The organism is Mesocryomonas lacus, assembly GCF_055730105.2.
In genome coordinates, this window is the sequence record NZ_JBUZWF020000004.1 from 509,361 (window position 1) to 617,797 (window position 108,437).

116 protein-coding genes, 1 tRNA gene and 4 pseudogenes (2 of these 121 cut by a window edge) are annotated in these 108,437 nt (G+C 66.0%); 38 read left to right on the forward strand and 83 right to left on the reverse strand.

The annotated features are described in order from the left end of the window. From lpdA to ACZLZQ_RS16650, 6 genes are all read right to left on the reverse strand, one after another. On the reverse strand, positions 1–339 hold the 5' end (the start) of the coding sequence (lpdA, locus tag ACZLZQ_RS16625; protein WP_472950327.1) for a dihydrolipoyl dehydrogenase. Its footprint begins 1,116 nt before the window's first position; only the first 339 of its 1,455 coding nucleotides appear in the window; its start codon is at positions 337–339; the stop codon falls past the left edge of the window. Positions 340–422: 83 nt separating this feature from the next. Continuing rightward, positions 423–1,067 (reverse strand): SGNH/GDSL hydrolase family protein, encoded by a 645-nt coding sequence (locus ACZLZQ_RS16630; RefSeq protein WP_472950328.1) that lies wholly within the window; start codon positions 1,065–1,067, stop codon positions 423–425. Positions 1,068–1,077: 10 nt separating this feature from the next. After that, positions 1,078–2,472 (reverse strand): pyruvate dehydrogenase complex dihydrolipoamide acetyltransferase, encoded by a 1,395-nt coding sequence (locus ACZLZQ_RS16635; protein ID WP_472950329.1) that lies wholly within the window; start codon positions 2,470–2,472, stop codon positions 1,078–1,080. 12 nt (positions 2,473–2,484) lie between these two features. Continuing rightward, positions 2,485–3,909 carry a pyruvate dehydrogenase complex E1 component subunit beta gene (locus tag ACZLZQ_RS16640; RefSeq protein WP_472950330.1) on the reverse strand — a complete coding sequence of 475 codons (1,425 nt, stop codon included), beginning with the start codon at positions 3,907–3,909 and terminating at the stop codon, positions 2,485–2,487. An 11-nt stretch (positions 3,910–3,920) separates the two neighbouring features. Beyond that, on the reverse strand, positions 3,921–5,015 hold the full coding sequence (gene pdhA, locus ACZLZQ_RS16645; RefSeq protein ID WP_472950331.1) for a pyruvate dehydrogenase (acetyl-transferring) E1 component subunit alpha: 1,095 nt from the start codon (positions 5,013–5,015) through the stop codon (positions 3,921–3,923). 152 nt (positions 5,016–5,167) lie between these two features. After that, positions 5,168–5,476 carry an FtsB family cell division protein gene (locus tag ACZLZQ_RS16650; protein WP_472937619.1) on the reverse strand — a complete coding sequence of 103 codons (309 nt, stop codon included), beginning with the start codon at positions 5,474–5,476 and terminating at the stop codon, positions 5,168–5,170. Positions 5,477–5,630: 154 nt separating this feature from the next. On the opposite strand from ACZLZQ_RS16650, the gene ACZLZQ_RS16655 reads away from it, so the two are divergent. The 3 genes from ACZLZQ_RS16655 (at position 5,631) to ACZLZQ_RS16665 (ending at position 8,385) form a co-directional block, all read left to right on the forward strand. Continuing rightward, a complete protein-coding gene (locus ACZLZQ_RS16655) occupies positions 5,631–6,581 on the forward strand; it encodes a formate/nitrite transporter family protein (RefSeq protein WP_472950332.1) in 951 nt (316 codons plus the stop codon). A 100-nt stretch (positions 6,582–6,681) separates the two neighbouring features. After that, positions 6,682–7,863 carry a zinc-dependent alcohol dehydrogenase gene (locus ACZLZQ_RS16660; RefSeq protein ID WP_472933331.1) on the forward strand — a complete coding sequence of 394 codons (1,182 nt, stop codon included), beginning with the start codon at positions 6,682–6,684 and terminating at the stop codon, positions 7,861–7,863. 204 nt (positions 7,864–8,067) lie between these two features. Further along, complete coding sequence (locus ACZLZQ_RS16665; protein WP_472950333.1) at positions 8,068–8,385, forward strand: hypothetical protein; 318 nt, start codon at positions 8,068–8,070, stop codon at positions 8,383–8,385. Between the two features lie 127 nt (positions 8,386–8,512). Here ACZLZQ_RS16665 and eno read toward each other — a convergent pair whose 3' ends face one another. The 5 genes from eno to tpiA all read right to left on the reverse strand — a co-directional run bounded on the left by eno (position 8,513) and on the right by tpiA (position 14,041). Further along, positions 8,513–9,790 (reverse strand): phosphopyruvate hydratase, encoded by a 1,278-nt coding sequence (eno, locus tag ACZLZQ_RS16670; RefSeq protein WP_472933329.1) that lies wholly within the window; start codon positions 9,788–9,790, stop codon positions 8,513–8,515. Positions 9,791–9,909: 119 nt separating this feature from the next. After that, complete coding sequence (locus tag ACZLZQ_RS16675) at positions 9,910–10,797, reverse strand: VOC family protein (protein WP_472950334.1); 888 nt, start codon at positions 10,795–10,797, stop codon at positions 9,910–9,912. Further along, positions 10,797–12,425 (reverse strand): CTP synthase, encoded by a 1,629-nt coding sequence (gene pyrG / locus ACZLZQ_RS16680; protein ID WP_472933327.1) that lies wholly within the window; start codon positions 12,423–12,425, stop codon positions 10,797–10,799. Before pyrG ends, ACZLZQ_RS16675 begins: the two co-directional genes overlap by 1 nt. Positions 12,426–12,534: 109 nt before the next feature. Further along, the gene (gene secG / locus ACZLZQ_RS16685; protein ID WP_472950335.1) at positions 12,535–13,209 is read right to left on the reverse strand and encodes a preprotein translocase subunit SecG; all 675 of its coding nucleotides are present in this window, start codon (positions 13,207–13,209) and stop codon (positions 12,535–12,537) included. Between the two features lie 91 nt (positions 13,210–13,300). Continuing rightward, positions 13,301–14,041, reverse strand: coding sequence for a triose-phosphate isomerase (gene tpiA, locus ACZLZQ_RS16690; RefSeq protein ID WP_472950336.1), 741 nt, complete (start codon positions 14,039–14,041; stop codon positions 13,301–13,303). A 223-nt stretch (positions 14,042–14,264) separates the two neighbouring features. Here tpiA and ACZLZQ_RS16695 point away from each other — a divergent pair, with 223 nt between their 5' ends. The 6 genes from ACZLZQ_RS16695 to lexA all read left to right on the forward strand — a co-directional run bounded on the left by ACZLZQ_RS16695 (position 14,265) and on the right by lexA (position 20,475). Beyond that, complete coding sequence (locus tag ACZLZQ_RS16695; RefSeq protein WP_472950337.1) at positions 14,265–16,157, forward strand: peptidylprolyl isomerase; 1,893 nt, start codon at positions 14,265–14,267, stop codon at positions 16,155–16,157. Beyond that, on the forward strand, positions 16,154–17,182 hold the full coding sequence (trpD, locus tag ACZLZQ_RS16700) for an anthranilate phosphoribosyltransferase (protein WP_472950338.1): 1,029 nt from the start codon (positions 16,154–16,156) through the stop codon (positions 17,180–17,182). The genes ACZLZQ_RS16695 and trpD overlap by 4 nt, the downstream gene beginning before the upstream one ends. Beyond that, the gene (trpC, locus tag ACZLZQ_RS16705; protein ID WP_472950339.1) at positions 17,179–18,009 is read left to right on the forward strand and encodes an indole-3-glycerol phosphate synthase TrpC; all 831 of its coding nucleotides are present in this window, start codon (positions 17,179–17,181) and stop codon (positions 18,007–18,009) included. The genes trpD and trpC overlap by 4 nt, the downstream gene beginning before the upstream one ends. Continuing rightward, the gene (gene moaC / locus ACZLZQ_RS16710; RefSeq protein WP_472950340.1) at positions 18,006–18,479 is read left to right on the forward strand and encodes a cyclic pyranopterin monophosphate synthase MoaC; all 474 of its coding nucleotides are present in this window, start codon (positions 18,006–18,008) and stop codon (positions 18,477–18,479) included. The genes trpC and moaC overlap by 4 nt, the downstream gene beginning before the upstream one ends. After that, a complete protein-coding gene (locus ACZLZQ_RS16715) occupies positions 18,467–19,681 on the forward strand; it encodes a molybdopterin molybdotransferase MoeA (RefSeq protein ID WP_472950410.1) in 1,215 nt (404 codons plus the stop codon). Before moaC ends, ACZLZQ_RS16715 begins: the two co-directional genes overlap by 13 nt. A gap of 104 nt (positions 19,682–19,785) precedes the next feature. Continuing rightward, on the forward strand, positions 19,786–20,475 hold the full coding sequence (lexA, locus tag ACZLZQ_RS16720) for a transcriptional repressor LexA (protein WP_472950411.1): 690 nt from the start codon (positions 19,786–19,788) through the stop codon (positions 20,473–20,475). Positions 20,476–20,727: 252 nt separating this feature from the next. Here lexA and ACZLZQ_RS16725 read toward each other — a convergent pair whose 3' ends face one another. Then, positions 20,728–23,241 carry a ComEC/Rec2 family competence protein gene (locus ACZLZQ_RS16725; RefSeq protein WP_472950341.1) on the reverse strand — a complete coding sequence of 838 codons (2,514 nt, stop codon included), beginning with the start codon at positions 23,239–23,241 and terminating at the stop codon, positions 20,728–20,730. A 121-nt stretch (positions 23,242–23,362) separates the two neighbouring features. On the opposite strand from ACZLZQ_RS16725, the gene gltX reads away from it, so the two are divergent. Together gltX and gltA are read left to right on the forward strand one after the other, a co-directional pair. Beyond that, a complete protein-coding gene (gene gltX / locus ACZLZQ_RS16730) occupies positions 23,363–24,778 on the forward strand; it encodes a glutamate--tRNA ligase (protein WP_472950342.1) in 1,416 nt (471 codons plus the stop codon). 157 nt (positions 24,779–24,935) lie between these two features. After that, on the forward strand, positions 24,936–26,225 hold the full coding sequence (gene gltA, locus ACZLZQ_RS16735) for a citrate synthase (protein WP_472933315.1): 1,290 nt from the start codon (positions 24,936–24,938) through the stop codon (positions 26,223–26,225). A gap of 229 nt (positions 26,226–26,454) precedes the next feature. Here gltA and lpxB read toward each other — a convergent pair whose 3' ends face one another. From lpxB to ACZLZQ_RS16805, 14 genes are all read right to left on the reverse strand, one after another. Further along, the gene (gene lpxB, locus ACZLZQ_RS16740; RefSeq protein ID WP_472950343.1) at positions 26,455–27,627 is read right to left on the reverse strand and encodes a lipid-A-disaccharide synthase; all 1,173 of its coding nucleotides are present in this window, start codon (positions 27,625–27,627) and stop codon (positions 26,455–26,457) included. Next, on the reverse strand, positions 27,624–28,520 hold the full coding sequence (locus ACZLZQ_RS16745) for an LpxI family protein (RefSeq protein ID WP_472950344.1): 897 nt from the start codon (positions 28,518–28,520) through the stop codon (positions 27,624–27,626). Before ACZLZQ_RS16745 ends, lpxB begins: the two co-directional genes overlap by 4 nt. Next, positions 28,517–29,314, reverse strand: coding sequence for an acyl-ACP--UDP-N-acetylglucosamine O-acyltransferase (gene lpxA, locus ACZLZQ_RS16750; RefSeq protein ID WP_472950345.1), 798 nt, complete (start codon positions 29,312–29,314; stop codon positions 28,517–28,519). The genes ACZLZQ_RS16745 and lpxA overlap by 4 nt, the downstream gene beginning before the upstream one ends. A 103-nt stretch (positions 29,315–29,417) precedes the next feature. After that, positions 29,418–29,885, reverse strand: a complete 468-nt coding sequence (fabZ, locus tag ACZLZQ_RS16755) for a 3-hydroxyacyl-ACP dehydratase FabZ (RefSeq protein WP_472933309.1) — start codon at positions 29,883–29,885, stop codon at positions 29,418–29,420. Next, positions 29,860–30,930: a UDP-3-O-(3-hydroxymyristoyl)glucosamine N-acyltransferase gene (lpxD, locus tag ACZLZQ_RS16760; RefSeq protein ID WP_472950346.1), complete on the reverse strand. Its 1,071-nt coding sequence runs from the start codon at positions 30,928–30,930 to the stop codon at positions 29,860–29,862. Before lpxD ends, fabZ begins: the two co-directional genes overlap by 26 nt. 40 nt (positions 30,931–30,970) lie before the next feature. Further along, positions 30,971–33,520: an outer membrane protein assembly factor BamA gene (gene bamA / locus ACZLZQ_RS16765; protein WP_472933306.1), complete on the reverse strand. Its 2,550-nt coding sequence runs from the start codon at positions 33,518–33,520 to the stop codon at positions 30,971–30,973. Positions 33,521–33,734: 214 nt separating this feature from the next. Then, the gene (gene rseP, locus ACZLZQ_RS16770; protein WP_472950347.1) at positions 33,735–34,874 is read right to left on the reverse strand and encodes an RIP metalloprotease RseP; all 1,140 of its coding nucleotides are present in this window, start codon (positions 34,872–34,874) and stop codon (positions 33,735–33,737) included. Between the two features lie 109 nt (positions 34,875–34,983). Further along, positions 34,984–35,835 carry a phosphatidate cytidylyltransferase gene (locus ACZLZQ_RS16775; protein ID WP_472933303.1) on the reverse strand — a complete coding sequence of 284 codons (852 nt, stop codon included), beginning with the start codon at positions 35,833–35,835 and terminating at the stop codon, positions 34,984–34,986. 18 nt (positions 35,836–35,853) lie between these two features. Continuing rightward, positions 35,854–36,540 (reverse strand): isoprenyl transferase, encoded by a 687-nt coding sequence (locus tag ACZLZQ_RS16780; protein ID WP_472933558.1) that lies wholly within the window; start codon positions 36,538–36,540, stop codon positions 35,854–35,856. Positions 36,541–36,613: 73 nt separating this feature from the next. Then, positions 36,614–37,171 (reverse strand): ribosome recycling factor, encoded by a 558-nt coding sequence (gene frr / locus ACZLZQ_RS16785; RefSeq protein WP_472933301.1) that lies wholly within the window; start codon positions 37,169–37,171, stop codon positions 36,614–36,616. Between the two features lie 37 nt (positions 37,172–37,208). Next, positions 37,209–37,928 (reverse strand): UMP kinase, encoded by a 720-nt coding sequence (pyrH, locus tag ACZLZQ_RS16790; protein WP_472933300.1) that lies wholly within the window; start codon positions 37,926–37,928, stop codon positions 37,209–37,211. A gap of 111 nt (positions 37,929–38,039) precedes the next feature. After that, the gene (gene tsf, locus ACZLZQ_RS16795; RefSeq protein ID WP_472933299.1) at positions 38,040–38,966 is read right to left on the reverse strand and encodes a translation elongation factor Ts; all 927 of its coding nucleotides are present in this window, start codon (positions 38,964–38,966) and stop codon (positions 38,040–38,042) included. Positions 38,967–39,089: 123 nt separating this feature from the next. Beyond that, complete coding sequence (gene rpsB, locus ACZLZQ_RS16800) at positions 39,090–39,947, reverse strand: 30S ribosomal protein S2 (RefSeq protein WP_472950348.1); 858 nt, start codon at positions 39,945–39,947, stop codon at positions 39,090–39,092. A 514-nt stretch (positions 39,948–40,461) separates the two neighbouring features. After that, complete coding sequence (locus ACZLZQ_RS16805; RefSeq protein ID WP_472933295.1) at positions 40,462–41,301, reverse strand: EipB family protein; 840 nt, start codon at positions 41,299–41,301, stop codon at positions 40,462–40,464. A 121-nt stretch (positions 41,302–41,422) separates the two neighbouring features. Here ACZLZQ_RS16805 and ACZLZQ_RS16810 point away from each other — a divergent pair, with 121 nt between their 5' ends. Genes ACZLZQ_RS16810 through ACZLZQ_RS16825 form a run of 4 tightly spaced genes read left to right on the forward strand, consistent with a single transcriptional unit; the run spans position 41,423 to position 44,434 of the window. After that, positions 41,423–41,890: a RidA family protein gene (locus ACZLZQ_RS16810; protein WP_472933294.1), complete on the forward strand. Its 468-nt coding sequence runs from the start codon at positions 41,423–41,425 to the stop codon at positions 41,888–41,890. Between the two features lie 9 nt (positions 41,891–41,899). Continuing rightward, complete coding sequence (locus ACZLZQ_RS16815) at positions 41,900–42,625, forward strand: glycerophosphodiester phosphodiesterase family protein (protein ID WP_472950349.1); 726 nt, start codon at positions 41,900–41,902, stop codon at positions 42,623–42,625. A 38-nt stretch (positions 42,626–42,663) separates the two neighbouring features. Next, positions 42,664–43,953, forward strand: a complete 1,290-nt coding sequence (locus ACZLZQ_RS16820; RefSeq protein ID WP_472950350.1) for a GNAT family N-acetyltransferase — start codon at positions 42,664–42,666, stop codon at positions 43,951–43,953. Between the two features lie 55 nt (positions 43,954–44,008). Further along, positions 44,009–44,434, forward strand: a complete 426-nt coding sequence (locus ACZLZQ_RS16825; RefSeq protein ID WP_472950351.1) for an HIT family protein — start codon at positions 44,009–44,011, stop codon at positions 44,432–44,434. Between the two features lie 198 nt (positions 44,435–44,632). On the opposite strand, the gene ACZLZQ_RS16830 is transcribed toward ACZLZQ_RS16825, so the two are convergent. From ACZLZQ_RS16830 to clpS, 4 genes are all read right to left on the reverse strand, one after another. Beyond that, the gene (locus ACZLZQ_RS16830) at positions 44,633–44,992 is read right to left on the reverse strand and encodes an AzlD domain-containing protein (RefSeq protein ID WP_472950352.1); all 360 of its coding nucleotides are present in this window, start codon (positions 44,990–44,992) and stop codon (positions 44,633–44,635) included. Next, positions 44,989–45,726, reverse strand: a complete 738-nt coding sequence (locus ACZLZQ_RS16835; protein WP_472950353.1) for an AzlC family ABC transporter permease — start codon at positions 45,724–45,726, stop codon at positions 44,989–44,991. The genes ACZLZQ_RS16830 and ACZLZQ_RS16835 overlap by 4 nt, the downstream gene beginning before the upstream one ends. Positions 45,727–45,806: 80 nt before the next feature. Next, the gene (gene clpA, locus ACZLZQ_RS16840) at positions 45,807–48,260 is read right to left on the reverse strand and encodes an ATP-dependent Clp protease ATP-binding subunit ClpA (RefSeq protein WP_472933286.1); all 2,454 of its coding nucleotides are present in this window, start codon (positions 48,258–48,260) and stop codon (positions 45,807–45,809) included. 8 nt (positions 48,261–48,268) lie between these two features. After that, entirely contained in the window at positions 48,269–48,664 is a 396-nt protein-coding gene (gene clpS, locus ACZLZQ_RS16845; RefSeq protein WP_472950412.1) for an ATP-dependent Clp protease adapter ClpS, read from the reverse strand. 608 nt (positions 48,665–49,272) lie between these two features. Between clpS and ACZLZQ_RS16850 the strand changes: the two genes are divergently transcribed. Further along, a complete protein-coding gene (locus ACZLZQ_RS16850; protein WP_472950354.1) occupies positions 49,273–50,754 on the forward strand; it encodes a serine hydrolase in 1,482 nt (493 codons plus the stop codon). Positions 50,755–50,896: 142 nt separating this feature from the next. After that, on the forward strand, positions 50,897–51,160 hold the full coding sequence (locus ACZLZQ_RS16855) for a hypothetical protein (protein ID WP_472933283.1): 264 nt from the start codon (positions 50,897–50,899) through the stop codon (positions 51,158–51,160). Positions 51,161–51,290: 130 nt separating this feature from the next. On the opposite strand, the gene ACZLZQ_RS16860 is transcribed toward ACZLZQ_RS16855, so the two are convergent. Then, entirely contained in the window at positions 51,291–51,725 is a 435-nt protein-coding gene (locus ACZLZQ_RS16860; protein WP_472950355.1) for a DUF1489 family protein, read from the reverse strand. An 807-nt stretch (positions 51,726–52,532) separates the two neighbouring features. On the opposite strand from ACZLZQ_RS16860, the gene ACZLZQ_RS16865 reads away from it, so the two are divergent. Together ACZLZQ_RS16865 and ACZLZQ_RS16870 are read left to right on the forward strand one after the other, a co-directional pair. After that, complete coding sequence (locus ACZLZQ_RS16865; RefSeq protein ID WP_472950356.1) at positions 52,533–53,234, forward strand: DUF599 domain-containing protein; 702 nt, start codon at positions 52,533–52,535, stop codon at positions 53,232–53,234. A 2-nt stretch (positions 53,235–53,236) separates the two neighbouring features. After that, on the forward strand, positions 53,237–53,545 hold the full coding sequence (locus ACZLZQ_RS16870; protein ID WP_472950357.1) for a DUF3253 domain-containing protein: 309 nt from the start codon (positions 53,237–53,239) through the stop codon (positions 53,543–53,545). An 11-nt stretch (positions 53,546–53,556) separates the two neighbouring features. Here the strand turns inward: ACZLZQ_RS16870 and ACZLZQ_RS16875 are convergent, their stop codons facing one another. Both ACZLZQ_RS16875 and ACZLZQ_RS16880 read right to left on the reverse strand, forming a co-directional pair. Then, positions 53,557–54,393 carry a YdcF family protein gene (locus ACZLZQ_RS16875; RefSeq protein WP_472950358.1) on the reverse strand — a complete coding sequence of 279 codons (837 nt, stop codon included), beginning with the start codon at positions 54,391–54,393 and terminating at the stop codon, positions 53,557–53,559. Positions 54,394–54,509: 116 nt separating this feature from the next. Further along, on the reverse strand, positions 54,510–55,340 hold the full coding sequence (locus ACZLZQ_RS16880) for an aldo/keto reductase (protein WP_472950413.1): 831 nt from the start codon (positions 55,338–55,340) through the stop codon (positions 54,510–54,512). A 96-nt stretch (positions 55,341–55,436) separates the two neighbouring features. Between ACZLZQ_RS16880 and ACZLZQ_RS16885 the strand changes: the two genes are divergently transcribed. Continuing rightward, positions 55,437–56,411 (forward strand): acetyltransferase domain-containing protein, encoded by a 975-nt coding sequence (locus ACZLZQ_RS16885; protein WP_472950359.1) that lies wholly within the window; start codon positions 55,437–55,439, stop codon positions 56,409–56,411. Positions 56,412–56,457: 46 nt separating this feature from the next. On the opposite strand, the gene ACZLZQ_RS16890 is transcribed toward ACZLZQ_RS16885, so the two are convergent. Continuing rightward, positions 56,458–56,850, reverse strand: coding sequence for a MerR family transcriptional regulator (locus ACZLZQ_RS16890; protein WP_472933276.1), 393 nt, complete (start codon positions 56,848–56,850; stop codon positions 56,458–56,460). Positions 56,851–56,947: 97 nt separating this feature from the next. Then, positions 56,948–58,912, reverse strand: a complete 1,965-nt coding sequence (locus ACZLZQ_RS16895) for a putative bifunctional diguanylate cyclase/phosphodiesterase (RefSeq protein ID WP_472950360.1) — start codon at positions 58,910–58,912, stop codon at positions 56,948–56,950. An 18-nt stretch (positions 58,913–58,930) separates the two neighbouring features. On the opposite strand from ACZLZQ_RS16895, the gene ACZLZQ_RS16900 reads away from it, so the two are divergent. Further along, a complete protein-coding gene (locus ACZLZQ_RS16900) occupies positions 58,931–59,065 on the forward strand; it encodes a hypothetical protein (protein ID WP_472950361.1) in 135 nt (44 codons plus the stop codon). A 50-nt stretch (positions 59,066–59,115) separates the two neighbouring features. Here ACZLZQ_RS16900 and ACZLZQ_RS16905 read toward each other — a convergent pair whose 3' ends face one another. After that, entirely contained in the window at positions 59,116–59,376 is a 261-nt protein-coding gene (locus tag ACZLZQ_RS16905; protein WP_472950362.1) for a hypothetical protein, read from the reverse strand. A 108-nt stretch (positions 59,377–59,484) separates the two neighbouring features. Here ACZLZQ_RS16905 and ACZLZQ_RS16910 point away from each other — a divergent pair, with 108 nt between their 5' ends. The 9 genes and pseudogenes from ACZLZQ_RS16910 to ACZLZQ_RS16950 all read left to right on the forward strand — a co-directional run bounded on the left by ACZLZQ_RS16910 (position 59,485) and on the right by ACZLZQ_RS16950 (position 67,576). Next, positions 59,485–60,081 (forward strand): amino acid synthesis family protein, encoded by a 597-nt coding sequence (locus ACZLZQ_RS16910; protein WP_472950363.1) that lies wholly within the window; start codon positions 59,485–59,487, stop codon positions 60,079–60,081. Then, positions 60,056–60,841: an alpha/beta fold hydrolase gene (locus ACZLZQ_RS16915; protein ID WP_472950364.1), complete on the forward strand. Its 786-nt coding sequence runs from the start codon at positions 60,056–60,058 to the stop codon at positions 60,839–60,841. Before ACZLZQ_RS16910 ends, ACZLZQ_RS16915 begins: the two co-directional genes overlap by 26 nt. Positions 60,842–60,864: 23 nt before the next feature. Next, the gene (locus tag ACZLZQ_RS16920; RefSeq protein WP_472950365.1) at positions 60,865–61,791 is read left to right on the forward strand and encodes a flavin reductase; all 927 of its coding nucleotides are present in this window, start codon (positions 60,865–60,867) and stop codon (positions 61,789–61,791) included. A 3-nt stretch (positions 61,792–61,794) separates the two neighbouring features. Then, positions 61,795–62,835: an LLM class flavin-dependent oxidoreductase gene (locus ACZLZQ_RS16925; protein ID WP_472950366.1), complete on the forward strand. Its 1,041-nt coding sequence runs from the start codon at positions 61,795–61,797 to the stop codon at positions 62,833–62,835. 5 nt (positions 62,836–62,840) lie between these two features. Continuing rightward, positions 62,841–64,304, forward strand: a complete 1,464-nt coding sequence (locus ACZLZQ_RS16930) for an aldehyde dehydrogenase (RefSeq protein WP_472950367.1) — start codon at positions 62,841–62,843, stop codon at positions 64,302–64,304. Between the two features lie 118 nt (positions 64,305–64,422). Continuing rightward, positions 64,423–64,570: pseudogene (locus tag ACZLZQ_RS16935) on the forward strand (ABC transporter substrate-binding protein); the annotation flags it as partial. A gap of 144 nt (positions 64,571–64,714) precedes the next feature. Then, positions 64,715–65,422, forward strand: a complete 708-nt coding sequence (locus ACZLZQ_RS16940; RefSeq protein WP_472950368.1) for a GntR family transcriptional regulator — start codon at positions 64,715–64,717, stop codon at positions 65,420–65,422. Positions 65,423–65,703: 281 nt separating this feature from the next. Then, positions 65,704–66,897 carry an MFS transporter gene (locus ACZLZQ_RS16945; protein ID WP_472950369.1) on the forward strand — a complete coding sequence of 398 codons (1,194 nt, stop codon included), beginning with the start codon at positions 65,704–65,706 and terminating at the stop codon, positions 66,895–66,897. A gap of 184 nt (positions 66,898–67,081) precedes the next feature. Further along, a complete protein-coding gene (locus tag ACZLZQ_RS16950) occupies positions 67,082–67,576 on the forward strand; it encodes a cupin domain-containing protein (RefSeq protein WP_472950370.1) in 495 nt (164 codons plus the stop codon). Positions 67,577–67,586: 10 nt separating this feature from the next. Here ACZLZQ_RS16950 and glnT read toward each other — a convergent pair whose 3' ends face one another. From glnT to ACZLZQ_RS16970, 4 genes are all read right to left on the reverse strand, one after another. After that, on the reverse strand, positions 67,587–68,894 hold the full coding sequence (gene glnT, locus ACZLZQ_RS16955) for a type III glutamate--ammonia ligase (protein ID WP_472950371.1): 1,308 nt from the start codon (positions 68,892–68,894) through the stop codon (positions 67,587–67,589). Between the two features lie 85 nt (positions 68,895–68,979). Further along, entirely contained in the window at positions 68,980–70,308 is a 1,329-nt protein-coding gene (locus ACZLZQ_RS16960) for an FMN-binding glutamate synthase family protein (RefSeq protein ID WP_472950372.1), read from the reverse strand. 15 nt (positions 70,309–70,323) lie between these two features. Further along, positions 70,324–71,010, reverse strand: a complete 687-nt coding sequence (locus ACZLZQ_RS16965) for a GltB/FmdC/FwdC-like GXGXG domain-containing protein (RefSeq protein ID WP_472950373.1) — start codon at positions 71,008–71,010, stop codon at positions 70,324–70,326. Between the two features lie 35 nt (positions 71,011–71,045). Beyond that, on the reverse strand, positions 71,046–71,954 hold the full coding sequence (locus ACZLZQ_RS16970; protein WP_472950374.1) for a class II glutamine amidotransferase: 909 nt from the start codon (positions 71,952–71,954) through the stop codon (positions 71,046–71,048). Positions 71,955–72,267: 313 nt separating this feature from the next. On the opposite strand from ACZLZQ_RS16970, the gene ACZLZQ_RS16975 reads away from it, so the two are divergent. Then, positions 72,268–72,951 carry a glutathione S-transferase family protein gene (locus ACZLZQ_RS16975; protein WP_472950375.1) on the forward strand — a complete coding sequence of 228 codons (684 nt, stop codon included), beginning with the start codon at positions 72,268–72,270 and terminating at the stop codon, positions 72,949–72,951. A 16-nt stretch (positions 72,952–72,967) separates the two neighbouring features. On the opposite strand, the gene mgtE is transcribed toward ACZLZQ_RS16975, so the two are convergent. From mgtE to ACZLZQ_RS16990, 3 genes are all read right to left on the reverse strand, one after another. Further along, the gene (gene mgtE / locus ACZLZQ_RS16980) at positions 72,968–74,419 is read right to left on the reverse strand and encodes a magnesium transporter (protein WP_472933256.1); all 1,452 of its coding nucleotides are present in this window, start codon (positions 74,417–74,419) and stop codon (positions 72,968–72,970) included. A gap of 156 nt (positions 74,420–74,575) precedes the next feature. After that, complete coding sequence (locus tag ACZLZQ_RS16985) at positions 74,576–75,256, reverse strand: HAD-IA family hydrolase (RefSeq protein WP_472950376.1); 681 nt, start codon at positions 75,254–75,256, stop codon at positions 74,576–74,578. A gap of 181 nt (positions 75,257–75,437) precedes the next feature. Next, a tRNA-Leu gene (locus ACZLZQ_RS16990) sits at positions 75,438–75,522 on the reverse strand. 143 nt (positions 75,523–75,665) lie between these two features. On the opposite strand from ACZLZQ_RS16990, the gene lipB reads away from it, so the two are divergent. Next, positions 75,666–76,424, forward strand: coding sequence for a lipoyl(octanoyl) transferase LipB (lipB, locus tag ACZLZQ_RS16995; RefSeq protein ID WP_472950377.1), 759 nt, complete (start codon positions 75,666–75,668; stop codon positions 76,422–76,424). Between the two features lie 3 nt (positions 76,425–76,427). Here lipB and ACZLZQ_RS17000 read toward each other — a convergent pair. From ACZLZQ_RS17000 to ACZLZQ_RS17015, 4 genes and pseudogenes are all read right to left on the reverse strand, one after another. After that, positions 76,428–76,697 (reverse strand): annotated as a pseudogene (locus ACZLZQ_RS17000) (acyl-CoA carboxylase biotin carboxyl carrier protein subunit); the annotation flags it as partial. 18 nt (positions 76,698–76,715) lie between these two features. Beyond that, a pseudogene (locus ACZLZQ_RS17005) lies at positions 76,716–77,021 on the reverse strand (hypothetical protein); the annotation flags it as partial. Positions 77,022–77,065: 44 nt separating this feature from the next. Further along, a pseudogene (locus tag ACZLZQ_RS17010) lies at positions 77,066–78,428 on the reverse strand (acetyl-CoA carboxylase biotin carboxylase subunit); the annotation flags it as partial. A gap of 196 nt (positions 78,429–78,624) precedes the next feature. Beyond that, the gene (locus ACZLZQ_RS17015; RefSeq protein WP_472950378.1) at positions 78,625–79,449 is read right to left on the reverse strand and encodes a DMT family transporter; all 825 of its coding nucleotides are present in this window, start codon (positions 79,447–79,449) and stop codon (positions 78,625–78,627) included. A 188-nt stretch (positions 79,450–79,637) separates the two neighbouring features. Here ACZLZQ_RS17015 and ACZLZQ_RS17020 point away from each other — a divergent pair, with 188 nt between their 5' ends. The 5 genes from ACZLZQ_RS17020 (at position 79,638) to ACZLZQ_RS17040 (ending at position 82,607) form a co-directional block, all read left to right on the forward strand. Then, the gene (locus ACZLZQ_RS17020; protein ID WP_472933252.1) at positions 79,638–80,123 is read left to right on the forward strand and encodes a YaiI/YqxD family protein; all 486 of its coding nucleotides are present in this window, start codon (positions 79,638–79,640) and stop codon (positions 80,121–80,123) included. A 172-nt stretch (positions 80,124–80,295) separates the two neighbouring features. Beyond that, positions 80,296–81,108, forward strand: a complete 813-nt coding sequence (locus ACZLZQ_RS17025; RefSeq protein WP_472950379.1) for a cytochrome b/b6 domain-containing protein — start codon at positions 80,296–80,298, stop codon at positions 81,106–81,108. After that, complete coding sequence (locus ACZLZQ_RS17030; RefSeq protein ID WP_472950380.1) at positions 81,108–81,887, forward strand: molybdopterin-dependent oxidoreductase; 780 nt, start codon at positions 81,108–81,110, stop codon at positions 81,885–81,887. The genes ACZLZQ_RS17025 and ACZLZQ_RS17030 overlap by 1 nt, the downstream gene beginning before the upstream one ends. 79 nt (positions 81,888–81,966) lie before the next feature. Beyond that, complete coding sequence (locus ACZLZQ_RS17035) at positions 81,967–82,200, forward strand: DUF433 domain-containing protein (protein WP_472933249.1); 234 nt, start codon at positions 81,967–81,969, stop codon at positions 82,198–82,200. Positions 82,201–82,205: 5 nt separating this feature from the next. Continuing rightward, positions 82,206–82,607 (forward strand): hypothetical protein, encoded by a 402-nt coding sequence (locus ACZLZQ_RS17040; RefSeq protein WP_472933248.1) that lies wholly within the window; start codon positions 82,206–82,208, stop codon positions 82,605–82,607. A gap of 15 nt (positions 82,608–82,622) precedes the next feature. On the opposite strand, the gene ACZLZQ_RS17045 is transcribed toward ACZLZQ_RS17040, so the two are convergent. After that, positions 82,623–84,155, reverse strand: a complete 1,533-nt coding sequence (locus ACZLZQ_RS17045; protein ID WP_472950381.1) for an acyl-CoA carboxylase subunit beta — start codon at positions 84,153–84,155, stop codon at positions 82,623–82,625. A 428-nt stretch (positions 84,156–84,583) separates the two neighbouring features. On the opposite strand from ACZLZQ_RS17045, the gene ACZLZQ_RS17050 reads away from it, so the two are divergent. After that, complete coding sequence (locus ACZLZQ_RS17050) at positions 84,584–85,726, forward strand: acyltransferase family protein (RefSeq protein WP_472950382.1); 1,143 nt, start codon at positions 84,584–84,586, stop codon at positions 85,724–85,726. Positions 85,727–85,729: 3 nt separating this feature from the next. Here the strand turns inward: ACZLZQ_RS17050 and ACZLZQ_RS17055 are convergent, their stop codons facing one another. From ACZLZQ_RS17055 to rplC, 35 genes are all read right to left on the reverse strand, one after another. Next, complete coding sequence (locus ACZLZQ_RS17055) at positions 85,730–86,494, reverse strand: ATP12 family chaperone protein (RefSeq protein WP_472950383.1); 765 nt, start codon at positions 86,492–86,494, stop codon at positions 85,730–85,732. A 31-nt stretch (positions 86,495–86,525) separates the two neighbouring features. After that, complete coding sequence (locus ACZLZQ_RS17060; protein WP_472950384.1) at positions 86,526–87,221, reverse strand: HAD-IA family hydrolase; 696 nt, start codon at positions 87,219–87,221, stop codon at positions 86,526–86,528. 1 nt (position 87,222) lies between these two features. Beyond that, on the reverse strand, positions 87,223–88,209 hold the full coding sequence (locus ACZLZQ_RS17065) for an RluA family pseudouridine synthase (RefSeq protein WP_472933242.1): 987 nt from the start codon (positions 88,207–88,209) through the stop codon (positions 87,223–87,225). Between the two features lie 37 nt (positions 88,210–88,246). Next, on the reverse strand, positions 88,247–88,627 hold the full coding sequence (gene crcB / locus ACZLZQ_RS17070; RefSeq protein WP_472933241.1) for a fluoride efflux transporter CrcB: 381 nt from the start codon (positions 88,625–88,627) through the stop codon (positions 88,247–88,249). A gap of 453 nt (positions 88,628–89,080) precedes the next feature. After that, a complete protein-coding gene (locus ACZLZQ_RS17075; RefSeq protein ID WP_472950385.1) occupies positions 89,081–90,427 on the reverse strand; it encodes a replication-associated recombination protein A in 1,347 nt (448 codons plus the stop codon). Positions 90,428–90,448: 21 nt separating this feature from the next. Next, the gene (locus tag ACZLZQ_RS17080; RefSeq protein WP_472950386.1) at positions 90,449–91,957 is read right to left on the reverse strand and encodes a DegQ family serine endoprotease; all 1,509 of its coding nucleotides are present in this window, start codon (positions 91,955–91,957) and stop codon (positions 90,449–90,451) included. Between the two features lie 118 nt (positions 91,958–92,075). Beyond that, positions 92,076–92,207, reverse strand: coding sequence for a hypothetical protein (locus ACZLZQ_RS17085; protein WP_472933237.1), 132 nt, complete (start codon positions 92,205–92,207; stop codon positions 92,076–92,078). 281 nt (positions 92,208–92,488) lie between these two features. Then, a complete protein-coding gene (locus ACZLZQ_RS17090) occupies positions 92,489–93,508 on the reverse strand; it encodes an NAD-dependent epimerase/dehydratase family protein (RefSeq protein ID WP_472950387.1) in 1,020 nt (339 codons plus the stop codon). A gap of 22 nt (positions 93,509–93,530) precedes the next feature. Further along, a complete protein-coding gene (locus ACZLZQ_RS17095) occupies positions 93,531–94,112 on the reverse strand; it encodes a YqaA family protein (RefSeq protein WP_472950388.1) in 582 nt (193 codons plus the stop codon). A 142-nt stretch (positions 94,113–94,254) separates the two neighbouring features. Further along, a complete protein-coding gene (gene rplQ, locus ACZLZQ_RS17100; protein WP_472933231.1) occupies positions 94,255–94,674 on the reverse strand; it encodes a 50S ribosomal protein L17 in 420 nt (139 codons plus the stop codon). Positions 94,675–94,843: 169 nt separating this feature from the next. Next, a complete protein-coding gene (locus ACZLZQ_RS17105) occupies positions 94,844–95,863 on the reverse strand; it encodes a DNA-directed RNA polymerase subunit alpha (RefSeq protein WP_472950389.1) in 1,020 nt (339 codons plus the stop codon). Positions 95,864–96,107: 244 nt separating this feature from the next. Then, the gene (rpsK, locus tag ACZLZQ_RS17110) at positions 96,108–96,494 is read right to left on the reverse strand and encodes a 30S ribosomal protein S11 (RefSeq protein WP_472933228.1); all 387 of its coding nucleotides are present in this window, start codon (positions 96,492–96,494) and stop codon (positions 96,108–96,110) included. 91 nt (positions 96,495–96,585) lie between these two features. Next, positions 96,586–96,954 (reverse strand): 30S ribosomal protein S13, encoded by a 369-nt coding sequence (gene rpsM / locus ACZLZQ_RS17115; protein ID WP_472937539.1) that lies wholly within the window; start codon positions 96,952–96,954, stop codon positions 96,586–96,588. Between the two features lie 178 nt (positions 96,955–97,132). After that, on the reverse strand, positions 97,133–97,777 hold the full coding sequence (locus ACZLZQ_RS17120) for an adenylate kinase (protein WP_472933226.1): 645 nt from the start codon (positions 97,775–97,777) through the stop codon (positions 97,133–97,135). Further along, a complete protein-coding gene (gene secY, locus ACZLZQ_RS17125; RefSeq protein WP_472950390.1) occupies positions 97,774–99,117 on the reverse strand; it encodes a preprotein translocase subunit SecY in 1,344 nt (447 codons plus the stop codon). Before secY ends, ACZLZQ_RS17120 begins: the two co-directional genes overlap by 4 nt. A gap of 160 nt (positions 99,118–99,277) precedes the next feature. Then, entirely contained in the window at positions 99,278–99,760 is a 483-nt protein-coding gene (rplO, locus tag ACZLZQ_RS17130) for a 50S ribosomal protein L15 (RefSeq protein ID WP_472933224.1), read from the reverse strand. A 19-nt stretch (positions 99,761–99,779) separates the two neighbouring features. After that, positions 99,780–99,983: a 50S ribosomal protein L30 gene (rpmD, locus tag ACZLZQ_RS17135; RefSeq protein WP_472950391.1), complete on the reverse strand. Its 204-nt coding sequence runs from the start codon at positions 99,981–99,983 to the stop codon at positions 99,780–99,782. A 51-nt stretch (positions 99,984–100,034) separates the two neighbouring features. Continuing rightward, positions 100,035–100,595 carry a 30S ribosomal protein S5 gene (gene rpsE / locus ACZLZQ_RS17140; RefSeq protein ID WP_472933221.1) on the reverse strand — a complete coding sequence of 187 codons (561 nt, stop codon included), beginning with the start codon at positions 100,593–100,595 and terminating at the stop codon, positions 100,035–100,037. Between the two features lie 169 nt (positions 100,596–100,764). Beyond that, positions 100,765–101,127 carry a 50S ribosomal protein L18 gene (gene rplR / locus ACZLZQ_RS17145; RefSeq protein ID WP_472933218.1) on the reverse strand — a complete coding sequence of 121 codons (363 nt, stop codon included), beginning with the start codon at positions 101,125–101,127 and terminating at the stop codon, positions 100,765–100,767. Between the two features lies 1 nt (position 101,128). After that, positions 101,129–101,662 carry a 50S ribosomal protein L6 gene (gene rplF, locus ACZLZQ_RS17150; protein WP_472933217.1) on the reverse strand — a complete coding sequence of 178 codons (534 nt, stop codon included), beginning with the start codon at positions 101,660–101,662 and terminating at the stop codon, positions 101,129–101,131. A 41-nt stretch (positions 101,663–101,703) separates the two neighbouring features. Continuing rightward, positions 101,704–102,102, reverse strand: a complete 399-nt coding sequence (gene rpsH / locus ACZLZQ_RS17155; RefSeq protein ID WP_472933215.1) for a 30S ribosomal protein S8 — start codon at positions 102,100–102,102, stop codon at positions 101,704–101,706. Between the two features lie 12 nt (positions 102,103–102,114). After that, positions 102,115–102,420, reverse strand: coding sequence for a 30S ribosomal protein S14 (rpsN, locus tag ACZLZQ_RS17160; RefSeq protein WP_472933214.1), 306 nt, complete (start codon positions 102,418–102,420; stop codon positions 102,115–102,117). Between the two features lie 25 nt (positions 102,421–102,445). Continuing rightward, positions 102,446–103,003, reverse strand: coding sequence for a 50S ribosomal protein L5 (rplE, locus tag ACZLZQ_RS17165; RefSeq protein WP_472933212.1), 558 nt, complete (start codon positions 103,001–103,003; stop codon positions 102,446–102,448). Continuing rightward, entirely contained in the window at positions 102,996–103,319 is a 324-nt protein-coding gene (rplX, locus tag ACZLZQ_RS17170) for a 50S ribosomal protein L24 (RefSeq protein WP_472933211.1), read from the reverse strand. Before rplX ends, rplE begins: the two co-directional genes overlap by 8 nt. 12 nt (positions 103,320–103,331) lie before the next feature. Beyond that, entirely contained in the window at positions 103,332–103,700 is a 369-nt protein-coding gene (gene rplN, locus ACZLZQ_RS17175; protein WP_472933210.1) for a 50S ribosomal protein L14, read from the reverse strand. 149 nt (positions 103,701–103,849) lie between these two features. Beyond that, positions 103,850–104,095 carry a 30S ribosomal protein S17 gene (rpsQ, locus tag ACZLZQ_RS17180; protein ID WP_472933208.1) on the reverse strand — a complete coding sequence of 82 codons (246 nt, stop codon included), beginning with the start codon at positions 104,093–104,095 and terminating at the stop codon, positions 103,850–103,852. Between the two features lie 11 nt (positions 104,096–104,106). Beyond that, complete coding sequence (rpmC, locus tag ACZLZQ_RS17185; RefSeq protein ID WP_472933206.1) at positions 104,107–104,307, reverse strand: 50S ribosomal protein L29; 201 nt, start codon at positions 104,305–104,307, stop codon at positions 104,107–104,109. A gap of 11 nt (positions 104,308–104,318) precedes the next feature. Then, on the reverse strand, positions 104,319–104,732 hold the full coding sequence (gene rplP / locus ACZLZQ_RS17190; RefSeq protein ID WP_472933204.1) for a 50S ribosomal protein L16: 414 nt from the start codon (positions 104,730–104,732) through the stop codon (positions 104,319–104,321). A 25-nt stretch (positions 104,733–104,757) separates the two neighbouring features. Further along, the gene (gene rpsC, locus ACZLZQ_RS17195) at positions 104,758–105,465 is read right to left on the reverse strand and encodes a 30S ribosomal protein S3 (RefSeq protein ID WP_472933203.1); all 708 of its coding nucleotides are present in this window, start codon (positions 105,463–105,465) and stop codon (positions 104,758–104,760) included. Then, positions 105,465–105,854 carry a 50S ribosomal protein L22 gene (rplV, locus tag ACZLZQ_RS17200; RefSeq protein ID WP_472933202.1) on the reverse strand — a complete coding sequence of 130 codons (390 nt, stop codon included), beginning with the start codon at positions 105,852–105,854 and terminating at the stop codon, positions 105,465–105,467. Before rplV ends, rpsC begins: the two co-directional genes overlap by 1 nt. Before the next feature lie 2 nt (positions 105,855–105,856). Further along, on the reverse strand, positions 105,857–106,135 hold the full coding sequence (rpsS, locus tag ACZLZQ_RS17205; RefSeq protein WP_472933201.1) for a 30S ribosomal protein S19: 279 nt from the start codon (positions 106,133–106,135) through the stop codon (positions 105,857–105,859). A gap of 15 nt (positions 106,136–106,150) precedes the next feature. Next, complete coding sequence (gene rplB, locus ACZLZQ_RS17210; RefSeq protein WP_472933199.1) at positions 106,151–106,987, reverse strand: 50S ribosomal protein L2; 837 nt, start codon at positions 106,985–106,987, stop codon at positions 106,151–106,153. Between the two features lie 22 nt (positions 106,988–107,009). Continuing rightward, positions 107,010–107,303 carry a 50S ribosomal protein L23 gene (locus ACZLZQ_RS17215; RefSeq protein ID WP_472933198.1) on the reverse strand — a complete coding sequence of 98 codons (294 nt, stop codon included), beginning with the start codon at positions 107,301–107,303 and terminating at the stop codon, positions 107,010–107,012. Next, positions 107,300–107,920, reverse strand: coding sequence for a 50S ribosomal protein L4 (gene rplD / locus ACZLZQ_RS17220; RefSeq protein WP_472950392.1), 621 nt, complete (start codon positions 107,918–107,920; stop codon positions 107,300–107,302). The genes ACZLZQ_RS17215 and rplD overlap by 4 nt, the downstream gene beginning before the upstream one ends. Further along, positions 107,920–108,437: the 3' portion of a 50S ribosomal protein L3 gene (gene rplC, locus ACZLZQ_RS17225; RefSeq protein ID WP_472950393.1), read on the reverse strand. 205 nt of this gene lie beyond the right edge of the window; 518 of the gene's 723 nt are visible here — the last part of the coding sequence; its start codon lies off the right edge, out of view; its stop codon occupies positions 107,920–107,922. The genes rplD and rplC overlap by 1 nt, the downstream gene beginning before the upstream one ends.

Consider the following 108,437-nt stretch of genomic DNA (forward strand, 5'->3'; position numbering starts at 1 on the left):
CTCGCCCCAGATGACGTCGATCTTGTTCTTCTTCATCAGGAAGCCGACGCCGGCGTTCAGCTGCGCCGAGACGCCGCGCGAGCGCTTGACGACATCGCCCATGTCGAACTCGGGCTTGGCAATTTTCAAGCCGTAGTTCGAGGCGTGTTCGGCATAGTGGTAGATCTCGGCCGAGCGCAGCAGTGCCTTGGTCGGGATGCAGCCCCAGTTCAGGCAGATGCCGCCGAGATGCTCGCGCTCGACGATGCCGACCTTGAAGCCGAGCTGGGCGGCACGGATTGCGGTGACGTAGCCGCCGGGACCCGAGCCGATGATGAGGATGTCATAGATGTCGGCCATCGCGTTCGTCCTTGCAGCAGTCGAAGTATGGTTGATGTAGGCGATGCCCCCGGCGAACGCATCCGCCCTCGCCGCATGGCAGCCTAGCGCCGGGAGAGGATCGCCTGCACCTGCGGCACCAGTGCGTCGCCGATCGCCCGCGTGTTGGCGGCATCGAGATGGAAGCCGTCGAGCGGCGAGCACTGCGCCACCTCGCCGGCATCAAAGACATCAATACCGTATTCGTCGGCCACCAGCGCATAGGCTGTGCCGAACTCCTGGGACTCGGCAAGGCTATGGCCGAGCAGCGCCTTCATGTCCGGATCCTCGGTTTCGACGAAGTGCGGCGGGGCGATGATCAGGATCTCGGGCGCCGCGAAGCCCCGGTGGTAGGGAAACTTCTGGACGATTTCGACCAGCCGCTCCATGCCGATCCGCGCCTCGAACACCCGCCCGCCGCCGGTATGGCGCTTAAGGTCGTTGGTACCGAGGAAAAGGATCACGAGGTCCAGCGGATCGTGCGTCGCGAGCAGCGTCGGCAACGTCTTCACGCCGTTCCGCTCGGCGGCCGCCGTGTGGTCGTCGAAGCAGGTGGTGCGCCCGTTGAGGCCCTCGGGGATGATGGTGACCCCCTCCCCGAGCCCCTGTCCGAGCACCGTCGGCCAACGGTCGGCAAAAGCGTGCCGAACGGCGGTAGCCGGATCATAGCCCCAGGTCAGCGAGTCACCGAAGCACAGCACGCTCTTCATCTGACGGTTCCTAGACCAGCATGCCCATAGGGTTCTCGATGTACTTCTTGAACGCCGAGATCAGTTCGGCGCCGAGCGCCCCGTCGACGGCCCGGTGGTCAGTCGACAGCGTCACCGACATGACGGTCGCCACGGCCACCGCCCCGTCCTTCACCACCGCGCGCGGCTCGCCGGCGCCGACGGCAAGGATCGTCGCATGCGGCGGGTTGATCACCGCGGCGAAGTCCTTGACCCCGAACATGCCGAGGTTGGACACCGCCGACGTGCCGCCCTGGAACTCTTCCGGCTTCAGCTTGCGGTCGCGGGCGCGCTTGGCGAGGTCCTTCATCTCGTTCGAGATGGTCGACAGCGTCTTCTCCTCGGCGCGGCGGATGATCGGCGTGATCAGCCCGCCCTCGATCGAGACGGCAACGCCGACATCGGCGTGCTTGTGCTTCAGCATCACGCTCTCGGTCCAGGAGACGTTGGCGTCCGGCACCGCCTTCAGCGCCATCGCCAGGGCCTTGATCACCATGTCGTTGACCGAGAGCTTGTAGGCAGGCTTGTCGCCGGCATCGGACTTCACCGATGGCGCGGCGGCGTTCAGCTGGGCGCGCAGCGCCAGCAGCGCGTCGAGCTCGCAATCGACCGTCAGGTAAAAATGCGGGATCGTCGACTTCGCCTCGACGAGGCGCTTGGCGATGATCTTGCGCATGCCGTCATGCGGCACGGTCTCGTAGGAGCCCTCGGGGAAGAGCTTCATGATCTGCTCGTCGCTCTGGCCCTTGGCGGGAGCCGGAGCCGCGGCAGCGCTCGGGGCAGCGGCAGCGGGCGTCTCGGCCTTGGCGGCAGCAGCGCTCGGACCAGCCTTGGCGGCGGCCTCGACGTCAGCCTTGACGATACGCCCGTGCGGGCCTGAGCCGGTGACGCCGGACAGATCGACGCCGGACTTCTTGGCGATGCGCTTGGCCAGCGGGGAGGCGACGACCCGGTCGCCAGACGCGCCGGAAGCTTTGGCAGGAGCCGGCGCAGCCTTGCCGGTGTCGCGCGTCTCCTTCGGCGGAGCAGCCTCAGCCGTCACCGCGACGTCGTCGGCCTTGGCGGCAGCGCTCTGGCCGCCCGCAGCCGGCGCTTCCGCCTTGGCGGGCGCAGGCGCCGGCGCTGCGGCATCCCCGGCGCTCTCGCCTTCGGCCGTCAGCACCGCAATCACCGCGTTGACCTTCACGCCCTCGGTCCCCGCGGGCACGACGATCTTGGCCACCGTGCCCTCGTCGACCGCCTCGACTTCCATCGTCGCCTTGTCGGTCTCGATCTCGGCCAGCACGTCGCCGGAGGAGACCTTGTCCCCCTCCTTCACCAGCCATTTCGAGAGCGTGCCTTCTTCCATGGTCGGAGAGAGGGCCGGCATCGTCACATTGATCGGCATCGGGCTCTTCCCTTAAGCGCGGTAGCAGACGGCTTTCACCGCATCGATGACGTCCTGCACGGTCGGCAGCGCCAGCTTTTCGAGATTCGCGGCATAGGGCATCGGAACGTCCTTGCCCGTCACCTTCAGCACCGGCGCGTCGAGGTGGTCGAAGGCGCGCTCCATCAGCTCAGAGGCGATGTGCGAGCCGATCGAAGACTGCGGCCAGCCCTGCTCGACCGTGACGCAGCGGTTGGTCTTCTGCACCGAACGGATCACCGTCTCCATGTCCATCGGCCGGATCGTCCGGAGATCGATGATCTCGCAGTCGATGCCTTCCTTAGCCAGTTCCTCGGCGGCAGCGATCGCATAGGTCATGCCGATCGAGAACGACACGATGGTGACGTCCTTGCCCTTACGGTGGATGCGCGCCTTGCCGATCGGCACGGTCCAGTCATCGCCTTTCGGAACGTCGAAGGTCTGGCCGTACATGATCTCGTTCTCGAGGAAGACCACCGGGTTCGGATCGCGGATAGCAGACTTCAGCAAGCCCTTGGCGTCGGCCGCCGAGAACGGCGTCACGACCTTGAGGCCCGGGATCTGGCCGTACCAGGCGGTGAAATCCTGGCTGTGCTGGGCGCCGACGCGGGCGGCCGCGCCATTCGGGCCGCGGAACACGATCGGGCAGCCCATCTGGCCGCCGGCCATGTAGAGCGTCTTGGCGGCAGAGTTGATGATCTGGTCGATTGCCTGCATGGCGAAGTTGAAGGTCATGAACTCGACGATCGGGCGCAGGCCCGCAAAGGCCGCACCGACACCCAGGCCGGCGAAGCCGTGCTCGGTGATCGGCGTGTCGACGACGCGGCGGGCACCGAACTCTTCCAGCAGGCCCTGGCTGATCTTGTAGGCACCCTGATACTCGGCGACTTCCTCGCCCATCAGGAAGACCTTCTCCTCGCGGCGCATTTCCTCGGCCATCGCGTCGCGCAGCGCGTCGCGGACCGTGGTCTGCACCATCTCGGTGCCCTCGGGGTACTCGGCCTCGTCGGCATCGCCGTCCATATGGGCCTTGGCCGCCGCCGGAACCTTGGTGGCCTCCGACTCGGACTGCGCCTTCTCCCCGGACGCACCGGCAGGCTCGGTCTTCGACACCGCCGCCTCGGCTGCGGGCGCCGACGGCGCGGCCTTCGCACCGTTCATCGCGCCGGCATCCTCGCCCTCGGCGAGCAGCACGGCGATGACGGCGTTGACCTTCACGTTCTCGGTGCCGGCGGGGACGACGATCTTGCCGATCGTGCCTTCGTCCACGGCCTCGACTTCCATCGTTGCCTTGTCGGTCTCGATCTCGGCGATCACGTCACCGGGGGCGACCTTATCGCCTTCCTGCTTGATCCACTTGGAGACGGTACCCTCTTCCATCGTCGGCGAGAGGGCGGGCATCAAAATATCGGTGGGCATGTCTGCCTCTCCTACTCGGCGGCCTGGGGCGTTTCGTCGGCGTAGATGTCCGTCCACAGCTCCGAGGGATCCGGCTCTCGATCGTTCTGGGCGAAGTCGGCAGCGTCGGCGACGATGTCGCGCACGTCCTTGTCGATGCCCTTCAGCTCGTCTTCAGACACGCCGTGCGATTCCAAGAGGCGCTGCTTGGCCTGCTCGATTGGGTCATGGTCGGAGCGCATCTTCTGCACCTCGTCGCGCGACCGGTATTTTGCCGGATCCGACATCGAGTGGCCGCGGTAGCGGTAGGTCATCATCTCCAGGATGATCGGCCCTGCACCCGAACGGCAATGCTCGGCAGCGAGATCGCCCGCCGCCTTCACCGCGCGCACGTCCATGCCGTCGACCTGGATGCCCGGAATCTTGAAGGACAGGCCGCGGTGGGCAAAATTCGTCTCGGCCGAGGCGCGGCTGACCGAGGTGCCCATGGCGTAGCGGTTGTTCTCGATGATGTAGACCACCGGCAGCTTCCACAGCGAGGCCATGTTGAAGCTCTCGTAGACCTGGCCCTGGTTGGATGCGCCGTCGCCGAAATAGGTCAGCGAGATCGAATCATTGCCGTTGTAGCGGTTGGCGAAGGCGAGGCCTGTGCCGATCGACACCTGGGCGCCGACGATGCCGTGGCCGCCGTAGAACTTCTTCTCCTTGGAGAACATGTGCATCGACCCGCCCTTGCCGCGGGAGTAGCCGCCCTGCCGGCCGGTCAGCTCGGCCATCACGCCGCGCGATTCCATGCCGGTGGCCAGCATGTGGCCGTGGTCGCGGTAGCCGGTGATGACCTGGTCGCCGTCCTTCAGCGACATCTGCATGCCGACGACGACGGCTTCCTGGCCGATATAGAGGTGGCAGAAACCGCCGATGAAGCCCATGCCGTAGAGCTGGCCGGCCTTTTCCTCGAAGCGGCGGATCAGGAGCATCTCGCGATACGCCTTGAGATCCTCGTCCTTGGTGAACTGCAGCGGTGCCGGGGCGTCGATCTGGCCGACCTGCGGCGCGACGACGGCCGCCTCGGGCACGGAATCGCCCAAGAGGTCGAGGTCCGGCTTCTTCTGCTTCGTGGTCGCCATCGCGCCCTCCCGATCCAGTGATCGCACCCCGAGAGGGCTGCGGATTGGCGCGGATTATAGTCTTCCGGACCAAGGGAGCAAGCGAGCGGATTTCTTATACCAGATTTCAGTTAAACTACCGCAATGCAGCATATTTAACTGAATTCAGGTTACTAGCGCATGATGGTGATTTCGTCCGGCGCGCTGTAGCCCAGGAGACGACGGGCGCGCTCGTCGATCATATCACGCTCCAGCGTTCCGTCGTGCAGCAGCTGGACACGCCGTTCAAGGCCCTCGCGCTGAACCACGAGCTTGGCATAGCGCTCCTGACTCGCCGCCAGTTCCTGGGCGAGCAGCACTTTCGATTCCATGCCGAACTTGCCGCTCTGCGCATGAAAGGCGAAGTAGGCGAGAAAGCTCAGCGCGATCGTCGGCACGATCAGGCGGCCCATCTTGCTCTGGCGGTATTGTTTCGTGCGCATCGGCTTCTCCATTGCGCAGACCTTGCCACGCCGAGCTTTAAAGCCCGGTTAAGCCTGTTGCCCTTGCAGAAATGCCCTGCCACACGACTTCTTCTGAACCTTCCGATGCCAGGACGGTTTGCCGCACCCGCCGGCACCATCAACAGGACGAGACATGAGCAAGGACGACTTGGCAGGCGCAGCGCCGGAACGGACCCCGTCGCCGCGCGAACAGATGGACAATCCCCCGTCCGCCGGCGACACCCTCAGCGACTATTTCGCCTTCGAGGAGATTTTCGCCCGCGTTCTCGCCACCGCCGACCACGAGCTCGACGCCAGCTCGAAATTCCTGTTTTTCAGCGGGCTCACCGCCGGCTTCGCGCTCGGCCTCAGCTTCCTCGCCAAGGTGATCTTCACCGAGGCCGCCGGCGAGGAGATGCCGGGGCTTCTGGGCACGCTGATGTATCCCGTCGGCTTCTTCATCATCGTCATCGGCCGCTACCAGCTGTTCACCGAGAACACGCTGACGCCGGTGGTCCTTGTCCTCACCAAGCTCGCGAGCCTTGCCAACCTGCTCCGCCTCTGGGGCGTCGTGCTCCTCGCCAACATGATCGGCGCCGTGGCGGTCGCCGCCCTCCTCTCCTATGCCCACGTCCTCGACCCGAAGGCGATCGAGATCGCCTTGAAGATCGGCGAGCACGCCGTCGAGACACCGGGGCTGACGCTGTTCTCGAAAGCCCTCATCGCCGGCTGGATCGTCGCCTCCATGGTCTGGCTGGTGCACGCGGCCATGGACACGATCTCAAAAATCCTGATCGTCTGGTTCCTGATGTATTTCGTCGGCGTCGCCAGTTTCTTCCATGTCGTGACGTCCTCGGTCGAGGTTTTCTTCCTCGCTTTCGAGGGCGACGGCCCGTTCTGGTCGCTCTGGCCGAACTTCATCTTGCCGATCATCGTCGGCAACACGGTGGGCGGCATCCTGTTCGTCGCGATCGTCAACTACGTGCAGTTCGGCGCCCAGAAAGAGTCCGCGATGTTCGAGCGCTACGGCGATCGCCTGACCTGGCGCCAATGGGCCTTCGGCCGGACGAAGGCACTGGGCAGCGAGACCTCGCCGGTCGATTGACGGCGTTGCGCTGGATCGACGTCCGGCGCGAATGATCGAAACCGTACCGCAACCTCGCGCATCCCGAGGATTTGTCCCTTCTTACAGAAGGAGACATTCCATGAAGGCACTTACCTGGCACGGCAAGGGCGACATCCGCTGCGAATCCGTCCCCGATCCGATCATCGAGGACGATCGTGACGTCGTCATCAAGGTGACGGCGTGCGCGATCTGCGGCTCCGACCTTCACCTGATGGGCGGCTTCATGCCGACGATGGAGCACGGCGACATTCTCGGCCACGAGACCATGGGCGAGGTCATGGAAGTCGGCCGCGGTGCCGCGGGCAAGCTGAAGGTCGGTGACCGCATTGTCGTGCCGTTCACCATCTCCTGCGGCGAGTGCCGGCAGTGCAAGTGGGGCAACTGGTCGTGCTGCGAGCGCACCAACCCGAACGGCAAGCTTCAGGCCGAGACTTTCGGCTATCCGCTCGCCGGCCTTTACGGCTTCTCGCACATCACCGGCGGCTTCTCCGGCGGCCAAGCCGAGTACATGCGCGTCCCCTATGCCGACGTGAACCCGATCGTCATCCCGGACGGTCTCGACGACGAGCAGGTACTCTTCCTCTCCGACATCTTCCCGACCGCCTACATGGCCGCCGAGAACTGCAACATCCAGCCGGGCGACACCGTCGCGGTATGGGGCTGCGGCCCGGTCGGCGTACTCGCCATCAAGAGCTGCTTCCTCTTGGGCGCCGAGCGCGTCATCGCGATCGACACCGTGCCGGAGCGCTTGGCCCTCGCGCGGTCGGCGGGTGCCGAGACCATCGACTTCGGCGAACAGGTCGTCCAGGAAACGCTGATGGAGATGACCAACGGCCAGGGGCCGGACTCGGTCATCGAGGCCGTCGGCATGGAGGCGCACGGCGCCGATACGCTCGCGCAGAAAGTGTCGTCGGCGGTGATGTCCGCCACGGTCTCGATGGAGCGCCCGTTTGCCTTTAACCAGGCGGTTCTCGCCTGCCGCCCGGGTGGCACGGTCTCGATGCCCGGCGTCTACGCTGGCCCGTCCGGTCCGGTGGCGCTGGGTCTCGTCATGAACAAGGGGCTGACGATCAAGACCGGCCAGACCCACATGAAGCGCTACATGGAGCCGTTGCTCCAGCGCATCCAGAACGGCGAGATCGACCCGTCCTTCATCATCAGCCACCGCGCGACCTCGCTGGAAGACGGCCCTGCCCTCTACGAGACCTTCCGCGACAAAAAGGACGCCTGCACCAAGGTGATCTTCAAGCCGCACGGCTAAGGCTCGAACGCACTGCGAAGCAAGGAGGCGCGACCGCAAGGCCGCGCCTTTTTCATGTGCCGCCATCGGGGGGGTGCCCGCGGGATTTTGCGACCGCTCGTTCGAAAACGTGCCGCAAGCGGAATTCACGCAATGCCCCCCGCCCAGCTCTCGACGCGCAGTATCGTCCAATTATAAGCTCGCTGAACTTTTGGGAGATGACCTATGGCCAGAACGACGCTTTTCGCTTGCCTTCTGGCCGCCACGCTGGTCACCGCCGGACCTGCCTCTGCTGACGATGCCGGCATGCCTTTCATCGGGACCTGGGACTGTGAGGTCGAGACCTTCACCTTCACGGCGGACACCTACAACAACGGGTCGGAGACCTTGCCGATCGAGGAGGTCCAGGAAGGCAGCGACGGCTCGTGGACGCTGATGTTCGCCGACGACTACATCATCACGCTCTCGGGCTTCACCGGCGACGAGATGGGCTGGTTCTCGCCGGCCAGCGGCGACAGTTTCCAGTGCAAGGCCGTCCGCTGACGCACTTCACGTGCTGCTGCCGATCTCCGCCGGATACGACCAGACGGCAGCCATAGCTGAACGAAAAAAGGCGGAGCCGAAGCCCCGCCTTTTCCATTCGTTGCCCAGCCGATCAGACGTTGACGGCTTAGCGCCGGCGCAGGATCGAACGACCGGCATAGACGGCCTGGTCGCCGAGTTCTTCCTCGATGCGCAGAAGCTGGTTGTACTTGGCGGTACGGTCCGAGCGAGCGAGCGAGCCGGTCTTGATCTGTCCGCAGTTCACGGCAACCGAGAGATCGGCAATGGTCGAATCCTCGGTCTCGCCCGAACGGTGCGACATCACCGCGGTGTAGCCGGCGCGGTGCGCGACGCTGACGGCGTCGAGCGTCTCGGTCAGCGTGCCGATCTGGTTGACCTTGACGAGGATCGAGTTGGCCACGCCCTGCTCGATGCCCTGGCGCAGGCGCGCCGAGTTGGTCACGAACAGGTCGTCGCCCACCAGCTGGCAAGACGAGCCGATCTTGTCGCTCAGCGTCTTCCAGCCGGCCCAGTCGTCCTCGCCCATGCCGTCCTCGATCGAGATGATGGGATAGGCGCCGGCGAGCTCGGCAAGGTAGGCGGCCATGTCGTTCGGAGAGAGCTTGCGGCCTTCGCCGGCGAGGTCGTAGACGCCGTCCTTGAAGAACTCGGTCGAGGCGCAGTCGAGCGCGAGGTAGATGTCCTCGCCCGGCTTGTAGCCGGCCTTCTCGATCGCGTGCAGCACGAAGTCGAGTGCCAGCTTCGGCGAGGCAAGGTTCGGCGCGAAGCCGCCCTCGTCGCCGACATTGGTATTGTGGCCGGCGTCCTTCAGCATCTTCTTCAGAGTGTGGAACACCTCGGCGCCCATGCGCAGGCCTTCGGCGAAGGTCGGCGCGCCGACCGGCATGATCATGAATTCCTGGAAGTCGATCGGGTTGTCGGCATGCGCGCCGCCATTGATGATGTTCATCATCGGCACCGGCAGGACATGCGCGGAGGCGCCGCCGACATAGCGGTAGAGCGGCAGCGCGGAGGAATCGGCCGAGGCCTTGGCGACGGCGAGCGACACGCCGAGGATGGCGTTGGCGCCGAGGCGGCTCTTGTTGTCGGTGCCGTCGAGCTCGATCAGCAGCTGGTCGACCCGGATCTGCCCTTCCGCGTCGATGCCGGCCAGAGTCTCAAAAATCTCGCCGTTGACGGCTTCCACGGCGCGCTGGACGCCCTTGCCCATGTAGCGGGCATCGCCATCGCGGAGCTCGACCGCCTCGTGCGCACCCGTCGACGCGCCCGACGGCACCGCCGCGCGGCCCATCGCGCCGTCGTCGAGGATGACGTCGACCTCGACGGTCGGGTTGCCGCGGCTATCGAGAATTTCGCGTCCGATGATGTCGATGATCGCAGTCATGGCCCACTCCTTTGCGGCTGTTTCGCGAGCCTCTTAGAGCAAGCCGGCGACAGTTTGAACTCGTTTCGGGAAAATCGTGAACCGGCCCTGCGGCGAGCGGCCAGTGCTGCGGCGCGTGCTCAGCCTTCCTCGAAGGCGATGAACCCGTTGTCCGAACCGAGGAGATCGACCACCAGCCGCTCGCCCAGCCGGCGACCGCGGAGACCGGCGACGTCCATAAGCGCCTGAACCGCCGCCAGCGACGGCACCCTCAGCACCACGCCCTCGAACCGCAACCCGCGCTCGCCGTCCCGGCGCCGGCCATAGCGTTCCGCCATGCCCTCGGCACCCAGCACCTCGAACCCGCTTTGCCCGAGCGCCACCGAAAGCCCGTCTGCGATGGCGATCACCTCGGCGCCGGCGGTGACGTCCCCGATGAAAGCGGCATAGTCGTCCGACCGTGGCTCCGACAGCACCAGCCGTGCCAGCCCGCTGACGCCGTTCGCATGGCGGCTAAGCGCCGACCGGTCGCCTTTCGGCGCCATCGCCTGGCAAGTGAAAAAGAAGAGGTCCGGCACCCTCCGGTCCTGGGCGAAGGCAAGCCGAAATGTCAGGCGCCGCTCCGTCCCCGCCGCCTGGAACACTCGCGAGAATTCGAAGATTTCGCCATCGGCGAGCCCCGCCGCCGAGAAGGCCGCACGGTCGGCCTCGGCATCCTCCGAGGCGAAGGCGATGCCCGAAAAGCCGGGTGCACCGCGCCGAGCCCGAAACGCCCGGTCGCGGGCGACGAACACATTGCCCGCCAGCGCTTCAGTCGCACAGCGGTTCGCGTCCGCTACCGCGAGCGGCTCCAGATAGGTGCCGTCGGCGAAGAACACGCAGGCGTTCGCCGTGCAGAAGGGATGGACGGCGTCCGGCGCGACGGTGAAGCCGAGCGCCTCGAAGAAGGCACGCGACCCGGCGAGCGAGTCCACCGGCAACACCAGATGATCGAGACGGCGCGGCGCCACCGAAGCGACGCCTGCCATCAGACCAGCCGCGAGCGTTCGAGCGCGGCGGCGATGAAGGACGAGAACAGCGGGTGCGGCTCGAACGGCCGTGACTTCAGCTCGGGGTGGTACTGTACGCCGATGAACCAGGGATGGTCGGGGAATTCGACCGTCTCCGGCAGGAGGCCGTCCGGCGACATGCCGGCAAAGACCATGCCGGCCGCCTCGAGACGCTCGCGGTAGTCGCGGTTCACCTCGTAGCGGTGGCGGTGGCGCTCGACGATCTCGGTTGCCCCGTAGATCCCGGCAATGCGCGAGCCCGCGGCAAGCGAGGCCTGGTAGGAACCGAGCCGCATCGTGCCGCCAAGATCGCCCTCGCGCGCCCGCTGCTCCAGCTCGTTGCCGCGCATCCATTCGGTCATCAGGCCGACCAGCGGCTCCGACGTCGGGCCGAACTCGGTGGAATCGGCGTTGTGGATCCCGGCCAGCGAACGCGCGGCCTCGATCACCGCCATCTGCATGCCGAAGCAGATGCCAAAATACGGCACTTCGTGCTCCCGCGCGAACTTCGCCGCCAGGATCTTGCCCTCGGCACCGCGCTCGCCGAAGCCGCCGGGCACCAGGATGCCGTTGACCCGGTCGAGATAGGGCGTCGGATCCTCGGCCTCGAACACTTCGGACGAGATCCAGTCGAGCTTCACGCGCACCTTGTTGGCGATGCCGCCGTGCTGCAGCGCCTCGATCAGCGACTTGTACGCGTCTTTCAGGCCCGTGTACTTGCCGACGATGGCGATGGTGACTTCGCCCTCGGGATTGTGGATGCCGTGCGAGATCTGGTTCCAGCGCTCGAGCTTCGGCTTCGGCGCGGGGTCGATGCCGAAAGCGGCGAGCACCTCGGTGTCGAGGCCTTCCTGGTGATAGGCGTTCGGCACGTCGTAGATCGAGGCGACGTCAAGCGCCTGGATCACCGCGGTCTCGCGGACGTTGCAGAAGAGGCTCATCTTGCGCCGTTCCTCGACCGGGATCGGCCGGTCGGCGCGCACGAGGAGGATGTCGGGCTGGATGCCGATCGAACGCAGTTCCTTGACGGAGTGTTGCGTCGGCTTGGTCTTCAGCTCGCCGGCGGTGGCGATGTAGGGCATCAAGGTCAGGTGGACGTAGATCGCGCCGTTGCGCGGCAGGTCGTTGCCGAGCTGACGGATCGCCTCGACGAAGGGCATCGCCTCGATGTCGCCGACCGTGCCGCCGATCTCGACGAGCACGAAGTCGAACTCCTCATTGCCGTCGAGCACGAAATTCTTGATCGCGTCGGTGACGTGCGGAATGACCTGGACGGTCGCGCCGAGATAGTCGCCGCGGCGCTCCCGGGCGATGATGTCCTTGTAGATCCGGCCCGTCGTGATGTTGTCCATCTTGTTGGCCGGGCGGCCGGTGAAGCGCTCGTAGTGCCCAAGGTCGAGGTCGGTCTCGGCGCCGTCGTCGGTGACGAACACCTCGCCGTGCTGCGTCGGGCTCATCGTGCCCGGATCGACGTTGAGGTAGGGATCGAGCTTGCGCAGCCGGACACGGTAGCCACGGGCCTGCAGGAGAGCCCCAAGGGCTGCCGAGGCGATGCCTTTTCCCAAAGAGGAAACCACGCCGCCGGTAATGAAGATGTATCGCGCCATGGGCCTTCCCGATAACCGCTAGAAGTCGATTCGGCCAGTCAGAAACTCGGCCTCAAAACGAAACAGGGCGCTCGGAGCGCCCTGTCGGTGGCTGTCTTGTCTGTCCGCCTTACTGGGCGGGCGTCGTAGTAGTTGCCGGGCTGGACGGTGTCTCCGTCGCCGGTGCCGAGGTTCCCGTTGCCGGTGCCGAGGTTCCGGTCGCCGGGCTGCCCGTCGACGATGCCGGGGCGTCGCTGGACGGCGTGTCCGCAGCCGGCGACGTGGTCGACGGCGCCTCGCTGGCGGGAGCCGTGCTCTCGGCTGGTGTCGAAGTCGGGTCGGTCGGGGCCGTTGTCGCTGGTGCCGTCGGCGTGCTGGCCGAGGGAGCCGGCTGCGGCGGCGTGACGGGCGGGGTCACAGCGGCATCGGGCGCTGCCGGCGTCGCGGCATCTGTCGTCGTCGGCGCGACGGCGGGTGCCGTGGCCGGTAGGCCGCCCAGCTGGTCGAGCAGGTTGCCGCTGCCGGAACCGGTGGTGCCGCCCTGGTTCGCCGGGAGGCGATCGAGGATGTCGGTCGGCTGCGAGCCGTAACGGGCGGTGAGGCCCAGCGCCAGCGAGGTGATGAAGAAGGCCGCGGCGAGGATCGCGGTCGTCCGGGTCAGCGCGTTGGCCGCGCCGCGGGCGGTCATCAGACCACCACCGCCGCCGCCGATACCGAGCGCCCCGCCTTCCGAGCGCTGCAGCAGGACGACGACGATCAGTGCGAGCACGATCATCAGATGGACGATAATAAGAACTGTAGTCATTGATCCGCTTCGCACACGACTTCTTCAGGGGACGCGCGCCTCATATAGGAGGGGCGAGCTTATTCCAAACGCTTTCGCGCGTCCGCTGCCGTCAGGCCGGCCGCGCCGCCTTGCAGATCGCCACGAGATCCGTGGCCTTCAGGCTCGCGCCCCCGACCAGCGCGCCGTCGACATTGTCGATAGCCAGGAGTTCGGAAGCGTTCGCCGGCTTGACCGACCCGCCGTAGAGAAGGCGGATCGCCGCACCGGTCTCGGCCCCGAACCGGTCGCTCAGCGCCTTGCGCATGAAGGCATGCGCCGCCCGTACATCCTCGACCGTCGGCGTCTTGCCGGTGCCAATCGCCCAGATCGGCTCATAGGCGATGACGAGCCGGGCGACGTCCAGGCTGTCCGGCAGCGAGCCGGCGAGCTGGGTGCCGAGCACGTCGAGTGTCGTGCCGGCAAGGCGCTCGGCATCGGTCTCGCCGATGCAGACGATGGCGATCAGCCCGCAGCGCCAGGCCGCCTCGGCCTTTTCCCGCACCAGCTGGTCGCTCTCGTCGTAGCCTTCGCGCCTTTCGGAGTGCCCGAGAATGACGCAACGGGCGCCGGCATCCGCCATCTGCTCGGCCGAGATGTCGCCGGTATGGGCGCCCTGGGAGGCGACGTGGATGTCCTGGCCGCCCAGCATCAGCCGGTCGCCGAAGCGGTCGGCGGCGGCCATCAGCAGCGTCGACGGCAAGCAGACCGCGATGTCGCAGGCGAGATCGCCGGCCTCCGTCATGGCCTGCAGTTCCGCCAGATCCCGGCGAAGGCCATGCATCTTCCAGTTGCCCGCTATCAGTTGCCGCATGCCGTTTTCCTCCCGCTCCCCGTCTTTGTGGTCCTTGCCTAGCGGCAGAGAAACCCGAAATCAATCAACGCGGCGGCTTGCGTCCCGGCGCGGCATTTTCCTAATAGAGCGTGAAGTCCCGCCGCGGCGTCCACCGGCGGGAAGAGAACGGCGGTGCGTCCGCCGCCCAAACGGGACAACAGCCTTCGCTGGATCCGGCGAAGGCTTGCGGAGATGCCGAGACATGATGAACTCCATGCGCAAGAGCGTCGGCGGCGGCTGGGTCGCCAAACTGCTGATGGGGCTCATCGTCGTCGCCTTCGTCGTCACCGGTTTCTCCAGCTTCTTCTCGGGCGCAGCGCCCAGCACGGTGATCTCCGCCGGCGGTACTGACGTCGAGGTCCAGGACTACCGTCTGGCCTACCGCCAGGCCGAGGCGCAACTCGCCCGCCAGCTGAAGCGCCGCCCGAGCCGCGAGGAAGCGGTCGCGCAAGGCATCGACCGCCGCGTCCTCAACCAGCTGATCTCAGAAGCCGTGCTCGACGAGCAAGGCCGCAACATCGGCCTCGGCCTGTCCGAGGAGCGCCTTGCCCGCCTCATCGCCGACGATCCGTCCTTCCACGACGCGTCCGGCCGCTTCTCGCGCGACAGTTTCCGCCAGCTGCTGTCGAGCGTCGGCATGCGCGAGAACGACTTCATCCGTAACCGCGAGCAGGCGGCCGTGCGGAGCCAGATCGTCGATTCGATCTCCGAGGGCGTTTCGACGCCGAGCCTCGTGAAGCAGGCTTTCGGCCTCTACAACGGCGAGCGCCGCACCGCCGAATACGTCACCTTGCCGCTGACGCTGGTGCAGCCGGTGGCCGATCCCTCGGCCGAAGTGCTGCAGGCCTACTTCGACGGCCGCAAGCAGCGCTACGCCGCGCCGGAGTACCGGGCCATTTCCTATGCCGCGCTGACGCCGGACGCCGTTGCCGACCCCGCCAAGGTGACCGAGGCCGAGATCCAGGCCGCCTACGCCAAGGACACCGAGAAATTCACGACGCCCGAGCGTCGCCGGATCCAGCAGATCGTCTACTCCGATAAGGCCAAAGCCGACGCCGCGCGCGCCGAACTCGCTTCCGGCAAGACCTTCGACCAGCTCGTCACCGACAGCGGCCGCACCATCGCCGACACCGAGCTCGGCCTGCAGCCGCGCAACGGCATCCCCGATCCAGTGATCGCCGATGCTGCCTTCTCGCTCGCCGCCAACGCCGTTTCCGAGACCGTCGAGGGCGCTTTCGGCCCGGTGCTGCTGCGCGTCACCGAGATCCAGCCCGAGGTGAAGAAACCGCTGGCCGAAGTGCAGGATGCCATCCGAAAGGAGATCGCCCTCTCCTCTGCCACCGAGGCGGTCCGCTCGGCCTACGACACCTATGAGGAAGCCCGCGGTGGTGGCGCTTCGCTCGAGGAAGCGTCAGAGCGCGCCGGCCTGACGATCAAGACCATCCCCGCGATCAGCCAGACCGGCCAGGCGCCGGACGGCAGCTTGATCGCCGATATCCCCGCCCAGCCGGCGCTGCTGACCGCCGCCTTCGAGAGCGACATCGGCGTCGAGAACCAGCCGGTGGACGTCCGCCCGAACGGCTTCGTCTTCTTCGAAGTCACCAAGGTCGATCCGGCACACCAGCGTCCGCTCGACGAGGTGCGTGCGCGCGTGGTCGAGGACTGGAAGGCGACCGAGGCCGACCGCCTGCTCGCCGAGCGCGCGGCGGCGCTGAAGAAGCGCCTCGACGCCGGCGAGACCATCGACGCCATCGCCGCGTCCGAGAAGCTCACCAAGCAGGTTGCCGCTTCGATCACCCGCCAGAGCGGCGCGCAGGAACTCGGCGATGACGCGACGCGCGCGGTCTTCGCCGGCACTACCGGGCTTGCCGCCGTCGCCGATGCCACCGCCGATTCGTCGAAGCTGGTTCTGAAGGTGACCGAGGTCGCGCCGCCGCTCGATCCGTTGGCGAGCTTCCCCGCCGACCAAGACGGCCAGCTGGCGTCGCTGATGAAGTCCGACATCGTCCAAAGCTACGTCAACGTGCTGCAGGACGCCTACAAGGTCGTTTCCTACCCCGCCGCGATCCAGGCGGCGCAGGCCATGCCGCAATGAGCCAGACGCTGAAGCCCTACATCGCCAAGGTCGCGGGCGGCGAGGCGCTGAGCCGCGCCGACGCCGAGGCGGCCTTCGGCGTGATGATGTCGGGCGAGGCGACGCCATCGCAGATCGGCGGCTTCCTGATGGCGCTGCGGGTCCGCGGCGAGACCGTCGACGAAATCGCCGGCGCCGTCTCGGTGATGCGCGCCAACATGGCGACGGTGACGGCACCCGACGACGCGATCGATATCGTCGGTACCGGCGGCGATCATGCGGGCACGCTGAACGTCTCGACCTGCGCGGCCTTCGTGCTCGCCGGCTGCGGCCTGACGGTCGCCAAGCACGGCAACCGGGCGCTCTCCTCGCGCTCCGGCTCCGCCGACGTCCTGATGGCGCTCGGCGTCAAAGTGGACCTCACCCCGGCGCAGATTTCCGCCGTTATCGCCGAGGCCGGTCTCGGCTTCATGTTCGCGCCGACGCACCATGCCGCCATGCGCTTCGTCGGCCCGAGCCGGGTCGAGCTCGGCACGCGCACAATCTTCAACCTGCTCGGCCCCCTCGCCAACCCCGCCGGCGTCCAGAACCTCCTCGTCGGCGTCTTCGCCGAGCAGTGGCTGCAGCCGATCGCCGAGACGCTGAAGGCGCTCGGCACCAGGAACGCCTGGATCGTCTATGGCGACGGTCTCGACGAGATGACCGTCTGCGGCCGGACCGATGTCGTCACCCTCCGCAACGGCGTCATCTCCCGCTTCGCCATCGAGCCGGAAGAGTTCGGCCTTGCCCGTGCCGACCTGTCGGAGATCCGCGGTGGCGACGCCGTCCACAACGCCGAGAAGCTTCGCGGCGTTCTCGACGGCGCTCCCGGCGGCTATCGCGACATCTGCCTCCTTAACGCCGCCGGCGCGCTGGTCATGTCCGGCCATGCCGCAGACCTTGCCGAAGGCCTTGTCGCCGCCCGCCTTTCGGTCGATACCGGAAAGGCCCGCGCGGCGCTCGACCGGCTGATCGGCGTCACCCAGCGCATCGGAGAACCGGCATGACCGACATCCTGAAGGCGATCGAGACCTACAAGCGCCAAGAAATCGCCGCCGCCAAGGCGCGCCTGCCACTGGCCGAGATGGAGGCTCATGCCCGCGCCGCCGACTCGGTGCGCGGCTTCACGCAGGCGATCCGCCGCAAGCACGCGGCGGGCGACGTCGCCCTCATCGCCGAGATCAAGAAGGCCAGCCCGTCGAAAGGCCTCATCCGCGCCGATTTCGATCCGCCAGCTCTCGCATGTGCCTACGAGCGCGGCGGCGCCGCTTGCCTCAGCATCCTCACCGACGCGCCGTCCTTCCAGGGCCAGCCGAGCTTCCTCACCGAGGGCCGCGCCGCCTGCTCTCTGCCGGCGCTGCGCAAGGATTTCATGTTCGACCCCTACCAGGTGTTCGAAGCCCGCGCCTGGGGTGGCGACGCGATCCTCCTCATCATGGCCGCGATCGACGACAGCTGCGCCGCCGAGCTCGAGGCGGTGGCGATGGACCTCGGCATGGACGTGCTGGTCGAGGTGCACGACGAGGCAGAAACCGAGCGCGCGCTGAAACTCCGCTCGCCGCTCCTCGGCGTCAACAACCGCAATCTCCGGACCTTCGAGACCGACATCTCCACCGCCGAGCGGCTGTCGGCCCTCGTGCCGGACGATCGCATCCTCGTCGGCGAGAGCGGGATCTTCACCCCGGCGGACTGCGCCCGGCTCGGCCGCGTCGGCATCGCCACCTTCCTCGTCGGCGAAAGCCTGATGCGAAAGGCGGACGTAGAGGCCGCGACCCGCGCCCTGCTCGCCCGCCCCGCTTCCTTTACTTCGGCGAACGCAGGAACTGCCGCATGACCGCCCTCACCCATCTCGACGCCACCGGCGCCGCCACCATGGTGGATGTCGGCGACAAGGCCGAGACCGTGCGCGAGGCCCGCGCCGAGGGCCTGGTGCTGATGCTCCCCGAGACGCTGGCGCTGATCGAGGCCGGCGGCGCCAAGAAGGGCGACGTCATCGCCGTCGCGCGGCTTGCCGGCATCATGGCGGCCAAGAAGACCGCCGACCTCATCCCGCTCTGCCATCCCTTGATGCTGGAGAAGATCGCCGTCGACATCGCCGCCGAGCCCGCATTGCCGGGCCTGCGCGTCACCGCGACGGTCCGCCTCAGCGGCAAGACCGGCGTCGAGATGGAAGCGCTGACCGCCGTCAGCGTCGCTTGCCTCACCATCTACGACATGGCCAAGGCGGTCGATCGCGGCATGCAGATCTCCGCGATCCGGGTGCTTGCCAAATCCGGCGGCCGCTCCGGTGACTGGTCGGCATGATTTCCGTCGCCGACGCCTTCGCCGCGCTGATGCAGGACGCCGTCGCGGTGAAGGAGACCGAGACCGTGCCGCTGCGCGCTGCGCGCGGCCGCATCCTTGCCGCCGACTTGCCCGCTCTGCGCACCCAGCCCGACTTTGACGCCTCCGCCATGGACGGCTACGCCGTGCGCGCCGACGATACGGCCGGCCCTTTCCAGCCGCTGACGGTCATCGGCGAATCCGCCGCCGGGCGCGCCTTCGAGGGCAGCGTTGCTCCGGGCGAGACCGTCCGGATCTTCACCGGCGCGCCGGTGCCGGACGGGGCCAATGCGATCCTCATCCAGGAGAACGCCGAGCGGCCCACAGTCACCACCATGCTGCCGCTGGAGCCAGCCATGCGCGGCCGCCACATCCGCAAGGCCGGCGCCGACTTCTCGAAGGGTGACACGCTCATCAAGGCGAACACGCGTTTTGGCGCCGGCACGATCGCCCTGGCGGCGAGCGGCGGCCATCCGCGGCTCACCGTGCTGCGCCGTCCGCGCATCGCGATCCTTGCCACCGGCGACGAGCTGGTCATGCCCGGCGAGCCGGTCGGCCCCTCGCAGATCGTCGCCTCCAATACTTTCGGGGTCGCCGCCATGGTCGAGGCCGCCGGCGGCGAGGCGCTTGACTACGGCATCGCCCGCGACGACGAGGCCGAGATCGGCGCCCTCCTCGACCGCGCCGTCACCGACGCCGTCGACATCTTCGTCACCATCGGCGGCGCCTCGGTCGGCGACCACGACCTCGTCGGCAAGGTCTTCGCCGCCCGCGGCGTCGCGCTCGATTTCTGGAAGGTCGCCATGCGGCCGGGCAAGCCGCTGATGGCCGGTCGCATCGGCCGCACCCGGCTCATCGGCCTTCCCGGCAACCCCGCCTCCTCGATGGTCGCCGCGACCTTGTTCCTGAAGCCCCTCGTTCATGCCCTTACCGGCGCCCCGGCCAGCCCGCTCTACCGCGAGGCCATCCTCGGTGCCGACATGCCGGCGAACGACCAGCGCGCCGACTTCATCCGGGCGACGCTTGGCGAATCGCAGGCGGTCGTGCCGATCGTCACGCCTTTCGGGCGCCAGGATTCGTCGCTCCTCTCGGTCTATGCCCGGGCCAATGTTCTCCTCTTGCGAGAACCCCATGCGCCAGCGGCCAAATCCGGCGATTCCTGCCGCTACATCGCGCTCGACTAAGCTTCCGGCTCTTGCAGAACACAACTAGAACAGATAGCTTTGTTCAGGTTTTGTTTTAACAAGGATCGCCGGAAATGCTGACGCGCAAGCAGCACGATCTCCTGATGTTCATCCATGGGAGATTGCAGGAACTGGGCGTGCCGCCGTCCTTCGACGAGATGAAGGATGCGCTGGATCTCCGCTCCAAGTCCGGCATCCACCGACTGATTACCGCGCTGGAAGAGCGCGGCTTCATCCGCCGTCTGCCGAACCGCGCCCGGGCACTGGAAGTCCTGAAGCTGCCGGACTCGGTCGCGCCGGCCAAGGCAAAAAGCGCCGACGCCGAGCCCGTCGCGCCCCGCCGCGAGCCCATCGCGGAGACGTCCGTCGAGCCTTTGCCCAAGCGCATTCGCCCGGCCGCCAACGACAGCGAACCGGTCGGCATCCCGCTGATGGGCCGCATCGCCGCCGGCGTGCCGATCTCGGCCATCCAGCAGAGCGGCAGCCAGATCTTCGTGCCGCCGGACATGCTGGGCGGCGGCGAGCATTACGCGCTGGAGGTAAAGGGCGATTCGATGATCGAGGCCGGCATCCTCGACGGCGATACCGTTGTCATCCGCCGGGGCGACACCGCGCAAGGCGGCGAGATCGTGGTGGCCCTCGTCGACGACGAGGAGGCGACCCTCAAGCGCTTCCGCCGCCGCGGCGACACCATCTCGCTCGAGGCCGCCAACCCCGCCTACGAGACCCGCAGCTTCGGCTCCGAGCGCATCAAGGTCCAGGGCAAGCTCGTCGGCCTGATCCGCAAATACTGAGGCGGGCTGGGGGGCGGTTAGCGGCGTTGCGGGGGCCCACCCACAAGCCCCGCGCCGCCCCCCTCATCCCGCTGCCGCGACCTTCTCCCCACAGGGGAGAAGAATCTAGTCGGCCCCGCGAGCATCCGACGCCGGCAGCACCCCTGCCGCCACGCTCAAAACCGCCTTCTTCGCCCCTCCGGGGAGAAGTGGCCGGCAGGCCGATGAGGGGGCCGCCCGCGAACGCCTAACCTTGCATCCCAACGCCCCGCATCACGGCCGCGGCTTCTCCGGCGTACTCTCAACCGCCCGCCGCCAGGTCTCCGGCCAAGGTGCCAGCCGCTGCACTTGCCACGGCTCCGGCACCGGCGCGATCGAGGCGGAGATCTCGGCGTGGCCCGTTGCAGCAGAGCGGGAGATGGCGAGCGAACCGGTCCGCCGCAGCGTGCGCAGCGTCACCAGCACGGCGCCCGAGCGGCACGCCTCGCGCCGCGCCGCCCGTGCGACGATGGCGACGTCCGCGCTGTCGCAAGCCGTACCGATCTGGCGATAATCGTCGGTCCAGACCACCCTCAGCCCGCTCCGCGTCGTCGCCCGGCAGATCCGCATCGGCCGGGACGCCCGCTTCGCCGGGACGGCCGGTACTGCCGGCGTCAACGACTTTCCGTCGATGACAGGCGCTGCGGGCTCGCCAGTGAGCGGCGGCGTCGACCGTAAGAGTTGAGGGACGGCAGCCGAGGGCGAGGATCTCTTGGTCGCGACACCACCCTCTGGCTCTAAAGCTTCGCAGCGAAATCCCGCCGCACTCGGGTCTGGTGGCACACCGGCGTCCGGTCGCACGCCGGCGCGCGATGGCACGCCTGTGTCCAGCGGCTGAGCGCCGTCCGGAAAAGCCCTCTGCCACTGCGTCAGCACGAACGCGTTCGGCTTCGGCCGCAACGGCATCAGCACGTACCCCGCCCCGATCAGCGCCAGCTCGCGTCCGTCTTCGAACACCAGGAGTTCGGGCCGCGGCCCTGTCGCCGGCGCCAGTACGAGCCCGAGCGCGGCCACCGGCAAGGCCAGCCAACGCAGGCCGCTGGCGAGGAAGCAGGCCAGCAGCAGCGCCAGCGACAGCAGCACCAGTCCTTCCGGGGTCAGCAGCCCGGTCGGCGTGTCCGGCAGATGGTCGTGCAGGAAGTGGGCAATGCCGAAGACGAGTTTCAATCCCTGCCCCATCAGGATCAGGAACACAGCATCCAGGCCGAAAGGCATGGCGACGACCGCGCAGAGCGCCAGTGGCATGATCCACACCGAGAACAGCGGCAGCGCCAGAAGATTGGCGAACAGGCCGAAAGGCGCCATCCGCTGGAAATGATAGGACGCGAACGGGCCCGTCGCGGTGCCGGCGATGAGCGACGAGGCGCCGAGCCCGATCAGGAACACCACGAGCCGCCTCGCCCGACCCGCCGGCGGCGCGTCCACCTGTCGCCGCGCCCGTGCCCGCGCGACATGGCCGTAGACGCCGACGAGCGAGGCCGTCGCGCCGAACGACATCTGGAAGCTTGCCGTCACCAGCGCGTGCGGCGTCATCGAAAGGACGACGATCGCCGCGAGAGCCACGCTGCGCAGCGTGATCGCCGCCCGGTCGACGAGGATCGCCACCAGCATGATCGCCAGCATGAGGTAGGAGCGGTCCGCCGCGACGTTCCGCCCGGACAGGAGGATGTAGAAAGTGACGGCACCGAGCGCCGCCACCGCCGCAAACTTCTTGATCGGCCAGCGCAGCGCGACGCCCGGAATCGCCGCGAGGCCGGCGCGCACGAGGAACATCGCAAACCCCGCGACCAGCGCCATGTGCAGGCCGGAGATCGACAGCACGTGCGACAGGCCGGTGGTGCGCAGCCAGAGCTCGATCTCGTCGGGAATGCCGGCCCGGTCGCCGGTGATGAGCGCCGCCGCTACCGTCCCCGCCGGTCCGCCGATGACGCTGCGGATGCGCTCGCTCATCGACAGCCGCAGCGCCAGGATACGTTCGCCGGCGGCTTTCCCCGTCGGGCTTGCGCCGGCTCCCGGCGGATCCGGCGGCCCCAAGGCAAATCCGTTGGCGCCGACGCCGTCGAAGTAGTTGCCGAAACTGAAGTCGTAGCCGCCGGGAAAGGCGGGGCCGGACGGCGCCCGCAGCCGCACCAGCCCGGCATAGCGGCCGCCGACGGGGATCGGCGTGTGCCGGCTGGAAACGAGAATCTCGGCGATCCCCGGCGGGCGCGACAGCACCGGCCGCTCGGTGGTCTCGATGGCCACGCGGTAGCGCAGCCGCCCCCGCTCGTCCAGCTCGCGTCCCTCGACACGGCCGACGATCCGCACCGTCGCCTCGCCTGAGAAGAGAACGGTTTTCGTCCGCGCCAGCTCATAGCCGGACAAGCCGAAGCCCGCGGCGACGAAACCCGCCAGCAGGCACGCCGCGCCCGTCGCCTTGCGCGGGCCGAGCATCACCGCGCCGAGGAGCAGCGGCAGGCAAGCAGCAACCGCGACGGGGATCGGCGGTCGCCACCCTGCGGCGTAGAACAGAGCGATGCCGAGCATCATCCCGCCCGGCACCAGGAAGAAGCCGCTGCGCGCCTCCGCCTCGATCTCGCGCTGCCGGATCATCCAAGCGACGACGCGGGCACCTGTGTTCCTCAGACGGCTGCCGAGCGCGATGCCTTTGCCTGACCGGGCATCTCCTGTCAGGCCGAGGAGCCGGCGCCACAGGCCTCTCCGGCGTCGCCCGCCAGCCCTCGGCTCTGCTGCGTCGGCGATGGCCATGCTTGCCTCCGAAGCGACCGGGCCCTGCCTTGTCTCTCTCCCGGCCTATGCTACACAGCCCCACGGAAAAGCCGACCGCAAAGATCGTGCGTCCGCACCCATTTGCCGCACTGGAACCGCCATGACCGTCGTCACCCGTTTCGCGCCCTCGCCGACCGGCTATCTGCACATCGGCGGCGCCCGCACCGCGCTGTTCAACTGGCTCTATGCCCGGCGCATGGGCGGCAAGATGCTGCTGCGCATCGAGGACACAGACCGCGAGCGCTCGACCGAGGCCGCCGTCGTCGCGATCATCGAGGGCCTCTCCTGGCTCGGCCTCGACGCCGACGAGCCGCCGGTCTCGCAGTTCGAGCGCGCCGCCCGCCACCGCGAGGTCGCCGAACAACTCCTCGCCGCCGGCAAGGCCTACCGCTGCTATGCCAGCCAGGCCGAGCTCGAGGAGATGCGCGAGACCGCCCGCGCCAACAAGCAGCCGCCCCGCTATGACGGCCGCTGGCGCGACCGCGACCCGTCCGAGGCCCCCGAGGGCGTCAAGCCGGTGATCCGGCTGAAGGCCCCGCAGGAGGGCGAGACCGTCGTGCACGACCAGGTGCAAGGCGAGGTCCGCTTCCCCAACCGCGATCTCGACGATTTCGTGCTGCTGCGCTCCGACGGCTCGCCGACCTACATGCATGCCGTCGTCGTCGACGACCACGACATGGGCGTCACCCACATCATCCGCGGCGACGACCACCTGACCAATGCCGGGCGCCAGACGCTGATCTATCAGGCGATGGGCTGGGACGTGCCTGTCATGGCGCATATCCCGCTGATCCACGGCGAGGACGGCGCAAAACTGTCAAAGCGCCACGGCGCGCTCGGCGTCGATGCCTACCGCGCGCTCGGCTACATGCCGCAAGCACTGAAGAACTATCTCGTCCGCCTCGGCTGGAGCCATGGCGACACCGAGATCATGACGGAGGCCGAGATGGTCTCCTGGTTCGACATTCCCGACATCAACAAGGGTGCGGCGCGCTTCGACTTCGCCAAGCTGAACGCTATCAGCGGCACCTATGTCCGGGCCGCGGGTGACGCGGAGCTGGCCGACCTCCTGATGGTCGAGCGCGACTACCTGCCGAACGGCGACATTCTGAAGCGCCGCCCGGACGCCGAGACCCATGCGCTCCTCCTCGCCGCCATGCCGGGCCTCAAGGAACGCGCGAAAAACCTCGTCGAACTCACCGATTCGACGGCCTATCTCTTCGCCGATCGGCCGTTGCCGATGGAGGAGAAGGCCGAGGCGATCCTGCGCGATGGCGGCCGTGACGTCGTGGCCGCGCTCCTGCCGCGACTTTCCGCCGTCACCGACTGGTCCGTCGCGCCGCTGGAGGAGGCGGTACGCCTTTACGCCGAGGAGACCGGGTTGAAGCTCGGCAAGGCGGCGCAGCCCTTGCGTGCCGCCCTCACCGGCCGCACGACCTCCCCGGGCGTGTTCGACGTGCTCGCGGTTCTCGGCCGCGACGAGTCGCTCGCGCGGCTGGGCGACCAGGCCAGGTGATGAACTCCGCGCCACTTGGCGTTAGAGTGCGGCGCAACATGTCAGTTTGATACGCAACTTGTTCGCGTCTCCGCTTTGGAGTACGCAAGTTTTCGCCAGGGACCTGTGCGCTGCAAAAGCGATCTCGTCCCGTCGGCTCACGAAGAAGGGGATACGCATGACGAACCACGCGGCGACCATGGCAGTGGGTGAGAAAAACGCGAGCCTCGAGGTCCGGAGCGGCACGATCGGTCCGGATGTCGTCGACATCACCTCTCTCTACAAGCAGACCGGAATCTTCACCTACGATCCCGGTTTCTCCTCGACGGCGTCCTGCGAGTCGAAGATCACCTATATCGATGGCGACGAAGGCGTGCTTCTGCACCGCGGCTATCCGATCGACCAGCTCGCCGAGAAGGGCGACTTCCTGGAGACCTGCTATCTCCTGCTCTACGGCGAGTTGCCGACCGAGCGCGAAATGTCCGATTTTTCCTACCGCGTCACCCGGCACACCATGGTGCACGAGCAGATGTCGCGCTTCTATTCCGGTTTCCGCCGTGACGCCCACCCGATGGCCGTCATGGTCGGCTCGGTCGGCGCCCTCTCGGCCTTCTACCACGACTCGACCGATATCGCCGATCCGCACCAGCGCATGGTCGCCTCGATCCGCATGATCGCCAAGACCCCGACGCTCGCCGCCATGGCGTACAAGTACCATATCGGCCAGCCCTTCGTTTACCCCCGGAACGACCTGTCCTACGCCGAGAACTTCCTCCACATGTGCTTCGCGGTTCCGTGCGAGCCCTACAAGATCAACCCGGTTCTGGCCAAGGCGATGGACCGGATCTTCATCCTCCACGCCGACCACGAGCAGAACGCCTCGACCTCGACCGTCCGTCTCGCGGGTTCCTCGGGCGCCAACCCGTTCGCATGCGTCGCCGCCGGCATCGCCTGTCTCTGGGGCCCCGCCCATGGCGGCGCCAACGAGGCGGCGCTGAACATGCTGACCGAGATCGGCACCAAGGACCGCATCCCGGAATACATCGCCCGCGCCAAGGACAAGAACGACCCGTTCCGCCTGATGGGCTTCGGTCACCGCGTCTACAAGAACTACGATCCGCGCGCGACGATCATGCAGAAGACCTGCCACGAGGTGCTGGATGAGCTCGGCATCAAGGACGATCCGACGCTGGAAGTCGCGATGGAGCTCGAGCGCATCGCGCTCACCGACGAGTACTTCATCGAGAAGAAGCTTTACCCGAACGTCGACTTCTACTCCGGCATCACGCTGAAGGCGCTCGGCTTCCCCACCACCATGTTCACCGTGCTGTTCGCCGTCGCGCGCACCGTCGGCTGGATCGCCCAGTGGAAGGAAATGATCGAGGACCCGCACCAGCGCATCGGCCGCCCGCGCCAGCTCTACACCGGCGCCGCCCAGCGCGACTACGTCGACGTGGCGGGCCGCTGAGGGTTCAGCGGTTCAGGTAAGGAATAACGGGCGCCTCGGCGCCCGTTTTCATTTGCGGCTATTTGCTGTGGAGCGCATCGCGGCAGCTTCACCCCCACTGTCCTGCCGGACATCTCGCCCTCAAGGCTGGAGATCGAAGACCTCAGCGTCCGCAACTAGCTGATCTCTCCACCTGAGGGGGAGATGTCCAGCAGGACAGAGGGGGGTGCAAGCTGCCGCAAGCATTAACTCAGCGAAGGCAGCTTCCCGCCCGCCCCCGAACCACCTCCAGCACGATCGCCGCCGCCGCCTGGCCGGGATCCTCAGTCACCGCCATCTTGCGGCGGATATCGCGGAACCCCTCGACCTGGGCGCGCCGCTCCAGCGTGTCCGTCAGCAGCCATTCGAGCCGCCGCGACAGGGCTTCCGGGCGGATGAACTCGTGGAAATGCTCGGGCACCAGCGGGTGGTCGGCGATGTAGTTCGGCAGCGCCGCGGTCCAGCCGGTGATCCAGTGGCGGACGCGGTAGGCGATCGGGTCGATGCGGTAGCAGAGCGCCATGGGAACGCCGGCGAGCGCGAGTTCCAGCGCGACGGTGCCGGATGCCGCAAGCGCCGCGTCGGCCTCAGCGAACGCCGCCCATTTCTCCGCCTCGCCGGTCACGATCTCGGGCTTCACCGCCCAGCCCGCGACCTTTTCCTCGATCGCCGTCTTCAGCCGCGGCACCGCCGGCAGCACGGCGCGCACGCCCGGCATGCGTTCTGAGAGCAGCGCCAACGTCCTGCCGAAATCGTCGCTCAGCCGGTTGATCTCGCCCCGGCGCGACCCCGGCAGAACCAGCAGCACGGGCGCCGCCTTCGGCGCCGGCAGGTCGGGTCCCGCGTCGAGCCGCTGCATGATGGCGGCAAGGTCGGGCTGGCGCATCAGGGGATGGCCGACATAGGTCGCGGGCGGGCCGCCATGGCGCTGATGGAAATCCGGCTCGAACGGGAAGACGCAGATTGCCCGGTCGATATAGCCGCGCATCGCCGTCGAGCGCTCGGGGTGGTAGGCCCAGACTGCCGGCGGAACGTAATTGATGATCGGAAGGTCCGGCCGGGCCTTGTGCACCTTGCGCGCCACCCGGTGCGAGAAGGCATAGCTGTCGATGACGACCAGCGCATCCGGCGCTTCGTTGAGGATATGGCGCACGGTCTGGCCGATGCGCCCGATCAACTGGGGCAGCCGCGCGACGATGGCGCCGACGCCGATGATCGACAGCTCGTCGATGTCGAAGAGCGTCTTCAGCCCCTCCGCCGCCATCTCGTCGCCGCCGAGGCCGGTCACCTCGACCGCTTCGCCCGCTTGCTGCCGCAAGCCACGGATGAGCGCTGCGCCCAGACGATCGCTGGAATTCTCGCCGACGACGAAGGCGATCTTCATAGCAGCGGTTCTCCGGAAGGATCAGGCCAGCCGACGAGGAATATGCCCTCTGCCTTGGCAGCCGCGATGACGTCGTCGATGCCGATCACCAGCGCATGGCCGGCGCTGAGGCCGATGCCCGACAACCCCGCTTCGGCAGCTTGCTGGATGGTCGCAACGCCGATGCTCGGCAGATCAAAGCGCAGATCCTGGCCCGGCTTGACGACCTTGACCAGCACGCAATGCTCCTTCCGGCTGACGCGGCCGCGCCGGCGAAGGTCGGCGACGCGTGACAGCATTTCCTGCGTCCCCTCGATGCCCTCCAGCGCGATCACCCGGTCGCGCGAGGCCACGACCGCCTGTCCGACGTCGAGCGCGCCCAGCACCTTCGCCGCCTCGAACCCGCGGGCAAGCGCCACGCAGTCGATCTCGGAAGGGCTCAGTCCCGTCACCGGTCCCGCTGGCATCAGCATCTCCGGCAGGATTTCCTGGACCGCTACGAGCTCGAAGCCACGGCCCTCGAAGGCCCGGGCCGCCGCCCGCAGCAGGTTGTCGTCGCCGCCGCGGATCACCTGGAAGATCTGCGGCAGCATGGCGAGCGTCTTGAGGCTCGGCAGGATGGAGCGGAAGTCGGGGCGCACGGAGACGGTGCCGCACATCACGATGCGACGCACGCCCCTGCCCTTCAGATGGCCGAAAGCGTTGCCGAGCTTGCCCCAGGCCATCGGCCAGGCATCGCCCGGCAGCCAGGACGAGCCGATCCCGTCGCCGACGGCGAGGACGACCGGCGTCCAGCCGTGCAGCACGGCCTGCGCCGCCACCAGCCGCGGCAGGTCGCCGCCGCCGGCGACGATGCCGAGCGGCTCGCCCGGCGTGCCCGGCGCGACGATGGCGGGCTGGGCGGGAAGCGTCACGCCGGGCGGCTGTGGCGCGGAAAGCAGATCGCCCGGTCGCCGCCGGAGCGGATGAAGCCGAGCAGGTCCTGCACCAGCGGATCCTCGGGATACTCGCTCTGCACCTCGTCCATGTTCTCCCGGAACGTCAAATCGTCGGAGAACAGCATGCGGTAGGCCTTGCGCACGTTGCGCACGGCGTCGCGGTTGAAACCCGCGCGCTTCATGCCGATGACGTTGAGGCCGGAGAGATAGGCGCGGTTGCCGAGCACCATGCCGAACGGGATCACGTCGCCCTCGACGGCGGCGAGGCCGCCGATATAGGCGTGGTGGCCGATCCGGGTGAACTGGTGGATGCCCGAGCCGCCGGCGATGGTGGCGAAGTCGCCGATGACGCAATGGCCAGCCAGCATGACGTTGTTGATCACCGTCACATTGGAGCCGACATGGCAGTCATGCGCGACGTGCGAGCCCGTGAAGAACGAGCAGTTGTCGCCGATCGTCGTCTCGGAGCGCCCCTGGATGGTGCCGGGGTTCATGGTCACGCTCTCGCGCACCAGGCAATTCTCGCCGATGACGAGGCGGGTGTCCTCGCCTTTGTACTTCAGGTGCTGCGGCGCATGCCCGAGCGAGGCGAAGGGGTAGATGTTGGCATTGGCGCCGATGGTCGTATTGCCGGAGATCACCACGTGCGAGCGCAGCTTCGCGCCCGGACCGAGCCGGACCTGCGGACCGATATGGCAGAACGGACCGATCTCGACGCCCTCGCCGATGACGGCACCGTCCTCGATGATCGAGGAGGAATGGATAGACATGGGCACCCCTACTGTTGGCCAGGGAAACGCCGACGGCGCCCCGCAAAGGGCGCCGTGACGGAAGCGGCAGCGTCAGCTCGGACCCGCCGGCGAGCGATGGCGCTCAGGCCGGGTCGCGGGCCACCAGCATGGCGCTGACGGTCGCCTCGGCGACCTTGACGCCGTCGACCTTGGCGACGCAGTCGAACTTCCAGATGTTGCCGCGCTTCTTGTTCTGCACGACGTGGTATTCCAGCCGGTCACCCGGCACCACCGGACGGCGGAACTTCGCATTGTCGATGGTCATGAAATAGACCAGCTGCGGCGTGCCCTTGCCCATCGCCATGGTGCAGATCGCGCCGGCGGTCTGGGCCATGCCCTCGATGATCAGGACGCCCGGCATCACCGGCGTGCCGGGGAAATGCCCCATGAAATGCGGCTCGTTGACCGTCACGTTCTTGATGCCGATCGCCGCCTTGTCCGAGTCGATGCCGACGATGCGGTCGACCATCAGGAACGGGTAGCGGTGCGGCAGGAGCTCCATGATCTGGAGTATGTCGGCGCTCTCAAGCGTCGTTGTCGTCTCGTCCATCCCTGCCCCCTGGTACGCGTCGCGCCTTTGCCATTTCACTAACCCAGGTCACTTCCCGGAACCAGTCCCGCACCGGCTTGGCCGGCGTCCCGCCCCAGCGGGCGCCGGGCGGCACGTCGCTGGCGACGCTGCTGATGGCGGCGATCTGCGCGCCATCGCCGATGGTGACGTGGTTGTTGATCGCCGTCTGGCCGCCGATGGCAACGCCGTCGCCGAGCGTCACGCTGCCGGCGAGCGCAACCTGTCCGACGATCATGCAGTTCCGGCCGATCCGCACATTGTGGGCGACCTGAACCTGGTTATCGATCTTGGTGTTCTCGCCGATCACCGTGTCGCGGATGGCGCCCCGGTCGACCGTCGTATTGGCGCCGATCTCGACACCGTCCTGCACGATCACCCGGCCGATCTGCACCATCTTCAAGATGCCGTCGCGGCCCGCGGAATAGCCGAAGCCGTCCTGCCCGAGGCGAACGCCCGGATGCAGGATCACGCCATTCCCGATCAGGCTGTGCTGGATGCTGACATGCGCGCCGATCCGGCAGTCGCGGCCGATCTTGCAGTCCGAGGCGATAACGGCTCCCGCGGAGATCACCGTGCCACGGCCGATGCCAACGCGCGGACCGATCACCGCCATCGGCTCGACCGTGACGCCATCCTCCAGAACCGCGGTCGGATCGATAGCGGCGAAGGGCGAAATCCCGGGACTCATCGCCTGCGGCAGCAGCGCGTCGGGAAACAAGGCGCGGCCGGCCAGTGCGAAGGCCCGCCCGGCATCGCGCGCGACCAGCGCTGCGACGCCCTCCGGCACCAGCGGAAGATTGCGGCGGGCAACGACGACGCAGCCGGCACGCGTTGCAGCCAAAGCCTCGCGGTAGCGCACATTGTCGAAGAAGGTGAGATCGTCCGGGCCGGCATCGTCTAGGGCCGCAAGCCCACGGACGCGCCGCGTGCCGTCGCCGCCCGCAACGAGCTCCGCGTCGCAGAGCGTCGCGAGCGCGGAGAGGGTCAGCCCCTCACCGGCTGGAAAGAATCGGATGTCTGTCATCAAAACCGAAGCGGGAGACCCTGAGGTCTCCCGCTATCCCTTAGAACCGGGTCGAGAAGCCGAAGGACAGTTCCTGGGTCTCGTCGTAGTCTTCCTTCATGACCGGGTGCGCGTAGTTGACGCGCAGCGGACCGAAAGGCGAGGCCCAGAGCAGGCCGACACCGACCGAGGCGCGCACTTCGAGGTCGTCGCCGACGACACCTTGCTGGCCTGCGAATTCCGTGCCCCACAGCGTGCCGGCATCGGCGAACACCGCGCCGCGGAAACCGAAGTCGCGCGAGACCAGCGGCAGCGGGAAGGTCGTCTCCGCCGTGGCGTTCAGGTAGTTCTCGCCGCCGATCGCGACACCGCTGCCGACGCGGTTGCCGCTGGCATCGAGCTCGAACTGGCGCGGGCCGATGCCCTTCGTCTCGAAGCCGCGGACGATGTCCTGGCCCTTGAAGAAGTTGTCGAAGACGCGAAGGTCGCCGTCGAGACCGGCAACATTGCCGCCACCGACCGACAGCTGGCCGACGACGTCGTATTCTTCCTGCAGCTGCTGGAAATACGATGCCTTGCCGGTAGTCTTGACGAAGCTCGCATCGCCGCCGAGGCCGGCGACTTCCTGGCCGAACGAGGCGATGATGCCGTTGCGCGGGTCCTTGGTCGAGTCCAGCGTGTTGTAGGTCAGCGCGTAGGAGACCGACGATGTGGTGTACGGGCTGTCGCAGATCGCCTGGTTGATGATCGTCGAGCGCGTGTACTTCGGGGCGCCCGAGAAGTCAGTGGCACCGGCAACCTGGCGGCCAGAGACGAGACCGTAAGGATCCGGATCGCCGCAGGTGGCGTAGATCGCCTTGGTGTCGCCGTCGAAATCGCTACCGGCAACGACCGGCTTGCCGTCCGCACCGATGATCAGGGCACCGGCGGAGTCGACGAGATAGTCATCGATCTTGGCACCGCCGTCGTCGTCGCCGAACTTCTCCTGCTTGAAGTTGTAGGCGACCTGCGCGGTGAAGTCGTCGGTGATCGGCGCGGCGACACGCAGCGAACCGCCGGTGCGCTCGACGTCGTAGGATTCCGACGTGTTGGTCGAGGTGTAGATGTCGAAGCCGGCGGCCAGGCGGCGGCCGAGGAAGTAGGGCTCGGTGAACGACAGCTGGTAGTTGCGGGTATCAGCGCCGAAGCCGGCGGAGACCTTCACATACTGGCCACGGCCAAGGAAGTTGCGCTCGGTCACGCCGATTTCGGCAACCGGGCCATCGCTCTCGCCGCCGGTGGTGTAGCCACCACCGATGGAGAACTCGCCGGTCGACTTCTCGACCACGTCGACGATCACGACGACGCGGTCCGGCTCGGAGCCCGGCGCGGTCGAGATGTTGACCGAGGTGAAGAAGCCGAGCGACTCGAGGCGCTGCTTGGCGCGCTGCACCAGAACCTGGTTGAAGGCGTCGCCTTCGGAGACGTCGAACTCGCGGCGGATGACGTAGTCGCGGGTCTTGGTGTTGCCGCGCACGTCCAGCCGCTCGATGTAGGCGCGCTGGCCCTGGTCGACCACGTAGGTGACCGAGATCGTACGGTTGTTGAAGTCGCGGTCGCCGCGCGGGGTGACCTGAGCGAAGGCATAACCGTTCTCGGCGACGCGGTTGGTCACGGCGACCAGCGAGTCCTCGACCTTCTGCGCGCTGTAGACGTCGCCCGAGCGGGTCTTCAGCTCGCGCTCCAGCGCGGCGCCGTCGACGCCCGGAATGGCGCTCTCAACGGCGACGTTGCCGTAGGTGTAGCGCTCGCCTTCGTCGATGGTGAAGGTGACGGTGTACTTGTTGTTGGTCTCGTCGAGATCGGCAACCGAGGAAACGATGCGGAAGTCGGCGTAGCCGTGGTTGTAGTAAAAGCGGCGCAGCGTCTCTTCATCGGCGCGCAAGCGGTCGGCATCATAGATGTCGTTGCGCTGGATGAAGCTGAGCAGGCCGGACTCGCGCAGCGCGATCACTTCCTTCAGACGGCCATCGCCATAGGCATTGTTGCCGACGAAGTTGATAGTGCCGATCTTGGTGCGGTCGCCCTCGTTCATCTCAAAGACGACGTTGACGCGGTTGTTGTCGACGGGAAGCGTGCGGACGGTGACGGTCGCATCGCTGCGGCCGATCTTGCCGTAGGCTTCCTTGATGGAGGCGACGTCGGCCTCGGCGGTGGCAGCCGAATAGGCGCCGCGCGACTGGGTCTGGACGGCGGCCTTGAGCTGCTCGTCCTTCAGCTTCGAGTTGCCCTGGAAGACGACCTGGTTGACGATCTGGTTCTCATCGACCCGCACGTTCACCGTGCCGCCGCTCTGGCTGATCTTCACGTCGGAGAACAGGCCGGTCGAGTAGAGCTTCTGCACGCCCTCGTCTATGTCGGCTTCCGTGGCATTCTTGCCCGGGCGGATCGACAGGAGGCCGCGGATCGTATCGGCCTCGACGCGCTGGTTGCCCGTCACGACCACGTTGCTAACCATCGCGGCCTGGACCTGCGAGACCATCAGGAGCTGGACACCGACAGTGGTGGCCAGGATCGTCGATGATAGCGCAAATGCCGACGTGGCCCTCAGGAGCTTTGATCCAGCCGTCATAGGCTTCACCCACCTTTTATACATAACACCGCAGCGACGCCGTTTCGGCATCATGCGCTCATTGCCTTTTAACGGCTTTAGGACCGCGTTCAAGCAAACTGGACGGATTCAGTTTAGGAATCGGAAAACCGTTGCTCCCCGGCCACGGCTCCCTGATACATGGTTAACACAGCGTTAAACCGGCGACAGGAGAAAAGCCCCGCGCAAGCCACGCTCAGGTCAGCCAGGAAATGTCGTTCCACATCGCGAAGATCATCAGCGACAGGACGAGGACGATGCCGATCCGGAAGCCGACGTCCTGCACGCGCTCGCTCAGCGGCTTCCCGCGCAACGCCTCGAAACCGTAGAACATCAGGTGCCCGCCATCGAGCATCGGGATCGGCAGGAGATTGAGAAGACCGATCGAGATCGACAGCTGCGCCGCCAGAATCAGCACCGCGGCAAAGCCGAGCGTCGCCACCTGGCTGGAAATGCCGGCGATTCGGATCGGCCCGCCGATCTGCTCGGCGCCGGAATGCCCGGTGACGATGCCGCTGATGAAGCTGACGGTATGGTGGGTGAAGAACCAGGTCTGGTCGACGCCGAACTTCAGCGCTTCGACCGCCGACAGGCTCTCGACGCGGAAGTCGGCGCTCTCCTTGCTGGCGACGAGGCCCATCAAGGGCGTCTGCACCTCGTTGCCGAAAGGATCGGTCTGCGTGACCAGCGCCGGCGTCACGGTGAACTCCAGCGGCGCGCCGGCCCGCTCGACGCCAACGCGGATCGGCACCTCTGCCCGCGTCGACACGTATTCCAGGATGTCGTTGAAATAGGTGACCTTGGTGTCGTCGAGGGAGACGATCCGATCGCCGGCGAGAATGCCGGAGGTCGCCGCCGGGGTTCCTGCCCGCACTTCCGACACCACGGGATCGCCGACCGGCCGCCCGCTGATGAAGGCGACGCCGGCGAAGATTACGATGGCGAGGATGAAGTTGGCGACCGGGCCGGCGACGACGGTCGCCGCCCTGCGGCCGACACTCTTGGCCGGAAAGGACTGTGCCCGCTCCGCCGGGTCCATGGCCTCGACGGCGGCATTGTCCGGCATGCTCGCGGCATTCTCGTCGCCGAGGAACTTCACATAGCCGCCGAGCGGAATGGCGCAAAGCTTCCAGCGGGTGCCGCGGCGGTCGTTGAAGCCGACGAGTTCCGGTCCGAAACCGACGGAGAATGCCAGCACCTTGATCCCGCACAGGCGGCCGATCAGGAAATGCCCGAGCTCGTGAAAGAAGACGATGACCGTCAGGACGAACAGGAAAGGCACGAACTTGATCAGGGCACTATCCCAGATCATGCCGAGGCCGGACGAGAGATCCATCTTGTTTCCTTGCTCGAAAGGCGCGATCGGCCGGTATGCCTGCAAACCGGTCCGTCTATCTTATGGAGTCCGCTTGCCGCGCGGCAAGCAAACCTTCTGTGTGGGATGACTAGATCGCGAAGATCGCCCGCGCCGGATGCTCGATTCCCTCCAGCATCACCCCGACGATCCACGCCGCGCCCAGCGCGATGATCAGCGCGTCAATCCGGTCCATCAGGCCGCCATGGCCCGGAATGATCCGGCCCGAGTCCTTAACGCCGAAGCGCCGCTTGACCCAGGACTCGAAGAGATCGCCGGCCTGGCCGAGCACGGAGAGAACGGCGGTGAGAAGGAGGATCCAGAGCGGAAACTCGCCGGTGACCTCGACATAGAAGGCGGAGCCGAAAGCCATGCCGGCAATCAGGCCGCCGAGCGAGCCGGAGATCGTCTTCTTCGGCGAGACCGAGGGCAGAATCTTCGGTCCGCCAAAGGTCTTGCCGGTGAAGTAGGCGAAGATGTCCGTCGGCCAGACGACGGCGATGACGAGGCCGAGCACCGCAAGCCCCGCCGCATCGTCAGCCCTCAACATGCCGGGCGCCAGCGCCGCGAAGCCCGAATAGACGAGGCCGCCGAGCGCCCAGTCGGCCTTGCGCTCGCGCCGGTCGACGAAGGCGACGAAGAGGCCGGCGCCGCCGATGATGATGAGGGAGAGAAGGTTCTCGCCGAGCAGGAAGGCGAACAAGCTGAAGAACAGCGCCCGGCGGGCGAACTTGAAGATCGGCCCTGCCCGCTTGGCGCGGGTCATCCGCGCCCATTCCTCGAACACGATGACGCCGGTGAGGCAGCACAGCATGCGGAACGGCACGCCGCCGACGAAGGCGATCGCCAGCACCGCAGCGCCGAGGATCACGGCGGAGATCAGGCGCGATTTGAGGTCGGCCCAGGATTGCGTCGAAACGAGCCTGCCAATTCCTAGGCCCATCGGATCATCCGCATCGGGTCAGGACGCGATCTCGCAGGAGACGCCGCCATAGCGCCGATCGCGCGAGGCGAAATCCTGCAGCGCGCCCTCGAACGCCTTGCGGTCGAAGTCCGGCCACAGACAGGGCAGGAAGACGAACTCGGAATAGGCCGCTTGCCAGAGCAGGAAGTTCGACAGCCGAAGCTCCCCGGAAGTGCGGATGATGAGATCGGGATCGGGAATTCCCGCAGTGTCCATGTGACCGTCGAGCAGTTCCTCGCTTACCGATTCGGCCTTGATCTCGCCCGAGGCCACCTTGTCGGCGATCCGCCGGACGGCACGGGCCACTTCCTCCCGGCCGCCGTAGTTGAAGGCGATGACCAGCGTCGTATGGGTGTTGTCGCGCGTCAGGTTCTCCGCTTCCTCGAGCAGCGAACGAATGTCGTTGCTGAGGTTTTCACGCGCGCCGATCACCTTGACACGCACGCCCTCCTTATGGAGGTCGGCGAGATCGCGGCGGATGAAGAGCTTCAGGAGGCCCATCAACTCGTTCACCTCCTCGGCGGGCCGGCGCCAGTTCTCCGAGGAGAAGGCGAACAGCGTGAGGTAGCGGATGCCGAAGTCACCGGCGGCACGCACGGCCCCGCGGACCGCCTCCACGCCGCGGCGATGACCCATGGTACGGGGCAGGCCGCGGGCTTTCGCCCAGCGTCCGTTGCCGTCCATGATGATGGCGACGTGTTGGGGTTGCCGCACCGCTTGTCCTCTTGATTCCACCGCCGCAGAAGGCACGTTCAGGCTAGACCTGCATGATTTCGGCTTCCTTGGCCGACAGGGTCCTGTCGATCTCGGAAATCGTCTCGTCGGTGATCTTCTGCACGCGATCGGACATCTGACGGGCGTCGTCCTGCCCCATATCGCCGTCTTTCTCGAGTTTTTTCAAGGTCTCCATGCCATCGCGTCGCACATGGCGTGCGGCCACGCGGCCATTCTCGGCATAAGTGTGGGCAACCTTGACCAGTTCCTTGCGGCGCTGCTCGTTCAGCTCCGGCAGCGGAATGCGCAGCGTGGTGCCGTCGGTGATCGGGTTGAGGCCGAGATGGCTGTCGCGGATCGCCCGTTCGACCTTGCCGACCATCGTCTTGTCCCACACCGAGACCGACAGCATGCGCGGCTCGGGGATCGACACGTTGGCCAGCTGGTTGAGCGGCGTCTGCGTGCCGTAGGCCTCGACCGTGATGGGGTCGAGCAGGCTCGCGGAGGCGCGGCCAGTGCGCAGGCCCTGGAGGTCGTGCTGGAGGGCGTTAATCGCGCCGTCCATGCGCCGCTTCAGGTCGTTGATATCGAATTCAGCCATGGTCTGTCCTTTTGCTTTTGCGCCGTGTCGATCCAGCCTAGTCGGTCACGATGGTGGCGCGACCGCCGCCCGACAGGATGCGGGCGAACTCACCCTTCTCATGGATGGAGAATACGACGATGGGAATGTGATTCTCGCGTGCCAAGGCGACGGCTGCGATGTCCATCACCGCGAGACCCCTTTGCAGCACCTCGTCGTGCGTCAGCTGGTCGAAGCGGGTGGCGTTCGGGTTCTTCTTCGGATCCTCGGAATAGATGCCGTCGACCTGCGTGCCCTTGAACAGCGCCGCAGCGCCCATCTCGGCCGCACGGAGCGCAGCGGCGGAATCGGTGGTGAAGAACGGGTTGCCGGTGCCGCCGGCGAAGATCACCACGCGGCCCGCCGCGGCATGGGCGAGCGCCACGCGCTGAGAGAAGCTTTCACAGATCTCCGGCATGGCGATGGCCGACAGCACGATCGCCTCGATGCCGAGCTTGGCGAGCGAAGTGCGCAGCGCTAGCGCGTTGATGACGGTCGCCAGCATCCCCATGTGGTCGCCGGTGACGCGGTCGCCGCCCTTGGACGCCACGGCGACGCCGCGGAAAATATTGCCGCCGCCGATGACGACGGAGATGTCGGCGCCGAGCGCCCTCGCCTCGGCGATATCGCCGGCGATGCGATCGACGACCGTGACGTCGATGCCGAAACCCTGGCTACCCATCAGGGCTTCGCCGGAAACCTTGAGAAGCACGCGCTTGAAGCGGATGTCTGCCGTCATTTCATCGTCCTCATGCAATGCGGGCCCGAAGCGCGAGCCGGCCTGCGATACAATAAGGGCGCCCGCTTGTCACGCAGGCGCCCCCGGCAGTCTCGAAGGGAGAGTAAACGCTTACTTCTGGCCGGCGGCCGCAGCGACTTCGGCAGCGAAGTCGCTCTTGTCGCGCTCGATGCCCTCGCCGAGCGCGAAGCGCACGAAGCCGGTGATCTTGGCCGGGGCACCAAAATCCTTCTCGGCCTCCGCGAGCGCCTTCTCGACCGTCAGGTCGGGATTGATCACGAAGGCCTGGCTGAGCAGGACGACTTCCTCGTAGAACTTGCGCATGCGGCCCTCGACCATCTTCTCGATGATCGCGTCCGGCTTGCCGGACTCGCGTGCCTGCTCGACGAAGATCGCCTTCTCGCGATCGGCGGTCGCCTGGTCGACCTCGGCCGAGGTCAGCGCCAGCGGGTTGGTGGCGGCGACGTGCATGGCGACCTGACGGCCGAAAGCAGCGAGAGCCGCCTTGTCGCCGGTGGACTCCATGGCGACGAGAACGCCCATCTTGCCGAGGCCGTCGGCGACCTGGTTGTGGATGTAGGTGGCCACGACGCCATCGGTGACGGTCAGCATAGCGCTGCGGCGCAGCGACATGTTCTCGCCGATCGTGCCGACGGCCTCGACGATGGTCTCGGTGACCGACTTCGACGAATCGGGATAGGCGGCAGCGCCGACAGCCTCGACGGAACCGTCCGTCTCGAGGCCGACCTTCGCGACATTGCGCACGATCGTCTGGAAGGCGTCGTTGCGGGCGACGAAGTCGGTCTCGGAATTGACCTCGACGACGATCGCCTTGGTGCCGCTCGAGGCGGCGCCGATCAGGCCTTCCGCAGCGGTGCGGCCGGACTTCTTGTCGGCCTTGGAAATGCCCTTGGCGCGCAGCCAGTCGATGGCGGCTTCCATGTCGCCATTGTTCTCGGCGAGCGCGGTCTTGCAGTCCATCATGCCTGCGCCGGACTTCTCACGCAGCTCTTTTACCATCGCGGCGGTAACGGTCATCGATCAGCCTCTTGGAAAATGAAACAGGCGCACCCCCGTCGCCAGACGAGAGGTGCGCTGTCAATGTGACGGCGTGATTACGCCGTCCGGTCAGGATGCGCCGGCTTTCGCCGGCACAGGGTCTCAGGCGGCCGGCTGGACTTCCGGCTCCGGCTGCGGCTCGGCAGCAGCCTGGGCGTCGGAAGCGACGTCGGTCTCGGTCTCGGCAGCCGACTGCGACGGCATGGCCTCTTCCTCGAGCGTCTCCATCGGAGCCTCTTCCATCGCGCCGATGTCGACGCCCATGGCGCCGGCCTGGCGGCCGATGCCGTCGAGGCAGGCCTTGGCGATCAGGTCGCAGTAAAGCGTGATCGCGCGGGCTGCGTCGTCATTGCCCGGGATCGGGAAATCGATCGGGCGCGGATCGCAGTTGGAATCGATCACGGCGACGACCGGGATGTGGAGGCGCTTGGCTTCCTCGATCGCGATCGCTTCCTTATTGGTGTCGACGATGAAGATCATGTCCGGCACGCCGCCCATGTCCTTGATGCCGCCGAGCGCCCGATCGAGCTTGTCGCGCTCGCGCTGCAGCGTCAGGCGCTCCTTCTTGGTGAAGCCGTGGGCTTCGCCGGAGAGCATCTCGTCGAGCTTGCGCAGGCGCTGGATCGAGTTCGAAATGGTCTTCCAGTTGGTCAGCATGCCGCCGAGCCAGCGGGCGTTGACGTAGTACTGGGCGGACCGGGCAGCGGCATCGGCGATGATGTCGGAAGCCTGGCGCTTGGTGCCGACGAACAGCACGCGGCCGCCGCGGGCAACGGTGTCGGACACGGCCTTCAGCGCGGTGTGCAGGAGCGGCACGGTCTGCGCAAGGTCGAGGATGTGGATGTTGTTGCGCGAGCCGAAGATGTAGGGGGCCATCTTCGGGTTCCAGCGGTGGGTCTGGTGGCCGAAGTGGACGCCTGCTTCGAGCAGCTGGCGCATGGAATAATCGGGCAATGCCATCGTGTCGGTTCCTTTACCGGTTCAGCCTCCACGGAAAAGAAGCAGCCAGGGTTGGCCGCCACCGGAGGGACCGCAGCGGACGACCGAGGTCGCCATGAAGTCCCGAATTCCGTGTGTGGAATGACCGCGCCCATACACCGATTCAGGCGGCCGGGCAAGGGTTAGGTGCAGGGCGCGGGTCGGATGCAGGAGCGGATGCCGGCGGTGGGAGGGGTGATTTGCGGCTTGGGGGTGGGTGCTATGTCGATCGGGCTGCGCCCCTTTCCGCAGTGAAGTGCGCGGCCATTTGAGCGTAAAGCGCAATGGCGCCGACTCCTCAATTTCGTCATCCCGGACTTGATCCGGAGTCCATTCCTCCGCGGTGAAGTCCGCATTCCGCATCAGAACACAGGCAAGGTCGACCGTAGATCACTCGTTCAACGACTTGGAATGGATCGCAGCGAAACCTTTGGTTTCGCAGAGATCAGGTCCGGGATGACGAACTTTTTGCGTTGGAGCCCTCCGGTCCCCCGTCTCACTTGCACCCCTTCGCATCCAGCAGATCGAGCTGGCTCAGCGCGCCGTTGAAGGCGTACTCGCCAAAATTCAGCGTCAGCGCGTCCGACACGCCGTTCTCGTAGAGGGTGTAGCTGGTCTCGAACACCGGCATGCCATCGGGGTCGCTGTCGCTGTTGTAGTAGGATTCGCTGACCTTCCAGGATTTCAGCCCCGCCAGTTCCTGGTCGATCTTCGGCGAACGCGGCGGCGGCGGCGTGCCGTCGGCCTTGTTCGGCTCAGGCGTGGGCGCCGCTGCCGGCGGATCGTTCGGGCTGATGATGGCGGTGCTGGAGAGCAGCTTCTCCGCGTCGTCGTCGCCGTCGAAGAGCTTCGCCTCGACGATCCGGTCGCCGGCCTTTGCGTGCTCGATCAGCGTCGCGGTGTGCTGCATCGGGAAATAGGAGAGCGGCAGGCTGAACTCCGCCGCCTTCGGCGACTGCATCGCGACCTTGGTGGCATCGCCCTCGCGCCGGGCCTTGCCGCGGATTTCCTTTTCCGGCGCGCCGTCGACGAAGGTCTTGGTGGTGAAGCTGAAGTCGCTGCCGTCGGCGTTCTCGGTCGAGATCGTCTGCTGGTCGGTGACCGTCACCTCCTCCTCCTGCTGGAATTTCGCGACGAAGCGATAGTCCAGCGCATAGACGCCACAGGTCTCGGTCTGCAGCTTCAGCGCGATTCGCCCCTCCGCCCCGACGAAGTCGGTGGAGCCGGACGCGAGCGACAATTCGTAGACAGCCTGATGCGGGGCGAGCGGGACGGCGACGGCGAGACCCGTCGTCGCGGGAAGCATTGCCAGAACGACCAAACTGCGGAACACCATGCAAAACTTTCCTCAACGAGGCCGGCGATCCGGGCTATGTCGGGCCTCGTCACACTCTATCCCCGACGGGGAGCCGGCAATATGCCCGCGGCCCTCCAATCATGTGAACAAAGGAAATTTGATGACCGACACGATCGCCTCCCGCCTCGCCGCCGCCGGCGTCACCTTGCCTGTCGCCGCCGCACCCGCCGCCAACTACGTGCCCTACGTCACCTACAACAACGTGCTGCAGACCTCCGGCCAGCTGCCGTTCGAGGACGGCAAGATCGCCGCCATCGGCAAGCTCGGCGGTGGCGTCTCGCTCGAGGACGGACAGCGCGCGGCGAAGGCCTGTGCGGTCAACATCCTCGCCCAGGCAAGCGCGGCACTCGGCGGCGACCTCACCCGCATCGTCCGCCTGCTGAAGCTCACCGTCTTCGTCGCCAGCGACGCCGGCTTCACCGAGCAGCACAAGGTCGCCAACGGCGCGTCGGACTTCATGGTCGAGATCCTCGGCGATGCCGGCCGCCACGCCCGCTCCGCCGTCGGCGTGCCCAGCCTACCGTTCGACGCCGCCGTGGAAATTGAAGCCTTCTTCGAGATCAAGTAAGGCAGGACAATGCGTTACAGCGGTTCTCTCGACTGGCTGGTGAGCCGGCCGATCGCCCATCGCGGCCTTCATGACGGCAATGTCGCCGTCATGGAGAACTCGGTTCCCGCCGCGCTTGCCGCGATCGCCGGCGGCTACGCCATCGAATGCGACGTGCACCTGTCGCGCGACCGTGTGCCGGTGATCTTCCACGATGCGACGCTCGACCGGCTGACCGGCACCCCGGGGCGCACGGATGCGGCAACGCTCGACGAACTTCGCCGTCTACGGCTCGGCAACACCGGGGCCGGCATTCCGACCGTCGCCGAGTTCCTCGCCGCCATCGACGGCGCTGTGCCCTTGGTCATGGAACTGAAGGGCAGCAGCCCGGACGAGGACGCCGACTTTCTCGACAGGCTGATGCCGGTGCTCGAGGGCTACCGCGGCCAGCTCGCGCTGATGTCCTTCGATCCCTGGCTGATCGACCAGGCGATCGCCGCGGGCGGCTTTCCGGTGGGCCTGACGGCCGAGGGCCTGAAGCCGGACCAGCTCGACGAACACCGCGCCGTCTACAGCCGCGGCTGCAGCTTCGTCTCCTACAGCGTCCACCACCTGCCGAACGGCTTCACCGACTGGGTCCGCGGCGACCAGAAAGCGCCGGTGATCACCTGGACGGTGCGCAACCCGGACGGCGTCGCGCAGACGGAGCGCCATGCCGACCAGATGACCTTCGAGGGTTTTTCGCCGCAGGTCTGAGCGCTTGCAATGCGGCAGGCGGGCGATAGCTTGGGGCGATGACACAGGGCACCGACACCACCGAGGCCGAGGGGGACGTCTTTTCCCTGCGCGTCCTCGAATCCATCGACCAGATCGCGCCGACAACCTGGGACGGCCTTGCTGCCGTCTCGCCACCGGAACCAGCGGGCGATGAGAGCGATGCTTCATCGCCCGATGGCAACCCCTTCCTGCTGCATGCTTTTCTGAAATCGCTGGAGGACAGCGGTAGCGTTTCGGCGCGCGCCGGCTGGATGCCGCAGCACCTCGTGCTCGAGACCGCGTCCGGACAGATCCTCGCGGCCATGCCGGCCTATCTCAAGAGCCACAGCCAGGGCGAATACGTGTTCGATCACGGCTGGGCCGACGCGCTGGAGCGGGCCGGCGGCAGCTATTATCCGAAGCTGCAGATCTCCGTGCCCTTCACCCCCGCGACCGGACCGCGGCTGCTGGTCGGGCATTCCGCCGGCGACGAGGTGCGGCGGCTGGCGCTCTGCCAGGGCATCAAGGCCTATGTCGGCCAGACCGGCATTTCCTCGGCGCATGCGACCTTCCTCACGCCAGCGGATGTCGAGGCGATGGAGGACGGCGAGTTCCTCCACCGCATCGACCAGCAGTTCCACTTCCAGAACCGCGGCTACGGCACCTACGAGGATTTTCTGGAGACGCTCGCCTCGCGCAAGCGCAAGGGTCTCCGGAAGGAGCGGCGGGAGGCGCTGTCGGCCGGTATCACCGTGGACTGGCTGACTGGCAAGGACCTGACCGAGGCCGCCTGGGACGCCTTCTACGGCTTCTACATGGACACCGGCAGCCGCAAATGGGGCCGGCCCTACCTCAACCGGAAGTTCTTCTCGCTGATCTCGGAGCGGATGCCGGAGCGCATCGTGCTGATGATGGCGAAACGCGAGGGCCGCTACATCGCCGGGGCGCTGAACTTCGTCGGCGGCGGCGTGCTCTACGGCCGCTATTGGGGCTGCACCGAGGACCACCCCTTCCTGCATTTCGAGCTCTGCTACCACCAGGCGATCGACTATGCGATCGAACACAAGCTGGCCGTCGTCGAGGCCGGCGCGCAAGGCGAGCACAAGCTGGCGCGCGGCTACGAGCCGGTGACGACGCATTCGGCCCACTACATCCGCCATCCCGGGCTGCGGCAAGCGATCGAAAACCATCTCGAGGTCGAGCGCCGGCAGGTGGCGGCGATGCAGGCCATGCTCGGCGAGCACACGCCGTTCAAGAAGCACGAGGACGGATCGCCTGGCACCGCCCCGGCCGAGCCCCAGCGCCCCGACCAAGCGGAACAGGATTGACCGGCCGGGCGGATCGTGGTCCCCCGAGGAGCGCAACCCGCTGGAGGAGACGAACATGGCTTACGATCCGCAGAACATCTTCGGCAAGATCCTGCGCGGCGAGATCCCAAGCCAGAAGGTGTTCGAGGACGCGACCGCCATCGCCATCATGGACGTCATGCCGCAATCGAAGGGGCATGTGCTGGTGATCCCGAAGACGCCATCGCGCAACCTTCTCGACGCCGAGGATGCCACGCTCTCGGCGTTGATGCCGATCGTGGCGCGGCTGGCGCGGGCGGTGAAACAGGCCTTCGCCGCCGACGGCGTGGTGGTCACCCAGTTCAACGAGGCACCGGCCGGCCAGACCGTCTTCCACCTTCACGTCCACGTCATCCCCCGCTATGCCGGTGTCGCCCTGGTTCCGCATTCTGGCGGCATGGCGGACGGCGCGGTGCTGGCCGAGCAGGCTGAACTGATCAAAGCGGCGCTCGCCGCGACCTGACGCATGCCGCAAGCCGATCTCCCCACCCGAAGGGGAGATGGCCGGCAGGCCAGAGGGGGGCACGCTGCCGTAACGGCGAACTTTTTGATCAGACCCGGTCGGGTGGCGGATAAGTGCAGCGTAGCACCTGACGTTCACCCCCCTCTGTCCTGCCGGACATCTCCCCCTCAAGGGGGGAGATCGGGCGGCCTGAGACCCTCAGCCCGCCATCGCCATCGGCAGCCCGATCAGCACAATTTCCGCCGCGAGGATTCCGACGAGAATGCGCTTGCCGGCGGCGAGGTAGACGAGGAAGCCGGCGACCATGGCGCCGATCCGAACGGCATCCGGCACCTCGGCGAGCGCGCCGGTGGGATAGAGCACCATCCGGGAGATGACGGCGGCGACCATGCCGGTGGCGATGGCGCGCACGAGCGCGATGTTCGGTGAGTTCTCGTCGATGCGGCCGGCGGTGAGCACGCCGAGATAGCGCCAGATGTCGGTCGGCAGCCAGCCGGCCAGCAAGATGAAGGCGTAGGGCCACCAGGCGGCAGCGATGTCGTGGAAGCCGAGGTTCATGCCGACGCCCCCTTCTCCAGCCGCCGCCCGAGTGCGAACGCGATCGCGCCGCCGGCGATGCCGGCGATCAAGAGGTCGAATTCCGGCGACAGCCAGTGCGCCGGGGGCACGCAGAGCATGCCGAACAGCAGCGCCAGCCGCCCCGTGCGGTCGCGGGCCGAATGGAACAGCGAGATGAGGAAGTAGACAGGGGTGAGGAAGGCCAGCGCGCCGGTGATCAGCGCCGGCAGGTCCTCCATCAGGTTGAACACCAGCGCCACGACCAGCGTGTTCGTCAGCGTCAGCGTCGCGCCGAAGCTGCCGAAAAAGAGGAGGCGCTTCTCCCGCGGCACCTCGTCCAGCCGCTGCATGGCGAACACCCAGGCGGTGATCGCGATGAAATGCGAGAAGGCGAGGAGCTTCAGGGTCCGCGTCTGCGGCGTCTTGACCTCGGCGATCAGCGCGACCGTCATCGGCATCAGTCGGATCGCCGACAGGCCGACCGCCAGCGCCGCCGCCGGCAGCGCAATGCCCGCGCTCACCGCCCCGATGAGAATGATCTGCGAGGGCAGCGCCCAGACCGTCAGCGTCATGAACGAGGTCTGCAGCCAGTCGAATCCGGCCTCGCGCGCCACGGCGGCGAAGCCGACATAGGCGGTCACGAGGATGAGGGCGGGCGGACTGAGCATGCCGAGCATGCCCTTGCCGATCCAGTGGAGCGAGGAGCGCTCCCTGGCGAGGTCAGTTCCCGGCATGGGCATGCCCGATCATGCTGAAGCGAAACGCAACAAAAAGGGGCCGCCCCTCCGGACGGCCCCTTCGATGGAATGTTGTATCAGGACGGCTTGCGCTTGGACGCAGGACGCCGCGCGACCTTCACGGCGACATCGCCCTCGTCCTCGTCGTCACCGTAGTCCTCGCCGTCGTCATCTTCCAAGTCCTCGCCGTCGGCATCGACCTTGGCGCGGGACTTGCGCTTGGCCTTCGGCTGCTCGTCGGCGATCGCCTCGAGCGCCAGCTTGCGGGCGCCCGCCTTGTCGGGATCGTCGACGACGGTGATCTTGACGGTCCCGCCCTTCTTCAGCTTGCCGAACAGCACCTCGTCCGCCAGCGGCTTCTTGATGTACTCCTGGATAACGCGCGCCAGCGGCCGCGCCCCCATGTGCTCGTCATAGCCCTTGTCCGCCAGCCAGACGATCGACTCCGGCGTCAGCTCGAAGGTCACGCCGCGCTCCGACAGCTGGGCTTCCAGCTGCATCACGAATTTCTCGACCACCCGGTTGATCTCGCCTGCCCCAAGGCCGGCGAACGGGATAATGGCATCGAGACGGTTGCGGAATTCCGGCGTGAACAGCTTGTTGATCGCCTCCACGTCGTCGCCGGTGCGCTTGGACGAGCCGAAGCCGATGGCGGCCCTCGCCCCTTCCGACGCGCCGGCATTCGTCGTCATGATCAGGATGACATTGCGGAAGTCGATCTTCTTGCCGTTGTGGTCGGTCAGCCGGCCGTGGTCCATGACCTGCAGCAGGATGTTGAACAGATCCGGATGCGCCTTCTCGATCTCGTCGAGCAGCAGCACACAGTGCGGATGCTGATCGATGCCGTCGGTGAGCAGGCCGCCCTGGTCGAAGCCGACATAGCCGGGAGGCGCACCGATCAGCCGCGAGACGGTGTGCCGCTCCATGTACTCCGACATGTCGAAGCGCAGGAGTTCGACGCCGAGCGCCGATGCCAGCTGCTTGGCCACCTCGGTCTTGCCGACACCGGTCGGACCCGAGAACAGGTAGCTGCCGATCGGCTTCTCCGGCTCGCGCAGGCCTGCACGCGCCAGCTTGATCGTGGCCGACAGCGCGTCGATGGCCGTGTCCTGCCCATAGACGACCCGCTTCAGCTGGGTGTCGAGATGCTGAAGCACTTCCTCGTCGTCCTTCGACACCGACTTCGGCGGGATCCGCGCCATCGTGGCAATGGTCGCCTCGATCTCCTTGATGCCGATCTTGCGCTTGCGCTGGCCTTCCGGGAGCAGCATCTGCGAGGCGCCGGTCTCGTCGATCACGTCGATCGCCTTGTCCGGCAGCTTGCGGTCGTTGATGTAGCGCGCCGACAACTCGACGGCGGCCTTGATCGCCTCGCTTGAGAACTTCACGTTGTGGAAATCCTCGAAATAGGGCTTCAGGCCCTTCATGATGGCGATGGCGTCGTCGATAGACGGCTCCTTGACGTCGATCTTCTGAAAGCGACGGACGAGCGCCCGGTCCTTCTCGAAGAACTGCCGGTATTCTTTGTAGGTAGTCGAGCCGATGCAACGGATCGCGCCGCTCGACAGCGCCGGCTTCAGGAGGTTCGACGCATCCATCGCGCCGCCCGAGGTCGCACCCGCGCCGATCACCGTGTGGATCTCGTCGATGAACAGGACGGCGCCCGGATATTCCTCGAGCTCCTTCACGACCTGCTTCAGGCGCTCCTCGAAGTCGCCGCGGTAGCGGGTGCCGGCGAGCAGCGTGCCCATGTCGAGCGAGAAGATGGTGGCGTCCAGCAACACCTCGGGCACATCACCTTCGACGATGCGCTTGGCGAGGCCCTCGGCGATCGCTGTCTTGCCGACGCCGGGATCACCGACATAGAGCGGATTGTTCTTGGAACGGCGGCACAGCACCTGAATGGTGCGGTTGATCTCCTCCGATCGACCGATCAGCGGATCGATGCGGCCGGACTTGGCCTTCTCGTTCAGGTTCACGCAGTAAGCCGTAAGGGCGTCCTGGGTCGTCTTGCGCCTGCCTTCCTCGTCGGGTCCCATGGTCGACTGATCGTCCTCGGCGCTTCTAAGGGGCCGACTTTCGGAGGAGCCGGGGCGTTTGGCAATCCCATGCGCGATGAAGTTGACGGCATCGTAGCGCGTCATCTCCTGCTCCTGCAGGAAATAGGCGGCATGGCTCTCTCGCTCGGCGAAGATCGCCACGAGCACGTTCGCGCCGGTCACCTCTTCCCGGCCGGACGACTGGACGTGAATCACGGCGCGCTGGATGACGCGGTGGAAGCCGGCAGTCGGCTTCGAATCCTCGTCATGGCCGGTCACGAGATTGGCGAGCTCGGTGTCGATGTACTCGACAAGGCTCGCACGGAGCACGTCGAGATCGACGCTGCAGCCCTTCATGACCGCCGCTGCATCCTTGTCCTCGAGCAGCGCCAGCAGAAGGTGCTCGAGGGTAGCGAATTCCTGCTGGCGCTCATTGGCGAGCGTCAGGGCCTGGTGCAGCGACTTTTCCAGACTTTGCGAAAATGTGGGCACGATTCACCTCAATTCTTTTCCATCACGCATTGCAGCGGATGTTGATGCTGGCGGGCGAAATCCATGACTTGCGTGACCTTGGTCTCCGCCACCTCGTATGTATAGACCCCGCATTCGCCGACGCCGTGGTTGTGCACATGCAGCATGATGCGGTGCGCTGCCTCGCGATCCTTCTGGAAAAAACGCTCCAGGACGTGGATCACGAACTCCATCGGGGTGTAATCGTCGTTCAGAAGCAGCACCCTGTAAAGACTTGGCTTCTTCGTCTGCGGCTTTGTACGGGTGATGACCGAGGTATTGCGGTCGGGGTCAGTGCCACGCGGCTTGTCGGCCTGGCTCCTGGCCGGCTGCGACGTCTGATTCCTCGAAAGTTCCGCGTCGCCCACTGCCGTCACCCCTGTCATCAAAATGTATGTAATGTGCTCTCTCGCAATTTTAAGGGACCGCCGTGAAGGCGCGTCCTTTCGCCCCTCTGGCCGCTCTATGAAGCGCCCCACAGCGCCGGCCAAGGCGCTATCAACCGGACGCTTTTCCAATGTCGGGGACGCCTCTAACATGGCCATTCATTCTCTCCGCGACGAGGCCCCGAGCCAATGCGAACCTCACGGTGGTGTTTCGCGCGGCCGTCACACCCTTGCCATTCTTCTCCCGCTTTTCACCGCCTTCCGGCGAGGCCGGGGACTGCCTGACCCTTCGGCCGGCATGCCGACTCGCCGGGGCGTGAAGGCGACATGCGGTGCTCAGCATTTCACTGTCGCCGTCCCGGTTCAATCTGTCGTGTGGGGAGATGCCGCACTTCCGCCGGGGGCCGCGATGCCCGCAACCGGCACGAAGTGGACGCTTTGCACTTGCGATGACAACGTTCCGGCAACCATAAACGGATTGGTAAGGCGGTGCCGTTAATCTCGGTTTCATCGAAGAGGCGTCCGGACAATGTTCCTGGTTCGGGCTCCCTCACCTTCTGCGGCGGCATTCCCCTGCTGCCTCCAGACCGAACCGAGAGAGTAGCCTCGTGCGTAAGACGATGACGAAGATGAAGCTCGACGCCCCGCTCGCCAAACGTGTCGGTATCGTCGCGGTGACCGCCACCCTTCTCCTTCAGTCTTCCGCCTTTGCCAGCGCCGAAGAGCGCTATGCCGGCTTCGTCATCGACGCCAACAACGGCAAGGTGCTCTTCTCGAAGAATGCCGACGATCAGCGCTTCCCGGCCTCGCTGACCAAGATGATGACGCTCTACATGCTGTTCGACGCCATGAGGGCGAAGCGCGTCTCGCTGCAGACGCCGATGAAGGTCTCGGCCTACGCCGCCGCCCGGCCGCCGACCAAGCTGCGGCTGAAGGTCGGCTCGACCCTTACCGTGCAGGAGGCGATTCTCGGCCTGGTGACGCTGTCGGCCAACGACGCCTCGGTGGTGATCGCCGAACAGCTGGCCGGCTCGGAAGCCGCCTTCGCCCAGCAGATGACCGCCAAGGCTCGCCAGCTCGGCATGAGCCGCACCACCTTCCGCAATGCCAACGGCCTGCCCAATCCCGGCCAGACGACCACCGCCCGCGACATGGCGACGCTCGGCATCGCGCTGCGCGAGCATTTTCCGCGCGAGTTCGCGTTCTTCAAGACTAAGTCGTTCAACTTCCGCGGCCGGCAGATCAACGGCCACAACCGGCTGGTCGGCAAGATCCAGGGCGTCGACGGCATCAAGACCGGCTATATCAACGCCTCCGGCTTCAACCTCGTCTCCTCGCTGATGCGCGACGACAAGAAGATCGTCGGCGTGGTGATGGGCGGCGCGAGTGCCGCCGCGCGCGACAAGCACATGGCGGACCTCCTGACCAAGTACCTCGCTGCGGCCAGCACCCGGGACGGCGGCCAGTTGATCGCGCAGCCGCGCCCGACCGAGCCGCGCGTCACCGTCGCCGCACTGGCGCCGGAGCCGGAGGCCTCCTACGCCGCGCCGAGCCGCGTGCCGCTGCCGCGGATGCGCGAGACCATCAACGAGCGGATCGCCGAAGCCTATGGCGCGGACGCCGATGCCGGCCACGCCATCGCCCGCATCGCCGGCACCCCGGCGCGCCCGATCGTCGGGCGCGCGGCGCTGCGCGAGGCGCTGACCACGCCGAAGACGCGGCCGAGCCGGATCCCGACCGCCAACGCGCTCGCGCCGGTTCCACCCGGCTCGATCCCCGGCGGGGAGGATTTCGACCCGACGACGACTGGTTCTATAAAGGGTGCCCTGGGTGGCATCGCTTTTTCGCCCTGGGTCGTCCAGATCGCCGCCATGCCGGACAAGGACCGGGCCATGGACATGCTGTCGGAAGCCAAGCGCAAGGGCGGTTCCGCGCTCATCCAGGCCGAGAGCTATACCGAGCAAGTCGGCAGCGGCTCCGGCGCCCTCTACCGCGCCCGCTTTGCCGGCTTCCAGTCGAAGAGCGAGGCCGGACAGGCCTGCGCCGCGCTGAAGAAGCAGTCCTACAACTGCTACGCCGTGGCCAACTAACCCGGCGGCCCCGCGGCCGCCTCACCTGATCGACCACTAGCACGACGCTCCAGCGGACCCTCTCGGGACCGACAGGCTTCGTGCGCCCAGAATTTCGACCGCCGGACCGGCAACCAGACCCTTCGTATCGAGGACTTCAGTGATGAGCGTCGACCAGGAAATCCTCGACTTCAACAGCGGCCGCCGCAGCGGCGCGCCGGTCGCCGGCCTGCACCCGATGCAGCAGGCGTCCCGCCGGATCGGCGAATTCCGCGAGGGCCGTTCGGCGCTGAAGGCGAAGGATCTCGTCGGCCTGCTGCTCTGCCACGGCGCCCGCGCCTGGCGCGCTTCGCAGCCGGTCGCGCATTCGCGGCTGCGCGTGCGCACGCCGCAGGGCGTGCCGGCGATCCGGCTGCGCTTTCGCTAAAGCCTGCCGTGATCGGGCCGGCGCGTCCGATCTAGACGTATGGGCTTGGGTTGGAAGGATCACGTTGCGGACGATACGGCAGGCCGGAGCGCCTCACTCGGCGGGATCGGCGAGCATAAGCGCCAAGCCGTCAGAGCAGGCCGAGATCGGCGAGCTCGCGGCGCAGTTCCGGCGGCATGGAGGCCATGTCGCCGCCGGCATTGATATCGCCCGGCGCCTCTTCCGGCGTCAGGTAGCGCCAGCCCTGGAAGGCGCGGCGCGGCTGCCAGTCGGTCAGGATGAAACTTGGCTCCAGCACGATCCGGCAGCGCTTGATGCCCTCGGCGTCGACCACCGGCCGGAAGGCGAGGATCGGCTGGCGCACCTGCACCTTGCCCTTGATCACCCAGTAGAGCGAGCCGCGATCGAGGATCTCCTCCATGCGCTTCGGCACCATGCGGGTCTGGTGGAACTGCTCGGCCGGCTGGCCGGTGCGCGTGGCCGTCGCCAGACGCTCGGCGACCCAGGACTGGAGATCCTCGACGGAATCGGCGCCGACGCAGAGTTTGACCATGTGGAGAGGCATGCGCATCTTCTGCCGCGCCGCGCCCGGCCGCGTCAAGCGAAGGTGGGTGCGGAGCCGGCCGGCGGTTGCGATGTGCACACACGGGTGCGTGTTCCCGCGCCGTTGCCGGCCGGGTGTTCTAGGAAACGGCGGACGCCGGACTGCGGTAGCGAAAAGAAGCTCCGGCGTCTTCGCGTTCCTGCACGGCGGCTCGCAACCCCGCCGTCTGCCCTTCCCGCCGGCCGCGAAAAACCCGTTGAGGATCCGCGGCCGGGGCCTCCTGCCGGGGCGCCAACCCCGGGTCGTCCATCGCGGCGCGGGCCCGGCCAAGGCCCTTGCCGCCGCCGGCAGGTCTTTGCCTCGGCCCGATCTGTCCCTCCGGCGCCGGATGGACTTGGGCTGTCTCAGGCATCGGCCCGCATGCGTCCGTTTTCCCGTGACGGAGAACGAATCCGAACTGTCGCAGGATGGTTCGGCGGGGCCCCACCGCGCCGTCCCGGCGACATCCACACCATGTCACGGACCGTCGGTTGTAGGAATAACTTCTGGTAGGAAATAATTCTAGTCAACTATCGAATGCATGCTCACGACAGATAGAACCTGTAAATACCAATTATAGGTAAATATTCTGGTGGCCTTGGGCGGTCTTGCCGGCTGCCGTCTCCTTGCGAAGTGCGGGTGCACGCTCTGTCGAAGCAGACGCGCAGGCTGCTGAAAACGGACGGAATGATGGGTACGGGGCGAGCGCGGCTTTGCGGCTCCGGCGCGGCAATGCTAGTCGGATCGGGCGAAAGGCTGCCGGTTCGGCAGCGGCAAGCGGAAAGAGCGATGGCGACCTTCGATTCCAGCGACGCCGTGGCGATCGGCATCTTTCTCGTCGGCTGGTTTGCCTACAACTGGCTGACCGAACACAGCCCCTGGGCCAAATACGGGCTGAGCCAGGCGATGAACGCCCAGCGCCGGCGCTGGATGCAGGTGACGCTCGGCCGCGATCTGCGGATGATCGACACCGCCATCATGGCCGGCTTGCAGCAAGGCACCGCCTTCTTCGCCTCAGCCTGCATCTTCGCCATCGGCGGCTGCTTTGCGCTGCTGGGATCGGCCGAGCAGATCGCGACGATCGCCGCCGACCTCCCCTTCCACGGCGAACTCGACCGGGGCCTCGTCGAGGCCAAGCTGCTCGGGCTGGTGGCGGTCTTCGCCTATGCCTTCTTCAAGTTCGGCTGGGCCTACCGACTGTTCAACTACTGCACCATCCTGATCGGCGCGATCCCGATGCGGGCCGACGCCGAACTCAACCCGGCCAAGGCCCAGCAGGCCGTGCGCAGCGCCGGCCTGATGAACGCGCTGGCGGCCAAAAACTTCAATGCCGGCCTGCGCGGCATTTTCTTCGGCCTCGCCTATCTCGGCTGGTTCCTCGGTGCCTACGCCTTCATCGCGACCACGCTGTTCGTGATCGCGATCCTCGCGCACCGGCAATTCTTCTCGCGGGCGCGCTATGCCGCCGGCGATCCGTTCGAAGGCGAGTGAGCATGACCGAAATGTCCGAGACGATCCTCAGCATGCTCTCGGAGCGCGCCGGGGAGAAAACCCTCTGCCCGTCCGAGGTGGCGCGCGCCATCGCAGGGTCCGACGAGAAGGCCTGGCGCCTTTTGATGAAGCCGATCCGCGCCGAGGCCGTGCGCCTTGCCGCCGAGGGCCAGCTGACCATCCGCCGCAAAGGGAAAATCGTCGACCCCGAGGATTTTAAGGGCATCTACCGGATCGGCCACCCGCGGGCTGACGACGCCGGCGGGGACGGCGACGAGGCCGGGAACGGGACGGCGCCGGCCGAGGAATAGGCAGGCGGCGATCAGGCCGCCGGCGCGGATGGCGCGGCACCGGCCGCCGGCACGGGCAGCGGCGCTGGGAACAGTGCGTCGGTGCGGTCGGTCATCCAGTAGGCGAGCAGGCCGACATATTCACGGAAGGCGAAATGCACCTTTTCGAGGTTGCGGGTCGCGGTGGTCGAAGGCGACCAGATGTCCGGCCCGAGCGGTGTGCGAAAATCGACGGGATAGGGAATGACGTCGAAACCGGCCTTGCGGAAGCAGCCGACGCTGCGCGGCATGTGCCAGGCCGAGGTGATGAGCAGCCAGGTCTCGCCGGGCTTTGGGCTCGCCATCGCCTTGGTGTAGACGGCATTCTCGGCGGTGTTGCGGGCCTTGCCCTCGAGCAGCAGCCGGTCTTCGGAGAGGCCGAGCGCGGTAAAGATCTGCTTGGCCGAGACGACCTCGGCGATATCATCGTCGAAGAGGGCCGCGACCCCGCCAGTGAAGACCACCCTCGCCTCGGGATAACGCCGCGCCAGGCCCATGGCGGCGGTGATGCGGTCGCCGGCCTCGTTCAGCTCCGGCTCGCCGCGCGTCTTGGCAACGCGCGTATCAAAGCTTCCGCCGAGGACGACGATGCCGTCAACCTTCTCGGGAAGCACCGGCGGCGGGAAGCGGTTCTCGAGTTCGGCGGTCATCACGAGGCCGAGCGGCGACAACGAGACGATGACGAGCACGACGGCGGCCAGCGACATGATCGCCGTTCCCATTCGGCGAAACCGCAGCAGCCGCAGCAAGAGACCGATGCCGCCCAGCACCATGACGGCGACCAGCGGCTGGATCAGGAACCAGGCGACTTTCGAGACGGCGAAGAACAAAGGGCACCCCTTCCAACTGGACAGGTGCCCCGCTTACGCGCCGCTTTCGCCCTGCGCTACCCCGGGCAGCGCAATGGCGCCAGGGGGGAATTCGCTCGGCCGTGGCCGAGGCTTGCTCAGATCCGGTCCCAGTTCGGCGCGAAACCCGGGTTGACGAGACGCTTGCGCGCGGTCGTCAGCGCCGTGACCGAGGCATGGTCCTCGGCCGACAGTTCGAAGTCGAAGACGGCGAGGTTTTCGGCAAGGCGCGCGACGGTCTTGGTGCGCGGGATGGCGGCGACGCCGTCCTGCTGGACCTCCCAGCGCAGCACGATCTGCGCCGGCGTCTTCCCGTACTGGGCCGCAAGGCCCGCGATCAGCGGGTGAGACAGGATCTCGCCGCCTTGCCCGACCGGCGAATACGCGACCATCGCCATGCCGTGGCGCAGGCAAGCGGCGTGGATGGCGTCCTGCGACAGCAGCGGGTGATATTCGACCTGGTTGCAGGCGATCGGCGCCGCCGACAGCGCCACCGCCTCGTCGAGCATGGTACTGGTGAAGTTGCCGAGGCCGATGTGCCTGGTCTGGCCGGCGGTGATCGTCTCGTTCAGCGCGCCGATCGACTCCTCGAGCGGTACCGCCGGGTTCGGCCAGTGGATCAGGAACAGATCGACGGCGCCGATGCCGAGCTTGTCGATCGATTCGGCGGCCGAGCGCTGCAGCGCGCCGGCGGCGATGTTCTCCCACCAGACCTTGGTGGTCACGAAGAGGTCGTTGCGGGCGATGCCGGAGCGGCGGATGCCCTCGCCGACGGCCTTCTCGTTGTCGTACATGGCCGCCGTGTCGATGTGGCGGTAGCCGGCCTCGATGGCGCGGGCCACCATGTCGGCGCAGTCGTCGCCCTTCAGCGTCCAAGTGCCATAGCCGATCGCGGGAATGCGCGCGCCGTTTGCCTCGATGATCTTCATGCCTTGGTCTTTCTGTGTCATCACGGCGCCCCCGGGGCGCCTCTCAGGCTGAGATAGGCTAAACGCCCCGGCTGTCCAATCGCAGGAGGGGCCGACATGTCCGAGAGCCAGAGGGATGCCGTGATCCCGGCCGGCAAGGCCACGCATCGGATCGACGGGCTCGACGTGCTGCGCGGCGTCGCGCTGCTGGCCATGGCGGTCTACCACTTCACCTGGGATCTCGAGTTCTTCGGCTATGTCGAGCGGGGCCTGACCGGCCACGGCGGCTGGAAGCTGTTCGCGCGCTGCATCGCCTCAAGCTTCCTGTTCCTCGCCGGCGTCAGCCTGGTGCTGGCGCATGCGCGGGGGGTTCGCTGGCGGCCTTTCGGCAAGCGGCTGGCGCAGGTCGCGGCCGGGGCGGCGGCAATCACCATCGTGACCTACTTTGCGACGCCGAACGGCTTCGTGTTCTTCGGCATCCTGCACCAGATCGCGCTGGCGAGCCTTCTCGGCCTCGCCTTCCTCCGCCTGCCCTTCTTCGTGACGGCAGCCGTCGGCATCGCCGTGATCGCCTTGCCGCAGGTCTACGAGACGGTGCTCACCAATCCGCGCGGGCTCGCGTGGATCGGCATGGCCGAGACCGCGCCGACGTCAAACGATTTCGTGCCGCTGTTTCCCTGGTTCGGCGCGGTGCTGATCGGCATGGCGGTGTCGCAGCTGGCGACGGATCGCGGCTGGTGGGGCGCCCTCGCCCGGCTGAACCCCCGCCTCGTCCGGTTCCGCCGGCTCGCCTTCATCGGTCGGCACTCGCTGCTGTTCTATCTCCTGCACCAGCCGTTGCTGATCGGGCTCGTCTGGGTCTTCGCGCAGGTGTCGCCGCCCGATCCGGCAGCAATGCTCCTCGGCGACTGCCGGCGCGGCTGCATCGCCGAGCGGGCCGACGAGGCCTTCTGCACGCGCTATTGCAGCTGCGTCGGCGAGAAGCTGACGGCCGAGGACCTCCTGCAGAAACTGATCGACGGCACCACGAGCCCGGCGGAGAACGACCGGGTCAGCGACATGGTCTACGCCTGCTCGGCGCCGGCGCCCTGAGAGGAACCGGCAGCAGCGCCTCAGTGCGTGGAAAAAGACCGGGCCGTCAGCTGGCCTGCGTCACGCCGAGCTCTGCCATACGGGTGAGGCAAGCCTCCTCGGCATTGTCGAGCTCAGCCAGGAGCTCATCGATGTCGTGCCGTTTCTGCTCGAGTTCGCGGCGCTTCTCGCTGACGCGGCGGACGATGGCCCGCAGCTGCCCAGCCTCGCCCGGCGGCGTCTTGTACATCTGCATGATCTCGCGGATCTCCGCGATCGAGAAGCCGAGCCGCTTGCCGCGCAGGATCATCTTCAGGAGCTGCCGGTCGGAATGGCGGAAAAGCCGGGTGCGCCCGCGCCGGATCGGCGCGATCAGCCCTTCGTCCTCATAGAAGCGGATGGTCCGCGTCGAGATGTCGAACTCGCGGGTCAGTTCGGTGATGGTGTAGTAATCGCGCATCGGCATTCCCCGGGTCGAACCACCTTGTCTGCCGGAAGACTTACGTAAAAGTCAATTTGGTGCCGGGGGCTGAGGTCATGGCTGCTGCTCCAGTTCCTCAGGCGGACAAAAGTAGTGCCTCTTCAGGCCGATAGCTCTGGATCCCGGCGGGACGGCCGAAGGCATACCCCTGGAGGAGGTGACATCCGGCAAGGCCCAGCAAGACGGCTTGCTCCTCCGTCTCCACCCCTTCGGCTGTAACCTTCATGCCCAGACCGTTGGCGATCGTGACGGTCCCGGCGACCATCACCGCAGCTTCCGCGTCGACGTCCACCCGGCTGGCCAGCGACTTGTCGATCTTGATACGGTCGAAGCGATATTCCCGGAGGTAGCCGATGCTGGTGTAGCCGGTGCCGAAATCGTCAAGGGCGATGCCGATCCCGAGAGCCCTGAGGTTCCCCATCGCCTCCTTCGCCCGGGTCGGCTGATCGATGAGGTATCCCTCGGTCAGTTCAAGGTCGAGGCGATCCCCGGGAAACCCCGTGGCCTTCAGTACGTCGGCCACGTTCTCCTCGAAGCGCGGATCATGGAACTGGACGGGCGACACGTTGACGCTCAGCCGTACGCCGGGACTGTCGCGCCAATCGGTGCAAGCGCGTGTCAGCACGTTCAGCCCGATGCGGTGAATGAGCCCGCTCGTCTCCGTTACCGGGATGAAGACGTCAGGGCCAACCGGTCCAGCAGGTCGGCGGGGCCAGCGCAGCAGCGCTTCGACCGCCCGCATGTGACGGCCGCTGGCGTCGACGATGGGCTGGTAGACGACGTCGAACTCGTCTCGATCGATGGCGAGACGCAACTCCGCCTCCATCTCGCTTCTCCGGATGCGGCCCTCGTCGAGGTCTGGATGGAAGGCGACCGCGTGGTTCGCCCCCCCGTCCTTTGCCGCAGACAGCGCGACGTCCGCACGTCGCAGCATTTCCTCGACGTCGCACGTTCCGACCGCCGTCGACGAAATGCCAATGCCCAAGGTGACCATGATCGGTCTTCCGCCGACGTCGATCGGGTTGCGGAAGCAGTCGAGAATGAGGCTGACGATCCGAGTGCCCTGGTCGTCTGACTCTGAGATCCGGTCGAGGAAAGCGAACTCGTCGCCACCGATGCGGGCTAGTTTGACGCCTGCGGGAACGGCATCGAGAAGTCTATCGGCTATCGCGACGAGGAGCCGGTCCCCCACTTCGTGCCCATAAGTGTCGTTGACCTCCTGAAACCCGTCGATGTCGATGAAGGCCAGTGTTGCTGAAGCCCGTCTTGGTCCGGCAAATGTCTTTTCCAAGCTCGAGATCAGCGCCTTTCGGTTCGGCAATCCCGTCAAGCTGTCGGTCAGCAGAGCCCCACGCAGCCGCATCGCCGCCGATGACAGTCGGCGCAACCCGTAGACCAGGAGGACGACGAACGAGGCGACGAGCAAACAGACGGCAGCAAGGATCGAGGTGACCTTCGGCCGGACGACCGCTGCCGCTTCCTCTCCCGGTAGACGTGGCTGCCAGGTCAACACGCCAATGCGGGTTCCGGCAGGTGACATGAGGTCGATTCCGGCGACGCCCGTGGCCGGGACCGGATTGAGAGCGAGACCATCGATGTCGAACATGGATGCCAGGCTCGCGAGAAGATTACCGTCGATCCGCTTGTACATCAGGAGATAACGGTTCGATGGCGCGGCGAGAACGTCATCGCTCTCCGTCGGACGGATACGCTCGGTTGCCACGAGAGCGAAAAATCCTCCGAGATTGACAATTCCCTTGGCGACCGCGTTGTCGGTGCCAGGCAGAACGATACCGTCAAGCGCGAGGCGGCGGCTGAAAGTGAGCCCGTCCATCGCGGCGAAATCCACACCCTTCGCGTGGCCCCACCAAACGCTCATGTCGGGATTGAGGATCGCGACGCCGTCGTAATTCGTGCCGACGTCCGCCGTGCTCCCCCATGTTTCATAGAACCAGTCCACATCAGGCTTGGTGCTGTTCACCTGCTCGTAGGCGATGGACCAGTAGGCGTTGTCGGTCACCATGCCGACCAGGCTGTCCATCGCGGAATCAACGGCGGCATGGACCGACTGTTCCGTCCGCGCGGCATCCAGCTCGTTGGTCTTATCGACGACCGCTCCAAGGCTTGCCTGGAGCGTCAGCACGATGCCGCCGACGATGGTGAGACCGCCCACGACGGACAGTGTTACGAGTAGCCATGCACGTGGGATCATCATCTGTCCGCAAGCTCTTAGGTGCCTACCGACTAGCCTGCCATTCTTAAGATATGGCCCCGGCTGTACTGCCGATTGTCTTCATACCAGGCGTTTGGTTTCGATGGTTTGCGAAATGCTGGATCGATCCCTCGCTGCGTCTCGAGGAGGCCGAGGTCGGGCAGGATGGCAAGGATTGCGCCGTCGAACCGGTCTCGGACCGCGAAACTCTGTCCCGTGCCATCCGCTGACAGCCAGTCGCCTTCGCCAAATGCCTGGTCCGTCAGAAGGGAATTGTCGGCGATAGCGCTCACAGGTCTCTTCCAAGTTGGCCGCAAGGTCGGACGAGTGCTGGCAATTGACAGTCACAATTATGGTATACCATGATACGGGATATCAACGCCGTCGGGAGCGATCCGCCCATGGAAATCCGCAAGACGCTTCTTCAGGTCGAGACCACCCTGATTGAAGGTGGCAAGGCGGCCCCGATGCCGCTCAAGCTCTTCGCGGCGATCGCCGTCGTCCGCAATCCGTGGGCCGGCCGGGGTTTTGTCGAGGATCTGAAGCCGGAGATCCATGCGGGCGCCCCGATCCTCGGCGAGTTCCTAACCCGCATGATCCTCGACGCGGTCGGCTCTGGCGAGGCGGTCGAAGCCTACGGCAAGGCGGCCGTGGTCGGGCTGGACGGCGAGATCGAGCATGCGTCAGCGCTGATCCATACCCTGCGCTTCGGCAACCACTACCGACAGGCTGTCGGTGCCAAGTCCTGCCTCGCCTTCTGCAACACGCGAGGGCCGGCGAATGCGCCGGTGATGATCCCGCTGATGGACAAGAACGATGAGGGGCGGCGGTCCCACTACCTGACGATCCAGACCGCCGTGCCGGACGCGCCGGCGGCCGGAGAGATCCTCGTTGCGCTCGGCGCCTCGGTCGGCGGGCGACCGCATCACCGGATCGGCGACCGCTATCAGGACCTCAAGGATCTCGGCCACGATGTCTCCAACCCAGCCTCGGTTTAGGACGCCCGGTGGGGCAGCCTTCCGCGAGGCAGGCTGCGGCGAACCGCTGCTGCTGATCCACGGCGTCGGCATGCGCCTCGAGGCGTGGGAACCGCAAATGGCCGCGTTGTCGTCCACGCACCGTGTCATCGCGCTGGATCTGCCGGGGCATGGCGCCAGCGATGCCTTGCCGGCGGGGTCGCCGCTTGAGGCCTTCGTCGAATGGCTTGGCCGAACGATCGACGAACTGGGTCTCGGCGCGGTCAACCTTGCCGGGCATTCCATGGGCGCCCTGGTCTCGGGCGGGGCTGCGGCGACTTTCGGGCCGCGCATCCGGCGCGTCGCCCTTCTCAACGGCGTGCACCGTCGCTCGCCGGAGGCCCGGGCGGCGGTCGAGCAGCGGGCGAGAGAGATCGCGGCGGGCGGGGTCGACCTTGAAGGGCCGCTCCGGCGCTGGTTCGGGAATGGCGCCGAGACCGAAACGGCCTACCAGTTGACGCGCGACTGGCTCGCCGGTGTCGACCTCGCCGGCTATGCCACCGCCTATGCCGCCTTTGCCGGCGGCGATGAAACCTATGCCGACGCCTGGCCGCAGATCGACGCCGAGGCACTGTTCATGACCGGCGACGGCGATCCGAACTCGACGCCTGAAATGGCGCAGGCGATGGCCGAGGCCGCCCCGCACGGGCGAGCCGTGATCATTCGTGGACACCGTCACATGGTGAACCTCACCGCCCCGGACGAAGTGAACCAACACCTCGCCGACTGGCTCCGCCGCTGACCCCTGAACTGGGAGAAACGAGCATGACCACCTTCGATCCCCGCGCCCTCCGAGATGCCTTCGGCGCCTTTGCCACGGGCGTCACCGTCGTCACCAGCCGCACGGGCGACGGAACGCCGATCGGCTTCACGGCGAATTCCTTCGCGTCGGTGTCGCTGGATCCGCCGCTGCTGCTCATCTGCCTCGCCAAGACCTCCCGTAACTTCGCCAACATGACGGCCGCTCGGGCGTTTGCGGTGAACGTTCTGGCGGAGGATCAGAAGGACGTCTCCAACACCTTTGCCAAGCCTGTGGAGGACCGTTTTGCGGCAGTCGAGTGGCAGGACGGGCCAACCGGCTCGCCGGTCTTCCCGGGGGCCGCAGCCTGGTTCGACTGCACAGCCGAGCAGATCGTCGACGCGGGCGATCATGCGATCCTGATCGGCCGGGTCTCGGGGTTCGAAAACTCCGGTCGCAACGGCCTTGGCTACTTTCGCGGCGGCTATTTCACGCCGGCGCTCGAAGCCAAGGCGCTGCGTGCGGCCGGGGATGGCGAGACGCGGGTCTCTGCGGTGGTCGAGCGTGCCGGCGAAATCCTCCTGGTCCCGTCCGGCGCGGACCGCTTCGCGCTGCCGGGAACCGTGATCGGCGAGCGTGATCCGGCGGAGGCGCCCGAGGACGACCTTCGGTCGCGGACGAACGTCTCGGCGACGGCAGGCTACCTCTTCTCGGTGTTCGAGGATCGAGCCGGCGGCCAGCAGAACATCGTCTACCGGGCCAGCGCCGCGCGCGGGGAGCCGAGCGACGGCACGTTCTTTCCCATCGACGCCCTGCCGATGGACCGCCTCGCCAATTCCCAGACGGCAGACATCCTGCGCCGCTACGTCGCCGAAAGCACGCTCGGCAGTTTCGGCGTCTATATCGGCAATGAAACGACGGGAAGGGTCCATCCCCTTCCGGGAAGGGCTTGAGCCATGAAGTTCTCCCTCTTCGTCCACATGGAGCGGCTCGGCGCGGACCAGCGCCAGGAGGATCTCTACCGGGAGTTTCTGGCTCTCTGCGAAATCGCGGACCAAGGCGGGATGCATGCCATCTGGACCGGCGAGCACCATGGCATGGACTTCACGATCGCGCCGAACCCGTTCGTCACGATCGCCGCTCTCGCCAACCGGACGAAGAACGTGCGCCTCGGCACCGGAACGGTGATCGCGCCCTTCTGGCACCCGATCAAGCTTGCCGGCGAAGCGGCGATGACGGATCTCATCACCGGGGGGCGTCTCGATATCGGCATTGCCCGCGGTGCCTATTCCTACGAGTACGAGCGGCTGCATCCCGGCCTCGACGCCTGGGGCGCCGGGCAGCGCATGCGCGCGCTCATTCCGGCGACCAAGGCGCTCTGGGCGGGCGACTACGCCCATGAGGGCGAGTTCTACCAGTTTCCCGCGACGACCTCGGCGCCGAAGCCCGTGCAGCAGCCGGGACCGCCGATCTGGGTCGCCGCCCGCGATCCGAACAGCCACGTGTTCGCCGTCGCCAACGACTGCAACGTCCAGGTGACCCCGCTCTGGCAGGATGACGGCGAGGTCCGCACGCTGATGGACCGCTTCGAGTCGGCCTGCGCGGCGCATCCGGAGAAGGCGCGGCCGAAGATCATGCTGCTTCGTCACACCTATGTCGGTTCCGACGACGCCGATGTCGCGGAGGCCGCGCGCGAGCTGTCGGTCTACTACAACTACTTCTTCGCCTGGTTCAAGAACGAGCGCCCTGTCAGCCAAGGCCTGATGCAGCGCCTTTCGGCCGACGACCTGGCGGCCAACACCATGGTCTCGCCCGAGGTCATGCGCGCCAACAACGTCGTCGGCGACGCGGAGGCAGTCATCGGTCGCATCAAGGCCTACGAGGCCATGGGCTACGACGAATACTCGTTCTGGATCGACACTGGCATGCCCTTCGAGCGCAAGCGGGCCTCGCTGGAGCGCTTTATCGCCGACGTGATGCCGGCCTTCGCGGAGTGAAGCAGATGCGGCGGTTCCAAAGCTACATCGACGGCGCCTTCACCGACGGCGAGGCGAGCTTCGCCAGCCTCGACCCGTCGACCGGCGAGACCTGGGCCGACATGCCGGAGGCGCGCGAGGCCGACGTCGACCGCGCGGTGCGGGCGGCAGACCGCGCCCTTCGCGAAGGCGACTGGCCGAAACTGACGGCCAGCGCCCGCGGCCGCCTCCTCTACCGCCTCGCCGATCTCGTTGCGGCGCACGCCGGGGAACTCGCGGAACTCGAAACGCGGGACACCGGCAAGATCATCCGCGAGACGTCGGCGCAGATCGCCTACGTCGCCGACTACTATCGCTATTATGCCGGCCTTGCCGACAAGATCGAGGGCGCAGTGCTGCCGATCGACAAGCTGGACATGGAGGTCTGGACCCGCCGCGAACCGATCGGCGTCGTCGCCGCGATCGTGCCGTGGAACAGCCAGCTCTTCCTCGCCGCCGTCAAGATCGGACCGGCTCTCGCCGCCGGGTGCACGCTGGTCGTCAAGGCGTCCGAGGATGGCCCCGCGCCGCTGCTGCATTTCGCGCGGCTCGTCCACGAGGCGGGCTTTCCCGCGGGCGTCGTCAACGTCATCACCGGTTTCGGTCCGTCCTGCGGCTTGGCGCTGACGCGCCATCCCCTCGTCGCCCATGTGGCCTTCACCGGGGGTCCGGAGACGGCACGCCATGTCGTGCGCGGCACGGCTGAGAACCTTGCATCGACCTCGCTGGAGCTGGGCGGCAAGTCGCCGTTCGTGGTCTTCGCGGATGCCGATCTCGCCAGCGCCGCCAATGCGCAGGTTGCCGCGATTTTCGCGGCGACCGGCCAGAGCTGCGTCGCCGGCTCGCGCCTCGTGGTGGAGCGCAGCGTCAAGGACCGCTTCCTCGCGATGCTCCGCGAGAAGGCGGAGCGCTTCGCCATCGGCGCGCCGCTGGAGATGTCGACGGAGGTCGGTCCGCTCTGCACGCTTCGCCAGCGCGAGCACATCCAGGCGCTGGTCGACCGCGCGGTCGCGGCCGGCGCGCGTATCCTGACGGGGGGACGCGTGCCGGACGGCGCCGGCCACTTCTACCCGCCGACCCTTCTCGACTGTGACGGCGGCGGCTCGCCGGCGTTGGCGGAGGAGTTCTTCGGACCCGTCCTCTCCGCCGTGTCCTTTACGACCGAAACCGAAGCGATCGAGATCGCCAACGACACGCGCTTCGGCCTCGCGTCCGGCGTCTTCACGACCAACCTCGCCAAAGCCCACCGGATGGTGCGGGCTCTCCGGGCTGGCGTCGTCTGGGTCAACACCTACCGCGCCGTTTCGCCCATCGCGCCGTTCGGGGGCACGAAGATGTCCGGCCATGGACGCGAGGGGGGACTTGCCGCCGCCCTCGACTACACACGCACCAAGACGGTCTGGCTGCGGACATCAGACGATCCGATTCCGGATCCGTTCGTCATGCGCTGACGGCCGAACGTCGCAAGGCCGGGGCCGGAACAGCTCAACACGCACCAACTGGGAGGATGACATTAAGAAGACCCTTATCGCCGCGCTGGCGGCATCCCAGTCGCAGCAGCTCCTCGCCTCTCTCGACTCGCTGGCCCTTATGAATCCAGCGATCAAAGACCTTGCCCGATCGGCAAACCGCCAGCCAAGTCAACGCGGACATGGCCTACTGGGCTGAACATCGCGATGAGATCGGCACGCGATGGTACGCCTGGCACGTGCAGTAACGGACAGAAGCACTCGTGCGTCGTCTCCCAAGACCACGCCCGAGCCCGCGCCGTCTGGCTCGGCTTCGATCCGCAAGCCACGCATGTCTTCTGCTGATACAGTCGGCTTGCGACACGAATTTCGACCGAGGGAACGACAGCAGCATGACGGAAGCAGCGTCCGCGACACCCAGTTCACGCATGGCGAGCATGCGCGTCGAGCGTCCCCAGCGGACGCTGCGGGAACTGACGCTGGAGAAGATGCGCGAGTCGATCCTGGAGCAATACTTCAAGCCGGGGGAGCGCCTGGTCGAGCGCGACCTCTGCGAGCAGCTCGGTGTCAGCCGGACGATCGTCCGCGAGGTGCTCCGGCACCTCGAATCGGAAGGCCTCGTGTCGAACGTCGCGCAGCGCGGCCCGATCGTCGCGGAAACCTCGCTCGAGGAGGCACGCCAGATCTACGACATCCGCGGTGCCCTGGAAGGGCTGGCGGCCGGCATTTGCGCCGAACGCCGCGGCGCTGCGGCAGCCGACAAGCTGGAGGTCATCCTCGGGCAGATCCGCGCGGCCTACGCCGCCGGCGACATGCGACAGGTCCTTGCCGAAACCAGCGAGTTCTACCGCGTCCTGTTCGAGGAGGCCGAGTGCGACATTGCCTGGAACATCGTGAGTTCCCTCACCGCCCGGATCAACCATCTCCGCTCGATGACGATCAAGACCGAGCACCGCGACGTCGAGGGGCCCGCCCAGATGGACCGGGTCATCGCCGCCATCCGCGCCCGGAACCGCAACGACGCGACCGCGGCGGCCGCGCAGCACGTCTCGAACGCATCCCGCATCGCCGTGGCGCTGCTCAGCCGCCGCACTCCGTAAAGAAGGAAAGCGGCCGATCATCGAGGGTGGCGCCGTGCCCGCTGTGGAGCCCCGCCGATAGCCCCGACCTCCCCCGCCGCTTCGCCTAAAGTCTCGGCGAGTCCAACGCCGGCCAATGGCAGCGCTGCGACACTCAGCCAGTTGCACCGGCGCATCCGTTCGCCTAAGCCGCGGTAAATCGGTAAACGGATTATCCTGCAAGCGCGGGTTGCTGCCGCAAGGCCATCAGACCGCACCGCTCCGCCATCGCGTGGCGCAGCGGGGGCGAAGGGAAGCAGGGCATGTCGACGATCGCAATTGCTCCAGCGCGGGCTGGCACGGCCACGCTTTCCATTCTCCTCGCGGTCAGCGGCTGCCACCTGCTGAACGACGTGATGCAGTCGCTGCTGGCCTCGCTCTACCCGCTGCTGAAGGCAAACTACGGCCTCGACTTCGTGCAGATCGGCCTGTTGACCATGGCATTCCAGGTGACGGCCTCGCTGCTGCAGCCGGCTGTCGGCGTTGTCGCCGATCGCTGGCCGATGCCCTACGCCTTGCCCGTCGGCATGGCCAGCACGCTGGTCGGGCTGGTGCTACTCGCGCATGCCGGCAGTTTCGCCACGCTGGTCGGCGCCGCGTGCCTCGTCGGCTTGGGATCCTCGATCTTCCATCCCGAGGCGTCGCGCGTCGCCCGGCTGGCCTCCGGGGGCCGGCACGGCTTTGCGCAATCGCTGTTCCAGCTGGGCGGCAATGCGGGAACGGCGGTGGGTCCCTTGCTCGCCGCCTTCATCGTGCTGCCCTACGGCCAGGAAAGCATCGCCTGGTTCGCCGGCATCGCGCTCACCGGGATGATCATCCTGACCTGGACGGGCCGCTGGTACGCCGCACACCGGCGCACGAATGCTGGCCGGCCGGCCGCGAGCCGCGCTCTGCCGCTGCCGAGGGGCGACGTCCTTCTGGCGCTGGGCATCCTGATCCTCCTGACCGCCACCAAAAACGTCTACATGGCGAGCTTCTCGAGCTACTTCACCTTCTACACGATCGATCGCTTCGGGCTCAGCGTCCGCGACGCGCAGCTGATGCTGTTCCTGTTTCTCGGCGCGGCGGCGGTCGGCACCTTTGCCGGCGGGCCGATCGGCGACCGGTATGGCGCGCGCTTCGTGATCTGGTTCTCGATCCTCGGCGTCATCCCGTTCGCGCTGATGCTGCCCTATGCGAACCTCTTCTTCACCGGCGTCCTGAGCGTCACCATCGGCCTGATCCTCGCCTCGGTCTTCCCGGCCATCGTCGTCTTCGCACAGGAACTGCTGCCGGGCCGGGTCGGCCTCGTCGCCGGCATCTTCTTCGGCTTCGCATTCGGCGCTGGCGGGCTCGGCGCCGCGCTGCTCGGCACGATCGCCGATACGAACGGCATCGGTTTCGTCTACCGGGTGATCTCTTATCTGCCGATCCTCGGTGTCGCGACGGTCTTCCTGCCGAAGCTGAAACGCTCGTGAGCCGATCGTCCGGGGACCCACCTCGCCGTACACTGTGGAGCGCCGGTCCGGAAACGCTGCAGCGGCAGGAGGTTCTCCAGCGCGCAGCAAGAGGCGCAAGCCAGTTCGCGACGACCCTGAAACGTGAGAGCATCCCTGCCATCGCGGCGGCCGTTCCCGCCGCAGCGTGACGAAGGAGACCTGGATGAGCGACGATCACCCGCACTCGGACCACGAGCCGCGCTGGAAGCACGATGGCATTCGCGTGATCAAGGGCGATGCGCTGGACGCCAACACCCCGCAGACGCCCGGCATGTTCCGCCAGGCGGCGATCAACGCCGCCCGCGTCGGTGCGCAGAAGATCTGGGCGGGCACGGTGAGCATTGCGCCGGATGCCAAGACCGGCGTCCACCATCACGGTGCGCTAGAAAGCGTGATCTACGTCGTCAGCGGTAGAGCGCGACTGCGCTGGGGCGACCGGCTGGAATTCGTTGCCGAAGCCGAGCCCGGCGACTTCATCTTCGTGCCGCCCTACGTGCCGCACCAGGAAATCAACGCCGACCCCGCGCAGCCGCTGCAATGCGTCCTCGTGCGCTCCGACAATGAGGCCGTGGTCGTCAACATCAGTGATGTCGACCCGGTGGAAAAGCCGGAGGAAGTCTACTGGGTCGACCCGATCCACAAGCACCCGCAAGGCTGAAGCGGCGGCATTAAACGTCGAGCGCGGTGTCGCGCTCCCAGGCGGTGAAGTGGCTGCAGAAGCTGGTCCATTCGCCGTGCTTCAGTTTCAGATAGGCGGTGGAGAAGGCGGGTCCCATCGCCTGCTGCAGGCCTTCGTCGGCCTCGAAGGCGCGCAAGGCGTCGAGAAGGTTCAGCGGCAGTTTCGGCGCACCGGTGACTGTATGGCCGTCGCGGTACATGTCGATGTCGTGGTGCGGGCCGGGATCAGCCGCATTGCGAATGCCGTCAAGGCCGGCGGCGAGAATGATGGCCTGGAGGAGATAGGGGTTCACCGCCCCGTCCGGCAGGCGCAGCTCGAAGCGGCCGGGTCCAGGGACACGGACCATGTGGATGCGGTTGTTGCCGGTCCAGGTGACCGAGTTCGGCGCCCAGGTGGCGCCGGAGATGGTGCGCGGGGCGTTGATGCGCTTGTAGGAATTGACGGTTGGATTGGTGACCGCGGCGAGCGCCGAGGCGTGCTGCATGATGCCGCCGAGAAACTCCCGCCCCTTCGCCGACAGGCCGAAAGGCATCGCCTTGTCGGCGAAGGCGTTGACCGTGCCGTCGCTATTCCAGACCGAGACATGGCAGTGGCAACCATTGCCGGTCAGCCCCTCGAAGGGTTTCGGCATGAAGGTGGCGCGCAGGCCATGCTTCTCGGCGATCGACTTCACCATGAACTTGAAGAAGGAGTGCTTGTCGGCGGTGGCGAGCGCGTCGTCATAGGCCCAGTTCATCTCGAACTGGCCGTTCGCGTCCTCATGGTCGTTCTGGTAGGGCTCCCAGCCGAGTTCCAGCATGGCGTCGCAGATCTCGGCGATGACGTCGTAGCGGCGCATGACCGCCTGCTGGTCGTAGCAAGGCTTGCCGGCCGTATCGTATTCGTCGGAGATCCGGTCGCCCTTCGGCGTGATCAGGAAGAACTCCGCCTCGACGCCGGTCTTCACCCGCAAGCCCATGGCCGCCGCCTCGCCCACCAGCCGTTTGAGGACGACACGCGGCGCCTGCTCGACCGGGGCGTCCTCCATCACGCAGTCGGCGGCGACCCAGGCGACGTCCTTCTTCCAGGGGAGCTGGATCACCGAGGACGCGTCGGGCACCGCGAAGAGATCGGGATGGGCGGGGGTGAGGTCGAGCCAGGTGGCAAAGCCCGCGAACCCCGCCCCGTTCGCCTGCATCTCGGCGATCGCCTGCGCCGGCACCAGCTTGGCGCGCTGTCCGCCGAAGAGGTCGGTATAGCTGATCATGAAGTACTTGATGCCGCGCTCGGCGGCGTAGGCGGAGAGATCGGTGGTCATGGCGGTCCCCTGGATCGGCTGCGGTGGGCGGAGGGACGGTGGTCCGGTCGCTCCCCCCGAAGCGGCCGGCCGCCGGTTCGAAGCTCTAGAAATTCCCCTTGCCGGGGATCCAGCTGGTGCCGGCGAGCGGCACCTGCGCCATCGCCGAGGCCTCCAGCGTCAAGGCGCAAAGGTCTTCGGGCTCGAGATTGTGCAGGTGGTTCTTGCCGCAGGCCCGGGCGATGGTCTGCGCCTCCAGCGTCATCACCTTCAAATAGTTGGCGAGGCGCCGGCCGGCCGCGACCGGATCGAGCCGCTGCGCGAGCGCCGGATCCTGCGTGGTGATGCCGGCGGGATCCTTGCCCTCGTGCCAGTCGTCATAGGCGCCGGCGGTGGTGCCGAGCGCGTTGTACTCCGCCTCCCATTTCGGATCATTGTCGCCGATGGCGACGAGCGCGGCGGTGCCGATGGCGACGGCGTCCGCGCCCAGCGCCAGCGCCTTGGCGACATCGGCCCCGTTGCGGATGCCGCCGGAGACGATCAGCTGCACTTTGCGGTGCATGCCGAGGTCCTGCAGCGCCTGCACCGCCGGCCGGATGCACGCGAGAATCGGCTGGCCGACATTCTCGATGAACACGTCCTGCGTCGCCGCCGTGCCGCCTTGCATGCCGTCGAGCACGACGACGTCCGCCCCCGCCTTCACCGCCAGCGCGGTGTCATAGTAAGGCCGGGCACCGCCGACCTTGATGTAGATCGGCTTCTGCCAGTCGGTGATCTCGCGCAGCTCGAGGATCTTGATCTCGAGGTCGTCCGGCCCGGTCCAGTCGGGATGGCGGCAGGCCGAGCGCTGGTCGATCCCCTCCGGCAGGTTGCGCATGCGGGCGACGCGCGGCGAGATCTTCTGCCCGAGCAGCATGCCGCCGCCACCGGGCTTGGCGCCTTGCCCGACGACGATCTCGATCGCATCGGCGCGGCGCAGATCCCGCGGGTTCATGCCGTAGCGGGACGGCAGGTACTGGTAGACCAGCACCTCGGAATGGCCGCGCTCCTCGTCGGTCATCCCGCCGTCGCCGGTGGTGGTCGAGGTGCCGGCGAGCGTCGCACCGCGGCCGAGCGCCTCCTTGGCATTGCCGGACAGAGCGCCAAAGCTCATGCCGGCGATGGTGATCGGCGTCTTCAGGTGGATCGGCTTCTTGGCAAAGCGCGTGCCGAGCACGACCGAGGTATCGCAGCGCTCGCGATAGCCCTCGAGCGGATAGCGCGACATCGACGCGCCGAGGAACAGGAGGTCGTCGAAATGCGGCAGCTTGCGCTTCGAGCCGCCGCCGCGGATGTCGTAGATGCCGGTCGCCGCTGCCCGGCGGATCTCGGCCAGCGTGTGGTCGTCGAAGGTGGCGGACTTGCGCGGCGGCGTCGGCGGGTTCTGATAGCTCATGACGGTTCCCTCAGCTCAGTACGCGTCGGCATTGTCGATGTTGAAGGTGTAGAGCCTGCGGGCCGAGCCGTAGCGCCTGAACTCGCCGGCGCTGGCGCCCTCGACGCCAGCCTTGGCGAGAAGACCCTCGAGGACGGCGAGGTGCTCTGGCCGCATCTCCTTCTCGATGCAGTCGGCGCCGAGGCTCTTGACGCTGCCGCGGACGAACAGCCTGGCCTCGTAGAGGCTGTCGCCGAGCGCCTCGCCGGCATCGCCCAGGACGACGAGGTTGCCCGACTGCGCCATGAAGGCCGACATGTGGCCGATCGAGCCTTCGACGACGATGTCGATGCCCTTCATCGAGATGCCGCAGCGCGAGGCGGCGTTGCCGCGGATGACGAGAAGGCCGCCGCGGCCGGTGGCGCCGGCATATTGCGAGGCATCGCCCTCGATGACAACGGTGCCCGACATCATGTTCTCGGCGACTCCCGGCCCGGCCGAGCCGCGCACCGTGACGGCGCCGCCATCGTTCATGCCGGCGCAGTAGTAGCCGACGGAGCCTTCGACGGTGACCGTCACCGGCGCATCGATGCCGACTGCCACCGAATGGCTGCCGCGCGGGTTGATCACCTCAAACGCAGTATCGTTGGCGCCAGGCGCGAGGTCATGGAGCGCCTGGTTCAGGTCGCGCAGCGGCGTGGCCGCGAGGTCGAAGACGGGCATGGCAGATCCTTGAAACGCGCGGGGCAGAAAGAGGCTCAGGCGGCCGTGCGGTGATCCCAGAAGTAGACCGTGGCCGGCTCGGGCTCCCAGACGCGGGCGGTCTCGATGCCCGGCAGGTCGACCAGTGCCCGGTACTCGGAGCCGAAAGCGACGTAGCGCTCGGTTTCGGCCATCACCGCCGGCTTGCAGGCAATGGGGTCGCGCAGAACGCCAAAACCGGATTTCGTGCCGACGACGAAGGTGAAGAAGCCGTCGAGATCGTCGAGCGCCGAGGTCAGCGCCTCGCCGAGGTCCTTGCCCCTTCCCATCTCGGCGGTGAGGTAGGCGGCGGCGACCTCGCTGTCGTTCTGGGTCTCGAAGGTCATGCCCTCCTGCGCTAGCGTGCGGCGGAGATTGTTGTGGTTCGACAGCGAGCCGTTGTGGACGAGGCACTGGTCGGCACCGGTCGAGAACGGATGCGCGCCCATGGTGGTGACGGCGGATTCGGTGGCCATGCGGGTGTGGCCGATGCCGTGGGTTCCCGCCATGCCCGCAACGCCGAAGCGCGCGACGACATCCCGTGGCAGGCCGACCTCCTTGTAGATCTCGACGCTGTCGCCGGTGCCCATGACGCGGAGCGTCGGCGAAAATTGCCTCAGCGCCTCCCGCACCGGACCGAAATGCAGGTGATCGAGCGTCACGACGGCGTGCGAGCTCTTGCGGGTCAGGCTTGCCGTCCCGCCGGTCAGCTCGGCAAGGCGAGCCTCCACCGCCGGAAAGTCGGCGTCCGGCCGGGCTGACTGCACGGTGATCTTTGCCATGCCGTCCACGGGAGCGCCGTAGATGGCGATGCCGGCCGAATCCGGGCCGCGGTCGGTCATCGTGACCAGCATGGCTGAGAGAAGACCACCAAGCTGCGGCTCCAGCGCCTTGTCCTTCAGGAACAGTCCGACGATGCCGCACATGACCAAGCCTTTCCCCAGGTTCGATCCCCAAGGTATGGCAAATCAAGGGAAAGAGTTCAACTGGGAAGAAATACTGTTTCCTCTGAGGAGATACGCTAATCGCTTCCATGGCGGTGAGGCTAAGCTTACGCTTTCACAGACATCGCCGAACTACGCCGCCCCACCCCCTCGCGCAGAAGGTCGCCGCCCCCCCGGTTTGCGCCCGAAAGGCAGTAGCCCAAACAACGTGTTCTAGACTCCGGATCATCTCCCGTTGCAGGGATGGAGCCACCCGACCGAAGGATGCCCACGGGACCCCACGGAGAAGACGCCAATGCTCGCGCTTTACATCGCCAACAAGAACTACTCGTCCTGGTCGCTGCGGCCCTGGGTGCTGATGAAGACGCTGGGCATTCCGTTCGAGGAGCGGATGCGGCCCTTCGCCTATGGCCCGGACGCCCCGCCGCGCGACTTCTCTCCGACCGGCAAGGTTCCGTGTCTCGACGATGGCGGCCTGATGGTCTGGGATTCGCTGGCGATCTGTGAATACCTCGCAGAGAGCCATGCCGCCGTCTGGCCGGCGGACCGGGAGGCCCGCGCGTTCGCCCGCTCGGCAGCGGCCGAGATGCATTCGGGTTTTTCGGCGCTGCGGAATGCCTGTCCGATGAATGTCGGGCTGACGGTCAGCCTGCCCTCACCCTCCGCCGCGGTCACCGCCGATCTCGCCCGGCTGTCGGCGCTCTGGAACGAGGGACTGTCGCGTTTCGGTGGACCGTATCTTGCGGGGAACAGCTTCACCGCGGTCGACGCCTTCTTCGCGCCGGTCGCCTTCCGCATCAAGACCTTCGGCCTCGTCATCACCGGCGCCGCCGCCGGTTACGCGCCGACGCTCCTCGACCTGCCGGCCATGCGCGACTGGACGGCGGCGGCCGAAGCGGAAACCTTTCGCGAGGAAGGGCACGAGGATGAGATCCGCGCCGTCGGACCCTGGACCGAGGACCGCCGCGCCACAGCGTAAGCCGGCGGCGGCAGCGTCAGCTGCCGCCGATGCCAAACCACCAGGCGGCAAGGCCCAGGAAGGCGAAGAAGCCGACGACGTCGGTGACCGTCGTCACGAAGGTCCCTGAGGCGATGGCCGGGTCGGCGCCGACCCGGTCCAGCACCAGCGGAATGAGGATGCCGGCGAGCGCGGCGGCGATCATGTTGATGATCAGGGCAAGGCCAATGACCTGCCCGAGCCCGGCATTCTCGAACCAGAGGCCGGCGACGACGCCGATGATCACCGCAAAGACGACGCCGTTGATGAGGCCGACCAGGAGCTCCCTGCGCACCACGCGTCCGGCATTGTAGATGTCGATGTCGCGCGTCGCGAGCGCGCGCACCGCCACCGTCATGGTCTGCGTGCCCGCATTGCCGCCCATCGAGGCGACGATCGGCATCAGCACGGCCAGCGCCACCATCTGCTCGATGGTCGCGTCGAAGAGGCCGATGACCAGCGAGGCGAGAATCGCGGTGCCGAGGTTGATGAAGAGCCAGAGAAAGCGCGAACGCACGGTCGTCAGCACGGTGTCCGACAGCTCTTCGTCGCCGACGCCGCCGAGCCGCAGAAGATCTTCCTCCGCCTCGGCCTGGATGACGTCGACGACGTCGTCGATGGTCAGGATGCCGACGAGGCGCTCGTTCTCGTCGACCACCGCGGCGGACAGAAGATCGTACTGCTCGAAGATCTGCGCGGCTTCTTCCTGGTCCATGCCCGCCGGGATCGCATGGCGCGTCTCGTGCATGATCTCGTCGATCGTCTCCGGCCGGCGGGCGCGCAGGATCCGGTCGAGATCGACGGCCCCCTGCAGCTTGAACGAGGGGTCGACGACGAAGATCTGCGAGAAATTGTCGGGCAGGCCGTCCTCTTCGCGGAGGTAGTCGATGGTCTGGCCGACCGTCCAGAACGGCGGCACCGCGACGAACTCGGTCTGCATGCGCCGGCCGGCCGATTCGTCCGGATATTCCAGCGCCCGACGCAACCGGACACGCTCGCGGAACGGTAGCTGGTCGAGGATCTCCTTGCGGTCGTCCTCGTCCATGTCCTCGAGGATGTAGACCGCGTCGTCCGAATCGAGCTCACGCACCGCCTCGGCGATCTGCGCGTTCGGCATCGCGCCGACGATCTGCAGGCGAATCGCCTCGTCGACCTCGGTGAGCGCGGTGTAGTCGAACTCGTCGCCCATCAGGCGGACGAGGGACTGGCGATCGTCCTGGCTCAGATGCTCCAGGAGGTCGCCGAGCTCGGACTCGTGCAGCGAGCCGACGTCCTGCTTCAGGTGTTCGGCGTCATCGCGCGACAGCGCCTCGGTGACGCTGTGCAGAAAGCCCGAATCGAAGTCGCCGTCGGCGTCGTAGATCTCGCGACGCGCCTCGCCAGTCTCGGGGACCGCGACGCCTGGGATGCGGGCGTCCAGCGCGTCGCTCTCGGGCTTCAGCTCAGCCATGGCCGCCCTCCTGACGCCGCTTGCAAATCAGCATGGGCTTAGAACATGGCAACCGAAATAGGAAACCGCTTTTCCGCTTCCCGGCGAGAAGCGTTCAGAACAGCAGCGGCAGTCTGGAAGGCCGGCAGTGCACAGTGCTTCCAGCGCTTTCCGGCGCTAGGCGGCCGGCGCGGTGCCGGCCTCGATGGTGAGATCGCCGTCCGCGCCGACGGAGACGGAGAGGCCGGTATAGTCGAGGCTCCAGTTCTCCCCGCCGAGGGTCTCCGGCTTCAGCATGGAGGCGATGACGAGAACCGGGGAACCGGCGGCCTTGCCGGCGGCGATGCCGGCCGGGGCGTCCTCGAAGACGATCGCGTCGGCCGGCGCGACGCCGAGCCGGCGGGCAGCCTCGAGATAGCCCTGCGGGTCCGGCTTGCCCTTCGTGACGTCCTCGGCGGTGATGAGAACATCCGGCGGCGTGATGCCGGCGGCCTTGAGGCGGATGCGGCAGAGGTCGAGGTCGGCCGAGGTGACGATGGCCCAGCGGTCGGCGGGAATCGAAGCAAGGAAGGGCTCCACGCCGGCAATGGCGACGATTCCCTCGACATCCTCGCGCTCCTGACGGCTCAGTTCGGCAGCGACAGCGTCGGGATCGAGCCCGGGCGGGCAGACCTCGCGCACGGTGTCGATCATCCGGCGGCCGTGCGCGACGGCAATGATCGCCTCGCCGTCCATGCCGTTCTCCTCGCCCCACTGTCGCCAGATCCGCTCGAACACGGCGGCCGACAGGAGCAGCGTGCCGTCCATGTCGAAAATCAGGGCTTTCGCCCGCAGGGGATGCTGGAAATGCGAGGCCAAACTATCGTCCTTTCGCCGGCAGCCGCTTGGCCGCTCCGAACAGGGCGACGCACCCTCATGCACGCCGGCCCGAAATGCAGAAAGCCGGGGTCGTGAGACACCCGGCTTTTCTGTTGCACTGGCATTCCGGTTGGTAGACCGGAATGTACCGAACACTTCGAGTTTTCCCGTCAGAGAAAACTGGTGCGGCCGAGAAGACTCGAACTTCCACGGGTTGCCCCACAGCGACCTCAACGCTGCGCGTCTACCAATTCCGCCACGGCCGCACACCGTGTTCACCGCTCGTTTCCGACCGGCTGCGGGCATGTAACAAACCCCCGGCACGGGCACAAGCCGAATTACGCAGCTTCTTGGATATTCGTCGCGACGGCCTGCTTTTCCCCAGCCGCCACGATCGCTAGATAGAGGCATGGACGCTCTTCCCCTGCCCGCCTCGCCGCGCCTCGATGTCGAAGCCCGGCAGTTTCATTCGATTGCCGGCGCGCCGCCGGTGGCATGGCTGATCTTCGACGGCCTGACCGGCTATGACGACGCCGTGGCCTTCATGGAGGCCCGTGTGGCGGGAATAGCTTCAGGCGCGGCGCCGGAAACGGTGCTGCTGGTCGAGCACCCGCCGCTCTACACCGCTGGCACCAGCGCCGACGCCGGCGACCTCGTCGATCCCCAGCGCTTCCCGGTGCATGCGAGCGGCCGCGGCGGCGAATACACCTATCACGGCCCCGGACAGCGGGTGGCCTATGTCATGCTCGACCTGAAGCGCCGGCGGCAGGACGTGCGCGCCTTCGTCTCGGCGCTGGAGAACTGGATCATCGGAACGCTCGATGGCTTCCAGGTGCGCGGCGAGCGGCGCGAAGACAGGGTCGGCGTCTGGGTGCGGCGGCCGGACCGACCGCTGATGCCGGATGGCGGGATGGCCGAGGACAAGATCGCGGCAATCGGCATCCGCCTGCGCAAATGGGTGACGTTCCACGGCATCAGCCTCAACGTCGATCCCGACCTCGACCATTTCGGCGGCATCGTGCCTTGCGGCGTCCGCGTCCACGGCGTCACCAGCCTTGTCGACCTCGGCCTGCCGGTGTCGATGCCGGATGTCGACCGGGTCCTGCGCAAGAGCTTCGAGGACGTGTTCGGGCCGACGGTCGACGCGGCCCTTGCTGTCGACGTTTGAGAATCAGGCGAATTCCATGATCACCGCGTCGACCGCCAGCGTATCGCCGGCGGTGGCGCGGACCGGGCCAACGACGAGATCGCGCTCGGCGCGCAGCACGTTCTCCATCTTCATCGCCTCGACGACGGCGAGCGTCTCGCCTGCCTTCACCGCCTGCCCTTCCGCCACGAGAATCGAGACGACGAGCCCCGGCATCGGGCAGAGCAGGAGTTTCGACGTATCCGGCGGCAGCTTGACCAGCATCAGCCGGTCGAGAGCGGCAACAGTGGGCGACAGAGTGCGGGTGACAATCCAGAAGCCGTCGATGAGGATGGAAACACCCTTCGGCGAGGTTCGGACCTGCGCGTAGACCGGAACGCCGTCTAGTTCGAGCGCGACATGGTGCTGGCCGTGAACTGGCCGGCCGGCAAGGAGCATGGCGACTCCATCGACCGTCAGCGCCATCGCCGCGCCATCCGAAGGGCCCGCCAGCTGCACGGCGACGTAGGTGCCGTCGATCTTCACCTCGAAGGCCGAAGCCCCGGCCCCGGCCGGCCGCAACCGGTCAGCGTGGCGGGCCAGACGCTGCTGCTCGGTGATCTCGATGGCGACGGCCAAGGCAGCCGCGCGGCGGCGGGCGGCATCACCGAGCGGCGGACGGGAGAAACCTTCCGGATATTCCTCGGCGATGAAGGCGGTCGACAGCCGCCCTTCCTGCCAGCGGGGATGGCGCATCAGCGCCGAGAGAAACGGGATGTTGTGCGCGATGCCGCCGATCTCGAATCGCTCGAGGGCAGCGATCATCGCCCCGATCGCGCCTTCGCGAGTTTCGGCATGGGTGCAAAGCTTGGCGATCATCGGATCGTAGAACATGGAGATCTCGGCGCCCTCGGTGACGCCGGTATCGTTGCGCACCGTCGCCTCGCCGAGCGCCCCCTCGGCTGGAGGGCGGTAGCGGGTCAGCCGGCCGATCGAGGGCAGGAAGCTGCGGAACGGGTCCTCGGCATAGATCCGGCTCTCGACGGCCCAGCCATCGAGGCGGACGTCGTCTTGGGTCAGGCGCAGCGTCTCGCCGGCGGCAACCCGCAGCATCTCCTCGACGAGGTCGATGCCGGTGACGAGCTCGGTGACGGGATGCTCGACCTGCAGCCGCGTGTTCATCTCGAGGAAATAGAAGTTCCGATTGGCATCGACGATGAACTCGACGGTGCCAGCGCTCTGGTAGTCGACCGCCTTGGCGAGCGCGACGGCTTGCGCCCCCATGGCGGCGCGCGTCTCGGCGTCGAGGAACACCGAGGGCGCCTCCTCCACGACCTTCTGGTTCCGGCGCTGGATCGAGCATTCGCGCTCGCCGAGGTGGATGACGTTGCCATGGGCGTCGCCGAGCACCTGAATCTCAATGTGACGGGGGTCGACGACGAACTTCTCGACGAAGAGCCGGTCGTCGCCGAAGGAGGACGCAGCTTCCGACCGGGCCCGCTTGAATCCGTCGCGGCACTCGGCCTCGTTCCAGGCAATGCGCATGCCCTTGCCGCCACCGCCGGCGGAGGCCTTCAGCATCACGGGGTAGCCGATACCATCGGCGATCCGCACAGCTTCGTCGGCATCGGCGATGACGCCGAGATGGCCGGGCACGACGCTGACGCCGGCGGCCTTGGCGAAAAGCTTCGACTGGATCTTATCGCCCATGGCCCGGATCGCCTTGGGCTTCGGGCCGATGAAGACGATGCCTTCCGCTTCCAGGCGTTCGCAGAACTCGGCGTTTTCGGAGAGGAAGCCGTAGCCGGGATGGACCGCCTCGGCGCCGGCCTGCCGGCAGGCATCGAGGATGCGCGCGCCGACGAGGTAGCTCTCAGTGGCCGGCGACGCACCGATGTGGACCGCCTCGTCCGCCATCTCGACATGCAGCGCGTCCGCGTCGGCGTCCGAATAGACGGCGACGGTGGCAATCCCCATCCGCCGCGCGGTCTTGATCACGCGGCAGGCGATTTCGCCGCGGTTGGCGATCAGGATTTTCTGGAACATGGACTTTCTCCGGCGCGGCACGACCGGACAAGTTCTGGCCGGTCGTTCGGCGCTCGGCAAGTCGGACCAAAGTTGCGCGACGCTGCTCGGGGCTGAGACTGTACCGAAAAAGCGTTGCTTGCCGACGCCGAAAGTCGTCAGGGCGCCTCTTATCTTACATCAGTAGACTTCTCGAGGCCGCTGATAGAAAACAGCTCTATGGCAGCGTCGATGGGAACAGCGGCGTTGCACGACCGGCTTCATCGAGGTCCCGCCGACGGACAATGCTTTCGCGCCAGACGATGTAGATGCCGGAGGCGATGATGATCGCGATGCCCAGCCACTTCATCGCATCCGGGAAATCGCCGAACAGGACGAGGCCGAAAAGCGTGGCGGTGACGATCTCGAAATAGCCGAAAGGCGCCAGCACCGAGCCCGGCGCCATGCGGTAGGCGTAGCCGAACATCAGATGGCCGATCATGCCGACGAGCCCGATCAGGAAGAGGAGGCTCCAGCTGAGCCAGCCGACCGGCATCACCATCGTGAGTTCCGGCACCGCGAGCCAGGCGCCGGTGGCGAGAACGGCGCCGAGGAAGAGCGTGCCGCCGATGCCGGCGTAGAAATGCATGGAGAGCGGCGAGCTGCCGCGCGACAGCTTTCGCCCGAGCACCAGGTAGACCGCGACGCAGACGGCGCTGAGCGCCGGCAAGGTGGCGATGGGACCGAGCACCGCGAAATTCGGGCGGATGACGATGACGGCGCCGATGAAGCCGGTGAGGACGGCAAGCGAGCGGCGCCAGCCGATCGTCTCCTTCAGCATCAGCGCCGAAAGGAGCGTGATGACCATCGGCTCGACGAAGAAGATCGCGATGGCATCGGCGATCGGCATCGCGGTCAGCGCCTTGAAGAACAGGTAGCTGCCGAAGGCCAGCAGCACGCCGCGCAAGAGGTTCAAGGCGAGATCGCTCGGCCGCAGCCCGCCGATGCCCTCCTGCCAGAGCAGCAGCGGCAGCGAGAGCAGCGCCTGCAGGGCGAACCGCACGAAGGCATCTCGACGGCGGGCAGCCCGTGGTTCTCGCCGAGATATTTCGCCGACGCGTCGAGCACCGGCAGCAGCAAGGCGGCGAGCGTCACCAGAAGGATGCCGAGCTTGATCTCGGACGGCGTGCTGTCGGGAATCGCGGGGGAAACGGCCATGCCCGACCATGGCAGAACGCTTAAGGGGCCGCTATGTCAGAACCAGCCCACAAGGAACCCGCCGACGTGACCATTCTCTACATCGACGCCGATGCCTGCCCGGTGAAGGACGAGGCGCTGGAGATCGCCGAGCGGCATGGCGCGGAATGCGTGCTGGTGTCGAACGGCGGCATGCGGCCGTCGCGCTATCCCTCTGCCCGCATTGTGACCGTCACCGCTGGGGCGGATGTCGCCGACGACTGGATCGTCGAGCAGGCGGTGCGCGGCGACGTCGTCGTCACCGCCGATATTCCACTGGCCGCCCGCGCACTGGAGAAAGGCGCGCTGGTGCTGAACTCCAATGGCCGCGATTTCACGCCAGAGAGCATCGGCACGGCGCTGTCGATGCGGGCCTTCAGCCAGCATTTGCGCGAGACCGGCGAGAGCAAGGGCTACAATGCCGTGTTCACCCCCGCCGACCGCTCGCGCTTTCGCCAGAGCCTCGACCGGTCTCTGAGGAATGCCGCTCGAAGCACCTGATTAAAATGGCTGAAACGCGATTGGGGACAGGCGCCTAGGACCGCGTCAGCGCTGGCCGCACACGAAATCGTAAACGGGCTCATCGGCTTGTGACGGCGCCCTGCTTGACGCTGATCGCCGGTTGCGATCATGACAAGAAGGGCAGCAAAAGGTCTGCCGGAGACCTTCGAGCATGGCCGCAAGACCCAAGGGACCCCTGGTCTACAAGCAATTCCTCAGCACGCGGGTGACGCACTGGCTGTGGGCGATCTGCCTGTTCTTCCTGCTGCTCTCCGGCCTGCAGATCTTCATGGCGCGGCCGGACCTCTATCTCGGCATCCAGTCAGGCTTCGGCTTCGACAATTCCTTTCTGACCATCGGCGCCGGCTTCGACGGGCCCAACATGCGGGGCGTCACCGAAATCTTCGGCTACCGCTTCGACACCACCGGCTGGCTCGGCGCTATCTGGGTCGACGGCAATCTCGAGGGCAAGACCTTTCCGGGCTGGATGACCATCCCCTCCTACCGCGACCTCGGCACCGGGCGCGTGGTGCATTTCTTCTTCGCCTGGATTCTGGTCGCGACGCTGCTGGTCTGGCTGGTGGCGAGTATCATCAACGGACACTTCCGCCGCGACGTGGTGCCGACGCCGACCGATCTGCGGCAGCTGCCGCAGGACGTCGCCGACCACGCACGGCTGCGCTTCCACCACGGCCGGAGATACAACGTCCTGCAGAAACTGTCCTATGCCGGCGTGCTGCTGGTGGCACTGCCGTTGATGATCCTGACCGGGCTCACGATGTCGCCGGGAATGAACGCCTTCGCGCCTTGGCTGGTCGACGTCTTCGGCGGCCGCCAGACGGCCCGCACGATCCACTTCCTGGTGATGCTGGCGCTCGTCCTGTTCTTCGTCGTCCACATTCTCATGGTGATCGCCGCCGGTCCCCTGAACGAGCTGCGCTCGATCGTCACCGGCTGGTACCGCACCGATCCGGAGGCAAAGTAATGGCCGCCCTGCAGCTTTCCCGCCGCCGCTTCCTCACCGGCTCGGCCGTGGTCGCCGCCGCTGCGCCGCTCAGCGGCTGCTTCGATATTGCCGGCCGCAGCGATGTGCGCAGCGTGCTCGAATACGCCAATTCGCTGACCTACCGGGCGCAGCGCCTGCTCCTCGGGAGCGACAACCTCGCCACCGAATTCTCCGAGAGCGAGATCCGCCAGCCGCAGCGTCCGAACGGTTCGACCGATCCGCAGGACGAGGCCTACCTCACGCACGTTTCCAACAATTTCAAGGACTACCGCCTGTCCGTTACCGGGCTGGTGGAGAAACCGCTGAGCCTCTCGCTGGACGAGATCCGGGCGATGCCGGCGCGAACCCAGATCACCCGGCACGACTGCGTCGAGGGCTGGAGCTGCATCGCCAAATGGACGGGCACGCCGCTTGGCCCCATCCTTGACGCGGCCGGCGTGAAGCCCGAGGCGCGCTTCGTCGTCTTCCACTGCTTCGACAGCTATGGCGTCAGCTTCACCGGGCCGGTGCAGTTCTACGGCTCGATTGATCTCGTCGACGCCCACCATGCCCAGACGATCCTCGCCTACGGCCTCAACGGTCAAACGCTGCCGGTCGCCAACGGCGCGCCGCTGCGCGTGCGGGTCGAGCGCCAACTCGGCTACAAGATGTCGAAATACATCGCCGGCATCGAACTCGTCGACAGCTTCGCCGGCTTCGGCTCCGGCCGCGGCGGCTACTGGGAGGACAACGGCTACGACTGGTTCGCAGGAATCTAAGCATCGCGCAGCTTGATTTGAAACGGCTGCCCTGAGGGCGTAGGTTCAAGGGAAGGTTCAACATTCCCGGAGAACTGCCATGGATCAGCAGCCGAGCCTGAACGATCTCCTTACCGCTGATCCCGAGATCATGGGCGGTGCGCTTGTCTTTCGCGGCACGAGGGTGCCGGTCGAAGTGCTTTTCGAAAACCTCGCGGACGGGATGACCGTCGATGAGATCCTGGAAGACTACGAGTCGCTCTGCCGCAGCGATGTGATCCGGGTGCTGGAGCTGACGTCGTCCGCCCTCATCCGGCCCGCTGCCGCGGCATGAAGGTAATGCTCGACGAAGGCGTGCCGCGCCGTCTCGTCCCGGCGCTCACAGACCTCGGCATCGATGCGAGCCGCTTCCCGCGTGAGTGGTTCGGCATTCGGAACGGGCAGTTGATTGCCCTGCTTGAGAGGCTCGGCTTTTCAGTTCTTCTGACCAACGACAAGAACATCGCGAGCCAGCAGAACCTTTCCGGCAGAGGCCTGGCAATCGTCGCGCTTCCCCATAACAGGCAGCCCGACATCCTCGGACGGGCCGACGACATAGCCGACACAATTCTGCGGGCCCGGCCAGGTCAGCATGTCCTGATGGCATGGGACGGCAGCCGAACGGTGATCGAGGTCGTGGACGGCCGGGCCGTCCAAACGCCGATGCCGCCAGTCGGGCCGTTCAGGCGCGATCGCAGGTAACGCCCCACTATCCCCTCACAGCGGGATGTTGTCGTGCTTCTTCCAGGGGTTCTTCAAATCCTTGTTGCGCAGCATGGCGAGCGCGCGCGAGACCCTTCTGCGGGTGGAGTGCGGCAGGATAACCTCGTCGACATAGCCGCGCTCGGCAGCGACGAAGGGCGAGAGGAAGCGGTCCTCATAGGCCTTGGTAAGGGCGGCGATCTTGTCGGTGTCGGCGAGGTCGCGGCGGTAGATGATCTCTACCGCGCCGCGCGCGCCCATCACCGCGATCTGCGCCGTCGGCCAGGCATAGTTGACGTCACCGCGCAGGTGCTTCGAGGCCATCACGTCATAGGCGCCGCCGAAGGCCTTGCGGGTGATGACGGTGACCTTCGGCACCGTCGCCTCGGCATAGGCGAAGAGGAGCTTTGCGCCGTGCTTGATGAGCCCGCCTTGCTCCTGCGCCGTGCCGGGCAGGAAGCCGGGCACGTCGACGAAGGTCACCAGCGGGATCGAGAAGCAGTCGCAAAAGCGCACGAAGCGGGCAGCCTTGCGCGAGGCGTCGGAATCGAGGACGCCGGCCAGCACCATCGGCTGGTTGGCGACGATGCCGACGGTGCGCCCTTCGATCCGGCCGAAACCGGTGACGATGTTGGCGGCGAAGGCCTCCTGGATCTCGAAGAAGTCGCCCTCGTCGAGCGTTTTACGGACCAGCTCCTTCATGTCGTAGGGCTTGTTGGCACTGTCCGGGATGAGCGTGTCCAGTGAGAGGTCGATCTCGGTCGCCGACTGGGTGAACTGAAGCTCGGGTACCGCCGCAGTGTTGGAAGCCGGCAGGAAGTCGACGAGGCGGCGCATCTCGAGCAGCGCCTCGACATCGTTGTCATAGGCGCCGTCGGCGATCGAGGATTTGCGCGTGTGCACCGAGGCGCCGCCGAGTTCCTCGGCAGTCACGGTCTCGTTGGTGACGGTCTTCACGACGTCGGGGCCGGTGACGAACATGTAGCTGGTGTCGCGGACCATGAAGATGAAGTCGGTCATCGCTGGCGAGTAGACGTCGCCGCCGGCGCAAGGGCCCATGATCACCGAGATCTGCGGAATGACGCCGGAGGCCAGCACGTTGCGCTGGAAAATCTCGGCATAGCCACCGAGCGCGGCGACGCCTTCCTGGATGCGCGCGCCGCCGGCATCGTAGAAGCCGATGATCGGCGCCCGGTTGCGCAGCGCCATGTCCTGGATTTTCTGCACCTTCTCGGCATGCGCCTCTGAGAGCGAGCCGCCGAAGACGGTGAAATCCTTGGCGAAGACGAAGACGGTGCGCCCGTTGACGGTGCCCCAACCGGTGACGACGCCGTCGCCGGCGATGCGGCTGTCTTCCATGCCGAAATCGGTGGAGCGGTGCTCGACAAACATGTCGAATTCCTCGAAGGAGTTCTCGTCGAGGAAGACCGCGAGGCGCTCGCGCGCCGTCAGCTTGCCCTTGGCGTGCTGGGCCTCGATCCGTTGCGCGCCACCGCCCTGGCGAGCGCGCTCGCGGCGGCGTTCGAGTTCGACAATGACGTCCTTCATGGCAGAGCCCCAGCAGTTAGACCCCGTCGGTCTAGCATGGGCCTTAAGGACCCGGAACGGGGCAGCAGCCTCGCTGGGTCTCTACTTTCGACCTACTGATCGCTTCAAATGGGCACGCCTTTGCGCCAGAGCGACGCTGATGCGGGCGCAAGAAGATCGGCGCATTCTCTCGCGATCTCAAAGACTTGCACCGCAGAGGATCAATGGCGCGAAGATCTTTAGGTTAACGAAACGAGCCAATTCGCAACTTTGGGCTGGCCATGTCGCACTGCAGCAATTAGTAATTAGACCTTGTCATTATCTTGGTCTTTGTCCGTAGAGCGGACGAGGCGAGGTGTTCGGGGGCACGCCTGTCCCCCACTCCGGAACAAACCCTGCAGGAGCCGCGACCGGGTCTTGCATGGGCGTCAGATGTGAAAGGCGCACCCATGAGCGCGATTGCCGCTTCCGGCCTGCCGAAATCCACGCCGAAAATTCGGTCGTCGTTCTCCGACCGGATCCGCATCGCACGTGCGATGTGCATCGTCTGCATGACCTTCGTGCACGTGCCGCAAGGCGTCGCCGACAACGTCTATCTCCGCAGTGCGGGCGCGTTCGATATCTTCTACTTCCTGATGACGCGGATCATCGGCCTCAGCTCGGTGTCACTCCTGAGCCTGGTGTCCGGCTATCTCATCGTGTCGACCTACAGCAAGCTCGGCGCCCGGCAGCTCTATGCGTCGAAGTTCAAGACGCTGGTCGTGCCGCTGGTCGCATGGAACCTCGTGATGTTGGCGCTGCTGGTCGTCTACGGCATCCTCACAGGCAAATGGGACAACCTGCCGGATCTAACGCCGCTGGGCCTTGGCAACGCGCTTCTGGCGCTGACCGAGTGGCCGGCGGTGGTGCCGCTTTGGTTTCTGCGGGATCTCTTCGTCTGCGTTCTGCTGGCGCCGGTGGTGCTGTTCGGCCTTCAGCGCAAGCCTCTGGCGACGATGATCGCACTCCTGGCCTTCACCATGCTCGGCGATCCGCTGATGATCCTGCAGCGGCCCTCGCTGTTGCTGTTTTTCGCGATCGGCATGTGGGTGCGGGTGGCCGGAAATGACGAGGCGGCCATCGACCGCATGGCCCGCCCGCTCTCCTGGGGCCTCCTCGTAATGGCCGCCATCTACCTCACTCTGCGCATCGACCGCGTCCCGATCGGCGAGATGAACGATAGCCTGCGCACAAGCCTCGATATCCTGTTGAGAATCACGATGGCCGCGGCGTTCTGGCGTCTGACGGAATGGGTGCGCAGGTCATCCTTCGCCGGCTTCTGCACCTGGCTCGAACCCTATACGTTCTTCATCTTCTGCAGCCATGCCATCCTGTTCGAGTTCAGCGGCATCGCCTTTCGCCGGGTGTTCGGCAATTACGGTGACGACCTGTTCCTGGTGACCTTCCTCACTCTGCCGATGCTGGCGGTGGTCAGCGCGGTCGTGGGACTTCAGGTTATCGCCTGGTCGAGGCCCCTGCTCGCGGCCTTCAACGCCGGGCACGGCGCGCCGCCGCTGTCGGGCTCCGCCGGGCTCGAACCGCGGCGGACTTAAGGCTTAGGCCGCTCGGCCGACCTTCAGCGCTGCGAGTACCTCGGCGGCGGTGCGCATGTCGGCGAAGCGGTTGGCGCGGCGGGCCTCGGCTTCGGCGTCGGTGCCCCAGAGGCCGATGTTCCAGTCCTCATCGACATGCGCGGCGGCCCAGGTCTCGTCGAGGTCCAGATGGCCCTCGGCAAAAGCGTAGGGCAGCAGCGCCGAGCCGGTCAGCGTCGTCATCTGGTGCAGCGCGGCGACCACAAACGGATGCTCGACCGCATCGATCCACGCACGGAAAGCCGCTATGGAGGATGGCGGCTGGGCGACATGCATCACCCCCTCGGCCAGCAGGAAGCGCGCGCCGAGCCGGCTTTCGGCGTAGGCGACCACCGGATCCCACAGCGCGCGCTGGCGCTCGACCAGCCGGTCGGGATAGCCCGCGCGGTAGTAGAGCATGTCGGTCTCGACATAGCCGGCGAGATCGGCGCGCACGCCCGCTGTGTCGTCGGCGACACCATCGATGACCGTGCTGGCGAGGCGGGTCATCGGCATCGTGGCGGGGTCGATCCGTTCGCCCTGCGCCGCCCATTCGACCGCCAGGATTTCGGCAAGACGCTGCGCCGGAACGATCAGCGGCCGCCGCAACGGCGTGCGCAGCGTCCGGCCGTCGAGCAGGACAGTGAACCCGCCCTCGCCCGGTGACCTCGGCTCGCCCGCAGAGACGATGACGTCCGTGTAAAAGCGCTTCGGCAGCTCGGGGCGGCTGATCTTCGGGGTATCGGACATCGGGTCTTCTCAGGCGGTCAGGGGAACGGGATCAGGCGAAGGCCGCCTGATCGGGCGACCAGCGTCCGTCGATCCAGGCGTCGAGGAGCGCGGCGAGATCGGGAACGTCGGCGGCAATGCGGGCGGCACCAGCATCCAGCAGCATTTCCGGCGAGGCGGCGCCCCAGGGCACGCCGATCGCCTCGGCGCCGGCGGCGAGCGCCATGCCGATGTCGTGGATGGCATCGCCGACGACGATCGTCGCGGCCGGATCGATGCGGAGCTCGGCGCAGCACTCCAGCACCATCGCGGGATGCGGCTTGGATGGGCAGTCGTCGGCCGTGCGGATGGCCTGAAACATGCCCTCCAGCGCATGCGCCGACACCACCGCATCGACGCCGCGCCGGGTCTTGCCGGTGACGAGACCGAGCCGGACATCCTTGCGGCGAACCAGATCGTCCAGCATTGGCTTGATGCCGGCAAACAGCGCCTCGCGGAACGCCGGATCCTCCCGGGTGGCGCGGAAGTTCGTGCGGTAGCTCGCGACCATCGCCTCGATCAGCGCTGGCGGCGCCGTTGGTGCGAGATCCAGGATCGCCGTGTGCAGCGACAGGCCGATGATCGCGCGCGTCGCGGCATCCTCTGGCGCAGCAAGGCCGTGCTCGAGGAAGGTCAGCCGCATCGCCTCGCAGATCAGGCCGAAACTGTCCGCCAGCGTGCCGTCGCAGTCGAAGAGGACGAGCTTCATCTCAGTCACCGGTCTGCGACTCGTCGAAGCCGAAGAGGTTGAAGGTTTGCACCATGTGCGGCGGCAGCGGCGCCATCTGCTCAATCACACCGCCGTCGGGATGCGGGATGGCGATACGCCGGGCGTGGAGGTGCAGGCGCTTCTGCACGCCGCCGGGATAGTCCCAGTTGGTGTCGTGCTCGAAGTATTTGGGATCGCCGAGAATCGGGATGCCGATATGGGCGGCATGGACGCGCAGCTGGTGGGTGCGGCCGGTATAGGGCTCGAACTCGACCCAGGCGAAGTTTTGCGCGGCCTGGTCGATGACGCGGTAGTTCGACAGCGCGTGGTCGGCGCCGCGGTCGCCGTGCTTGGCGACGCGCATGCGGTCGCCGTCCGGCGTCTCCTCCTTGACGAGGTAGGTCGAGATCCGCCCCTCCTTCGGGACCGGCACGCCCTTAACGATCGCCCAATAGGTCTTCTTGGTATCGCGCTCGCGGAACATCTTGGTCAGGAACACGGCAGCGCTCCGCGTGCGGGCCACGACGAGGACGCCGGAGGTGTCGCGGTCGAGCCGGTGGACGAGCCTCGGCTTCTCCCCGCGCTTGTTGCGCCAGGCCTCCAGCATGTCGTCGACATGGCGGGCAATGCCCGAGCCGCCCTGCACGGCAAGGCCGGCGGGCTTGTTGAAGACGAGCACCTTCTCGTCCTCGTAGATCAGCATCTGGCGCAGGACGTCGTCGTCCTCGCGGCCCTTCATAAGATTGGTCGTCAGAGGCGCGGTCTTGCCGCGCGCGGCGTCCGCACCGATCGGCGGGATGCGCACCATCTGGCCCGGCGCGATGCGCGTGTCCGACTTCACCCGGCCGCCGTCGACCCGGACCTGGCCGGAGCGCAGCAGCTTTTGCAGGTGCCCGAAACCGAGGCCGGGATAGTGCAGCTTGAACCAGCGGTCGAGGCGAAGCCCCGCCTCGTCCTCTTCGACCTTTATCTGTTCGACCACCGCCATGCGCTCAATACCTTCTTCGTTAGCCCTGCAGATAGCATCAGGCGAAGTTTCGCGCGAGACCGAGACCGAGAAACAGCGCCGCAAGGCCGAGAATGAGCGTCACGGCGACATAGACGAAACTCGAAACCAGCTCACCGCGCTCCCAGAGCACCGCCGTATCGAGGGCGAAGGACGAGAAAGTGGTGAAGCCGCCGAGCACGCCGGTGGCGATCAGCAGACGCAGATCGGTCGATCCGCCGAAGCGGCGCGCGAGGATCTCGATGAAGACGCCCATGACGAAGGCACCGACGAGGTTGACGATCAGTGTGCCGTAGGGAAAGCCCGGACCGAAGAGGCGCAGGCTGGCCACGCCGACGAGGTGGCGGGCGACGGAGCCGACGGCACCACCGACGGCGACGAGGATGATTTGGCGCAGCATGGAATGGTTCTCGGGGTTATGGGCCGACGAGGTTTAGCGCCTGATCGCGGGGCTGTCGAACGCGGGAGGGGGCAGTCGGGTATTAGGATGGCGGCCGACCTCTCAGCTTCGTCATCCCGTGTTCCCCTGGGAGCGGGATTGCAGCGGACCTCCCAGCTTTCATCGCTTTGAACGATAGTCCGTAGGTATCCGGGGTGTGGCCGACCCTTCAGCTTCGTCATCCCGGGCTTGACCCGGGATCCATTCCTCTGCGTTCGGATCAGATGGTCCAATTCAGAACGGGAATGTCCACCGGACAGAGTTCGTTCAACGGCTTGGAATGGATCCCGGATCAAGTCCGGGATGACGAAGCTTGAAGGTTTGCGCCTCGTTTGGCTTAGCAGGGACCATCCCAGCACCTACTCCGCATCGATACCTGCTTCTGCTCCGCCCGCACCTAATCTCGCCCCAACCCTACGCCTCGCCCCGCTCCGCCCGGAGCCGTGCCCAATGGTCCATGCGCTTCTTCAGCGTCGCTTCTAGGCCGCGCTCGACCGGGCGGTAGAAGCTTTGGCGGCCGAGTTCGGTGGGGAAGTAGTCCTGGCCGGAGAAGGCGTCGGGTTGGTCGTGGTCGTAGCGGTAGCCGGTCCCGTAGCCCTCGCCCTTCATCAGCTTGGTCGGGGCGTTGAGGATGTGCTTGGGCGGCAGCAGCGAGCCGTTCTCCTTGGCGGCGCGCATGGCGGCCTTGTAGGCGGTGTAGACGGCGTTGGATTTTGGGGCGGTGGCGAGATAGACGGTCGCCTGCGCTAGTGCGAGCTCGCCCTCGGGCGAGCCGAGATAGTCGTAGGCGTCCTTGGCGGCGCTGGCGATGACCAGCGCCTGCGGATCGGCGAGGCCGATGTCCTCCGAGGCCATGCGCACCAGTCGGCGGCCGAGATAAAGCGGGTCCTCGCCGGCGTCGAGCATGCGGCAGAGGTAGTAGAGCGCCGCATCCGGATCCGAGCCGCGGACGGATTTGTGCAGCGCCGAGATCAGGTTGTAGTGGCCGTCCTGGCCCTTGTCGTAGACCGGCGCGCGGCGCTGGACGATGGTCTGGAGCTCGGTGGCATCGAACACCTCGCCCGGCCGGGCCGCACGCCAGACCTCCTCGGCAAGCGTCAGGATGGCGCGGCCGTCGCCATCGGCGAGGCGCAGCAGGACTTCCCGCGCCGCCGCATCGAGCGGCAGCGCGCGGTCCTCGATCGCCTCGGCGCGGGCGACGAGCTGGGCGAGGCTCGTCGCATCGTGCGGGTGGAAGGTGAGGACGCGGGCCCGCGACAGGAGCGCGGCGTTGAGCTCGAAGGACGGGTTCTCCGTCGTCGCGCCGACGAGGACGACGGTGCCGTCCTCCATCACCGGCAGGAAACTGTCCTGCTGGGCGCGGTTGAAGCGGTGGATCTCGTCGACGAAGAGCAGGGTCTGGCGCCCGTTGGAGCGGCGCAGGCGCGCAGCCTCGAACACCTTCTTGAGGTCGGCGACCCCTGAGAAGATCGCCGAAATCTGCTCGAAGGCGAAGTCCACCTGCCCGGCCAGCAGCCGCGCGACGGTTGTTTTGCCGGTGCCCGGCGGCCCCCAAAAGATCATCGAGCCGAGCGTGCCGGTCGATAGCATCCGGGTCATGACGCCGGTCGGACCGGTCAGGTGTTCCTGGCCGACGACCTCGTCCAGCGTCTTCGGGCGGAGCCGGTCGGCGAGCGGTCGGGCGGGCTCCGGCATGCCCGGTCGATCGGGGCGTGCCGCCTGCCCGTCCGGCTGCTTCACCGCCCCGAAGAGATCGCTCATGCCGCCTGCCCCAACCCTGTGTTAGCGGACGACTTGCCGCAATGTCTTGCCGTCACGTTCGATCTCGTACTTCCAGCCGCGGCGCGTGTTCTGCGCCATCCCTTCGAGCATCTTGGTCGAGGTGACGTCCTTGCCGTTCAGCGTCAGTATCACATCCTTCGGCTGCAAGCCGAAACGGGCGGCAAAGGAGCGTTCGGCTACCTCGGTCACGACCACGCCCTTCAACGTGGGTGCCAAGTCTAGCTCGTCGGCGACGCGCGGCGACAGGTTGGCGACGGTCGCGCCCGAGAACGGCGTCTCGCCTTCGAGGATCTTCACATCGCGGGCCGGCACTTCCGGCGCGACCTCAAGCGCCATCGCAAGTTCCTCCCGCTTGCCGGCGGAGAGGACGTCGAGCTTCACGCTCCTGCCGATGCCCGACGTCGCCAGGCGGTAGCCGAGCGCATCGGGATCGCCGATCGGGAAGCCGTCCATAGCCAGGACGACGTCGCCGGCCTTCAGTCCCGCCGCACCGGCAGGGCCACTGTCGACGACGTCCTGCACCAGGGCGCCCGACGGCAGTTCCAGACCCAGCGCCTCGGCGACATCCGGGGTGACTGGCGTAAAGCTCGCGCCGATGAACGGACGCTCGAACCGCCCGCCCTTCTTGGCGGCCTCGACGAAGACGCGCACCATGTTCGAGGGAATGGCGAAGCCGATGCCGTTGGAGCCGCCCGAACGCGAGAAGATCGCGGTGTTGACGCCCACCAGCTGGCCGCGCATGTCCATCAGCGCGCCGCCGGAATTGCCGGGATTGATCGCCGCATCCGTCTGGATGAAGTAGCCGAAATCCTTGACGCCGATATGGGTACGGGCCAGCGCCGAAACGATGCCGTTGGTCACGGTCTGCCCGATGCCGAAGGGATTGCCGATCGCGAGCACGAGGTCGCCGATGTCGAGCGCATCCGAATCGGCGATCGGCATCGCCGGGAACGGTTTGTCGTCGTCGATCTTCAGGACGGCGAGATCGGCCCGCTCGTCCCGCATCAGGATCTTCGACTGGTATTCGCGCCCATCGCTCAGCGCGACCTTCACCTCGTCGGCATCGGCAACGACGTGGTTGTTGGTGACGATGATGCCGGAGGCGTCGACGATGACGCCGGAGCCGAGCGAGGACTGGACGCGCGGGCGCTGCTGCGGCAGCTGGCGGCCGAAGAACTGCTCGAAGAAGGGATCATTGGCGAAGGGCGAGCGCTGCGGCGTGACTTCCCGCGCGGCGTAGACGTTGACCACCGCGGGCGCGCCGGCCTTCACCAAGGGCGCAAAGGACAGCTTGATTTCGGACGGGCTGGACGGGACGGCGGTCGCCGATGTCAGCGGCTTGACCGGGACGGGCGTCGCCGGAGGCGCGGTATTTTCGGCAACCTCCGTGCGCCCGGATAACAGCCCGCCCAGCCAGCCATCGCTCGAAGCGGCGGTCGCGACGGGAACGGCAATCACCAAGGAAGCGGCACTGATCAGAAGAAGCTTTTTCACGGGTTCAGCTCTCATTATCCGACGTCGGACACCGACATCGCCTTCAGGCCCCGATACGCCATGTCATTGCAACGAAAAAGGGGCCGCGAAGCGACCCCTTTCACAGGCATGCCAACAGATGGCAGCAAATAGACTAGCGTGCCGATGCGGTCTGCGAGATCGTTGCCGCCGAAGCAGGGTTCGGAAGGTCGGCGGTCGCATAGCTTGCGGTCAGCACGCCGAACGCGCCGATGGCGCCGAGTAGGGTCAGAAGAGTGCGGCGCATGGACAGTTCGCTCGTTTTGAGTTCAGTGGCAGCATCTTGCATTTGAATCATTTAATCCGCGTAAACCGGCCACATTTCGTGGCCTTCTGTCCGATTGTCGACATGAAAATGCCATGCCCTATCTTTGGTTGCAGACTTTTCAAAATTTAGATGCGTCCGGGTCGAGCGGGGATATCGCACAACGCCGCAGCGACGGCTGTACCAGCCCTGCAACAGTCTGCAAACGACGGGATGCGTGACACCGAAGGCACAGTTTCGCCTGTCCGCTTACCCCGATCCGATCAGGCGAGCTTCTGCTCAACGAGAGACCGAGCCGTTGCCGCGATCGCCTCCTCCGGGTTGCGGAAGGACAGGCCCAGAATGCGCTCCGCAGCCTCTGTCACCAGCACTTTGGCGGCCCCGAGTTCCGGTACGATCTGCCGCGCCGGGGGCATGACGACAGCGGCCGCACGCACGAGGCCATCCGGCAGGACGCCGCGTGGCAGCCTCCAGCGATAGCTGGGGAAAACCCGAGCCAGGGCCTCGCCGATCTCCCACAACGACCGTGAACCGCCGGAGACGATGAACCGCCTCCCCGCCGCCTCATCGACGGTCATCGCTCGGACGTGCGCCTCGGCGACATCGCGGGCGTCGACGAGGCCAAGGGACACGTTCGGCACCAGCGGCAGGCGTCCGCGCAGCATCATCCGGATCAGCGAGGTCGAAGTCGTGACCTCCGGCGCCAGGAAGGGACCGAGGACGACGGACGGGTTGATGACCGCGAGTTCCAGTGCCGTCCCGCCAATGCGCGACCAGGCCGCTTGCTCCGCCAGCGTCTTCGACAGCGCATAGGCCGAGGTGAGCGGCGATTCGGTGTCGGTAACGTCCGCCTCGGTGAAGCGCCGCCCTGCCTGGTCCGGATGACCATAGTAGATGGCGGCGACCGACGAGGTGAGGACCAGCCTCTCGACGCCCGCCCGGATGGCTGCGTCGACCACCCGCAGCGTGCCGTCGCGTGCCGCGGGTACCAGCGCAAAACGGTCGCGCGGAAGGCGCGCCGGAAACGGCGAGGCGGTATGCAAGACGAAACGACAGCCGGCCATCGCTGCCCCCCAGCCAGCTTCGGCGAGGAGGTCAAGTTCGGCAAATTCGAGGCGCGATGCGTCTGCCCCCTGCTCGGCCAGCATCTGCCGAAGCCGCTCGGCCTTCGCCGCGGTCCGCACGGTGGCGCGAACGAAATACCCTTCCGCCAGCAACCTGAGGAGGATGTGCTGGGCAACGAAGCCAGATGCCCCCGTCAGGAGGACGCGGTCTGCGGTCATGCGAATGTCCGTCATTTTTGGATCAGGCGAAATAGACGAAGGCCGCAAAGCCCAGGACGATGATGGCGAGAAACGCCAGCGTGATTCGTTCCAGGTGCTTTTCGATGAACAGGCGCGCCGCCTCGCCCTTCCAGCGCAGCAAGCCCGCGATCAGGAAGAAACGCGCGCCACGGGTGATCGTGCTGAGGATGACGAAGGGCAGCAGCGGATAGGCCGCCAGACCCGACGCGATGGTCACCAGCTTGAACGGGATCGGCGTCAGTCCCTTCAGGAGAATGATCTCCGCCCCGTAGTCGGCATAGAGCGTACGGAAATGGTCAGCCTGTGTCTGCAGATGGTAGAACTCGATGATGCGGTGACCAATCGTCTTGTAGAACACCGAGCCGAGCGCATAGCCGAGAAGCCCGCCGATGACGCTGCCAAGCGTGCAGATGAACGCGAAGAGCCAAGCACGGCGTGGATTGGCCAAGACCATCGGCACCAGCATGGCGTCGGGCGGGATCGGGAAGAACGAGCTCTCGGCAAAGCTGACCCCGAACAGCACCGACAGCGCGTGGCGGTGATTGGCCATCCGCATGGCCCAGTCGTACATCTTACGAATCATGCTGTGTCTCTGCGTCGGCGCGTCATGTCGGGGAATGGAGGCCCTTAAGGGTTGAGAAGATCCGCGTTGCAACGGCGACCGGCGCTGAAACGAAAAAGGGCCCCGCAAAGGGCCCTCCGTCATGGTCTGGAAAGTAAGGCGATTACGCCTCGGCAGCCGCTTCGGCCTCGACGCGGTCGCGGTCAATCTGGCCGCGGGCTTCCGGGTTGCGGTCGACGAACTCGATGACGGCCATCGGGGCGTTGTCGCCGCGGCGGAAGCCGGCCTTCAGGACGCGGCAATAGCCGCCCTGGCGCTCGGCGTAACGCGGCGCGAGGGTGTCGAAGAGCTTCTTGATGCAGGTCTCGTCGCGAACCTTGGAGATCGCCTGGCGACGGGCATGGAGATCGCCGCGCTTGCCGAGGGTGATCATCTTTTCCATGATCGGGCGAAGATCCTTCGCCTTCGGCAGAGTGGTGACGATCTGCTCGTGCAGGATCAGCGAGGCCACCATGTTGGCGAACATCGCCTTGCGGTGTTCGGCGGTACGATTGAGTTTACGGCCGCGGCTTCCGTGACGCATGGGTGTATTCCTTCGAAAGGGCCGGCATATTCACCGGGGGACGGCATCCTCGCATCCACGCCCTGGGGCGATGTGCATGTGCCTTTGAATGATTGGGCAGTCTGTCAGAACCCGCCTCCCAAGGCGGGGCATGCAATCCCGCCGTCCTTAGACGGCGGGAAAGAAGGTCCTAGTACTGGTCTTCGTAGCGCTTGGCCAGATCGTCGATGTTCTCCGGCGGCCAGGCGCTGACTTCCATGCCGAGGTGCAGGCCCATCGAGGCCAGCACTTCCTTGATCTCGTTCAGCGACTTGCGGCCGAAGTTCGGGGTGCGGAGCATTTCCGCCTCGGTCTTCTGGATGAGGTCGCCGATGTAGACGATGTTGTCGTTCTTCAGGCAGTTGGCCGAACGGACCGACAGCTCGAGCTCGTCCACCTTCTTAAGGAGGGCCGGGTTGAAGGCGAGCTCTGCGATGTGCTCCTCGGCACCGCGGGTCTCGCGCTGCGGCTCCTCGAAGTTCACGAAGATCGACAGCTGGTCCTGCAGGATGCGCGCGGCATAGGCGACCGAGTCCTCACCGGTGATCGAGCCATCGGTCTCGATCTGCATGGTGAGCTTGTCCTTGTTGAGGTCCTGGCCCTCGCGGGTCGCCTCGACCTTGTAGGAAACCTTCTTCACCGGCGAGAACAGCGAGTCGACCGGGATAAGGCCGATCGGCGCGTCTTCGGCGCGGTTCTGGTCAGCCGGGACGTAGCCCTTACCGGTGTTGACCGTGAACTCGATGCGGATCTCGGCGCCCTCGTCGAGGGTGCAGAGCTCGTGGTCGGGGTTCAGGATCTCGATGTCGCCAACCGTATGGATGTCGCCGGCACGGACGATGCCAGGACCGGACTTACGCAGGACCATCCGCTTCGGGCCTTCGCCCTGCATGCCGATGGCGATTTCCTTGACGTTGAGGACGATGTCGGTGACGTCTTCGCGCACGCCCGGGATCGACGAGAACTCGTGCAGGACGCCGTCGATCTGGATCGCGGTGACGGCCGCACCCTGGAGCGAGGAGAGAAGCACGCGGCGCAGGGCATTGCCGAGCGTCAGGCCGAAGCCGCGCTCCAGGGGCTCCGCGGTCAGGGACGCCTTCGTGCGGCTGCCGCCGCTCTTGAAGACGACCTGGTTGGGCTTGGTGAGATTCTGCCAGTTGCTGGAAATCATGGCATTCGCCTTTCAGTTACCTCGCCACCATCCAATCGTGGCGATAGATCTGATCGAAGAGAGCGGCGCCCTCTCCGGAGGGCCGAGAAGATCCGGAAATCGGTTGACGCCAACCGAACACCGGATCCTCTGGATATGAAGCGGTCTGTCGCACGGCGTCCTTCTGGGAGGAAGCGGCGCGCCCCGTCGCGACAAAGCCGCCCCTCCTGAGAGGGACGGCAGAGCACGACGAACCGAAGAGGCCTTAAACGCGCCGACGCTTGCGCGGGCGAACGCCGTTGTGCGGGATCGGCGTGACATCACGGATCGAGGTGATGGTGAAGCCAGCAGCCTGGAGCGCGCGCAATGCCGACTCGCGACCCGAACCCGGACCCGCGACCTCGACTTCCAACGTCCGCATGCCATGCTCCTGCGCCTTCTTGGCGGCATCCTCGGCAGCGATCTGGGCAGCGAACGGGGTCGACTTACGCGAACCCTTGAAGCCCTGCGCGCCAGCGGACGACCAGGCGATCGTGTTGCCCTGCGCGTCGGTGATGGTGATCAGCGTGTTGTTGAAGGTCGACTGCACGTGGGCGACGCCCGACGAGATGTTCTTGCGTTCGCGGCGGCGAATGCGCTGTTCCTTGGCCATATCGGTACTTTCCTGAGATCTCTACACCGCCGTAATGCCAGCGGCTCCACCAACGACGCGCCCTGTGGCGCGCCGTGTCTGGTCGGGTTGATTACTTCTTCTTGCCGGCGATGGCCTTGGCAGGCCCCTTGCGGGTGCGGGCATTGGTGTGGGTCCGCTGACCGCGGACCGGAAGGCCACGACGATGACGCAGGCCGCGGTAGCAGCCGAGGTCCATCAGACGCTTGATGTTCATCGAGGTCTCGCGGCGAAGATCGCCCTCAACCTGGTAGTCCCGGTCGATCATCTCGCGGATCTGCAGGACTTCGCCGTCGGTCAGGTCGTTGACCCGACGCTCGGGACCAAGACCGACCTTCTCGACGATTTCCTTCGCGAAGGTCGGGCCGATGCCGTGGATGTACTGAAGCGCGATGATCACGCGCTTGTTGGTCGGAATGTTAACGCCAGCGATACGGGCCAAGTCCGTATTCTCCTTGTATGGGGGGCTCCAACGCCCTTGTCAGTCAAGGAACAGAAGCCGGTAAGCGAATGCGACCGGCACCGTGCTCCCAAGGGAAGCCCGTACCGATCGCAAAATCTATCGCGAATAGGCGCGGGATATAACGGAGAAAGCTATCTCAAGTCAACCGAGTCGGCTTTCAGGTAATGATGGCAGCAATGTCTTCCGAGACCTCGTCGATCGGCTTCATACCGTCGACGAAACTGAGAATGCCCTTGCAGTGGTAGTAGCCGACCAGGGGTGAAGTCTCCCGGTAGTAGGCGCGCAGCCGAACCCGCATGGTATCGGCATTGTCGTCGGCACGACGTTTGAAGTTCGAATGACCGCAGGTGTCGCAGACGCCCTCGACTTTCGGCTTCTTGTCGGTGTCGTGGTAGACGGCACCGCAATTGCCGCAGGTGAAGCGGCCGGACACCCGGTGGACGAGGATCTCGTCATCCACGCGCATCTCGATCACGTGGTCGAGCTCCATGCCCTTCTGCTTCAGCATGTCCTGGGTCGAATCAGCCTGCTGCAATGTGCGCGGGTAACCGTCCAGAATGAAGCCGTTCGCGCAGTCGGGCTGTTCGACCCGCTCGGCGATGATGGCGTTGACGATCTCGTCGGAGACGAGACCACCCGAGGCCATCGCGGCTTTCGCCTTCAGCCCGACTTCCGTCTCCGCTGCCACCGCCGCCCGCAGCATGTCCCCGGTGGACAGCTGCGGAATGCCGTATTTCTCGATCAGCCGATGGGCTTGCGTGCCCTTCCCTGCCCCTGGGGGCCCAAGCAGTATCAGCCTCATCTTGCTCCTCGTTTCCCCCCACGAAGCTTCGCCTTCTTGACGAGACCTTCGTACTGATGCGCCAGCAGGTGACCTTGCACCTGTGCGACCGTATCCATCGTCACGCTGACCACGATCAGCAGAGACGTACCACCGAGATAGAACGGCACGCCCGCGGCCGATATGAGGAATTCGGGCAATAGACAGATGACGATGAGGTAGATAGCGCCGATCACCGTGATGCGGGTGAGGACGTAGTCGATGTAGTCGGCGGTCCGGTCGCCCGGACGGATGCCCGGCATGAAGCCGCCGTGCTTCTTCAGATTGTCGGCGGTCTCCTTCGGATTGAAGACGACGGCCGTATAGAAGAAGGCAAAGAAGCCGATCATGGCGGCATAGAGCAGCATGTAGAGCGGCTGGCCGTGGCCGAGCGAAGCGATGATCCCTGTGGCCCAGCCCGGCAGCTCGCTGGTGTTGGCGAAGTTCGCCACGGTCACCGGCAGCAGCAGAAGCGAAGAGGCGAAGATCGGCGGGATGACGCCGGCGGTGTTAAGCTTCAGCGGCAGGTGCGAGGTGTCGCCCTGGAACATGCGGTTGCCAACCTGGCGCTTCGGATACTGGATCAGAAGACGGCGCTGGGCGCGCTCGAAGAACACGATGCCGGCGATGCAGGCGATGGCGACGATGATGACGAGCAAGATGATGCCCGTCGACAGGGCGCCGGTGCGGCCGAGTTCGAGGAGGTTTGCGATGGCGCTGGGGAGATTCGCAACGATGCCGGCGAAGATGATCAGCGAGATACCATTGCCGATGCCGCGGGCCGTGATCTGCTCGCCCAGCCACATCAGGAACATCGTGCCGCCGGTCAGCGTCAGAACGGTCGAGATCCGGAAGAAGGTGCCGGGATCGGTGACGATGTTGGAAGATGATTCGAGGCCGGCGGCGATGCCGTAAGCCTGGACCAGCGCCAGCAGCACCGTGCCGTAGCGGGTGTACTGGTTGATGACCTTGCGGCCCTGCTCGCCTTCCTTCTTCAACGTCTCCAGCGCCGGGACGACCGAGGTCATCAGCTGGATGATGATGGAGGCGGAGATGTAGGGCATGATGCCGAGGGCGAAAATCGCCATGCGGCCGACGGCGCCGCCGGCGAACATGTTGAAAAGCCCGAGAATACCGGTCGACTGCTGCTTGAAAGCCTGGGCCAACGCTTCGGGATTGATCCCGGGCAGCGGGATGTAGGTCCCGAGTCGGTACACGAGCAAAGCACCCAGCGTGAACCAGATGCGTTTCTTGAGGTCACCGGCCTTGGAAAAGGCCGAGAAGTTTAGATTGGCGGCAAGTTGTTCCGCAGCCGATGCCATCTTGTGGATATCTCCGGATCGCCTCTGGGGGTACGGAAGGACTGCCCCCTCCCCCGAGGGACCACGAGATAAGCGGCAGGGGCATCGCAATCAAGCGAAAGGCAGAGCCCTCCGCAAAAAGCTGAAAGGCGGAAGGATAACCTTCCGCCTTAGAACTGGATCAGGCTTCGGCTTCCGCCGCTGCCACGACCGGCAGGTCGATGGAACCGCCAGCCTTTTCGATCTTCTCGACGGCTCCCTTGGAAGCGCCGGCGACCGAGATCGCGACCTTGGAGGTCAGCTCGCCGCCACCGAGGATCCGCACGCCGTCCTGGGTGCGGTTGACGATGCCGGCAATCTTCAGCGCCGCCATGTCGATCGTCTTTGAAGCGTCGAGCTTGCCCGCGTCGATGGCGGCCTGGATGCGGCCAACCGAGACAACGGTGAACTTCTTCGAGAAGATGTTCACAAAGCCGCGCTTGGGCAGGCGGCGATAGAGCGGCATCTGGCCACCCTCGAAGCCGTTAATGGCAACGCCCGACCGGGACTTCTGTCCCTTGACGCCGCGACCGCCGGTCTTGCCCGAGCCGGAGCCGATACCACGACCAACGCGCTTGCGCTGATGGGTGGCGCCGGCCACATCGGAAATCTCGTTCAGTTTCATCGAAATGTGCTCCTCGGGATCAGACCTCGTCCACAACGCGGACGAGATGGCTGACCTTGGCAATCATGCCACGAACCGAGGCGGTGTCCTCGAGCGTGCGGCGACGGTGCATCTTGTTGAGGCCAAGACCGACCAGCGTCTGGCGCTGTTCGACCGGGCGGCGGGTCGGGCTGCCGATCTGTTCGACCGTGACAGTCTTGCCCGTGGAATTCGTATCGGCCATCGATAGGCTCCTTCGTTCAAGGCGCAGGCCGCTCAGCGACCTGCCCTGTCATCAATCTTCAGCGCCAACGAGATCGCGGCGACGGGCCTGCAGCGTGGAGTACTTGATACCCCGACGAGACGCGACATCCTTCGGATGCATCGAACCCTTGAGCGCATCGAACGTCGCGCGCACCATGTTGTAGGGGTTCGACGAGCCGAGCGACTTGGCGACGACGTCATGCATGCCGACGGCCTCGAACACGGCGCGCATCGGACCACCGGCGATGATGCCGGTACCCGCTTCTGCCGAGCGGAGGTAGACCTTGCCGGCGCCATGGCGGCCAGCGATGTCGTGGTGCAGCGTGCGGCCATCGCGCAGCGGCACGAAGATCAGGTCACGCTTGGCAGCCTCAGTCGCCTTGCGAATCGCCTCAGGCACTTCGCGGGCCTTGCCGTGGCCGAAGCCAACGCGGCCCTTGAGGTCGCCGACAACGACGAGCGCGGCGAAGCCGAAACGACGTCCGCCCTTCACCACCTTGGCGACGCGGTTGATGTGGACGAGCTTGTCGACGAAACCGTCGTCCCGCTCGTTGCGATCGTTGCGATTGTTACGATCGTCTCTTGGCGCCATGATCCTATCCTTATTCTTTTCCGGAGGCGTCCAGGGTATCGGCCGGTTCTTTGAACCTGGCCTGCTCGAAACAGCATGCGGTCATGCTGCGGGCACAATGTGCCCGACATGCGAAGAGCGACTGTCGCCCTCCACGCAGGAGGACGACAGTCGCCCTCGCCGACCGATGCTAGAAGTTCAGCCCGCCTTCGCGAGCCGACTCCGCCAAGGCCTTGATGCGGCCATGGTAGATGAAGGAGCCACGGTCGAAGACGACGTCGGTGACGCCGGCTTCCTTGGCGCGCTCGGCGACGAGCTTGCCAACAGCCGCGGCTGCATCGGTATCGGCGCCGGTCTTCAGCGCCTTGCGCAGGTCGGCGTCGAGCGTCGAGGCGGAAGCAAGCGTGCGACCGGCGACATCGTCGATGACCTGAGCGTAGATGTTCTTGGAAGAACGGTGCACCGACAGACGCGGACGTCCGTTGGCGACCTTCTTCAGCGAGCGGCGGACGCGCGCTGCGCGAAGCCGGAGGGATTCTTTCTGAGTAGCCATCCTACTTCTTCTTGCCTTCCTTGCGGACGATCTTTTCGCCAGCGTACTTCACGCCCTTGCCCTTGTAGGGCTCGGGACCGCGGTATTCGCGGATTTCCGCGGCAACCTGGCCGACGCGCTGCTTGTCGATACCGTTGATCACGATCTCGGTCGGCTTCGGCACGGTGATCTGGATGCCTTCCGGCACCGGATAGAGCACATCGTGGCTAAAGCCAAGTGCCAGCTGCAGGTTCTTGCCCTGCAGCGAGGCGCGGTAACCAACGCCGTTGATCTCGAGCTTCTTTTCGAAGCCGCCCTTCACGCCGACCAGGATGTTCCCGATCATCGTGCGGGACATGCCCCACTTCGAGCGCGCAGTCTTGGTCTGGTCACGGGGCTCGACGGCAATCGCGCCGTTCTCCATCTTGACCAGGACCTCGTCGTTCACGACGAAAACGAGTTCGCCCTTCGTGCCCTTAGCAGTCACCGTCTGGCCGTCGACCGACGCGGTGACGCCCTCAGGGATGGAAATGGGCTTCTTACCAATACGAGACATCTTAGAACCTGTCCGTTTCTACGCGTTGAGTTCCTGCAGCGTCAGACGACGCGGCAGAGGATCTCGCCGCCGACATTCTGCTCGCGAGCATTGTGATCGGCCATGACACCCTTCGGCGTCGACAGCACGGAGATGCCGAGGCCGTTGGCGATGTGCGGGATCGTCTTCGCCGAAACGTAGACGCGGCGGCCAGGCTTCGACACGCGGGCGATCTCGCGGATGACCGGAGCGCCCTCGTAGTACTTCAGCTCGATCTCGAACTCGGACTTGCCGTTCTCGAAAGCGGTCTCGGTGTAGCCGCGGATGTAACCCTCGTCCTTCAGGACGTCGAGCACGCGGCCACGCAGCTTGGAAGCCGGGGTGGAGCAGGAGGACTTGTTCCGCATGATAGCATTGCGGATGCGGGTCAGCATATCGCCGAGGGGATCTGACAAAGACATGATGACTACTCCTTACCAGCTCGACTTCACGATACCGGGGATCTGGCCGTTATTGCCGAGGTCCCGGAGCGCGATACGCGACATTTTCAGCTTGCGGTAATAGGCGCGCGGGCGGCCCGTCACTTCGCAACGGTTGCGGATGCGTACCTTCGAGCCGTTGCGCGGCAGTTCGGCGAGTTCCAGCTGGGCGCGGAAACGCGCTTCCATCGTGGCGCTCTGATCCTTGGTGACGACCTTAAGGGCGGCACGCTTGGCGGCGAACTTCTTCACCAGTTCCTGGCGATGCTTGTTCTTCTCGATCGAGCTTTTCTTGGCCATATCTTTGTCCTTTGCTCGTATGCCGTTACTGGCGGAACGGGAAGTTGAACGCCTTAAGCAGCGCGCGGGCTTCGTCGTCGGTTTTCGCCGTCGTGCAAACGATGATGTCCATGCCCCACATCTGATCGACCTTGTCGTAGTTGATCTCGGGGAAGACGATGTGTTCCTTGACGCCCATGGCAAAATTGCCGCGGCCGTCGAAGCTCTTCGGGTTCAGGCCGCGGAAGTCGCGGACCCGGGGAAGCGCGATCTGGATCAGACGGTCGAGAAACTCGTACATCTTGTCCTGGCGCAAGGTCACCTTGGCGCCAATCGGCATGCCTTCGCGAACCTTGAAACCGGCGATCGAGGTGCGGGCCTTGGTGATGACCGGCTTCTGACCGGCGATCATCGCCAGGTCCTCAGCCGCCACGGCGGGCTTTTTCGAATCGGCTGTCGCCTCACCGACGCCCATGTTGATCACGATCTTGTCCAGACGCGGGATCATCATCTCGTTGGCGTAGGAAAACTGCTCCTGGAGCGCCTTGCGGATCTCCGAGCGGTAAACCTGCTTCATGCGGGGAATGTACTGGGTCTCAGACATCGATCTGTTCTCCCGACCGCTTAGCGATGCGGACCTTCTTGGCGTTCTCACCCTCGCCGACGACCTTGAAGCCGACGCGGGTCGGCTTGCCGTCCTTGGGATCGGCGACCGACAGGTTCGACAGATGGATCGAGGCTTCCTTGGAAATGATGCCGGCTTCCTGGCTCGCGGACTGGCGGGTATGGCGCTTGACCATGTTGATCCCGCGCACGACGGCGCGATCGTCCTTCGGCATGACTTTCAGCACTTCACCGGCACGGCCCTTGTCCTTGCCGGCCAGCACGACGACCTTGTCGCCCTTTTTGATCTTTTGCATGGGTCCGGTTCCTTACAGCACTTCAGGCGCCAGCGAGATGATCTTCATGTGGTTCTTGCCACGAAGCTCGCGGGGGACCGGTCCGAAGATACGCGTGCCGACCGGCTCTTTCTTGTTATCGATCAGAACGGCGGCATTCCGGTCGAACCGGATCACCGAGCCGTCGGCACGACGGATATCCTTGGCGGTACGCACCACCACGGCTTTCATCACGTCGCCCTTCTTGACACGGCCGCGCGGGATCGCTTCCTTGATCGAAACGACGATGATGTCGCCGACCGAGGCATACTTCCGCTTCGAGCCGCCAAGCACTTTGATGCACATGACACGACGAGCGCCCGAGTTGTCGGCCACGTCGAGGTTTGTTTGCATCTGAATCATGTCAGGCCGCCTTCAAACTCTGAGAACGCGGCCGCCCGGCACTGCCGGAAGATCGAACCGTGTTCAATTCTAAAACAGGAGCATCTCGCGAGAGCGGGACGCCCGGTGTCCGGGTCGGCGGAAACTACCGCTTAACCCGGATCTGTTCATCAGCTGGCCGCAGCTGCGTCGTGCAGCACGATCCAGGTCTTGTCCTTCGAGATCGGCCGGGTCTCCTCGATGGAGACGACGTCGCCGACCTTGCACTGGTTGTTCTCGTCGTGGGCCTTGTACTTCTTCGAGCGCCGCACCGTCTTCTTGAACAGCGGGTGCGTGAAGCGACGCTCGACGAGGACGACCACGGTCTTCTCATTCTTGTCGGAGACCACTGTCCCCTGCAAAACGCGTTTGGGCATAGTGTTCTACCTCAGGCCTTTGCCTCGACCGCCTTCTGGCGGGCGATGGTCTTGATGCGCGCGATATCGCGACGCACCTGGCGTACGCGGGCGGTGTTCTCGACCTGCCCGGTGGCCGCCTGGAAGCGCAGGTTGAACTGCTCTTTCTTCAGCTTGCCGAGAGCATCCGTCAGCTCATCGGGGGTCTTGGTGGTGATGTCGGAGGCTTTCACTTAACCTCTCCTTATTCGGCGATGCGCTGGACGAAGCGCGTTCTGATCGGCAGCTTGGCAGCACCGAGACGCATGGCCTCGCGAGCAAGCTCCTCCGATACTCCATCGATCTCGAAAATGATACGGCCAGGATGCACCCGGGCGGCCCAATATTCGACGGAGCCCTTGCCCTTGCCCATGCGGACTTCGGTAGGCTTGGCGGTGACCGGCACATCCGGGAAGATCCGGATCCAGACGCGGCCCTGGCGCTTCATCTGACGGGTGATCGCGCGGCGGGCCGCTTCGATCTGGCGGGCGGTAACCCGCTCGGGCTCGACAGCCTTCAGGCCGAACGTGCCGTAATCAAGGTTCGTCCCACCCTTGGCGGTGCCGTGAATGCGTCCCTTGAACGCCTTCCGGTACTTCGTGCGCTTTGGCTGCAGCATCTATTCTACTCCGAAACCCTTCCGATCAGGCGTGTTCGCGGCGACGATTGCCACCACCCGACTGATCACCCTCGACGGCCCGGCGTTCGGAAGCCATCGGATCATGCTCGAGGATCTCGCCCTTGAAGATCCAGACCTTCACGCCACAGACGCCATAGGCGGTGTGGGCTTCGGCCGTGCCGTAATCGATATCGGCACGCAGCGTGTGCAACGGAACCCGGCCCTCGCGGTACCATTCCATGCGCGCGATTTCCGCGCCGCCCAGACGGCCGCCGCAGTTGATGCGGATACCTTCAGCGCCGAGACGCATGGCCGACTGAACCGCCCGCTTCATCGCCCGGCGGAACGCCACGCGGCGCTCGAGCTGCTGCGTGATCGACTGCGCGACCAGGGTCGCGTCGGTCTCGGGCTTACGCACTTCAACGATGTTGATGTGCGTCTCGGCCTTGGTCATCGTGCCGAGCTTCTTGCGAAGCTTCTCGATGTCCGCACCCTTCTTGCCGATGACGATGCCCGGACGCGCCGAGTGGATCGTGATGCGGCACTTCTTGTGCGGGCGCTCGATGACGATCTTGGAGACCGCCGCCTGCTTCAGCTCCTCGAGGAGGTACTTGCGGATCGCAAGGTCCTCGTGGAGCAGGATGCCGTACTCGCCGGTGTTGGCGTACCAACGGCTGTCCCAGGTCTGATTGATGCCGAGCCGGAAACCGGTCGGATTGATTTTCTGACCCATCAGGCGGCCTCCTCGGTTTCCGCGACTTCGCGCACGACGATCGTCAGATGCGAAAACGGCTTCTCGACACGGCTGGCGCGACCACGGCCACGAGCGTGGAAACGCTTCATGGTGATCGACTTGCCGACATAGGCCTCGGAGACGACGAGTGCGTCGACATCGAGGTCGTGGTTGTTCTCGGCGTTGGCGATCGCGCTCTGCAGCGTCTTCAGCACCGTCTCCGAGATCCGCTTGCGCGAGAAGGTCAGGTCGGCGAGAGCCGACGACACCTTCTTGCCGCGGATCATCGCAGCGACGAGGTTAAGCTTCTGCGGGCTGACGCGGATCGTGCGGGCGACAGCGCGCGCCTCGTTATCCTTCAGCTGGCGTTCCAGCTTCGGCTTGCCCATCGTTACTTCCTCTTCGACTTCTTGTCGGCGCCGTGCCCGTAATAGGTGCGGGTCGGAGAAAACTCACCAAACTTATGGCCGATCATGTCCTCGTTGACATTGACCGGAATATGCTTGTTGCCGTTGTAGACGCCGAAGGTGAGACCGACGAACTGCGGCAGGATCGTGGAACGACGGCTCCAGATCTTGATCACTTCGTTGCGGCCACCCTCGCGGACCTTCTCGGCTTTCTTGAGAAGGTAGCCATCGACGAACGGACCCTTCCAGACGGAACGTGTCATGAAGAAATCCCCTTCTTACTTCTTGCGCTGGTGGCGCGAGCGCATGATGAACTTGTCGGTCGACTTGTTCTGACGCGTCCGCTTGCCCTTCGTCGGCTGACCCCACGGCGAAACCGGGTGACGGCCGCCGGAGGTGCGGCCTTCGCCGCCGCCGTGCGGATGGTCGACCGGGTTCATCGCGACACCGCGAACGTGCGGGCGCTTGCCGAGCCAGCGGTTACGACCGGCCTTGCCAAGATTGATGTTGCCGTGATCGGCATTCGAGACCGCACCGACCGTGGCGAAGCACGAGCCCGACACCAGGCGCTGTTCGCCCGAGTTGAGCCGCAGGATCGCCATGCCGGCATCGCGGCCGACCAGCTGGGCGTAGGTGCCGGCGGAGCGGGCGATCTGGCCACCCTTCTCCGGCTTCATCTCCACATTGTGGATGATGGTGCCGACCGGCATGGCCGAAAGCGGCATCGCATTGCCCGGCTTGACGTCGATGCCGGACAGGCCGGAGACGACCTTGTCGCCGGCTGCCAGACGCTGCGGCGCCAGGATGTAGGCGAGCTCGCCGTCCTCGTAGCGAATCAGCGCGATGAAAGCGGTGCGGTTCGGATCGTATTCCAGCCGCTCGACCGTACCGACAGCGTCGAACTTGCGACGCTTGAAGTCGATCAGGCGGTAGGTCCGCTTGTGACCGCCGCCCTGAAAGCGGACGGTGATGCGGCCGGTGTTGTTACGGCCGCCCTTCTTGGAAAGACCCTCGGTCAACTGCTTGACCGGCTTGCCCTTCCAGAGGCCCGAACGGTCGACAAGCACGAGCTGGCGTGTGCTCGGCGTCACCGGATTGTAATTTTTCAATGCCATGACTTAAATCCCAAGCTCGGCTTCAGAGTCCGGTCGACACGTCGATCGACTGGCCTTCGGCGAGCGTCACGATGGCCTTCTTCTGATCGCTCTGGCGACCGGCGCGACCACGGAAGCGCTTCGTCTTGCCCTTGCGGTTCAGCGTGTTCACCGCGGTGACCGTGACGCCGAAAAGATACTCAACGGCGGCCTTGATCTGCGGCTTCGTCGCCGTGTTCGGTACGTTGAAGACGACCTGGTTGTACTCGGACACCATGGTCGACTTCTCGGTGATCACCGGGCTGGTGATCACGTCGTAGTGGCGAAGGTCGCTCATTTGAACCGCTCCTCCAGGGCTTCGACAGCCGCCTTGGACAGGACCAGGGTGTGCCGGCGAAGGATGTCGTAGACGTTGATGCCCTGGATCGGCAGCACGTCGATGTTAGGGATGTTGCGGGCCGAGCGAGAGAAGTTCTCGTTCAGCTCGGCGCCGCCGATGAACAGCGCGTTGGTGAGGCCGAGACCGGCGATGGTCGAGACCATCTGCTTGGTCTTGGCGTCCGTCGCGGTCAGGTCGTCGATGACGATGATCGAATCGGTCTTGAACTTGGCCGAGAGGGCGTGGCGCAGCGCGAGCTGGCGAACCTTCTTCGGCAGCTCATGGGCGTGGCTGCGCTGCTGCGGGCCGTGGGCCTTGCCACCGCCGCGGAACTGCGGCGCACGCGCCGAGCCGTGACGGGCACGACCGGTGCCCTTCTGCTTGTAGAGCTTGGCGCCGGTGCGGGCGATCTCAGCGCGGCCGAGGGTCGCGTGGCTGCCCTGCTGACGCTTGGCCAGCTGCCAGCGAACCATGCGCTGCAGGATGTCCTCGCGCGGCTCAAGGCCGTAGATGGCCTCGGCGAGCGACAGCGTTCCCGCGTCCTTGCCGTCGAGGGATTTGACCGTGATGTCCATTATTCAGCTCCCTCGGACGCTGCCGCGACTTCAGAGCCGCTGTTTGCAACTGCGCGAAGACCAGCCGGCTTCGGAGCATTCTCCGGCAGCGCGATCTTCATCGCGTCGCGGATGTAGATCCAGCCGCCCTTGGAACCCGGAACCGCGCCGCGGATCAGGATCAGGCCCTTGTCGGCGTCCGTACGGACGACTTCGAGGTTCTGCGTGGTCACGCGGGTATCACCCATGTGGCCGGCCATCTTCTTGCCCTTGAACACCTTGCCGGGGTCCTGGCGCTGGCCGGTCGAACCGTGCGACCGGTGCGAAACGGAGTTACCATGGGTCGCGCGGCCACCACCGAAGTTGTGGCGTTTCATGACACCCTGGAAGCCCTTACCAACCGAGGTACCCGTCACGTCGACCTTCTGGCCGGGGACGAAGTGCTCGGCCGTGATCTCGGCACCGAGTTCAACCATGTTGTCGGCCGAGACACGAAACTCAGCGAGCTTCTTCTTCGGCTCGACCGAGACCTGCGCGA

Excerpts from the sequence above, each read along its gene's own strand:
- ACZLZQ_RS16630 (WP_472950328.1), bottom strand. The coding sequence starts at position 1,067 with ATGAAGAGCGTGCTGTGCTTCGGTGACTCGCTGACCTGGGGCTATGAT.
- ACZLZQ_RS16635 (WP_472950329.1), bottom strand. The coding sequence starts at position 2,472 with ATGCCGATCAATGTGACGATGCCGGCCCTCTCTCCGACCATGGAAGAA.
- ACZLZQ_RS16640 (WP_472950330.1), bottom strand. The coding sequence starts at position 3,909 with ATGCCCACCGATATTTTGATGCCCGCCCTCTCGCCGACGATGGAAGAG.
- pdhA (WP_472950331.1), bottom strand. The coding sequence starts at position 5,015 with ATGGCGACCACGAAGCAGAAGAAGCCGGACCTCGACCTCTTGGGCGAT.
- ACZLZQ_RS16650 (WP_472937619.1), bottom strand. The coding sequence starts at position 5,476 with ATGCGCACGAAACAATACCGCCAGAGCAAGATGGGCCGCCTGATCGTG.
- ACZLZQ_RS16655 (WP_472950332.1), top strand. The coding sequence starts at position 5,631 with ATGAGCAAGGACGACTTGGCAGGCGCAGCGCCGGAACGGACCCCGTCG.
- ACZLZQ_RS16660 (WP_472933331.1), top strand. The coding sequence starts at position 6,682 with ATGAAGGCACTTACCTGGCACGGCAAGGGCGACATCCGCTGCGAATCC.
- ACZLZQ_RS16665 (WP_472950333.1), top strand. The coding sequence starts at position 8,068 with ATGGCCAGAACGACGCTTTTCGCTTGCCTTCTGGCCGCCACGCTGGTC.
- eno (WP_472933329.1), bottom strand. The coding sequence starts at position 9,790 with ATGACTGCGATCATCGACATCATCGGACGCGAAATTCTCGATAGCCGC.
- ACZLZQ_RS16675 (WP_472950334.1), bottom strand. The coding sequence starts at position 10,797 with ATGGCAGGCGTCGCTTCGGTGGCGCCGCGCCGTCTCGATCATCTGGTG.
- pyrG (WP_472933327.1), bottom strand. The coding sequence starts at position 12,425 with ATGGCGCGATACATCTTCATTACCGGCGGCGTGGTTTCCTCTTTGGGA.
- secG (WP_472950335.1), bottom strand. The coding sequence starts at position 13,209 with ATGACTACAGTTCTTATTATCGTCCATCTGATGATCGTGCTCGCACTG.
- tpiA (WP_472950336.1), bottom strand. The coding sequence starts at position 14,041 with ATGCGGCAACTGATAGCGGGCAACTGGAAGATGCATGGCCTTCGCCGG.
- ACZLZQ_RS16695 (WP_472950337.1), top strand. The coding sequence starts at position 14,265 with ATGATGAACTCCATGCGCAAGAGCGTCGGCGGCGGCTGGGTCGCCAAA.
- trpD (WP_472950338.1), top strand. The coding sequence starts at position 16,154 with ATGAGCCAGACGCTGAAGCCCTACATCGCCAAGGTCGCGGGCGGCGAG.
- trpC (WP_472950339.1), top strand. The coding sequence starts at position 17,179 with ATGACCGACATCCTGAAGGCGATCGAGACCTACAAGCGCCAAGAAATC.
- moaC (WP_472950340.1), top strand. The coding sequence starts at position 18,006 with ATGACCGCCCTCACCCATCTCGACGCCACCGGCGCCGCCACCATGGTG.
- lexA (WP_472950411.1), top strand. The coding sequence starts at position 19,786 with ATGTTCATCCATGGGAGATTGCAGGAACTGGGCGTGCCGCCGTCCTTC.
- ACZLZQ_RS16725 (WP_472950341.1), bottom strand. The coding sequence starts at position 23,241 with ATGGCCATCGCCGACGCAGCAGAGCCGAGGGCTGGCGGGCGACGCCGG.
- gltX (WP_472950342.1), top strand. The coding sequence starts at position 23,363 with ATGACCGTCGTCACCCGTTTCGCGCCCTCGCCGACCGGCTATCTGCAC.
- gltA (WP_472933315.1), top strand. The coding sequence starts at position 24,936 with ATGACGAACCACGCGGCGACCATGGCAGTGGGTGAGAAAAACGCGAGC.
- lpxB (WP_472950343.1), bottom strand. The coding sequence starts at position 27,627 with ATGAAGATCGCCTTCGTCGTCGGCGAGAATTCCAGCGATCGTCTGGGC.
- lpxA (WP_472950345.1), bottom strand. The coding sequence starts at position 29,314 with ATGTCTATCCATTCCTCCTCGATCATCGAGGACGGTGCCGTCATCGGC.
- fabZ (WP_472933309.1), bottom strand. The coding sequence starts at position 29,885 with ATGGACGAGACGACAACGACGCTTGAGAGCGCCGACATACTCCAGATC.
- lpxD (WP_472950346.1), bottom strand. The coding sequence starts at position 30,930 with ATGACAGACATCCGATTCTTTCCAGCCGGTGAGGGGCTGACCCTCTCC.
- bamA (WP_472933306.1), bottom strand. The coding sequence starts at position 33,520 with ATGACGGCTGGATCAAAGCTCCTGAGGGCCACGTCGGCATTTGCGCTA.
- rseP (WP_472950347.1), bottom strand. The coding sequence starts at position 34,874 with ATGGATCTCTCGTCCGGCCTCGGCATGATCTGGGATAGTGCCCTGATC.
- ACZLZQ_RS16775 (WP_472933303.1), bottom strand. The coding sequence starts at position 35,835 with ATGGGCCTAGGAATTGGCAGGCTCGTTTCGACGCAATCCTGGGCCGAC.
- ACZLZQ_RS16780 (WP_472933558.1), bottom strand. The coding sequence starts at position 36,540 with ATGGACGGCAACGGACGCTGGGCGAAAGCCCGCGGCCTGCCCCGTACC.
- frr (WP_472933301.1), bottom strand. The coding sequence starts at position 37,171 with ATGGCTGAATTCGATATCAACGACCTGAAGCGGCGCATGGACGGCGCG.
- pyrH (WP_472933300.1), bottom strand. The coding sequence starts at position 37,928 with ATGACGGCAGACATCCGCTTCAAGCGCGTGCTTCTCAAGGTTTCCGGC.
- tsf (WP_472933299.1), bottom strand. The coding sequence starts at position 38,966 with ATGACCGTTACCGCCGCGATGGTAAAAGAGCTGCGTGAGAAGTCCGGC.
- rpsB (WP_472950348.1), bottom strand. The coding sequence starts at position 39,947 with ATGGCATTGCCCGATTATTCCATGCGCCAGCTGCTCGAAGCAGGCGTC.
- ACZLZQ_RS16805 (WP_472933295.1), bottom strand. The coding sequence starts at position 41,301 with ATGGTGTTCCGCAGTTTGGTCGTTCTGGCAATGCTTCCCGCGACGACG.
- ACZLZQ_RS16810 (WP_472933294.1), top strand. The coding sequence starts at position 41,423 with ATGACCGACACGATCGCCTCCCGCCTCGCCGCCGCCGGCGTCACCTTG.
- ACZLZQ_RS16815 (WP_472950349.1), top strand. The coding sequence starts at position 41,900 with ATGCGTTACAGCGGTTCTCTCGACTGGCTGGTGAGCCGGCCGATCGCC.
- ACZLZQ_RS16820 (WP_472950350.1), top strand. The coding sequence starts at position 42,664 with ATGACACAGGGCACCGACACCACCGAGGCCGAGGGGGACGTCTTTTCC.
- ACZLZQ_RS16825 (WP_472950351.1), top strand. The coding sequence starts at position 44,009 with ATGGCTTACGATCCGCAGAACATCTTCGGCAAGATCCTGCGCGGCGAG.
- ACZLZQ_RS16830 (WP_472950352.1), bottom strand. The coding sequence starts at position 44,992 with ATGAACCTCGGCTTCCACGACATCGCTGCCGCCTGGTGGCCCTACGCC.
- ACZLZQ_RS16835 (WP_472950353.1), bottom strand. The coding sequence starts at position 45,726 with ATGCCGGGAACTGACCTCGCCAGGGAGCGCTCCTCGCTCCACTGGATC.
- clpS (WP_472950412.1), bottom strand. The coding sequence starts at position 48,664 with ATGACAGGGGTGACGGCAGTGGGCGACGCGGAACTTTCGAGGAATCAG.
- ACZLZQ_RS16855 (WP_472933283.1), top strand. The coding sequence starts at position 50,897 with ATGAGCGTCGACCAGGAAATCCTCGACTTCAACAGCGGCCGCCGCAGC.
- ACZLZQ_RS16860 (WP_472950355.1), bottom strand. The coding sequence starts at position 51,725 with ATGCCTCTCCACATGGTCAAACTCTGCGTCGGCGCCGATTCCGTCGAG.
- ACZLZQ_RS16865 (WP_472950356.1), top strand. The coding sequence starts at position 52,533 with ATGGCGACCTTCGATTCCAGCGACGCCGTGGCGATCGGCATCTTTCTC.
- ACZLZQ_RS16870 (WP_472950357.1), top strand. The coding sequence starts at position 53,237 with ATGACCGAAATGTCCGAGACGATCCTCAGCATGCTCTCGGAGCGCGCC.
- ACZLZQ_RS16880 (WP_472950413.1), bottom strand. The coding sequence starts at position 55,340 with ATGAAGATCATCGAGGCAAACGGCGCGCGCATTCCCGCGATCGGCTAT.
- ACZLZQ_RS16885 (WP_472950359.1), top strand. The coding sequence starts at position 55,437 with ATGTCCGAGAGCCAGAGGGATGCCGTGATCCCGGCCGGCAAGGCCACG.
- ACZLZQ_RS16890 (WP_472933276.1), bottom strand. The coding sequence starts at position 56,850 with ATGCGCGATTACTACACCATCACCGAACTGACCCGCGAGTTCGACATC.
- ACZLZQ_RS16895 (WP_472950360.1), bottom strand. The coding sequence starts at position 58,912 with ATGGACAGCCTGGTCGGCATGGTGACCGACAACGCCTACTGGTCCATC.
- ACZLZQ_RS16900 (WP_472950361.1), top strand. The coding sequence starts at position 58,931 with ATGGACCGACTGTTCCGTCCGCGCGGCATCCAGCTCGTTGGTCTTATC.
- ACZLZQ_RS16910 (WP_472950363.1), top strand. The coding sequence starts at position 59,485 with ATGGAAATCCGCAAGACGCTTCTTCAGGTCGAGACCACCCTGATTGAA.
- ACZLZQ_RS16915 (WP_472950364.1), top strand. The coding sequence starts at position 60,056 with ATGTCTCCAACCCAGCCTCGGTTTAGGACGCCCGGTGGGGCAGCCTTC.
- ACZLZQ_RS16920 (WP_472950365.1), top strand. The coding sequence starts at position 60,865 with ATGACCACCTTCGATCCCCGCGCCCTCCGAGATGCCTTCGGCGCCTTT.
- ACZLZQ_RS16925 (WP_472950366.1), top strand. The coding sequence starts at position 61,795 with ATGAAGTTCTCCCTCTTCGTCCACATGGAGCGGCTCGGCGCGGACCAG.
- ACZLZQ_RS16930 (WP_472950367.1), top strand. The coding sequence starts at position 62,841 with ATGCGGCGGTTCCAAAGCTACATCGACGGCGCCTTCACCGACGGCGAG.
- ACZLZQ_RS16940 (WP_472950368.1), top strand. The coding sequence starts at position 64,715 with ATGACGGAAGCAGCGTCCGCGACACCCAGTTCACGCATGGCGAGCATG.
- ACZLZQ_RS16945 (WP_472950369.1), top strand. The coding sequence starts at position 65,704 with ATGTCGACGATCGCAATTGCTCCAGCGCGGGCTGGCACGGCCACGCTT.
- ACZLZQ_RS16950 (WP_472950370.1), top strand. The coding sequence starts at position 67,082 with ATGAGCGACGATCACCCGCACTCGGACCACGAGCCGCGCTGGAAGCAC.
- glnT (WP_472950371.1), bottom strand. The coding sequence starts at position 68,894 with ATGACCACCGATCTCTCCGCCTACGCCGCCGAGCGCGGCATCAAGTAC.
- ACZLZQ_RS16960 (WP_472950372.1), bottom strand. The coding sequence starts at position 70,308 with ATGAGCTATCAGAACCCGCCGACGCCGCCGCGCAAGTCCGCCACCTTC.
- ACZLZQ_RS16965 (WP_472950373.1), bottom strand. The coding sequence starts at position 71,010 with ATGCCCGTCTTCGACCTCGCGGCCACGCCGCTGCGCGACCTGAACCAG.
- ACZLZQ_RS16970 (WP_472950374.1), bottom strand. The coding sequence starts at position 71,954 with ATGTGCGGCATCGTCGGACTGTTCCTGAAGGACAAGGCGCTGGAGCCG.
- ACZLZQ_RS16975 (WP_472950375.1), top strand. The coding sequence starts at position 72,268 with ATGCTCGCGCTTTACATCGCCAACAAGAACTACTCGTCCTGGTCGCTG.
- mgtE (WP_472933256.1), bottom strand. The coding sequence starts at position 74,419 with ATGGCTGAGCTGAAGCCCGAGAGCGACGCGCTGGACGCCCGCATCCCA.
- lipB (WP_472950377.1), top strand. The coding sequence starts at position 75,666 with ATGGACGCTCTTCCCCTGCCCGCCTCGCCGCGCCTCGATGTCGAAGCC.
- ACZLZQ_RS17020 (WP_472933252.1), top strand. The coding sequence starts at position 79,638 with ATGTCAGAACCAGCCCACAAGGAACCCGCCGACGTGACCATTCTCTAC.
- ACZLZQ_RS17025 (WP_472950379.1), top strand. The coding sequence starts at position 80,296 with ATGGCCGCAAGACCCAAGGGACCCCTGGTCTACAAGCAATTCCTCAGC.
- ACZLZQ_RS17030 (WP_472950380.1), top strand. The coding sequence starts at position 81,108 with ATGGCCGCCCTGCAGCTTTCCCGCCGCCGCTTCCTCACCGGCTCGGCC.
- ACZLZQ_RS17035 (WP_472933249.1), top strand. The coding sequence starts at position 81,967 with ATGGATCAGCAGCCGAGCCTGAACGATCTCCTTACCGCTGATCCCGAG.
- ACZLZQ_RS17040 (WP_472933248.1), top strand. The coding sequence starts at position 82,206 with ATGCTCGACGAAGGCGTGCCGCGCCGTCTCGTCCCGGCGCTCACAGAC.
- ACZLZQ_RS17045 (WP_472950381.1), bottom strand. The coding sequence starts at position 84,155 with ATGAAGGACGTCATTGTCGAACTCGAACGCCGCCGCGAGCGCGCTCGC.
- ACZLZQ_RS17050 (WP_472950382.1), top strand. The coding sequence starts at position 84,584 with ATGAGCGCGATTGCCGCTTCCGGCCTGCCGAAATCCACGCCGAAAATT.
- ACZLZQ_RS17055 (WP_472950383.1), bottom strand. The coding sequence starts at position 86,494 with ATGTCCGATACCCCGAAGATCAGCCGCCCCGAGCTGCCGAAGCGCTTT.
- ACZLZQ_RS17060 (WP_472950384.1), bottom strand. The coding sequence starts at position 87,221 with ATGAAGCTCGTCCTCTTCGACTGCGACGGCACGCTGGCGGACAGTTTC.
- ACZLZQ_RS17065 (WP_472933242.1), bottom strand. The coding sequence starts at position 88,209 with ATGGCGGTGGTCGAACAGATAAAGGTCGAAGAGGACGAGGCGGGGCTT.
- crcB (WP_472933241.1), bottom strand. The coding sequence starts at position 88,627 with ATGCTGCGCCAAATCATCCTCGTCGCCGTCGGTGGTGCCGTCGGCTCC.
- ACZLZQ_RS17075 (WP_472950385.1), bottom strand. The coding sequence starts at position 90,427 with ATGAGCGATCTCTTCGGGGCGGTGAAGCAGCCGGACGGGCAGGCGGCA.
- ACZLZQ_RS17080 (WP_472950386.1), bottom strand. The coding sequence starts at position 91,957 with ATGAGAGCTGAACCCGTGAAAAAGCTTCTTCTGATCAGTGCCGCTTCC.
- ACZLZQ_RS17085 (WP_472933237.1), bottom strand. The coding sequence starts at position 92,207 with ATGCGCCGCACTCTTCTGACCCTACTCGGCGCCATCGGCGCGTTCGGC.
- ACZLZQ_RS17090 (WP_472950387.1), bottom strand. The coding sequence starts at position 93,508 with ATGACCGCAGACCGCGTCCTCCTGACGGGGGCATCTGGCTTCGTTGCC.
- ACZLZQ_RS17095 (WP_472950388.1), bottom strand. The coding sequence starts at position 94,112 with ATGATTCGTAAGATGTACGACTGGGCCATGCGGATGGCCAATCACCGC.
- rplQ (WP_472933231.1), bottom strand. The coding sequence starts at position 94,674 with ATGCGTCACGGAAGCCGCGGCCGTAAACTCAATCGTACCGCCGAACAC.
- ACZLZQ_RS17105 (WP_472950389.1), bottom strand. The coding sequence starts at position 95,863 with ATGATTTCCAGCAACTGGCAGAATCTCACCAAGCCCAACCAGGTCGTC.
- rpsK (WP_472933228.1), bottom strand. The coding sequence starts at position 96,494 with ATGGCCAAGGAACAGCGCATTCGCCGCCGCGAACGCAAGAACATCTCG.
- ACZLZQ_RS17120 (WP_472933226.1), bottom strand. The coding sequence starts at position 97,777 with ATGAGGCTGATACTGCTTGGGCCCCCAGGGGCAGGGAAGGGCACGCAA.
- secY (WP_472950390.1), bottom strand. The coding sequence starts at position 99,117 with ATGGCATCGGCTGCGGAACAACTTGCCGCCAATCTAAACTTCTCGGCC.
- rplO (WP_472933224.1), bottom strand. The coding sequence starts at position 99,760 with ATGAAACTGAACGAGATTTCCGATGTGGCCGGCGCCACCCATCAGCGC.
- rpmD (WP_472950391.1), bottom strand. The coding sequence starts at position 99,983 with ATGGCCGATACGAATTCCACGGGCAAGACTGTCACGGTCGAACAGATC.
- rpsE (WP_472933221.1), bottom strand. The coding sequence starts at position 100,595 with ATGGCGCCAAGAGACGATCGTAACAATCGCAACGATCGCAACGAGCGG.
- rplR (WP_472933218.1), bottom strand. The coding sequence starts at position 101,127 with ATGGCTACTCAGAAAGAATCCCTCCGGCTTCGCGCAGCGCGCGTCCGC.
- rplF (WP_472933217.1), bottom strand. The coding sequence starts at position 101,662 with ATGTCTCGTATTGGTAAGAAGCCCATTTCCATCCCTGAGGGCGTCACC.
- rpsH (WP_472933215.1), bottom strand. The coding sequence starts at position 102,102 with ATGTCTTTGTCAGATCCCCTCGGCGATATGCTGACCCGCATCCGCAAT.
- rpsN (WP_472933214.1), bottom strand. The coding sequence starts at position 102,420 with ATGGCCAAGAAAAGCTCGATCGAGAAGAACAAGCATCGCCAGGAACTG.
- rplE (WP_472933212.1), bottom strand. The coding sequence starts at position 103,003 with ATGTCTGAGACCCAGTACATTCCCCGCATGAAGCAGGTTTACCGCTCG.
- rplX (WP_472933211.1), bottom strand. The coding sequence starts at position 103,319 with ATGCAAAAGATCAAAAAGGGCGACAAGGTCGTCGTGCTGGCCGGCAAG.
- rplN (WP_472933210.1), bottom strand. The coding sequence starts at position 103,700 with ATGATTCAGATGCAAACAAACCTCGACGTGGCCGACAACTCGGGCGCT.
- rpsQ (WP_472933208.1), bottom strand. The coding sequence starts at position 104,095 with ATGCCCAAACGCGTTTTGCAGGGGACAGTGGTCTCCGACAAGAATGAG.
- rplP (WP_472933204.1), bottom strand. The coding sequence starts at position 104,732 with ATGCTGCAGCCAAAGCGCACGAAGTACCGGAAGGCGTTCAAGGGACGC.
- rpsC (WP_472933203.1), bottom strand. The coding sequence starts at position 105,465 with ATGGGTCAGAAAATCAATCCGACCGGTTTCCGGCTCGGCATCAATCAG.
- rplV (WP_472933202.1), bottom strand. The coding sequence starts at position 105,854 with ATGGGCAAGCCGAAGCTGGAACGCCAGCTGAAGGATAACGAGGCGCGC.
- rpsS (WP_472933201.1), bottom strand. The coding sequence starts at position 106,135 with ATGACACGTTCCGTCTGGAAGGGTCCGTTCGTCGATGGCTACCTTCTC.
- rplB (WP_472933199.1), bottom strand. The coding sequence starts at position 106,987 with ATGGCATTGAAAAATTACAATCCGGTGACGCCGAGCACACGCCAGCTC.
- ACZLZQ_RS17215 (WP_472933198.1), bottom strand. The coding sequence starts at position 107,303 with ATGAGCGACCTTCGCCACTACGACGTGATCACCAGCCCGGTGATCACC.
- rplD (WP_472950392.1), bottom strand. The coding sequence starts at position 107,920 with ATGGACATCACGGTCAAATCCCTCGACGGCAAGGACGCGGGAACGCTG.